112 protein-coding genes and 2 pseudogenes (1 of these 114 running past the window's edge) are annotated in these 114,065 nt (G+C 45.1%); 56 read left to right on the forward strand and 58 right to left on the reverse strand.

Translation table 11 applies throughout. From position 1 onward, the window contains the following. Nucleotides 1–292: 292 nt before the first annotated feature. Entirely contained in the window at nt 293–2,983 is a 2,691-nt protein-coding gene (locus tag ACBR23_RS02155; RefSeq protein WP_371118602.1) for an FHA domain-containing protein, read from the reverse strand. A gap of 188 nt (nt 2,984–3,171) precedes the next feature. Here ACBR23_RS02155 and ACBR23_RS02160 point away from each other — a divergent pair, with 188 nt between their 5' ends. The 3 genes from ACBR23_RS02160 (at nt 3,172) to ACBR23_RS02170 (ending at nt 7,828) form a co-directional block, all read left to right on the forward strand. Continuing rightward, nucleotides 3,172–5,301, forward strand: a complete 2,130-nt coding sequence (locus ACBR23_RS02160; protein ID WP_371118603.1) for an iron uptake porin — start codon at nt 3,172–3,174, stop codon at nt 5,299–5,301. Nucleotides 5,302–5,348: 47 nt separating this feature from the next. After that, nucleotides 5,349–6,059 (forward strand): hypothetical protein, encoded by a 711-nt coding sequence (locus tag ACBR23_RS02165; RefSeq protein WP_371118604.1) that lies wholly within the window; start codon nt 5,349–5,351, stop codon nt 6,057–6,059. Nucleotides 6,060–6,541: 482 nt separating this feature from the next. Further along, nucleotides 6,542–7,828: a serine protease gene (locus ACBR23_RS02170; RefSeq protein ID WP_371118605.1), complete on the forward strand. Its 1,287-nt coding sequence runs from the start codon at nt 6,542–6,544 to the stop codon at nt 7,826–7,828. 75 nt (nt 7,829–7,903) lie between these two features. Here ACBR23_RS02170 and ACBR23_RS02175 read toward each other — a convergent pair whose 3' ends face one another. Continuing rightward, nucleotides 7,904–9,040, reverse strand: coding sequence for a COP23 domain-containing protein (locus ACBR23_RS02175; RefSeq protein ID WP_371118606.1), 1,137 nt, complete (start codon nt 9,038–9,040; stop codon nt 7,904–7,906). A gap of 238 nt (nt 9,041–9,278) precedes the next feature. Between ACBR23_RS02175 and ACBR23_RS02180 the strand changes: the two genes are divergently transcribed. After that, the gene (locus ACBR23_RS02180; RefSeq protein ID WP_371118607.1) at nt 9,279–11,501 is read left to right on the forward strand and encodes a tetratricopeptide repeat protein; all 2,223 of its coding nucleotides are present in this window, start codon (nt 9,279–9,281) and stop codon (nt 11,499–11,501) included. A gap of 485 nt (nt 11,502–11,986) precedes the next feature. Here the strand turns inward: ACBR23_RS02180 and ACBR23_RS02185 are convergent, their stop codons facing one another. The 3 genes from ACBR23_RS02185 to ACBR23_RS02195 form a co-directional block, all read right to left on the reverse strand. Next, nucleotides 11,987–12,889, reverse strand: a complete 903-nt coding sequence (locus ACBR23_RS02185) for a serine protease (protein ID WP_371118608.1) — start codon at nt 12,887–12,889, stop codon at nt 11,987–11,989. A gap of 33 nt (nt 12,890–12,922) precedes the next feature. Continuing rightward, nucleotides 12,923–13,546, reverse strand: a complete 624-nt coding sequence (locus tag ACBR23_RS02190) for a COP23 domain-containing protein (protein WP_371118609.1) — start codon at nt 13,544–13,546, stop codon at nt 12,923–12,925. A gap of 466 nt (nt 13,547–14,012) precedes the next feature. Further along, complete coding sequence (locus ACBR23_RS02195) at nt 14,013–15,050, reverse strand: aldo/keto reductase (RefSeq protein WP_371118610.1); 1,038 nt, start codon at nt 15,048–15,050, stop codon at nt 14,013–14,015. 196 nt (nt 15,051–15,246) lie between these two features. On the opposite strand from ACBR23_RS02195, the gene ACBR23_RS02200 reads away from it, so the two are divergent. The 5 genes from ACBR23_RS02200 (at nt 15,247) to ACBR23_RS02220 (ending at nt 22,213) form a co-directional block, all read left to right on the forward strand. Continuing rightward, nucleotides 15,247–16,386 carry a DegT/DnrJ/EryC1/StrS family aminotransferase gene (locus tag ACBR23_RS02200; RefSeq protein WP_371118611.1) on the forward strand — a complete coding sequence of 380 codons (1,140 nt, stop codon included), beginning with the start codon at nt 15,247–15,249 and terminating at the stop codon, nt 16,384–16,386. 119 nt (nt 16,387–16,505) lie between these two features. Then, nucleotides 16,506–17,378, forward strand: coding sequence for a cyanoexosortase B (gene crtB / locus ACBR23_RS02205; protein WP_371118612.1), 873 nt, complete (start codon nt 16,506–16,508; stop codon nt 17,376–17,378). Nucleotides 17,379–17,382: 4 nt separating this feature from the next. Continuing rightward, nucleotides 17,383–18,084, forward strand: a complete 702-nt coding sequence (locus ACBR23_RS02210; protein WP_371118613.1) for a cyanoexosortase B system-associated protein — start codon at nt 17,383–17,385, stop codon at nt 18,082–18,084. A 131-nt stretch (nt 18,085–18,215) separates the two neighbouring features. Further along, entirely contained in the window at nt 18,216–19,718 is a 1,503-nt protein-coding gene (locus tag ACBR23_RS02215; RefSeq protein WP_371118615.1) for a polysaccharide biosynthesis/export family protein, read from the forward strand. A gap of 203 nt (nt 19,719–19,921) precedes the next feature. Continuing rightward, the gene (locus tag ACBR23_RS02220; RefSeq protein WP_371118616.1) at nt 19,922–22,213 is read left to right on the forward strand and encodes a GumC family protein; all 2,292 of its coding nucleotides are present in this window, start codon (nt 19,922–19,924) and stop codon (nt 22,211–22,213) included. Between the two features lie 33 nt (nt 22,214–22,246). On the opposite strand, the gene ACBR23_RS02225 is transcribed toward ACBR23_RS02220, so the two are convergent. Continuing rightward, the gene (locus tag ACBR23_RS02225) at nt 22,247–22,513 is read right to left on the reverse strand and encodes a hypothetical protein (protein WP_341735539.1); all 267 of its coding nucleotides are present in this window, start codon (nt 22,511–22,513) and stop codon (nt 22,247–22,249) included. A gap of 532 nt (nt 22,514–23,045) precedes the next feature. On the opposite strand from ACBR23_RS02225, the gene lpdA reads away from it, so the two are divergent. From lpdA to ACBR23_RS02240, 3 genes are all read left to right on the forward strand, one after another. Then, nucleotides 23,046–24,485 carry a dihydrolipoyl dehydrogenase gene (gene lpdA / locus ACBR23_RS02230; RefSeq protein ID WP_371118617.1) on the forward strand — a complete coding sequence of 480 codons (1,440 nt, stop codon included), beginning with the start codon at nt 23,046–23,048 and terminating at the stop codon, nt 24,483–24,485. Nucleotides 24,486–24,819: 334 nt separating this feature from the next. Next, nucleotides 24,820–25,311 carry a DUF4365 domain-containing protein gene (locus ACBR23_RS02235; protein WP_371118618.1) on the forward strand — a complete coding sequence of 164 codons (492 nt, stop codon included), beginning with the start codon at nt 24,820–24,822 and terminating at the stop codon, nt 25,309–25,311. Beyond that, a complete protein-coding gene (locus ACBR23_RS02240) occupies nt 25,308–25,883 on the forward strand; it encodes a hypothetical protein (protein WP_371118619.1) in 576 nt (191 codons plus the stop codon). The genes ACBR23_RS02235 and ACBR23_RS02240 overlap by 4 nt, the downstream gene beginning before the upstream one ends. On the opposite strand, the gene ACBR23_RS02245 is transcribed toward ACBR23_RS02240, so the two are convergent. Both ACBR23_RS02245 and ACBR23_RS02250 read right to left on the reverse strand, forming a co-directional pair. After that, a complete protein-coding gene (locus ACBR23_RS02245) occupies nt 25,880–26,269 on the reverse strand; it encodes a HEPN domain-containing protein (RefSeq protein ID WP_371118620.1) in 390 nt (129 codons plus the stop codon). The genes ACBR23_RS02240 and ACBR23_RS02245 overlap by 4 nt on opposite strands. Continuing rightward, nucleotides 26,266–26,592 carry a nucleotidyltransferase domain-containing protein gene (locus ACBR23_RS02250; RefSeq protein ID WP_371114260.1) on the reverse strand — a complete coding sequence of 109 codons (327 nt, stop codon included), beginning with the start codon at nt 26,590–26,592 and terminating at the stop codon, nt 26,266–26,268. The genes ACBR23_RS02245 and ACBR23_RS02250 overlap by 4 nt, the downstream gene beginning before the upstream one ends. An 86-nt stretch (nt 26,593–26,678) precedes the next feature. Between ACBR23_RS02250 and ACBR23_RS02255 the strand changes: the two genes are divergently transcribed. Together ACBR23_RS02255 and ACBR23_RS02260 are read left to right on the forward strand one after the other, a co-directional pair. Next, complete coding sequence (locus ACBR23_RS02255; RefSeq protein WP_371118621.1) at nt 26,679–27,002, forward strand: hypothetical protein; 324 nt, start codon at nt 26,679–26,681, stop codon at nt 27,000–27,002. 16 nt (nt 27,003–27,018) lie between these two features. After that, nucleotides 27,019–27,453 carry a hypothetical protein gene (locus ACBR23_RS02260; RefSeq protein WP_371118622.1) on the forward strand — a complete coding sequence of 145 codons (435 nt, stop codon included), beginning with the start codon at nt 27,019–27,021 and terminating at the stop codon, nt 27,451–27,453. Between the two features lie 21 nt (nt 27,454–27,474). Here the strand turns inward: ACBR23_RS02260 and ACBR23_RS02265 are convergent, their stop codons facing one another. Both ACBR23_RS02265 and ACBR23_RS02270 read right to left on the reverse strand, forming a co-directional pair. Next, on the reverse strand, nt 27,475–27,891 hold the full coding sequence (locus ACBR23_RS02265) for a hypothetical protein (RefSeq protein ID WP_371118623.1): 417 nt from the start codon (nt 27,889–27,891) through the stop codon (nt 27,475–27,477). 75 nt (nt 27,892–27,966) lie between these two features. After that, nucleotides 27,967–30,486 carry a hypothetical protein gene (locus ACBR23_RS02270; RefSeq protein ID WP_371120889.1) on the reverse strand — a complete coding sequence of 840 codons (2,520 nt, stop codon included), beginning with the start codon at nt 30,484–30,486 and terminating at the stop codon, nt 27,967–27,969. Between the two features lie 352 nt (nt 30,487–30,838). On the opposite strand from ACBR23_RS02270, the gene ACBR23_RS02275 reads away from it, so the two are divergent. Genes ACBR23_RS02275 through ACBR23_RS02290 form a run of 4 tightly spaced genes read left to right on the forward strand, consistent with a single transcriptional unit; the run spans nt 30,839 to nt 33,276 of the window. Beyond that, on the forward strand, nt 30,839–32,299 hold the full coding sequence (locus ACBR23_RS02275) for an NB-ARC domain-containing protein (protein ID WP_371118625.1): 1,461 nt from the start codon (nt 30,839–30,841) through the stop codon (nt 32,297–32,299). A 28-nt stretch (nt 32,300–32,327) separates the two neighbouring features. Next, nucleotides 32,328–32,576, forward strand: coding sequence for a type II toxin-antitoxin system Phd/YefM family antitoxin (locus tag ACBR23_RS02280; protein ID WP_371118626.1), 249 nt, complete (start codon nt 32,328–32,330; stop codon nt 32,574–32,576). Between the two features lie 12 nt (nt 32,577–32,588). Further along, nucleotides 32,589–32,888, forward strand: a complete 300-nt coding sequence (locus tag ACBR23_RS02285) for a type II toxin-antitoxin system HigB family toxin (RefSeq protein WP_371118627.1) — start codon at nt 32,589–32,591, stop codon at nt 32,886–32,888. After that, on the forward strand, nt 32,872–33,276 hold the full coding sequence (locus ACBR23_RS02290; protein WP_371120888.1) for a type II toxin-antitoxin system HigA family antitoxin: 405 nt from the start codon (nt 32,872–32,874) through the stop codon (nt 33,274–33,276). Before ACBR23_RS02285 ends, ACBR23_RS02290 begins: the two co-directional genes overlap by 17 nt. A gap of 83 nt (nt 33,277–33,359) precedes the next feature. On the opposite strand, the gene ACBR23_RS02295 is transcribed toward ACBR23_RS02290, so the two are convergent. Both ACBR23_RS02295 and ACBR23_RS02300 read right to left on the reverse strand, forming a co-directional pair. Beyond that, nucleotides 33,360–33,752 (reverse strand): XisI protein, encoded by a 393-nt coding sequence (locus ACBR23_RS02295; protein WP_371114252.1) that lies wholly within the window; start codon nt 33,750–33,752, stop codon nt 33,360–33,362. Then, nucleotides 33,737–34,156: pseudogene (locus ACBR23_RS02300) on the reverse strand (element excision factor XisH family protein). The gene ACBR23_RS02295 and the pseudogene ACBR23_RS02300 overlap by 16 nt, the downstream one beginning before the upstream one ends. A 155-nt stretch (nt 34,157–34,311) precedes the next feature. On the opposite strand from ACBR23_RS02300, the gene trpC reads away from it, so the two are divergent. The 3 genes from trpC (at nt 34,312) to ACBR23_RS02315 (ending at nt 36,979) form a co-directional block, all read left to right on the forward strand. Beyond that, complete coding sequence (gene trpC / locus ACBR23_RS02305) at nt 34,312–35,214, forward strand: indole-3-glycerol phosphate synthase TrpC (protein WP_371118629.1); 903 nt, start codon at nt 34,312–34,314, stop codon at nt 35,212–35,214. A 275-nt stretch (nt 35,215–35,489) separates the two neighbouring features. Beyond that, nucleotides 35,490–35,735, forward strand: a complete 246-nt coding sequence (locus ACBR23_RS02310; protein ID WP_371114250.1) for a DUF5340 domain-containing protein — start codon at nt 35,490–35,492, stop codon at nt 35,733–35,735. A gap of 86 nt (nt 35,736–35,821) precedes the next feature. Then, entirely contained in the window at nt 35,822–36,979 is a 1,158-nt protein-coding gene (locus tag ACBR23_RS02315) for an alanine--glyoxylate aminotransferase family protein (protein WP_371114249.1), read from the forward strand. A 62-nt stretch (nt 36,980–37,041) separates the two neighbouring features. Here ACBR23_RS02315 and ACBR23_RS02320 read toward each other — a convergent pair whose 3' ends face one another. The 4 genes from ACBR23_RS02320 to ACBR23_RS02335 form a co-directional block, all read right to left on the reverse strand. Then, nucleotides 37,042–37,257, reverse strand: coding sequence for a DUF2949 domain-containing protein (locus tag ACBR23_RS02320; RefSeq protein ID WP_340525937.1), 216 nt, complete (start codon nt 37,255–37,257; stop codon nt 37,042–37,044). A gap of 588 nt (nt 37,258–37,845) precedes the next feature. After that, nucleotides 37,846–38,358 (reverse strand): DUF192 domain-containing protein, encoded by a 513-nt coding sequence (locus ACBR23_RS02325; RefSeq protein WP_341735526.1) that lies wholly within the window; start codon nt 38,356–38,358, stop codon nt 37,846–37,848. Nucleotides 38,359–38,820: 462 nt separating this feature from the next. Further along, nucleotides 38,821–40,257: a 9,9'-di-cis-zeta-carotene desaturase gene (zds, locus tag ACBR23_RS02330; RefSeq protein WP_371114246.1), complete on the reverse strand. Its 1,437-nt coding sequence runs from the start codon at nt 40,255–40,257 to the stop codon at nt 38,821–38,823. Between the two features lie 110 nt (nt 40,258–40,367). After that, nucleotides 40,368–42,002, reverse strand: coding sequence for a hypothetical protein (locus tag ACBR23_RS02335; protein WP_371118630.1), 1,635 nt, complete (start codon nt 42,000–42,002; stop codon nt 40,368–40,370). A gap of 164 nt (nt 42,003–42,166) precedes the next feature. Here ACBR23_RS02335 and ACBR23_RS02340 point away from each other — a divergent pair, with 164 nt between their 5' ends. The 4 genes from ACBR23_RS02340 to rlmN all read left to right on the forward strand — a co-directional run bounded on the left by ACBR23_RS02340 (nt 42,167) and on the right by rlmN (nt 44,864). Beyond that, on the forward strand, nt 42,167–42,520 hold the full coding sequence (locus ACBR23_RS02340) for an iron-sulfur cluster assembly accessory protein (RefSeq protein ID WP_340524627.1): 354 nt from the start codon (nt 42,167–42,169) through the stop codon (nt 42,518–42,520). Between the two features lie 73 nt (nt 42,521–42,593). Continuing rightward, the gene (locus ACBR23_RS02345) at nt 42,594–43,010 is read left to right on the forward strand and encodes a M48 family metallopeptidase (RefSeq protein ID WP_340524629.1); all 417 of its coding nucleotides are present in this window, start codon (nt 42,594–42,596) and stop codon (nt 43,008–43,010) included. Between the two features lie 347 nt (nt 43,011–43,357). Continuing rightward, nucleotides 43,358–43,555 (forward strand): hypothetical protein, encoded by a 198-nt coding sequence (locus ACBR23_RS02350; protein WP_340524632.1) that lies wholly within the window; start codon nt 43,358–43,360, stop codon nt 43,553–43,555. 199 nt (nt 43,556–43,754) lie between these two features. After that, entirely contained in the window at nt 43,755–44,864 is a 1,110-nt protein-coding gene (rlmN, locus tag ACBR23_RS02355) for a 23S rRNA (adenine(2503)-C(2))-methyltransferase RlmN (protein WP_341735523.1), read from the forward strand. Between the two features lie 85 nt (nt 44,865–44,949). Here the strand turns inward: rlmN and ACBR23_RS02360 are convergent, their stop codons facing one another. After that, on the reverse strand, nt 44,950–45,804 hold the full coding sequence (locus ACBR23_RS02360) for a lysophospholipid acyltransferase family protein (protein WP_371118631.1): 855 nt from the start codon (nt 45,802–45,804) through the stop codon (nt 44,950–44,952). 415 nt (nt 45,805–46,219) lie between these two features. On the opposite strand from ACBR23_RS02360, the gene ACBR23_RS02365 reads away from it, so the two are divergent. From ACBR23_RS02365 to ACBR23_RS02400, 8 genes and pseudogenes are all read left to right on the forward strand, one after another. Further along, a complete protein-coding gene (locus ACBR23_RS02365) occupies nt 46,220–46,381 on the forward strand; it encodes a hypothetical protein (protein ID WP_371118632.1) in 162 nt (53 codons plus the stop codon). 234 nt (nt 46,382–46,615) lie between these two features. Next, nucleotides 46,616–46,918: a UPF0175 family protein gene (locus ACBR23_RS02370; protein ID WP_371118633.1), complete on the forward strand. Its 303-nt coding sequence runs from the start codon at nt 46,616–46,618 to the stop codon at nt 46,916–46,918. A 104-nt stretch (nt 46,919–47,022) separates the two neighbouring features. Beyond that, nucleotides 47,023–47,220: a DUF433 domain-containing protein gene (locus ACBR23_RS02375; RefSeq protein WP_340525517.1), complete on the forward strand. Its 198-nt coding sequence runs from the start codon at nt 47,023–47,025 to the stop codon at nt 47,218–47,220. Between the two features lie 9 nt (nt 47,221–47,229). Then, nucleotides 47,230–47,508, forward strand: coding sequence for a DUF433 domain-containing protein (locus tag ACBR23_RS02380; protein ID WP_371118635.1), 279 nt, complete (start codon nt 47,230–47,232; stop codon nt 47,506–47,508). A 240-nt stretch (nt 47,509–47,748) separates the two neighbouring features. After that, entirely contained in the window at nt 47,749–49,698 is a 1,950-nt protein-coding gene (locus ACBR23_RS02385; protein WP_371118636.1) for a long-chain fatty acid--CoA ligase, read from the forward strand. Nucleotides 49,699–50,025: 327 nt separating this feature from the next. Next, nucleotides 50,026–50,475, forward strand: coding sequence for a YlqD family protein (locus tag ACBR23_RS02390; RefSeq protein ID WP_371118637.1), 450 nt, complete (start codon nt 50,026–50,028; stop codon nt 50,473–50,475). Between the two features lie 213 nt (nt 50,476–50,688). Then, entirely contained in the window at nt 50,689–51,996 is a 1,308-nt protein-coding gene (locus ACBR23_RS02395; RefSeq protein ID WP_371118687.1) for a dihydrolipoamide acetyltransferase family protein, read from the forward strand. 335 nt (nt 51,997–52,331) lie between these two features. Further along, nucleotides 52,332–52,478: pseudogene (locus tag ACBR23_RS02400) on the forward strand (nucleotidyltransferase family protein); the annotation flags it as partial. Nucleotides 52,479–53,044: 566 nt separating this feature from the next. On the opposite strand, the gene ACBR23_RS02405 reads toward ACBR23_RS02400, so the two are convergent. Together ACBR23_RS02405 and ACBR23_RS02410 are read right to left on the reverse strand one after the other, a co-directional pair. Next, nucleotides 53,045–53,434, reverse strand: coding sequence for a type II toxin-antitoxin system death-on-curing family toxin (locus tag ACBR23_RS02405; protein ID WP_371114234.1), 390 nt, complete (start codon nt 53,432–53,434; stop codon nt 53,045–53,047). After that, a complete protein-coding gene (locus ACBR23_RS02410) occupies nt 53,434–53,631 on the reverse strand; it encodes a DNA-binding protein (protein WP_341733123.1) in 198 nt (65 codons plus the stop codon). Before ACBR23_RS02410 ends, ACBR23_RS02405 begins: the two co-directional genes overlap by 1 nt. A gap of 259 nt (nt 53,632–53,890) precedes the next feature. Here ACBR23_RS02410 and ACBR23_RS02415 point away from each other — a divergent pair, with 259 nt between their 5' ends. Continuing rightward, nucleotides 53,891–54,190 carry a type II toxin-antitoxin system HigB family toxin gene (locus ACBR23_RS02415; RefSeq protein WP_096830200.1) on the forward strand — a complete coding sequence of 100 codons (300 nt, stop codon included), beginning with the start codon at nt 53,891–53,893 and terminating at the stop codon, nt 54,188–54,190. Further along, nucleotides 54,174–54,578 (forward strand): type II toxin-antitoxin system HigA family antitoxin, encoded by a 405-nt coding sequence (locus ACBR23_RS02420; RefSeq protein WP_371118638.1) that lies wholly within the window; start codon nt 54,174–54,176, stop codon nt 54,576–54,578. The genes ACBR23_RS02415 and ACBR23_RS02420 overlap by 17 nt, the downstream gene beginning before the upstream one ends. A gap of 56 nt (nt 54,579–54,634) precedes the next feature. Here the strand turns inward: ACBR23_RS02420 and ACBR23_RS02425 are convergent, their stop codons facing one another. Continuing rightward, nucleotides 54,635–55,183 carry a hypothetical protein gene (locus ACBR23_RS02425; RefSeq protein WP_371118639.1) on the reverse strand — a complete coding sequence of 183 codons (549 nt, stop codon included), beginning with the start codon at nt 55,181–55,183 and terminating at the stop codon, nt 54,635–54,637. A gap of 238 nt (nt 55,184–55,421) precedes the next feature. Between ACBR23_RS02425 and ACBR23_RS02430 the strand changes: the two genes are divergently transcribed. The 3 genes from ACBR23_RS02430 to ACBR23_RS02440 all read left to right on the forward strand — a co-directional run bounded on the left by ACBR23_RS02430 (nt 55,422) and on the right by ACBR23_RS02440 (nt 56,593). Continuing rightward, nucleotides 55,422–55,790, forward strand: coding sequence for a hypothetical protein (locus ACBR23_RS02430; RefSeq protein ID WP_371118640.1), 369 nt, complete (start codon nt 55,422–55,424; stop codon nt 55,788–55,790). A 115-nt stretch (nt 55,791–55,905) separates the two neighbouring features. Next, nucleotides 55,906–56,205 (forward strand): type II toxin-antitoxin system HigB family toxin, encoded by a 300-nt coding sequence (locus ACBR23_RS02435; RefSeq protein WP_341735513.1) that lies wholly within the window; start codon nt 55,906–55,908, stop codon nt 56,203–56,205. Then, nucleotides 56,189–56,593 (forward strand): type II toxin-antitoxin system HigA family antitoxin, encoded by a 405-nt coding sequence (locus tag ACBR23_RS02440; RefSeq protein WP_371118641.1) that lies wholly within the window; start codon nt 56,189–56,191, stop codon nt 56,591–56,593. Before ACBR23_RS02435 ends, ACBR23_RS02440 begins: the two co-directional genes overlap by 17 nt. Nucleotides 56,594–56,766: 173 nt before the next feature. On the opposite strand, the gene ACBR23_RS02445 is transcribed toward ACBR23_RS02440, so the two are convergent. The 10 genes from ACBR23_RS02445 to ACBR23_RS02490 form a co-directional block, all read right to left on the reverse strand. Then, nucleotides 56,767–57,348 (reverse strand): Imm30 family immunity protein, encoded by a 582-nt coding sequence (locus ACBR23_RS02445; protein ID WP_371118642.1) that lies wholly within the window; start codon nt 57,346–57,348, stop codon nt 56,767–56,769. Beyond that, complete coding sequence (locus ACBR23_RS02450; protein ID WP_371118643.1) at nt 57,345–57,761, reverse strand: hypothetical protein; 417 nt, start codon at nt 57,759–57,761, stop codon at nt 57,345–57,347. The genes ACBR23_RS02445 and ACBR23_RS02450 overlap by 4 nt, the downstream gene beginning before the upstream one ends. Before the next feature lie 121 nt (nt 57,762–57,882). Beyond that, nucleotides 57,883–58,473 (reverse strand): hypothetical protein, encoded by a 591-nt coding sequence (locus tag ACBR23_RS02455; RefSeq protein WP_371118644.1) that lies wholly within the window; start codon nt 58,471–58,473, stop codon nt 57,883–57,885. 112 nt (nt 58,474–58,585) lie between these two features. Then, a complete protein-coding gene (locus ACBR23_RS02460; RefSeq protein ID WP_371118645.1) occupies nt 58,586–59,134 on the reverse strand; it encodes a hypothetical protein in 549 nt (182 codons plus the stop codon). Between the two features lie 15 nt (nt 59,135–59,149). Then, the gene (locus tag ACBR23_RS02465; RefSeq protein ID WP_371118646.1) at nt 59,150–59,599 is read right to left on the reverse strand and encodes a hypothetical protein; all 450 of its coding nucleotides are present in this window, start codon (nt 59,597–59,599) and stop codon (nt 59,150–59,152) included. Continuing rightward, entirely contained in the window at nt 59,586–60,989 is a 1,404-nt protein-coding gene (locus tag ACBR23_RS02470) for a hypothetical protein (RefSeq protein ID WP_371118647.1), read from the reverse strand. The genes ACBR23_RS02465 and ACBR23_RS02470 overlap by 14 nt, the downstream gene beginning before the upstream one ends. A 10-nt stretch (nt 60,990–60,999) precedes the next feature. Continuing rightward, a complete protein-coding gene (locus tag ACBR23_RS02475) occupies nt 61,000–61,521 on the reverse strand; it encodes a ubiquitin-conjugating enzyme E2 (RefSeq protein ID WP_371118648.1) in 522 nt (173 codons plus the stop codon). Nucleotide 61,522: 1 nt separating this feature from the next. Continuing rightward, nucleotides 61,523–62,083, reverse strand: coding sequence for a ubiquitin-conjugating enzyme E2 (locus ACBR23_RS02480; RefSeq protein WP_371118649.1), 561 nt, complete (start codon nt 62,081–62,083; stop codon nt 61,523–61,525). Continuing rightward, nucleotides 62,080–62,331: a hypothetical protein gene (locus ACBR23_RS02485; protein WP_371118650.1), complete on the reverse strand. Its 252-nt coding sequence runs from the start codon at nt 62,329–62,331 to the stop codon at nt 62,080–62,082. Before ACBR23_RS02485 ends, ACBR23_RS02480 begins: the two co-directional genes overlap by 4 nt. A gap of 11 nt (nt 62,332–62,342) precedes the next feature. Further along, nucleotides 62,343–63,500, reverse strand: a complete 1,158-nt coding sequence (locus ACBR23_RS02490; RefSeq protein WP_371118651.1) for a ThiF family adenylyltransferase — start codon at nt 63,498–63,500, stop codon at nt 62,343–62,345. Nucleotides 63,501–63,916: 416 nt separating this feature from the next. Here ACBR23_RS02490 and ACBR23_RS02495 point away from each other — a divergent pair, with 416 nt between their 5' ends. Beyond that, nucleotides 63,917–64,405 carry a helix-turn-helix domain-containing protein gene (locus tag ACBR23_RS02495; RefSeq protein WP_371118652.1) on the forward strand — a complete coding sequence of 163 codons (489 nt, stop codon included), beginning with the start codon at nt 63,917–63,919 and terminating at the stop codon, nt 64,403–64,405. A gap of 219 nt (nt 64,406–64,624) precedes the next feature. On the opposite strand, the gene ACBR23_RS02500 is transcribed toward ACBR23_RS02495, so the two are convergent. From ACBR23_RS02500 to ACBR23_RS02515, 4 genes are all read right to left on the reverse strand, one after another. After that, nucleotides 64,625–65,209 carry a hypothetical protein gene (locus tag ACBR23_RS02500; protein ID WP_371118653.1) on the reverse strand — a complete coding sequence of 195 codons (585 nt, stop codon included), beginning with the start codon at nt 65,207–65,209 and terminating at the stop codon, nt 64,625–64,627. 110 nt (nt 65,210–65,319) lie between these two features. Beyond that, nucleotides 65,320–65,880: a Uma2 family endonuclease gene (locus ACBR23_RS02505; RefSeq protein WP_341735500.1), complete on the reverse strand. Its 561-nt coding sequence runs from the start codon at nt 65,878–65,880 to the stop codon at nt 65,320–65,322. Nucleotides 65,881–65,975: 95 nt separating this feature from the next. Next, nucleotides 65,976–67,406 carry a DUF3370 domain-containing protein gene (locus ACBR23_RS02510; protein ID WP_371118654.1) on the reverse strand — a complete coding sequence of 477 codons (1,431 nt, stop codon included), beginning with the start codon at nt 67,404–67,406 and terminating at the stop codon, nt 65,976–65,978. Nucleotides 67,407–67,508: 102 nt separating this feature from the next. Next, complete coding sequence (locus ACBR23_RS02515) at nt 67,509–67,724, reverse strand: hypothetical protein (protein ID WP_371118655.1); 216 nt, start codon at nt 67,722–67,724, stop codon at nt 67,509–67,511. A 48-nt stretch (nt 67,725–67,772) separates the two neighbouring features. Here ACBR23_RS02515 and surE point away from each other — a divergent pair, with 48 nt between their 5' ends. Together surE and ACBR23_RS02525 are read left to right on the forward strand one after the other, a co-directional pair. Beyond that, complete coding sequence (surE, locus tag ACBR23_RS02520; RefSeq protein ID WP_371118656.1) at nt 67,773–68,450, forward strand: 5'/3'-nucleotidase SurE; 678 nt, start codon at nt 67,773–67,775, stop codon at nt 68,448–68,450. A gap of 212 nt (nt 68,451–68,662) precedes the next feature. After that, complete coding sequence (locus tag ACBR23_RS02525) at nt 68,663–69,571, forward strand: pentapeptide repeat-containing protein (protein WP_371114221.1); 909 nt, start codon at nt 68,663–68,665, stop codon at nt 69,569–69,571. A 547-nt stretch (nt 69,572–70,118) separates the two neighbouring features. Here the strand turns inward: ACBR23_RS02525 and ACBR23_RS02530 are convergent. The 3 genes from ACBR23_RS02530 to ACBR23_RS02540 form a co-directional block, all read right to left on the reverse strand. Continuing rightward, nucleotides 70,119–71,519 (reverse strand): ATP-binding protein, encoded by a 1,401-nt coding sequence (locus tag ACBR23_RS02530; RefSeq protein ID WP_371114220.1) that lies wholly within the window; start codon nt 71,517–71,519, stop codon nt 70,119–70,121. Between the two features lie 14 nt (nt 71,520–71,533). Next, nucleotides 71,534–72,085 (reverse strand): heme NO-binding domain-containing protein, encoded by a 552-nt coding sequence (locus ACBR23_RS02535; RefSeq protein WP_340541682.1) that lies wholly within the window; start codon nt 72,083–72,085, stop codon nt 71,534–71,536. 356 nt (nt 72,086–72,441) lie between these two features. Beyond that, nucleotides 72,442–74,028, reverse strand: coding sequence for a B12-binding domain-containing radical SAM protein (locus tag ACBR23_RS02540; protein ID WP_371118657.1), 1,587 nt, complete (start codon nt 74,026–74,028; stop codon nt 72,442–72,444). Nucleotides 74,029–74,326: 298 nt separating this feature from the next. On the opposite strand from ACBR23_RS02540, the gene ACBR23_RS02545 reads away from it, so the two are divergent. Next, entirely contained in the window at nt 74,327–74,920 is a 594-nt protein-coding gene (locus tag ACBR23_RS02545; RefSeq protein ID WP_371118658.1) for a Uma2 family endonuclease, read from the forward strand. Nucleotides 74,921–75,014: 94 nt separating this feature from the next. After that, entirely contained in the window at nt 75,015–75,599 is a 585-nt protein-coding gene (locus ACBR23_RS02550; protein ID WP_371118659.1) for a Uma2 family endonuclease, read from the forward strand. 383 nt (nt 75,600–75,982) lie between these two features. Here the strand turns inward: ACBR23_RS02550 and ACBR23_RS02555 are convergent, their stop codons facing one another. The 6 genes from ACBR23_RS02555 to ACBR23_RS02580 all read right to left on the reverse strand — a co-directional run bounded on the left by ACBR23_RS02555 (nt 75,983) and on the right by ACBR23_RS02580 (nt 85,175). Further along, nucleotides 75,983–76,519 (reverse strand): Uma2 family endonuclease, encoded by a 537-nt coding sequence (locus tag ACBR23_RS02555; protein WP_371114217.1) that lies wholly within the window; start codon nt 76,517–76,519, stop codon nt 75,983–75,985. Nucleotides 76,520–76,590: 71 nt separating this feature from the next. Beyond that, entirely contained in the window at nt 76,591–76,725 is a 135-nt protein-coding gene (locus ACBR23_RS02560; RefSeq protein WP_341735492.1) for a hypothetical protein, read from the reverse strand. Nucleotides 76,726–76,769: 44 nt separating this feature from the next. Further along, on the reverse strand, nt 76,770–78,854 hold the full coding sequence (gene fusA / locus ACBR23_RS02565) for an elongation factor G (RefSeq protein WP_341735491.1): 2,085 nt from the start codon (nt 78,852–78,854) through the stop codon (nt 76,770–76,772). Between the two features lie 368 nt (nt 78,855–79,222). Then, nucleotides 79,223–79,708: a CRR6 family NdhI maturation factor gene (locus tag ACBR23_RS02570; RefSeq protein ID WP_341735490.1), complete on the reverse strand. Its 486-nt coding sequence runs from the start codon at nt 79,706–79,708 to the stop codon at nt 79,223–79,225. Nucleotides 79,709–79,886: 178 nt separating this feature from the next. Continuing rightward, nucleotides 79,887–83,006 (reverse strand): efflux RND transporter permease subunit, encoded by a 3,120-nt coding sequence (locus ACBR23_RS02575; protein WP_371114216.1) that lies wholly within the window; start codon nt 83,004–83,006, stop codon nt 79,887–79,889. Between the two features lie 378 nt (nt 83,007–83,384). Then, nucleotides 83,385–85,175, reverse strand: a complete 1,791-nt coding sequence (locus ACBR23_RS02580) for an efflux RND transporter periplasmic adaptor subunit (RefSeq protein WP_371114215.1) — start codon at nt 85,173–85,175, stop codon at nt 83,385–83,387. Nucleotides 85,176–85,557: 382 nt separating this feature from the next. Between ACBR23_RS02580 and ACBR23_RS02585 the strand changes: the two genes are divergently transcribed. Together ACBR23_RS02585 and ACBR23_RS02590 are read left to right on the forward strand one after the other, a co-directional pair. Continuing rightward, nucleotides 85,558–86,655, forward strand: coding sequence for an AI-2E family transporter (locus tag ACBR23_RS02585; RefSeq protein WP_371114214.1), 1,098 nt, complete (start codon nt 85,558–85,560; stop codon nt 86,653–86,655). 221 nt (nt 86,656–86,876) lie between these two features. Then, entirely contained in the window at nt 86,877–87,947 is a 1,071-nt protein-coding gene (locus tag ACBR23_RS02590; RefSeq protein ID WP_371114213.1) for an ABC transporter permease, read from the forward strand. Between the two features lie 204 nt (nt 87,948–88,151). Here ACBR23_RS02590 and ACBR23_RS02595 read toward each other — a convergent pair whose 3' ends face one another. Together ACBR23_RS02595 and ACBR23_RS02600 are read right to left on the reverse strand one after the other, a co-directional pair. Further along, complete coding sequence (locus tag ACBR23_RS02595; RefSeq protein WP_341735485.1) at nt 88,152–88,361, reverse strand: CsbD family protein; 210 nt, start codon at nt 88,359–88,361, stop codon at nt 88,152–88,154. A 116-nt stretch (nt 88,362–88,477) separates the two neighbouring features. Beyond that, nucleotides 88,478–89,305, reverse strand: a complete 828-nt coding sequence (locus ACBR23_RS02600) for a PHP domain-containing protein (protein ID WP_371114212.1) — start codon at nt 89,303–89,305, stop codon at nt 88,478–88,480. Between the two features lie 394 nt (nt 89,306–89,699). Between ACBR23_RS02600 and ACBR23_RS02605 the strand changes: the two genes are divergently transcribed. Further along, nucleotides 89,700–90,044, forward strand: coding sequence for a hypothetical protein (locus tag ACBR23_RS02605; protein WP_371114211.1), 345 nt, complete (start codon nt 89,700–89,702; stop codon nt 90,042–90,044). A gap of 12 nt (nt 90,045–90,056) precedes the next feature. Here the strand turns inward: ACBR23_RS02605 and ACBR23_RS02610 are convergent, their stop codons facing one another. Further along, nucleotides 90,057–90,524: a hypothetical protein gene (locus ACBR23_RS02610; protein WP_341735482.1), complete on the reverse strand. Its 468-nt coding sequence runs from the start codon at nt 90,522–90,524 to the stop codon at nt 90,057–90,059. A 296-nt stretch (nt 90,525–90,820) separates the two neighbouring features. Here ACBR23_RS02610 and ACBR23_RS02615 point away from each other — a divergent pair, with 296 nt between their 5' ends. Further along, nucleotides 90,821–91,192 carry a VOC family protein gene (locus tag ACBR23_RS02615; protein WP_371114210.1) on the forward strand — a complete coding sequence of 124 codons (372 nt, stop codon included), beginning with the start codon at nt 90,821–90,823 and terminating at the stop codon, nt 91,190–91,192. Nucleotides 91,193–91,364: 172 nt separating this feature from the next. Here the strand turns inward: ACBR23_RS02615 and ACBR23_RS02620 are convergent, their stop codons facing one another. Together ACBR23_RS02620 and ACBR23_RS02625 are read right to left on the reverse strand one after the other, a co-directional pair. Continuing rightward, the gene (locus tag ACBR23_RS02620; RefSeq protein ID WP_371114209.1) at nt 91,365–91,655 is read right to left on the reverse strand and encodes a hypothetical protein; all 291 of its coding nucleotides are present in this window, start codon (nt 91,653–91,655) and stop codon (nt 91,365–91,367) included. Nucleotides 91,656–91,679: 24 nt separating this feature from the next. Continuing rightward, nucleotides 91,680–92,366 (reverse strand): phosphoribosyltransferase, encoded by a 687-nt coding sequence (locus ACBR23_RS02625; RefSeq protein WP_371114208.1) that lies wholly within the window; start codon nt 92,364–92,366, stop codon nt 91,680–91,682. Nucleotides 92,367–92,442: 76 nt separating this feature from the next. Here ACBR23_RS02625 and ACBR23_RS02630 point away from each other — a divergent pair, with 76 nt between their 5' ends. The 5 genes from ACBR23_RS02630 (at nt 92,443) to ACBR23_RS02650 (ending at nt 96,722) form a co-directional block, all read left to right on the forward strand. Next, complete coding sequence (locus ACBR23_RS02630; protein WP_371114207.1) at nt 92,443–93,120, forward strand: uracil-DNA glycosylase family protein; 678 nt, start codon at nt 92,443–92,445, stop codon at nt 93,118–93,120. Between the two features lie 134 nt (nt 93,121–93,254). Continuing rightward, nucleotides 93,255–93,464: a hypothetical protein gene (locus tag ACBR23_RS02635; RefSeq protein WP_371114206.1), complete on the forward strand. Its 210-nt coding sequence runs from the start codon at nt 93,255–93,257 to the stop codon at nt 93,462–93,464. A 19-nt stretch (nt 93,465–93,483) separates the two neighbouring features. Beyond that, on the forward strand, nt 93,484–93,867 hold the full coding sequence (locus ACBR23_RS02640) for a hypothetical protein (RefSeq protein ID WP_371114205.1): 384 nt from the start codon (nt 93,484–93,486) through the stop codon (nt 93,865–93,867). After that, complete coding sequence (locus ACBR23_RS02645; RefSeq protein ID WP_371114204.1) at nt 93,860–94,774, forward strand: Bpu10I family restriction endonuclease; 915 nt, start codon at nt 93,860–93,862, stop codon at nt 94,772–94,774. Before ACBR23_RS02640 ends, ACBR23_RS02645 begins: the two co-directional genes overlap by 8 nt. Nucleotides 94,775–95,249: 475 nt before the next feature. Next, the gene (locus ACBR23_RS02650) at nt 95,250–96,722 is read left to right on the forward strand and encodes a GUN4 domain-containing protein (protein ID WP_371114203.1); all 1,473 of its coding nucleotides are present in this window, start codon (nt 95,250–95,252) and stop codon (nt 96,720–96,722) included. Between the two features lie 140 nt (nt 96,723–96,862). Here the strand turns inward: ACBR23_RS02650 and ACBR23_RS02655 are convergent, their stop codons facing one another. Both ACBR23_RS02655 and ACBR23_RS02660 read right to left on the reverse strand, forming a co-directional pair. Beyond that, the gene (locus ACBR23_RS02655; RefSeq protein ID WP_371114201.1) at nt 96,863–97,228 is read right to left on the reverse strand and encodes a four helix bundle protein; all 366 of its coding nucleotides are present in this window, start codon (nt 97,226–97,228) and stop codon (nt 96,863–96,865) included. A 121-nt stretch (nt 97,229–97,349) separates the two neighbouring features. Then, nucleotides 97,350–97,580 (reverse strand): type II toxin-antitoxin system Phd/YefM family antitoxin, encoded by a 231-nt coding sequence (locus ACBR23_RS02660; protein ID WP_371114200.1) that lies wholly within the window; start codon nt 97,578–97,580, stop codon nt 97,350–97,352. A 202-nt stretch (nt 97,581–97,782) separates the two neighbouring features. Between ACBR23_RS02660 and ACBR23_RS02665 the strand changes: the two genes are divergently transcribed. Further along, on the forward strand, nt 97,783–98,028 hold the full coding sequence (locus ACBR23_RS02665) for a hypothetical protein (RefSeq protein WP_371114199.1): 246 nt from the start codon (nt 97,783–97,785) through the stop codon (nt 98,026–98,028). Between the two features lie 500 nt (nt 98,029–98,528). Here the strand turns inward: ACBR23_RS02665 and pyrF are convergent, their stop codons facing one another. After that, on the reverse strand, nt 98,529–99,239 hold the full coding sequence (pyrF, locus tag ACBR23_RS02670) for an orotidine-5'-phosphate decarboxylase (RefSeq protein ID WP_371114198.1): 711 nt from the start codon (nt 99,237–99,239) through the stop codon (nt 98,529–98,531). 42 nt (nt 99,240–99,281) lie between these two features. After that, nucleotides 99,282–100,514: a tyrosine--tRNA ligase gene (tyrS, locus tag ACBR23_RS02675; protein WP_371114286.1), complete on the reverse strand. Its 1,233-nt coding sequence runs from the start codon at nt 100,512–100,514 to the stop codon at nt 99,282–99,284. Between the two features lie 179 nt (nt 100,515–100,693). On the opposite strand from tyrS, the gene ACBR23_RS02680 reads away from it, so the two are divergent. Both ACBR23_RS02680 and ACBR23_RS02685 read left to right on the forward strand, forming a co-directional pair. Beyond that, nucleotides 100,694–102,613, forward strand: a complete 1,920-nt coding sequence (locus tag ACBR23_RS02680; protein ID WP_371118660.1) for a transglycosylase domain-containing protein — start codon at nt 100,694–100,696, stop codon at nt 102,611–102,613. A 185-nt stretch (nt 102,614–102,798) separates the two neighbouring features. Continuing rightward, a complete protein-coding gene (locus ACBR23_RS02685) occupies nt 102,799–103,035 on the forward strand; it encodes a zinc ribbon domain-containing protein (RefSeq protein WP_371118688.1) in 237 nt (78 codons plus the stop codon). Between the two features lie 55 nt (nt 103,036–103,090). On the opposite strand, the gene ACBR23_RS02690 is transcribed toward ACBR23_RS02685, so the two are convergent. From ACBR23_RS02690 to ACBR23_RS02715, 6 genes are all read right to left on the reverse strand, one after another. Next, nucleotides 103,091–103,414, reverse strand: coding sequence for a DUF1825 family protein (locus ACBR23_RS02690; protein ID WP_340522752.1), 324 nt, complete (start codon nt 103,412–103,414; stop codon nt 103,091–103,093). A gap of 335 nt (nt 103,415–103,749) precedes the next feature. Beyond that, a complete protein-coding gene (gene lepB, locus ACBR23_RS02695; protein WP_371118661.1) occupies nt 103,750–104,367 on the reverse strand; it encodes a signal peptidase I in 618 nt (205 codons plus the stop codon). Between the two features lie 133 nt (nt 104,368–104,500). Further along, nucleotides 104,501–106,978, reverse strand: coding sequence for an ATP-dependent Clp protease ATP-binding subunit (locus tag ACBR23_RS02700; RefSeq protein WP_340522748.1), 2,478 nt, complete (start codon nt 106,976–106,978; stop codon nt 104,501–104,503). A 523-nt stretch (nt 106,979–107,501) separates the two neighbouring features. Further along, nucleotides 107,502–109,016: a mechanosensitive ion channel domain-containing protein gene (locus tag ACBR23_RS02705; protein WP_371114194.1), complete on the reverse strand. Its 1,515-nt coding sequence runs from the start codon at nt 109,014–109,016 to the stop codon at nt 107,502–107,504. 114 nt (nt 109,017–109,130) lie between these two features. Further along, nucleotides 109,131–111,260, reverse strand: coding sequence for an adenylate/guanylate cyclase domain-containing protein (locus ACBR23_RS02710; RefSeq protein WP_371118662.1), 2,130 nt, complete (start codon nt 111,258–111,260; stop codon nt 109,131–109,133). Nucleotides 111,261–111,757: 497 nt separating this feature from the next. Continuing rightward, complete coding sequence (locus ACBR23_RS02715) at nt 111,758–113,380, reverse strand: mechanosensitive ion channel family protein (RefSeq protein ID WP_371118663.1); 1,623 nt, start codon at nt 113,378–113,380, stop codon at nt 111,758–111,760. Between the two features lie 264 nt (nt 113,381–113,644). On the opposite strand from ACBR23_RS02715, the gene ACBR23_RS02720 reads away from it, so the two are divergent. Beyond that, on the forward strand, nt 113,645–114,065 hold the 5' end (the start) of the coding sequence (locus ACBR23_RS02720) for a DMT family transporter (RefSeq protein ID WP_341735465.1). 548 nt of this gene lie beyond the right edge of the window; only the first 421 of its 969 coding nucleotides appear in the window; the start codon lies at nt 113,645–113,647; the stop codon falls past the right edge of the window.

The following is a 114,065-nucleotide window of genomic DNA, read 5'->3' on the forward strand; positions in this document are numbered from 1 at the left end:
CTCTAATATAATCTGCGTTTATAACTTGCTCAGATTGAGGCAGGAAAAACTCATCTTTAACTCTGCTTGAATATATCGATCGCTCCTGTTCTTAGTTTGCGATCGATTATTCAGCAAGCCCTACATAATATTAAAACTTGTAAGTTGGGTTTCGTTACCTCAACCCAACCTACTAATGACAAATCCGGCTGAAACACTTTTCCGATTTCTTAGTCCCCTCTGCTAGGAATTTGTTTGTGTAAAAGCGGTTTCAACCGCCTCCTTCATAAAGGGGATAATTAACTACACAGAATTAGACGATATCCTTACGCTTCTGAACCACTAAAGTGAGACCCAACAAAACCAAAATTTGCAAACAAAGGATACCCCAATATTGCCTAACATTCACCTTGAACATTGAACCGTATTTGTCATAAAAGTTCTCTAACAGAGCTTCTCCGCCTTTAATCGTTCCCTCATATTTCCCTTTCCACTCGCTGTAGTCTTTTTGCCAAGTATCAATCTCCGCTTTGTAACTATCAACTTTTTTCTGGTAAGTACCAAACTCAGCGGGATTGTCCGGCGCTTTGCCAGGATCTTGCGGCTTCGCGGGTTCCGTTTGGTCGATTACAGGATCGTATTTACCCTTGATTCCGGGAAACTGGCAAGTCTTGAATAGTTTTTCTCCCAGACACTCACAGCGGTTTGTCTTGTCGGTTGGCGACAAATTGTTGCGATCGTCCTTACTTAACTGCCAGCAGGGATCGTCAACAATGTTACTCCCCAGATTACTCTGGGTCAACAGCGACTCAAAAGACCATTTAGTAATGGTAATTTGGTTGACGAGGCGACCTGTTACCCCAAGAGCATCGATGGGTAGCATCCCGCCACCAAAGGTAATTTGCGGGACGAGAAAGATGATGGTCAGCAGCGGTGCGATATTTTGGTTCGGTGAAAGAGCTGATACAAATAGCCCCATCATCATGCCTGCGATCGAGGCTAGGAATAGGGTGACGTACATCCCTGTTAACGCTTCCGTACCCCCTGGCAAGTCGATCGCCAACTTTTTAAACAGCAAAAAGACAGCAGCTTGATACAAAGCCAAGAGAATACCTACCCAAACTTTCGACAAAATGTAAGGGATGATTTGCAGCCCGATCGCCCGTTCCCGCCGATAGATATCGTTTTCTTTGACAATTTCCCGCATAGTGGCGAGGCTGCCGACCATCACAGCAATCAAAGCTGTGACGAAGAGCATAGTAATTGCCTGACCTGCATCTCCTGTTTCGAGGCTAAATAAGTTGCGCTTCCAAGTAACAAAATCCAGCAGCCCTAGAGTTGGAGCAACGGCAAGCATTAAAAATAAACTGGCTTTGTCCTGTATTAAGATTGCTAGATTTCTTTGGGACAAAATGGCAAACTCTCTGAACGCCGAAACTCGCTTAGCTCGATGAGCTAACCGTTTTTTAGCACGGGGTTGTTGCAATTCACCACCCACGGCTGGTGGTCGTGATAGCTGTCGCTCTACCACATATTTTTGATACTGAGAAGACAGGAGGTAGCGCTGTTGCCAGTAGTCCGGCGACTCTTCCCGCTCTACCTTGCGGTAAATTTCATTGAATTTCTGCACCCCAAAGTAAGCCGGAGCTTCTTGTGGCGGCCCGCAGTAAGCTACTCTGCCACCTGCTGCCATGAAGATTACCAAGTCGCAGAGGGTGACATTTTCGGTGGCATGGGTGATCAACAATATGGTACGGCCTTGGTCTGCTAGTTCTCGCAAGAGCTGCATGATTTCCACCTCAGTGCCGGGGTCTAGTCCAGACGTGGCTTCATCAAGGAAAAACAAGCTGGGTTTGGTGAGCAGTTCCACGCCAATCGATACCCGCTTAAGCTGGCCTCCGCTGAGCGCCTTGACTTGCACGTCTTTGCGGTGAGTCAGCCCCAAATCTTGCAACACTTCTTTGACGCGCTGTTTGCGTTCCACCTTCCGGGTGTCCGCAGGCATCCGCAGTTGGGCGGCGTAGTCGAGGGCTTGCTCGACAGTCAATTCCAGGTGGATGATATCTTTCTGGGGAACGTAGCCGAGTTCGTTGCGGTAGGCGTTGAAGTTCTTGTATAGGTCAACTCCGTTGACGAGAACGGAACCGCTGGTAGCGGGCCGGAAGCCGTTGAGGGCATCAAGAAGGGTGGACTTGCCGCCGCCACTGACACCGGCGATCGCCACAAATTCCCGCGCCTTAATGCTCAAGGAAATATCATTCAGCAGTTTCGTGCCTTTCCCCACAACCTTAGTCAGGCCGATAGCATCAAGCCGTAAGTTGCCTTGTTCGTTATAAGTGGCAAAGGTTTCATCGACATTTAAGACAAAACGGCACGGGCCGATACGGATGCTGTCATTGACTTTCAGTACCCTTTGTTCTTTAACGGCTATGCCGTTGACATAGGTACCGTTCGTCGAGTCCAAATCTTTGATAATGACGGAGCCGCTTTGCCGTTCCAAGCGAGCGTGGAAGCGAGAAACGGATGGGTGTTCGATCGCCGTGTCGTTTTGCGAATCCCGCCCAATTGTCAGGCGATCGCGGCCGCGCATATCTATCTGGCTGACGAAGACTGTTTCATCCCCAACCAAAGCTGCAACTGTTACGTGTTCATCTACAGGTTTTTGAACTTCAATAACAGTGGGATCTCGATCGTCTCCCTGAACGATCAAGCACAATTCGCTATTGCCAATGCCGATCGTGTCACCGTTTGCTAGGAAGTGAGGAATGTTCGGTTTGAGCAGGATGTTGTTGACGCGAGTGCCGTCAGTGCTGCCGAAATCTGTAATTTGATAGCAAGCGCCTTTTCTACTGATTTGAGCGTGTTGGCGCGACACAAGGGGGTCATTAATGACTAAATCACTGTTGGTAGCGCGCCCGATAGTTACGACTTCAGTATTAACTGAGTATTCCCAGACAGGCTCGCTACCCTTGTGAATTTTTAAAATTGCTGGCGATACAGGCATAGAGATCTATTTCCATTAATCTTATGTCTTTTATCTCACACTGCCACTGACTTTGGTCAAAGATGTTTTTCTTCTTAACTATCCGGCGCTGTTTAAGAAAAATTAATATTTTTAATCTAAAAAGTGGTAAAAAATGTAACATACAGCTTAGCTACGGTAGCTATAACTTGTCAGTGTGAGGAGCTAGCATGAAAGCAAAATATTTATTACTGTACAGCATCTGGGGAATCCTGTTGGCATCGCCTGCGGCAATTGCCGAAACTTCTGAGGATCTACCTTCGGTAGAGTCGCAAGGAAACGTTGCCGAACCAGCGCCACAGATTATTACTGCCAGCCAAGAGCAGCTTGCAGGCACTGCTCCAAGCAGTTTAGAGTCGCTTAGGGGCGATCGGGCAGTCAGGAAGCAAAAATCGATCGGTTCCTATAAATTCGCCGGTGGGGGTGTCGTCTTGGCGCGATCGGCAAACCCGATCGACCCAGAACCTGCCCTTGGCGATCGGTCGATCGAACCAACCGAGATCAAGCCAGCCCTAGAATCATTAATATCGGAGCCTAAAGTCGCTGTTACTGGCAATAACCCATCACAATTGGCTCCAACAATACCAAACAATTCATCCAATCCGATCGCTATTACCGACAATAACCAATCAGAATTGGCTCCAACAATACCAAACAATTCATCCAATACGCCCACGTGGAAAACCGCTGACTCCCGAACAAATCAACAACCAAAATTTCAAAAAAATGCACCAGCAAGAGCGATCGCTCAATCCTTAAATACGACCCCGATCCTCGGCACGCCGACACCGGTCAATGAGGTAGTTCAAGAAACAGACAACAACTCAGCCTCAAACTTAATGAGCCAGGTGACATCTGTTTCCCAACTCTCAGACGTAAAGCCAACAGACTGGGCTTTTGGCGCCCTGCAATCACTGGTTGAGCGTTACGGCTGCATAGCTGGCTACCCCGACGGTACTTTCCGAGGCAATCGAGCACTAACTCGCTACGAATTTGCTGCTGGCTTGAATGCTTGCTTAGACCAAATTAGAACCCAAATTGGAGCCAAAACAGCCGATAAAATCACCAAAGAAGACTTAGGCATAGTGCAACGGCTGCAAGAAGAATTTGCAGCCGAACTAGCAACCCTGCGCGGTCGAGTTGACTTGCTAGAAGCGCGGACAACAGAATTAGAAGCCAATCGTTTTACCCGCAGCACGACAATTTTTGGCGGAGAAGCGATCTTCGCGCTGTCTCAAGCGTGGGGCGGGAACCCTCCGGGCGAAGGCAAATCCAACCTCGCCTTCACAAACTCAGTGCGACTGCAAACTGTCACTACCTTTACAGGAAAAGACAGGCTGCGAATCGAACTGCAATCAGGGAATTTTAAAGGTCGAGGCTTTGCCGAACCTAGCGCCCTCAACACCTTTACTTCCTTGCTATCCTTTCAGTCAGATACCGACAACAAAATCCAGCTTTCAGCGGTAGAGTACCGCTTCCCAGTCTTAAACGATCGCATTGTTCTCACCCTCCGCCCCGTAGGTTTTAACCTCAGCAGCGTACTCACCGCTAACTCGCCCTTCTATGACAATGGTCGAGGAGCCATTTCCCGCTTCGGAGAAGCCAACCCCATCTTAAAAATCGGCGACTTAGATACAGGCGTAGGGATGGACTGGCTGATCGGGCGCCGCTTCCGCTTGCAGTTAGCTTACGGCGCGAGAAATGGCAGCGATCCCGGTCAGGGATTTGCTGTAGGTAAAGACAACTGGGTTGCCGGCGGACAATTTTTATTCCTATTAGGCAATAGCGCTCAAACTGGTTTGACTGTCCTTTACGGCTCATCTCCCGACGGCAGATTAAACACCTTTACAGGTAGTGGCGCGGCTGACGCTTCTGGATTCATCAACCAGCGCTCAAATATCGGCGCTGTCGGCGGCAGTTTTCAATGGCGCGTTACCCCTCGCTTCACGTTCGCCACTTGGGGCGGTGTTATGGGCGCTTATGCCTCCAAAACTCAATCCGGCGCTGCCAGCACGACCTTTGCCGTTGCTTTAGGATTTCCTGACCTGGTTCAGCAGGGAGACTTGCTGGGAATCGTAGTCGGCCAGCCGCCCAGTTTGGTACAGTACGACGATTTTTCTGCATCCACTGGGTTGCCGGGAGGCAAAGATTTTTCACTGCACGCTGAAGCTTTCTACCGCTTCAACCTCAGTGATTCTGTTTCCGTCACGCCCGGTTTCTTCTTAGTGACAAACCCTGGTAATTTTGCCAGCAACAACACGATCTATATCGGCACAATCCGCACGACTTTCCGATTCTAACTGTTACTGTAGTGGTTAGCTGCTAATTCGCAAAATAGGAAAATTTGATGGCAACTCAACAAAAAATTACGCGCATTTTAGCTGGTAGCCACCTCTGGGTGTTGCCTGCTGCTTTTAGCTTCCTCAGTTTAAGTTGGGTAGCACCAACAAATGCGGTCGAAACTGCACAGCAAAATACTTTAATTGCACAAGCAACCGAAACTAAACCTGCGGCACCTCGCCCTCGACCAAGGACTGCTTTTTTTGAAGAAGAGAGGAGGCCGAGGTTTGGATTTGGGGACTTCCTGAACTCTGCCTTGGATGGGGCAGACAATTCCTTCTCTGGCGATTCAGTGCAAAATTCTCCCATTACCCTGGAGCCTCTGTCTGGAGTTTTCACAACCGGCATTAACGGCACCCTGACAGTGGGTATTAATGATAATCGCTCTGACTTCTTGCAAGGCAATTTTAGTGCGACTGACGGCACTAACCTGCAATTTTCTAATGTCATTTCTGGTTCTAGTCCCCAAAGAGGAACTTTGAACGTAAATGGTACGATCTTGATTAATGGCGTGCCAAATCCTGTCATCGGTGTGAGGGAATACAGCGCCAGCGGTAACGAAAATAATGGTTTTGTTAGCGCCACCGTGCAGTTAGTCGATCCAAATAACCCGTCGCAAGCGATTTTTATCCAAGTGCCAGCGAGTCGAAATTCAGGCGATCGAAATACGGCAAGGGGCCCTGCTAACCTGTCAATCGGCCGCCCAATTGACCGCTAAGCGGAGCGAGAAAATAGAGCCGGGAAAATGCCTTTGCAGTGGCATCGGCATGATTTCATACCAATTTAATGTGAAGTTGCACATATCTCGATCCCCCTAAATCCCCCTTAAGAAGGGGGACTTTGATCGGAATCTTGTCCCCCCCTTCTTAAGGGGGGCTAGGGGGGATCGGATTCTATGCAGCCTCATAAAAAATTGGTATCAGGGGAGTAAGCTATAAAACATTGTTTGTAGTTTGTAGGGTGCGTCAGACGAAGTTATACAACGACTAAGTTGTTCGGCATTTAAAAGACGATTGTAGGGTGCGTCAGTTTTAAGGCATTTCCCATGTATAGTCAGTGTTCTACCCGTGGCACCCTACCTGGATAGTTAGTGGTTTAAATGCTCCACAGCTTATTGAGGATGGATAGTTCTGATTCACCCTGCTTTATGTGCCAGTTACGTAAGTTTTAAATGAGCTAACTTAATCAGGAAATGTGAATATGTTTTCGTTCAAACTGATGGTAGGACAACTTTTTGCTGGCATCGCCATAGGAGTCCAAGCAATGCCTGCTATGGCGGAACTTTCCCCACCGGAAATCAATTCCATCGCTCGACAGACAACGGTGCTGATCGCGCCCGGTCTCACCCCGGAGTTGCGTCGGGACTTGGAGGAAAACCGCAATAACCCGTTAGAAAATAGACAAGTCTGGAACCCAGGTTCAGGGGCAATAGTAGCTCGTGAAGGCAATAAATACTACGTTTTAACAGTGGCTCATAACTTTTACCAGAGGTACTTAGATACTCCAGGGTTTTGGCAAAGCTCTGGTGGGACTCCTTTCTACGGCATCCGCACTTGGGACGGGGAAGTTCACAAAATCGAAGGTGTCAATGACGGCAGGGGTTGCCCGCTTAGGGGCATTGCTGAGGCGCGATCGCTAATCCGATTCGGTTGCCGCGATCGCTTCATCCCAGGTACAGAAACCGTCGATCGCAATAGCGACGGAGATGCCGTCAAAGGCATCGACTTAGCCATCATCAGTTTTACCAGCTCCAAAGATTACGCCGTTGCTTCTATAGGAGATTCCAGCACAGTCAAAATCGGCGATCGGGTTTACATTTCCGGCTGGCCAGATCCCGAACAAGCTCAAGCTCAAGCTGGCCAAAGCGTCCGCCCGGTTTCCCGCAGGCAGAGGCGTTTAGCGTGGGGTTCTGTGGGGGCGAAACTCTCGCCTGATGCCAGCAACCAAGGCTACAGCATCTTTTACACCGACTGCACGAGCCCTGGGATGAGTGGTGGCCCTGTCTTTGACAAAGATGGCCGTCTTGTGGGCAATCACGGCCGGGGCACCCGCAACAAGCAATCCTGTGGTAAGGAGGGCAGCCCTAACAGCTTCTTGCAATCGAGCGATCGCCCGGATGCGCCCGGACAGGCGGCGAATACCAACAACTTGAGCGAAAGGTTTAGCGCTTCGCAGCAAGTCAATCAGGCGATCGACCTAATCCAGCAGAGCCGACTGCGCTTACCATTCAACTTGCAAATGCCTACTACTGAGTTGATTAAGAGAGGGTTGGCTGGTCAAGGCGCTCAAGTCCCTTTTGGCAGCAGCGGCCGCCTCGAATTTGACATTGCCGCCGATCGCACTTCAGGCGCATTTGACGATCCCAGCGATGTTATCCCCGACATTTACAAGGAATATTCCTCCTTTTCTGGACTGGGAAGCCGTCTGAGAGACGGAATACCCTCCGGCGGGTGCGGCACTATTTTGCTAGGAGAACCGTGCCCTTGAGCAAGGTAGCAGAAGGAAACGTGAACCTTCTGCTCTGTCCTATACCCCAAAGCTTCGCAGCCAATCCCTTGCCTGCTACCAAACCAAACCGCCTGACGGCGAGGGATTGGCCGGGGAAGCCACTGCACCTTCAGCCACCGTGTTATTCAGGAATTGCTTGAAGTCAATGTAAACAGCGCTGGGTTCGTCTTGGCTTTCATAGAGGGGGCCGCTCGCGCCAGCGCGGATGTTGAACAATCGCTGTACCGTTTCCCCAGCATTCGACCCCGGTTTGAGGGTAAATAGTACATTAGCGCCACTACAGGGACGGCCGCTGGCAATTGCCGCGCACACCACCGCTTGCCCGTTCACGTAACCGCTGGTGATGAAGTTGAGTTGCCCGGAGTTGTAGAAATTCTGGAAGCGTGCAGAAACCTCCTGGCAACGCCTTTCCGGGGTGAACCCACCCCCGCTGAAATAATCAGAGAACCAGCGGATCACTGGGACTCGGCCTCGCGTCGTGACAGCATAAGTTGTGGGCAAACCGTTAGCGCCTGAAGCGCAAATAAAGCTCGTCCTTTGTATTGGGGCGGGCTGCGCGGCAAGAGTTTGTTCTGGCTCGATCGGCGGGCTGCTGGAAGTAGCGCCCAGGGGAATCAGACCCGGCGGCAGGAGTACCCTGTCAATCCTGACAATCACCCCATTTTTTGCTAACAGTGGCAATTCTCTAGCAGTAGCGTCGTTGAGAATTAGTTGAGTGGCGCTAGAGCTAGGACTAACTTTGACTGTCCTGCCGTCTAGGGTTTTCAGTTCTCCACTTAGGAGGTCGCTCTCGCTGATTTCGCCAGGAATGACGTGATACCTGACTATTTTTTCCAGCAGTTCTCGGTTTTCTGGCCGCAATAATTTTTCCAACATCCCTGGCGGCAAGGCAGCAAAGGCTTCCTCTGTCGGTGCGAGAATGGTAAGCGGATTATTTCCTGACAGCAGGGGGATTAAGTTCGCTTTCTGCAAGACGGCACTAAAAGTTTTTAGATTGCGGTTTTTGCTTAGCCCCTCAACCAAAGTGGGAGTATCCTGTGATTCGTAGGCAGCGCCCCGGTTGAAAAAGCGATAATAAGGGTAAAACCGCTGGGCAAATGCGGTTGAAAAAATATCGAGTGCGATCGCCCCTGAGAGTCCGACAATGACTGCTAACCTTTTAAGCTGGCCTGTAAGCTTTAGCCTATTCATAAATATATTCTCCGTTTAATACATTAAACTTTGATAAAGCCTTGCCTGACTGTATTGCTTTAATTTCTGCCATTAGTGGCAACTCTAGTTTTTTGGCACATTATATCTCATAGAATACCTTTATTAGTTAATAGATGGCAAGGCGATCGCCAAAAGTGATCCTTGCTGCCAAAGTACACCTCTGGCGCTTTGGACTAAATGCTCAATCTCAAATAGAAACTCGCTTAGGTCAAACACCATGCAAGGGAAAATACTAGGTGGACGCTACAAAATTATCAGGCGGTTGGGAGGCGGGGGCTTCGGTCAGGCTTATCTGGCTGTTGACACGCAGTTACCGGGAACCCCCCAATGCGTCGTCAAACAGCTCAAGCCTCAAACTGCCGATTTAGCCACAGCGCGACGCCTATTTGACCGAGAAGCGACTACTCTGCACGAGTTAGGGCAAGGCCACGACCAGATCCCGCGCCTGTTTGCCCACTTTGAAGAAAATGAAGAATTTTATCTAGTAGAGGAGTTTTATGAAGGGGAGACGTTAAGCGAAGAACTCCAGCGTTTGCAGCGCTTCAGGGAACCGCAGGCGATCGCCCTGTTGCAAGATATCCTGTCAGTCCTTCAGTACGTCCACAGCCACAACGTCATCCACCGAGACATTAAACCCTCGAACATCATCCGGCGCAAGGGAGATGGGAAGCTAGCCCTGATTGACTTTGGTGTTGTCAAACTAATTAACAGTTCCAAGCGGCCAGCGCTGGATACAAACGCTAAAACTGTTGCCGTCAGTACCTTGGGCTATACGCCTCCCGAACAACAAAACGGCAATCCCCGCCTAAACAGCGATATCTACGCCTTGGGTGTCACAGCGATTAAAGCTTTGACGGGAAAAGACATAAGGGATTTGCAGATTAATTTGCACAACTGGCGGGAGCAAGTGCAGGTGAGCGACGAGCTGGCAGCGATTTTGGATAAAATGGTGCGCTTGGACTTTCAGCAGCGCTACCAGAGGGTTGAGGATGTGCTGGGCGACTTAGATGCGATGGTAGCGGAATTCAACCAGCCCACGCAAGTGCGGGAAACCGAGGCGCGCGAAACCGAGGCGCGCGAAACCCAGGTGCGGGAAACCCAGGTGCGGGAAACAGCGCTCCGCCCCGCTCCGACTCCAGCGTCTGCACCGATCGCCCCAACTAAGGGGTTTGCTTTTAAATCCTGGCACTTAGTGGCGATCGCAGGTATCGTTACTGCTGCATTATGTGGCGGGTGGAAGCTCTACGAACCCAATTTCTACTTGCAACAAGCCAAACAACAGCTAGATAAGTACCAACCAGAAAAAGCCTTAGACACCTTTCAGAAACTCATTGACAGCAAACCCAATGACCCCCAAGCTTGGAGGGGCAGGGGAGATGCGCTGCTAGCTCTAGCCCGGTATGAAAGATCGATTAGTGCCTATGACAAAGCGCTGCAACTCCAGCCGAACGATGCCAAAACATTAAACAAAAAAGGCGAAACGCTTTATGAATTGCAGCGCTACCAAGAAGCGCTAGACACTCACGAGCAAGCGCTCAAAGCTGCTGATAACGACCCCGAAGCCTGGTATGGCAAAGGCAGAGCTTTCATTGGCTTGAAGCGCTACGAAGATGCTCTTTCTGCCTTTGACAAAGCGCGGGAAATCAAGCCCCAGTCCCCCTCAGTTTGGTATAGCAAAGGTATCGCCTTAGAATATTTGAATCGGCGACCAGAAGCGCTCAAGATTTATGAGGAGGCCGTGGGAACTTATGACGAACAGCTTAAAGCGAACCCGAATAATTTGAAAGGGTGGGTTGAACGGGGTTCTGTACTCAGCAAGTTGGGGCGTTTCAACGATGCACTTGACTCTGCGGAAAAAGCACTGAAAGTTGACCCGGATTTCTATCCGGCACTGCTACTCAAAGGCAATGCGCTGCGGCTGACAGGGAAAGCAGATGAAGCGCTGCAAGCTTATAACAAAGCCCTGGAAATCCGCCCGGAAGATTATTTGACGCTGCACAACCGAGGAACGTTACTAGCAGAAAAAGGAGATTTTGTACAAGCGATTAAATCCTTTGATAAAGCCTTAGAAATTCGGTCAAGTTTTTCTCCGGCTTGGGTCGATCGCGGGACAGCTTTTAGCCAAAATAACCAACAAAAAGAAGCAATCGAATCTTTTGACAAAGCGATCAGCTATGCACCAAAAGATGCTCAAGCGCTAGTTGGTAAGGGAATTTCGCTGAGTGCGCTGAACCGAAATGAGGAAGCGTTAGCGGCTTTTGAACAAGCCAAAGAAATCGAGCCGAATAACCCCTTTCTTTGGGCGAACCGAGCTGCTGTTCTAGAGAATTTAAAACGGAATGACGAAGCACTAAAATCCTATGACGAGGCAATTCGGCTTAAGCCTGACTTCCAAGCGGCGAGTGAGGCGCGGAAAAAGTTGCGGCAGAAAATCAACTGATATTATAGCAACCGCCAAGGTGGTTAGGATACTTCCGGTCATTGAGCGAAGCGTCGTCCTGAGCGTAGCCGAAGGGTCGAAATGTCCGCTTTGTGAGTGCATTTCGACTACGCTCAATGACCAAAGCGTCTTGGCGACTGATATTATGTCGATTACAACTCACTGAACGATAGCTTAAAACTATCTATCTGACCTCTGAGTCGAATGTGCGAACCCACTCATTCAAACCAGAGGTCAAACTACAAAATCAAAGTCCAAGCCGAGAGAGGCTGCCAATTTTCTAGCCAATTTAAGATATAGCAGTCGCCAAGGTGGTTAGGGTACTTCTGGTCACTGAGCGGAGCGTCGTCCTGAGCGTAGCGTCGCCCTGAGCGTAGTCGAAGGGTCGAAGGGTCGAAGTGGACATTTCGACTACGCTCAATGACCAAAGCACCTTGGCGGTTGCTATACAACAGATGAATTGCTAATTGAGCAATAATTAGCTTTCACCACAACCGTCCATTTTCTGATCCGCTATCTCTATACTCACCTTGCGGTTGAGGATAAGAAATTACTGGATGTGGGAGAGAATAAGGGGATCTTCTGGGTGTGTCGCCTGCCGATTTATTGCCTAGTTGTACAAATGTCTCAATCGGAATTGCCCAACTAGATTCGATCATTAAATCCTTTGGCAAATTCGGCTTAGAACCATCTTTAAATACATAAGGATCGCCCCACAAAGGATAGGCGTGCATTCCATTGATTCCCACAACTTCCGCCCTGCTATTGAGCAACGGCCCGCCGCTCATTCCTTTTTCAACTGGATTGCTATAACCAATTTGATACCCTCCAACTAATGCTTTTGGAGACAGAAAGGAAACAGTCCCTAACAAAAATTCAAACCCTCTTTTTTCCGAACCTTCTTGACCAGGAAACCCGGTAGCAAAGACTTCATCTCCTACTGCGATCGACGAAGAAGCTAGCCGCGCTACTGAATATTCCCTCGTACTTCTGAACTGTAATAAAGCGAGATCGTTGCCGTCAAAAGAGCGATTTTTGAGCAATTCACCCTGATATATTTTCCCATCTGGAGTTTGAATGCGGTGGCTTTCACCAATAGCTAAAACATGATTGTTGGTCAGAATTGTGTAGGTCTGGCCTTGCTTTTTAATCAATATTCCTGAACCTGCACCGTATCCAGATAGCACTTTAACTGCGATCGCCCGTGCCTCATTTTTGATTTGGGCTACTGTCAGTTGTTGAGCGTTTTCTCGCCTGCCATTTACCTCAATCAATCGCGATCTGCTGACAGGTAAGGACTGTACTGGCTGTTGAGTATACCAACAGCCAATACAGGCGATCAAAAAATAGCTCAAACGGAGTCTCAACCGCAAGCTCGACCAATTCATGCTTCATTCCTCAGTTATTTGTACCAAGGCGGGCTACCACCCACCACCGTTACTCGGCTCAATGTTGGGCTGAGGGCGAGTGGGCGCAGCGGCGGGTTGAGAATTGAGAGCAGGATTAGGAGCCGAACCAGAGGGTTGAACGACGCGTGCTCCTTCGAGAAATCGGTTAAAATCGACGGTAGCAGATGAATTGCGATCGGCACTTTCTAGAAGGGGAGCGTTAGATGCACCAACACTAATATTAAAGATTTGCTGGATGCGAGCGGCTGCATCTGACCCTGGTTTGAGGGTGAAAAGCAATTTTTCCGAAGTGCATGGAGGGCTGCTATTTCCTGCACAAATAGCTGGCTGACCGTTAAGATATCCAGCCGTGAGGAAGTTCAGTTGACCTCTGTCACGGTGCCTTTGGAAGCGACTGGATACTTCTTGGCAGCGACGCTCTGGGGTGTATCCTGAATCGGTAAAAAATTCAGAAGTCCACTTCACCACTTGAACCGTTCCTCGGCTGGTATTGGCAAAGGTTGTTGGTATACCGTCGCTTACGCCACAAAAGAAGGTGGCGCTTTGAGCATAACTGGGTTGATTGAATGTGGTGACAGCGCCGATCGCGATCGCGCCCAATGTCACCGCAGCAGTTAGTGATTGCCATTTAGTCATTTTGAGTTAACCTATTGGATTATTGGATAAAATTAATTGCATTCAAAATTTATTTGAGTTATCTTGAGAAATAACAGCTATCGTACAACTTGCAACAGTAATTTAGCTAACTTTTATCGGAAAATTAGCATGGTTTCCAAATGCAGGCTATGCTAATACAGCCACTTAACTTTTCAAGTCCTCAAAGCAGCGAAGCACTTGATGAATCTGGTCTAAAGTGTTGAATGAGCTCTATTTAACATTTTATAACATAAGGCTCTGAGATAAGTCAAGATCATCTCAGGGTAATTTGAACTAATCTTGACTTTTCCCCTTAACTGTAGACTAAAGCCCATGCCAGATGGTCACTCTGGCTCACGCCCTCCTATCGTTTGCGGTTGCTTAAATCCTCCCTCAAACTCTTAGTCCGCGCAGGCGGACATTGTTTGTGTAGAAGCGGTTTCAACCGCCGATTAATCTAATAAACCTACGGTGTCGGATTCGGATACTTAGCGTGCACCCCATTGATTTCTGCTACGATCTCTTTATCCAATTCCACATCCAAACTACCGAGATTTTCCTCCAACTGTTCCAGGTTAGTTGCACCAATAATCGTGCTCGTAACAAACCAGCGCGATCGCACATAAGCCAAAGCCATTTGTGCCGGACTTAAATTGTATTTAGCAGCAATCTCAACATACGCTTGCACCGCATCATTCAGATTAGTTTTATCATAACGCTGACCGAAACCAGCGAACAAAGCCAGTCGCGAATTTTCAGGAATTCCCTGCAAATATTTACCAGTCAATAGCCCAAAACCCAAAGGACTGTAAGCCATCAATCCCACCTGCTTAAAACGGCAAGTTTCCGCTAGATTTAGGTGAAAAGTCCGATTGCTCAAACTGAAAGCATTCTGAATCGAAACAACCTTCGGCAAACCGTGTTTTTCTGCCAAATTGCAAAACTCGCAAACTCCCCAAGGAGTCTCATTGCTCAAACCCAAATAGCGGATTTTCCCAGCTTTAATTAAATCAGCAAAAACCTCTAACTGTTCCAGAATAGGTATGGTTTCGTGTTCTTGGGCGATGTCGTAATCCGGCGCGCCAAATAGTGGCACATAGCGATCGGACCAGTGGATCTGATAGAGGTCGATATAGTCAGTTTGCAGGCGTTTCAGGCTGTCATTCAGTGCTGTTTCGACATTTTGGCGATCGATCTGATTTTTCCCTTCCCGAATCCACTTTAATCGAGAACTGCGCCCTGCTATTTTAGTAGCTAAAATGACTTTATCCCGCTGCTGCTTCACCAACCATTCACCGATATATTTCTCAGTTTTCCCCTGAGTTTCTGGCTTAGCTGGCACAGGATACATTTCTGCTGTATCAATAAAATTGACACCTCTATCTCTGGCAAAATCGAGTTGTTGCGCCGCTTCCTCCACAGTGTTCTGCTGACCATAAGTCATCGTACCCAAACAGATTTCAGATACTAATAAATCGCTGTCGCCGAGTTGCTTGTATTCCATGAGTTTGATTTCGTAAAAATTATCTGATTCTATTTTAGCGGAAGATTATGACCTCGTTGACAATTCACGAAAAACGCGATCGCTATTCTCCTCTCTTCCTCTTTCCTCTGCGCTCTCTGCGCCCTCTGCAGTTAAAATATTTCCCCAGATATCCGCACTTAAATGTTAATATAAATAATTCGGAACTCTCAGATGTATGAATAGTCGCCAGCCCCAAGTTTCCTTTGTAAACCTCTCCCTGCAACACGAACCAATTCAATCCCAAATACAACAAGTAATTACCGAAATCATCGCTCAAGGCGACTTTATCTTAGGTCAAGCACTGGCAGAATTTGAAACAGCCTTTGCCGCAGCTTGTGGTGTAAAATATGGTATAGGAGTAGCTTGTGGAACAGATGCGATCGCCCTCGGATTGCAAGCTTGCGGCATCCATCCAGGGGACGAGATTATTATCCCCGCCAACACCTTTATCGCCACCATAATTGGCGTGATGCAAGCCAAGGCTACACCTATTCTCGTAGATTGTGACCCAGAAACCGCCCTGATTGACCTCACAGCAGCCGCCAGAGCTATTACCTCAAAAACCAAAGCAATTATTCCGGTGCATTTATACGGTCAAATGGTGTCGCCTACACAACTGCTAGACTTTGCCAAAAGCTACAATTTAATCATCTTTGAAGATGCGGCCCAAGCCCATCTAGCTTCCAGAGAAGGATACCGTGCAGGTTCCTGTGGCAAAGCAGCAGCATTCAGCTTTTATCCTAGCAAAAACCTTGGCTCTTTTGGGGATGGCGGAATGTTAATTACCAACGATGCAGAGGTAGCACAAAAAATGCGAACCTTACGTAATTACGGCGCACCAAGCAAATATTTACACACAGAAATCGGCACTAATAGCCGCCTCGACAATTTGCAAGCGGCCGTACTCAACGTTAAATTACCCTATTTAGAAACATGGAATCGCGGACGCACTTTAGCCGCCCAATACTACAATACCCTATTAGCACCCCTCAAACAAAAAGGCATTATACCGATCGCCAACCACAGTAGCAGCGGTCACATTTATCACCTCTATGTGATTCAAGTTACTGAGAAAAGCTCCATTAACCGCAATACCCTGCAAGCAAAACTCGGCGAAAATGGCATTCAAACAGGCATTCACTATCCCGTACCTTGTCACTTGCAACCAGCCTACCAAAACTTAGGCAATCCAGGGGACTTTCCCCATACAGAAACCCTGTGCCAACAGATATTGTCATTGCCAATGTATCCCGGATTGAGTAATACTCAGATTGAGCAGGTTGTTGGGGCGATCGCATCATCCTTTAATAGCTAATTGTTAATATAAGTTAAAGTGATGATGTATCAATCAGTATAAATTCCGTTGTCAAATCCTTTGAGTGTCAAATTAAAAAATGTTGAACTCAAGAAGCACAACTCAAAAAAATTAAAATAATGCAAATCCAGCGCCCAATTCGCATCCTGAAGCGATACCTCCTAGAAGAAGGTATTACGGTACTCCTAGTGCTGCTGTATGCGCCCCTGGTATTACACTGGTATGACGGATGGTTCAACAAAAACATTAGCATAGAACACGAATACTTCAGCCACGGAATTATTGGTTTGCCCTACGCAGCTTATATAGCTTGGACTAATCTAAATAGCTGGCGGAAGTTACCCAACTCCCCTCATCCTTTAGGATTAGTGTTACTGCTACTAGCGACCATTTTTTATGTGAGTAGATTAAGCGATTTTGTAAATTTATCTCTGTGCCTAATGCTAGGCAGTATTTGCTTGTGTTTAAAAGGAATACCAGGCTTGAAATTGCAGGGAATACCACTTTTTTTTATATTGCTAGCTTCGCCAAATCACATTCCTTACTTAATCGAACCCTACGCCTTGCCTTTGCAGCACTTAATTGCGGAAATATCGGGCTTAATTTTAATCAAAGCTGGTCTTAATGTCAGAGTAGAAGAAGTTTATCTGTATGTAAACGATCGCATTGTAGAGGTTGCACCCCACTGTGCGGGTCTAAAAATGCTGTTTACCAGTCTGTATGTTAGCTTAATGCTGCTGGACTGGACAGGAGTTGGGACTTCATGCAAAAAAAGCATTTTATTTCTAGCGAGTACATCTATCATTAGTATCAGTTCAAATATCCTCCGCAATACTTTACTCACTTACTTTCACGGCACCGAGAAAGTAGGACTGTTTACTTGGCTACACGCCGGATGGGGTGGAGATTTATATTCTGCTTGTATACTAGGTTTATTGGTACTTTTGATCGACGGTATGGAAAAATATTTCCCAAGCCAGTCTGGCCATTAAAAAAATGATTTCAGCACGCAAACTACTAAAGCGATACCAGTTATTTAAAATTATCGTAATTATGTTTTTACTGGTACTGGTTGGGGCAGTAGCAATTCCGGGCTATGGTACGGGAAGGTGGCCCTGGACAAACCCGCCCGCAGTGACAAACCTCAAGCAATTAAAAACTTTACGTCAAAATGGGTTGACACTTCCCGGCTGGGAGGTAATCCGGGTGCAGAATAACGTACTAATTGGCGGTCACAAGTGGTTAGTTCAAGAAATTAAAAATCCTCAAACAATGGCAATTTTATTAATGTTGCCTCAAAATGGTCCCAAAGACCAGCCCCAGGTGGAATGGCTGGATATCAAGGGGTTTCATCGGTGGCAAACAGATGCCGATCGCACTTTGCCGTTTATAGTTAATTTAAACCCAGTACCAAACGCCAAGACTACAACCATCAAAGCCAGGTTTTTCCGCAGCCGGACTGCCCAACACACCTTTGCGGTCTTACAATGGTACGCTTGGCAAAACGGGGGTTCGACCGCAACAAGTCGCTGGTTTTGGGAAGACAGCATTGCTAGACTGTCAAATCGTCGTGCCTCCTGGGTAGCTGTGTGCATCATTGTTCCCATTGAACCGGATAGTGACATTAAAATAGCTGAACCCATCCTCAAATCTCTGGGTGAAATTGTGCAGGCTAAATTAATGGCAGAAACTTTTTGAAAAAATCGGGCAACCTCGACCCCCCCCTGCCCCCCCCAAGGGGGGATTTGGGATGGAGAAGGGAATGGTTCAGGGGAAAATACAATTTATCAAAAATAATTTAATTGAGCATGAATTATAGACATTTTAAAATGAATAAAAATTATGTTGCTTTTTCCCTGACAGGTCTTTATTCAACTGTTTGGACTCTATGTTTTACAACTATATTTTGGGGTTTCAATGCCAAAGTTTTTCCTCAACAGACTTTAGCACAACCTGTGATTCCTAGTTCCGAATTGCTCGATCGCCCGCCACTACCAGTACCCACACCGCCACCAGCAAGACCTAACGCGGACATCAACCCAGCATTCCGCAATCGCCCCTACCGACTAGGCCCAGGAGACCAGATTGCAATTCAAGTTCAGCGCTTCCCAGAGCTCAATTTTACAGGTGCTATCAGCCCCGAAGGCATAATTATCATGCCACTGATTGGCACTGTAAATGTGCGCGGCCTGACGGTGGAAGAAACACAGCAGCGCCTGCGCGAACGTTTAGCCCAATTTCTGAAAAATCCCCAAGTCTTCGCATCCCTGCTAGTTCAGCGCCCTGTAGTCGTGACAGTCACAGGAGAAGTTGCCAGACCCGGTTTTTATCCCCTGCAAACCCCCCAAATTCCCGCAGCCCTAGCGGCAGCCAGCGGTACGACTCCGACGGCCCAACTGCGGGCGGTGCGGGTGCGGCGGACACTGCCCTCCGGCGCTATTGCCGAGCAAATAGTTGACATTTTGACACCGTTGCAAACTGGTGTTTCTCCCCCTGATTTGCGTTTAGAGGATGGAGATGCGATCGTCATACCTTATCAACAGACTACGCCCGATCGCAAATCCGATCAAGATTTAGCATCCAGGTACAGCTTGGCAGCAGCCAGTACCCCTGTCCAAGTCACTGTCACCGGAGAAGTCAGCAAACCAGGTTTTTACACGCTTCCGGCCGGTGGTGGGCGAATTTCTGCCGCTTTAGTCGCTGCGGGGGGAGTTACCACAAAAGCTGATTTGCGGGCGGTACGAGTGCGACGGACACTGGTGAATGGCACATCTGTGGAAGAACCCATCGACCTCTACACTCCCCTAGCAAGGGCTAGGGACTTGTTTGATTTCCCCCTAGCTTCTGGAGATGCGATTATTATTCCCGAACTGGATGCTACTCAGAAAAATCTGGACTACGACAAGACTTTGGTTTCGCGCTCTACCTTAATCAAACCCCGGATCTATGTTCGAGTTTTGAGTTACGCTAGTGGTGGTTTGACCTCTTTCTACATAGAAAATGGTAGTACCTTTTTGGATGCTCTCAACAACTTGCCTGTAAATCTTGCGGATATGCGGAACATTGCCTTGATTCGGTTTGACCAAAAGCAAGGTCGAGCTGTCAACCGCAAAATAGATGCTAAAGCTGCTTTGGAGGGAAATCTTTCTCAGAATCCAATGTTGCAAGATAATGATGTGATTGTGATTGGTAGGAATCTGGTAGAGCGAGTTGGTTTTGCCATCAATAGTTTTACTCGACCATTTCGCGATATTTTGGGCTTTATTTTGTTTTTTGAGCAGTTGAGAAATGGGGTAAAAAATTTGTTCGTACCTAATGATTCTCGTAAGTAGTTATTGGGAATTGGGCCTAGGGAATTGGGCATTGGGCCTAGGGAATTGGACCTAGGGAATTGGGCATTGGGCCTAGGGAATTGGGCATTGGTTATGAGTTATGAGTTATGAGTTATTGGTTATTAAAAACCATAACTAACAGTCAACAGTCAAAAATCAACTGTCAACTGTCAACTGTCAACAGTCAACTGTCAACAATCCTTATGACTTTATCAGTTGTTAAACGTTATTTAATTGCTTTCGACCAATACAAATGGGTGGGATTGGCTACTTTAGCTGTGACTGTGGGCGTGTCGGGAGTAGTGGCCGTGCAGCCAACTCCGCGGCCAATTTACATAGCATCAGGTATGCTCGCCTACCGCCGCCCAACAGTGATTTTTTCAGCGACTACTACTAAAATTCAACAGGAAGGACAAGAAATAACTAAAGATATGTTGCTGGATAAAAAAGTGCTTGAAGGAGCAGCAGAAAAACTCATCCAAGCAGCCGAAAAAAAATCTAATAAACAATCAGCAGCTAAAATAAAGAAAGAAGAAGCTGCAAAAGAACTAGAAGATGTGACTAAAAGGCTGGCAAAAAACGTGCAGGTAAAGATGCCGACTAAGAATAATGACCCCAGCGCTTTGATTCAAGTTTTATACAAAAATGCCGATCGCAAAAAAGCCGAAATAGTAGCAGAGATATTGATGAAAGAAATGGTAGATCGCAGCCAAACCATTAATACTTCCCGACTGCGAGAGACCATAGCCCAAATTAACAAGCGTTTGCCAAAAGTCACTCAGGAACTCAGAGAGACAGAGGAAAAACTCGAAGCCTATGAAAAACGAGAACAAACCTCTATTTTAGCAGCTCAGAGCGGTACTTTGCCCCAAGCGATCACTAATAGCGAACAGCAGCAACGACAACTGCGAGTGCAGTTGGGAGCAATTGAAGCTCAAATCAACAGCTTGCAAAATCGCTTGGGATTAAATGTGGATCAAGCTTACGTCTCTCAAGCACTCTCTGCCGATCCGATTATTGGCCAACTGCGAGTGCAAATTTTTTCCCTCGAATCTCAGCTCAAAATTCTGCGGAGCGACTTGCAGGAAGAACACCCAAAAATTGTAGAATTGGTCAAACAAAAACAAGCTTTTGACCAACAGTTGCAGCAGCGACAATCGGAGGTGCTAGGCGGTAACGGTGTCAGTGCTCCACTCCAAAGTGCCGATCGAATTCGAGTAGATTCTGCCTTAGATCCCGCCAGACAACAGTTAGCTCAAAATTTGATTGCTTTGCAAACACAAAAAGAAGTTGTGCAACAGCAAATCAAGGGAGTGGAGAAAACAGAACAAGAATTGCGCCGACAACACGCCACAATTCCTAATAAGCAATTAGAACAAGCGCGTTTAGCCCAGCAAGTCGGGTTCAAAAAAGCTCTCTACGATAAAATGCAGTCGGCTTTGGTAGATGCTGAAGCGGCGGTAGCCGAGACTACAGGTAGTTTGACAATTGCTCAATTGCCAAAAACTGATGACGTTGAGTCCACCAAGAGAGGTTTGCCGGTGATGCTGGCGGTGGGAGGCTTTGTGGGATTGCTGTTGGGCGGCGGATTGATATTTTTGCTGGGGATGCTCAACGGCAAGTTTTATAGTTGGGAAGAGGTACGGGCTGCTTTGGCGGAAAAGGAAGTGGCAATACTGGGTGTGTTACCGGAAGTGTCTATCCTTGATTCCTACGGCTTGGAGATGCCGATCGCCCTGGATGCCAATTCGCCCTATTTAGAATTTTACGAGCGGTTGCGCAGTAATTTACGCCGGATTGGTAACAAACCGGTGAAGGTGGTGTTGCTAACTTCCGCCGCGGCCGAGGAGGGAAAAACCTTTAGCGCTTACAATTTGGCTATTGCTTCAGCTCGATCGGGCAAACGGACTTTGTTAATTGAAGCAGATTTGCGCGAGGCTTCTCACATTGAATGTCTGCAAATCGCGATCGATCCTCTGGCGGCGGTAGAACCTTTACACTATTACGGCAATATCAGCGAGTGTGTCCGTTTAGTACCCAATGTGGAAAACCTATACGTCATACCGAGTCCGGGCTTTTTGCATCAGGCTGCGGGGGTACTCGAATCCAGCGAAATGCGGAGATTGTTCCAGGATGTTCGCAATCGCTTCGATTTTGTGGTGGTGGACTCTCCGGCTTTGAGCGAGTGCAATGACGCCCTCACCCTGGAACCTTACACTGACGGTATGATTTTGGTGGCGAGGCCTGGTTATACTCTATCGAGTATGTTGTCGGAAGCTGCGGATCAGTTGCTCGAATCTGATGACGAGGAGTCGAGTAAATCCCCGCGGTTGTTGGGGGCGATTATTAATGGTGCTGACATTGCGGTGAAGTTCCGCCACGATATTGAGGAAGTGGAAAGGCCTTTGGGTGCGATCGACCATAGAGCCATAGAAGTGCGATCGAGCCGATTACCCCAGCAGCAGTCAAAGCTCAAAAAGAAAGCCACTAAATAGTATAGCCTTCTTCGCGGCGGTTAGGAAATTCTGCTATTCCTTAGATTCCGGCCGCGATCGCCGCTTGTTCTGGATAAACTGTTCTAAATCGGCGATCGCATCTTCAAAATCCGACAAATTAATTTTCGCAGGTTTAGGCTGCTTGGGCGGACTAGAAGACTTGGGAGCGACAGCCGGAGACTGAGGTTCTACGGCTGGACTGCTGCTGGCTTCTATATAATCGAACAATTCATCAAGAGACTCAAAAAATGATTGAGCCGAGGTCCGGCGTGAATCTTTCTGGTCATAGTCTTCCATCATAAACCACTCCATTTGACCGTAAAATTGCAAACAAACTCTGCGAGATGCCAAGCCTTACAAAAATTAGACCCAAAAACGAGATTAAAATCAACAAGGGAAGCCAAAAAAGGCAATCACCGAATCCAGAAGTCCTACCAGACAATGCGACTCTCCAACCCTATTTAGCTTCAGCCCCGCTTACTTGACAATTTATATTTACAATACATACCCAACTTAAAACAATCAACTGTGAAAAATTAGTCCAAGATGCAGAAACCGGGGTTTTTTACGCAAATACTGCATTTTAGCCTTTAAGACTGGTGAACACTTCCACCACGCGAGGGTGCTTTGGTATTTAGGCGTCCAGGACTAAAAATCTCAGTTACTGGGGAAATTTGTCTAATTAACCCTAGTCTAGTCGAAAATAAGGATCGGGACTGATGCAAAGATCGCTGCTATTACAGGATTGCGATCGCCATGTACCAGCTTTAAATCACGAAAATACTGTATTTTTGCTTAAGTCCTCAGATAGAAATAACACTAGGAGAATCAGGTGACTCAGGGATTTGATTACGATTTAGCAATTATCGGCGCCGGCGTCGGCGGACACGGCGCGGCCATCCACGCCGTTAGCTGCGGGCTGAAAGTGGCAATTATCGAAGCCGGCGACATGGGCGGAACTTGTGTCAACCGCGGCTGTATTCCCTCTAAGGCGCTGCTGGCGGCTGCGGGGCGGGTGCGGGATTTGCGCAATGCTCACCATTTGAAGACTTTGGGTATTCAGTTGGGGAGTGTGGATTTCGATCGAGGGGCGATCGCCAATCATGCTAACACCATTGTCAGCAAACTGCGTGGCGACTTGACCAACAGCCTCAAACGTTTGAATGTCGATATCATCCAAGGCTGGGGAAAAATCGCCGGTTCTCAAAAAATCACCATCGAAACCGATAAAGGCGAAAAAACGATTACCGCCAAGGATATTATCCTCGCTCCCGGTTCGGTTCCTTTTGTTCCCCCAGGGATAGAAATTGACGGCAAAACTGTATTTACTAGCGACGATGCTGTCAGATTGGAATCGCTTCCGAAGTGGATTGCGATTATTGGTAGTGGTTATATCGGTTTGGAGTTTTCCGATATTTACACTGCATTGGGCTGTGAAATCACGATGATTGAGGCCTTAGATCAATTAATGCCAACTTTTGACCCAGATATTGCTAAGTTAGCAGAACGGGTGTTAATTACACCCCGCGATATTGAAACAAAAGTTGGTGTTTTGGCGAAGAAGATTACTCCTGGTTCGCCGGTAATTATCGAATTAGCTGATTTCAAAACTAAGGAAATTGTCGAAGTTTTGGAAGTTGATGCTTGTTTGGTAGCGACGGGCCGAGTTCCTGTCAGTAAGAATTTGGGGTTAGAAACTGCTGGTGTGGAAACGATGCGCGGTTATATCCCCGTTAACGATAAGATGCAGGTTTTGGCTGGGGGAGAACCGGTCAAGCATTTGTGGGCGATCGGCGATGTCAATGGCAAGATGATGTTAGCTCACTCTGCGTCTGCTCAGGGCATTGCGGCGGTGGAAAATATCTGCGGGCGCGATCGGGAAATTGACTATTTGAGCATCCCAGCAGCAGCATTTACTCACCCAGAAATTAGCTATGTGGGAATGACAGAACCGGCCGCGAAGGAGTTAGGAAAAACCGAAGGGTTTGAGGTAGCTTCTGTCAAGACTTATTTTAAGGGAAATTCTAAGGCTATTGCTGAAGGGGAAACCGACGGTACGGCTAAGGTGATTTACCGGAAGGATACGGGGGAGTTGTTGGGTGTTCACATTTTCGGTTTGCACGCTTCCGATTTGATTCAAGAGGCGGCAAATGCGATCGCGCAACGAGATTCTGTTCATACTTTAGCATTCCGAGTGCACACTCACCCGACGCTTTCGGAAGTGTTGGATGAGGCGTTTAAACGGGCGGCTGGGGCGGCCGGCGGTCATTAATCTGTAGGGGCGGAGTTCCGATTAGTGTCAACTTAAGTCTAAACCCTTGAGAAAACTCGTTTGTAGTCTAGTCTCGATCCCCCTAAATCCCCACCCCCCCCTAGCCCCCCCACCCCCCCCTGCCCCCCCCAAGGGGGGATGGGGGAAGGGGGACTTTGAGAAGACTCTTGTCCCCCCCTTGTTAAGGGGGGCTAGGGGGGATCTCCGGGTTTTAAAACACGCCCTAGGGGGGATCGAGAGGCTATCGGATCAACAAAAGACTGGTACTATATTTGACGTGTTTGTTGACACTAATGTGCGATCGTGACCGCCCCTTTTTGAGAAGTGTGTTTAAATGGAACTAAACCAACGCAAAGAATTATTTAGCAAAGCTTACGTGCGTGCTGTGGCGGCAGTCGCCGGCTGTTCTGTAGATCAACCTGAGAATGATTATGATAGCGTCGATCTGTGTATCAAGGCGATCGGCTACGATCCAATGCAACCACACCGCCTCGAATTGCAGTTAAAATGTACTTCAAGAGATGTACTTGATGCTGAATCTGTGCGATATCCGCTCAATCTCAAAAATTATAACGACTTAAGAGTCACCACTTTTATTCCCCGCCTACTGATTGTGGTTTTAGTACCAGAAAATATCGGGGAATGGATACAACAGTCAGAGTCTGAAATGTTGATCAAACATTGTGCCTATTGGGTATCGCTGCGGGGAATGCCGGAAACTAGAAATACAAATCGCATTACTGTTGAATTGCTCCGACGGAATCAGTTTACACCAGATGCTCTTGAGTCAATTATGCAGCGTATTAGCAAAGGAGGTGTCCCATGAAGGTAAATGTACAGGATTTTGAAGTTTTCAATAGTTTAGATGTGAATGTGATTGTAGCATATTTACAAAGAACTGGCTGGCACGAACATAGCCGACTTTATGACAATAAAGGAGCGATTTGGATTAAGAAAAATGATACTGGAGATGTGTTTGATATTGGGCTACCCTTGACAAGGGAATTTGCCGATTATCCAGCTCGAATGGGAGATGCTGTCAAGACGCTGGAAGCGGCAGAAAATCGTTCTCAGTTAGAGATTTTAAGCGATTTAGTTACTTCGTTAGACAATACGGAAATTCAAGGGTTTGTTGTGAAAGTCGATCGCGAAGAAGGCGAAAAAATTGCTAAGGTAGTAATGATGGGGTTTGTTGTGGGTAAGTTGCAGAAAATCTATCTCGAATTGAAAGAAAATGATTTGAATTTGGCACTGAAAGCTTATCAGGAAAGAATTCCTGTCACTTGCGGTGGCGATTTTGTCAAAGAGGGCGGATATTTTGCGGTGAAAAATCTGCGGGAGTTTGCTTTGATGGTAGAGGAAGCTAAAGGAGATGAAATTGCGATCGCAGTTATTTAGGGCGGTGGTAGAGTGCCGATCGCATTTTGGGCTAATTCTAGAAATTCTTCAGCTTGGGCGATCGAATCTGCGGCTTGATCGCTCATAACGGCATCAAGTTCGCCGTAATCTCCAGCATTTCGCAATTCCTGAGCTCTGATGAGGTATCGGTGAAACTTAACAGGAACTCTTCCTGTACGAGCAAATTCTCGACCAAAGGCACTAATGACTGCGGAATGTTTAGAAAAAGATAGCCCTTCACCTTCTAAAAATGCTTCGGCGATATAAAACATCGTGTAGTAGGCGCGAGAGGCTGGATAATCCGGGTATTCGCCATCTAACATTAATTTTGCCGCTGCAAGGCTTTGACGAGCTTTGAGAAGTAAGTTTAATTGAGCGGATGTCATATTAAAATTCCCTCTTTACGGATATTTCTGAGCAAAGGGCCTTGATAATTAGTGAATTTTTCTTCATTCATAAACTGGCAGCTAATCACTTCATCATTTTGGAGCGACAAATCTGCTACAATCTGAAGAGTTCTATCAATTTCGACCCCGGCTTGAACTGGCGCTTTGAGAACTACTAACACATCTATATCTGAATCGGGATGTGCATCGCCTCGCGCCTGGGAACCGTAGAGCACCATTGTGACAAGGCGGCTGTCGTAAATTTGCTCGAAGTGCGATCGGAGTTGCGTCAGTATGTTCTTAAGTTTATCGTTAATGCTCATATTTGTGATAAATGATTGTAGGGCGATATATTCTCTGTGCTAAAATTGCTGTATAGGAACAAGATTAAGCATAAACCAGGTGCGAGGTGATTTCAAGTCAAGATTGGACAGTTCCAGAAGCAGCTAGCCAGAAAATACCCGAATCCTGGGGTGATGCACAGCCAAATAAAAAGAAACCGGGTTGGCGGTGGCGAGATCCAGCAAATCAGGGAAATGGCGTGAGGATTGACAGAGGGGATGCAGATAGCAATTTTCCTTCACAGCAGGTAGACCATGTTATTCTTAGAAAAGATGGTCAAGTTATCAGTAAAAATGGTCAACCCATCGCAGGTAGCATCAAAAATAATCCCACAGAAGCTCACATCGCTTTAGATGAATGGTTGGAATGGCAAACTTGGTACGCACCTTAATAAAGGAGAAAGTTGTATGGTAAAGTATCCGAAAATGAGAGAGGAGTTGTTAGAAACTCTCCGCAATTTGGCAGATAGAGACTATCAAGATCAAGTTTGGGTAAAAAGAGATTATCCGCTAGGAATTAAGTACGACTGTTTTGATGAGGCGGTGCATTTTCTTTACGATGATACAGTGTTGGCAGAAAACCCTGATGCGGCGATCGGAGTAATTATTGAAAATGAAAAAGAAGCTCGTTTCATGGAAGCAGTTTGTCAGGCTATAGACTTAGTGTTTGAGGCGTTGGGGACCGAAGTTTCTGATGAGGAATATATTAAATCATCTGAGTGGACAGGTGTAGTTGAGGCAGCATCGAAAGCTTTGCAGGCGATGAAATTCAATCGCAGGAAGCCGTTAAGGTTTAAGTTAAAGTGCGATTCCCGACGGGATAGCTACCCTTCACGCACTTGAGGCAGAATGCTGCAAATCTGGCTAAATCTTAGCAACAACAAAACGAGATTCGATATCGATCGACCAGTTTTCATCAATAACTTTCAGATTGGCATCTAAAATCAGAGTCAGTTCGCCAATTTCATCATCGCCATCATCGATCACCAGGTTGTTTTCAACCGCAGATAGATCGGCTTTTAGCAAAAATTTAAGTTTAATCCAGTGCGAGGTGGGATGGTTGTTGATAATATTTGTGCCGAGCGATCGGGCGATCAACTCAGCACAGATAGGATGAATGAAAGCAATCTCTTCATAAAACTTATTGTTGTCCCAATAACCGCGTATTTTGTAATTGCAGGATTGCAGATGTTTCTCGATTAGGTGATTCAGGGCGATCGGTGCTAATAGTTTAGCAAGTTCATCCCAAATTTGGTGATTTGTCAAAGTTACTGCATTCATCAGTTGTAATGATCTTTTGTTCAGTCAAGGTAAAGTGCGATCGCTATAATACAGAGTTGCGGGCGATCGCATTACTCACTTCTTAGCTGAAATGGTAAACTCAACTGAGCGACCATTTGAAGTAATGTAGGCTGATGATGGCATTCCCCAAATATTACCTTCAAATTCTAGTATTTTCCCGTTGTTTAGAGTTATTTGCACTCCATGTCGTCCTTCAAACTTTACCTGAACATATGTTCCTTCGGAAGTGCATCTAGGAAATAAGCCAGTACCCCAAACTCCAATCGGATTACTATCACAGCTAATCACCAGCTTCCTCGTAGGTGTGCCTTCATATTTTCTAGCTTGAATAGTTAACTTCTGTCCACTAGGGATTGTCTGCCCAATTTTGATATTGAAGAAAGGTTTTCTCAAGTTGTATTCATTTATTTCACCACCAAACGCACCATGACCTATTTGAGCGATCTCACCGGGAGGTGTCAGAGTCAATACTCCTTCAGATTCAACTATTTCATACCAACTACTACTATAATTTTTGGCCGCTAAGTCAGTTACACCGCATCCAATAACTAAATCAATAAACTGAGCAGCGGGATTAGAATCGCACTCAACTTTTACTTCTTGAAACTCTCCTATATCTGTCGAGCTAGATAATGCCACAAGTGCTGGATCGGGTGGAATTTCTGTAACAGTGAATCGCCCAATATAAGGCCCTTTGACAATATCGCGAGTCATATTTTCACCGATCATAAAACTGGTGTAAGTATTTTTGCCTGCATCACCCAAAGTAAGTAAGAGATTACCTCCCTTACCTACTTTGTTCTTAAGGCTTTCATGCTGTTTACCCTGCAAGTCAAATAATTTACCAAATAATTCACTCACAATTTTGTCGCCGTCAATATCATATACAATCGATGCAATTTGCAGTAGATTTCCTCGCTTTCCGAGACAATTCATTAATGTAACAAAGGAATTATCACCTTCTTTTTGCTTGATCAAGTCCCTGCTACAATCATCTCTCAGTAAATTTGCTTTATTTAATTTAGTAGCTATCTCAATCATTCTTTCTTTACGAGTTTTAGTTTCATTTCCCCCTATTTTGTTTGCTCCTGCTTTTAATTGATTAAGATCGAGAACGGTATCTACCGCCGCCAAAGCATTTATCACTGCTACCCCACTATTCCAACCATAAGCTCCAAATTCATACTTACTATTTCTGTCATACTTAGCACCGGGCGACATAATTACATCGTAAGTACCAGGTTTCCAACTTCCAGTTTTAGGCTTGAGAAGCTCACTAAATGGTTCACTTGGTAATTGGTTGTCTATGAATGGTAAGTTTATGTCAGTTGATAAAAATATTTCTTCCGCAACAATATCTGATTCACGGATGCCACCATTTTTGTAATCTTCTGAAGTGACATTTTTAAAAGAGGGAAATTTACCAGCAGGAAGAACTAATACCTGTTGGGCGACGGGAGTAGTCCCAGAAATCTTGATTCCATCTGAGGTTGATTCTAATTCTAGTCCGTGTAAAACCAGAGGTGTATCCTGACCAAGAAGCACCGAATTTCTATCTAATTGCTTGGCAATCTCATATTTAATTTTGCTGGTTCCTGATTGAGCATTGGCTGGTGGAACTAACCAGTCAAACAACCCCAATTTTGAATTATCAGCAGCAACTAGATTTTTGAAATTGCTATTAAGTTTTGATGTGGGTTGAGATTGTATTACAGTAGGGTCGTCGCTAACTTCACCACTTCCAATGTTTTTGAGCATGAAATCTTTAAAAGCATTAGCACGCTCAACAGTTAAAAAAGAGCCTACTTGTACTGCCTGCTTACCTGTTTTCTCTCTTGTCTTCGATAAAGCGTCTTGACAAAATTTAGATTTTACTGTCTGTAGGTTACTCTCGCTGTAATCAACAAAAACAGGATACAGTTTGACAGGATAAGCTTTGGGGTCTGTGGGTAATGAGTCGCCGCATACAGGCTTCGGAAATTGTACTTTATCGAAAGGGTTGGCAGAATTATTTGGTTTTGCTGGTGTTACTGGTTTTGCTGATGTTACTGTAGGACTGGGTTTTGAAGGGGTAGAAACGCTAGAAGATTTTCCAAACAGAGATTTTGCTACTGATAGAGCAATGTCAGTAGATAGATCGATCGCTTTTTCATCTAAAATTGACTGGGACTCAGATACCAGCTTCACTAGCTTTTGAAAATTAGAATTTTCACTAACAGCTTTAAACACAGAAACACGCTGCTCAAAAGACAAGCTAGAAAATATAGGGTTCGTAAACACTAAACTTCTAGCCGTTGACTCAAAGCTCAATTCAGGCTGCTCGCGTTCCCCTGGAATCACAAAGTCGAGCAGCCTGATTTCATTGCCGAATTTAGCTGCGACAACAGAAGTAGACTTACCTGATGACTTCGGTATCCTGATATTTGTGCCATTAGACTTAAGTGATTTGGCTTCAGCAAAGGTCATCACCTGACCAGCGCCTAAATCAGCTTGTCCAGATGGTGTGCTAGTAACTTTAATTTCTAATCTGGCGGTGGGAAACTCCAGTTTTTTTTCAAACAAAGTTTCCGTCACTGAACAGCTATATGTCAAGAATACAGTCAGAAAAAATAGAGTCGAGATTTTTGCGAATCTTCGTACAGTGTTTAAATATTTCACTTCGCTTTCCTACAAAGTTTATATGTTGTTGTCATAGTCCTAAACGCAGAAACCGGGTTTTTCACTAAAATACTGAATGCTGACCTTTAACCTGACAAAAAACCCGGTTTATTTGGTATTTATGCGTCAGTCCTATATCATTCATAATTACCTTACTTGTATAATATAATTCCAATTTAGTCAAGTCGGAAATGAAACAGCCTACCAAAGTAGGATTAAGTCGGAAAAGTAGGATAAAATCAGTAAAAATCCGACACCTAGCCTACCTATGGACGCTCAGGAAATCTTAAATTTTGCCGATGACTTAGTTTTTGCCAATACGGGAAAACACTTAGAACCTCTACAACAATCTATACTTCGGAGTGCTTGGCAAGGTCAGAAATACTCAAAAATAGCACATGAATTTCACTGTACGGAAGGTCACGTCAAGGATACTGCATCGGAATTATGGCAGCTATTTTCCAAAATATTAGGCGAAGAAGTCAATAAAGCAAATTTTAGAGTCAGATTGGAGCAAGTAAAATTCTCAAATCTCTGGAACTTCAATAAAGATATTGTACAAATTGGTGAAATCAACTTCTGTGAAAATAGTTCACATTCCCCAAAAGTCTCCAACTCAGCAATTGATGAAGAAATTCTAAACAAAGACAACACTGAACCCAAAGTGCGTCAATTCTTAGCTGAAATGCCTATGTCTGGCATTTTCTACGATCGCACCACCTCTCTCACCACCCTCAAACAGTGGATTTTGCACGAAAACACCCGCCTACTCGCCATACACGGCATAGTCGGCATCGGCAAAACCGCGATCGCCGCCCAACTTGTCCAACAAATCAAACATGAATTTGATTTCATCATCTGGCGAAGTCTCGCCACATCTCCACCCCTGTCAATACTTCAAACCAGTATCATTCAATCTTTCTGTAGGGGCGGTGCCCCCGTGCCCGCCTCAGATGAAGGGACAACCACAGGGGGATTGCCCCTACTAGAATACTTGCAAAAATACCGCTGTCTGCTGATACTTGATGACGTACAAATGGTAAATAGCAGCGGACAACTTGCTGGTGATTACAAACCTGGATACGAAGATTACGGCACACTATTCAGACAGGTAGCAGAATTATCTCACAATAGTTGTTTAGTGCTGCTAAGTTGGGAAACACCCAGAGAAATTGCCGTATTAGAAGGCAAAAACCAGCCTGTTCGCTCATTACAACTCAATGGTTTAGGTGCAGAAGCGGGGGAAATCCTTAGAGAAAAAGGTTTAGCTGAAGATACAAAATGGTCAGAACTAATTGAACAATACAGAGGCAATCCCTTGTGGTTGAAAATAGTTGCGACAATGATTCAAGATTTATTTAACGGCAGTCTATCGGAATTTTTGTCTGACGATCCACTATTTTTAGGTGATTTAGAATCTTTACTGCATCAGCCATTTAATCGCTTATCCGAGTCAGAAAAACAGGTAATGTCATGGCTAGCGAGTGAAACCGCGCCAGTTTCACTTGCAAAACTGCCAGATAATATGCAATTATCCCGATCGCACTTTTTGAAAGTTATGCAATCCTTGGGACGGCGTTCATTAGTTGAAAAAATCCCGGAGGGCGATTCCCTACGGGATAGCTACGCTTCACGCACATTTTTCACCCTTGGCCCGGTACTAAAAGAATATGTCAAAACTAACTATTCCCGCCCAAACATAGAAAAAGAGGCCCGATCGCCCTTATAATATTCTTAGTATTGGGAAGCCAAAAACCATGTCACTCACACAAACCCAAGTAACCTATACTGAAGCTCAAGCGAATCTTGAGGAACTGTGCGAACAAGTCATCAGCGATCGCGATGCCATCATCATCACCCGCAAAGACGGCGAAAACGTAGCCTTAATTGCCGCTGACGAATTGGCAAGCTTAATAGAGACAGTCTACCTGCTGCGATCGCCCAAAAATGCCGATCGCCTCCTAAGCGCCCTGAAAGACGCCCAAGCCAGAACAGCCAAACCTTAAATCGATCGCTAAATGCACGTTATCAGTCGCAAAAAATTAAGAGACTACTGCCAAAATCATGCTGATTCCTGCGAAGCCCTCGATGATTGGTACAAGATTGCTAGTCAAGCCAACTGGACTAAGCTTATTGAAGTTCAAACTATTTATCCTCAAGGTGAAGCAGTTGGAAATTTTACAATTTTCAATATCAAAGGAAATAAATATCGCTTAATCGTAAGTCTTAACTATCAAAAGCAGATTGTTTATATCAAATACATTTTGACTCATGCAGAATATGACAAAAACAACTGGAAAAATGACCCTTACTTTTGACTTCGACAGGTACAGCAGCTTGCTATCTCAATATCAACCGCGCATCATCAAAAATGAAGATGAAAACGAGATATTTTTAGAAATAGTTGAAAGCTTGCTTTCTCGGAACAATCTAACTCCCGAAGAAGATACTCTCCTAGAACTCTTAGTCAAACTAATTGAGGATTTTGAAGAAACACATTATAAAATAAATGCTTCAACTCCCCACTCAAGACTTCTTCATTTGATGGACGCTAGAAGTTTAGAACCAGCGGATTTAGTAGAAATTATTGGCACAATTGATATGGTAACTGAAATCGTTAATAGTCAACTAGAAATTACTAAAAAACAAGCTGAGGCTTTGGGAAAGTTTTTTCATGTCAATCCGAGTTTGTTTCTGTTCAATTAATCACAATCTCTCATATCTCTTAGTCCGCGTCGGCGGACTTCATTTGTTTAGACGCGATTTCAATCGCCGAATAATCTATCGGCTTAGGCCGATCGCACAGCAGCAGATTCAGCAACAATTTCTTCATCTTCGTCACTCAAACCCGTTCCAAATTCAGTATATTGCCGCACTTGAGGATGCCGAAAACCGAGTACAATATCTTCATTAGGAACATTTGCTGCTAGTAAATCCGTCGCCACACCTTCTTCGGTATCATCATATTGAATCCAGATTTTATTCCCGATCAAATCGATGTGGATTGGTGTGGCGTGAAGGTAATTGTCATCATTCCAACCAATATCCAAAACTAAATAGCTTCCTCGTTCATCATCAAATAACAGTTGAGAATGATAGCCATCAGGTATAGTATTGTAGAAGTTAGCGTGTTCCTGAAGTATGGTTTTGATAATTTCTTGGTATCTCAATCTGGTATCCATTGAAGTATTGCCTCACTTTTTTCATCAAAAACAATCAGTTTAACAATTTGATTTTTTAATAACACTTGCCCTAATTCTATGGTAAATACGCTCTTAAAAGCAGCCTTAGAAATAGCCAGATATAAATTTGTATCGATCTGCATTTCATTAAGCACTTGGCGGTAAAGAACTTACTGTCCCAAAGCCTGCTCCAAATCTTTTACATCCGATCGTCCCACAAAACTCTTGACCTCAACAACAATTTTTTCGGTTCCTTTTTCAGCATTAATTAGACGCTCTGCACCCAAGTCGGCAGATAAACGCTTGCGACCAATTTGCATGGGAAATGGATCGTGAGTAATTGTCCAGCCATCTTTTTGTAAGGCACGCTTAACTGTCTCGTGATATATATCTTTAGCTGACACGCATTAGCTCTCAGGCTAGGAGGATTTACTGTAACTATTATATAATACTTTTAAACTTGTCGCGATCGCGGTAAGGTATAAATCCCCAGCCTAAAAACCTCGCTGTCAACTGTCAACTGTCAACTGTCAACTGTCAACTGTTTATCCCCCCTATCATGCTCCAAATCCGCCGCCGTCCCCCCAGCACCTCCGTCTCCGTACTCTACCTCAGCTACGAAATCGCCGTACCCGACTCCCAACCCCGGCACATCCTCGAAGAAATCGTCTGGCAAAAAGAAGCGGAAGTAGCCCAAAAACGCGATCGCACCCCCTTAGCAGATCTTTACAAAAAACTCCCCTTCGCACCAAAAACCCGCGACTTTCTCGCCGCCCTCAAACATGGCAAAACCAAACCAGCCATCATCGCCGAAGTCAAAAAAGCTTCCCCTAGTAAAGGCGTAATTCGCGAAAATTTCGATCCAGTGGCGATCGCCCAATCCTACCAACAAAACGGCGCCACCTGCATCTCCGTACTCACCGACGAAAAATTCTTTCAAGGCAGCTTTGAAAACCTCAGCAAAATCCGTTCCGCCGTCGATTTACCACTGCTTTGCAAAGAGTTCATCATCTATCCCTACCAAATCTATCTCGCCCGCATTCATGGTGCCGATGCCGTACTTTTAATCGCAGCTATTCTATCAGACAAAGACTTACAATACTTCGTCAAAATTGTCAAGACATTAGGCATGACAGCCTTGATAGAAGTTCACACTCAAGAAGAACTAGATCGCGTATTAACCCTAGAAGGCGTCAACCTAATCGGCATCAACAACCGCAACCTAGCAGACTTTTCCGTCAGCCTAGAAACCACCAGCCAACTATTAGCCTCGCGCCAAACCGAAATTCAAGCCAAAGACATCCTCATCGTCAGCGAGTCAGGCATCCACACCCCCGACGACCTCGCTAAAGTCGCCAAGGCCGGGGCCGGCGCTGTCCTGATTGGCGAATCCCTAGTCAAACAGCCAGACCCAGGCGCAGCTTTAGCCTCCCTTGTCGCCGACATCCCCAGTCCCCATTAGTCACAACTTAACAGCAGCAAAAATGATACTCACAGGTGGCATCAAAATCCTTCATCTCTCTCTTCTGGAGACTCTGTGGTGTCTGCGGTTTCTGCGGTTAAATCATTCCGAAATAATTAACAATGATATCAAACGCCAGATTCCTTGACAATCTCCCTAAATTCTGATAATAGTTAATTTAGAAGAATTATGGGAAATCAAGTATTTATAATTCAATTCTCATACCTCATGGCAATTCCCATGAGGTGTCGGTTCACTGAGGTATGTCGTCTTTAATGGAACCAATTCCCCTTCCGTCACACGTTCACTACGAATTGCTACTTCAATTGTTGGAACGTAAAACAATGTTGGCTGTCAGTCCGCAATCAACACAGCAACAACAAGTTCAACAACTGATCGTTACTTTGCGGAAAGCCCTTGCCCTTCAGAAGCAATTAGAACAAAGTTGCGATCGCTCCAAATTACCAGTAGAATACCGCTGGTCGCTGAATGAGACAAATCCTAGGGAAATTAAAACTTAAAACTTAAAAAACTTAGAGAGACGATTCCGCAACACAGCTTTTTGATCTATTCTGTTAACTCCCACAGAAATAGTTAGGACAACATCATGGATAACAAATCAATGCTGATGATTCCCGGCCCCACGCCGGTACCCGAAGCGGCTTTGCTGGCGATGGCAAAACACCCGATGGGGCACCGCAGCAAGGAATTTGATGCGATTTTTGCAGACTGTACCGAAAACCTGAAATGGCTGCACCAAACGAAGAGTGATGTGCTGAGTTTAACCGTTTCCGGTACCGGTGCGATGGAAGCTGGGATTATTAATTTCTTGAGTGCGGGCGATCGCGTTTTAGTCGGTACCAATGGTAAATTTGGTGAACGTTGGGCCGAAGTTGCCGAAGCTTACGGTTTAAATGTCGAAATCATCAAAGCCGAATGGGGCCAACCTTTAGACCCCGAAAACTTCCGCGAAAAACTCGAAGCAGATACAGAGAAGCAAATCAAAGCTGTCATCATCACTCACTCCGAAACCTCCACCGGCGTCCTCAACGACCTTGAAACCATCAACCGCCACGTTAAAGCCCACGGTGAAGCTTTAATTATGGTCGATGCTGTCACCAGTTTAGGTGCTGCAAATGTGCCGATGGATGCTTGGGGAATTGATGTGATTGCTTCCGGTTCTCAGAAAGCTTACATGATTCCCCCTGGTTTGGGTTTTGTCGCCGTCGGCCCTAAAGCTTGGGAAGCTTACAAGACTGCGAAATTGCCTCGCTATTACTTGGATTTGGGCAAATATCGCAAAGAAGCTGCCAAAAATACGACTCCTTTTACTCCACCAGTCAATATGTTTTTTGGACTGCAAGTAACTTTGCAGATGATGAAAGCAGAAGGGCTGGAAAATGTCTTCGCGCGGCACAAACGGTTGATGACAACTACTCGCGCCGCTGTACAAGCTTTAGGTTTGCCCTTATTTGCTGCTGATGATTGCGCCAGCCCTGCGATTACTTCCGTGATGCCGCCCGCCGAAGTAGATGCACAAAAGGTGCGGACGTTGATGAGAAAGAGATTTGACATTTCCCTGGCTGACGGACAGGATCATTTGAAAGGCAAAATCTTCCGCATCGGTCATTTAGGCTTTGTGTGCGATCGCGATATTCTAGCAGCTATTTCCTCTTTAGAAGTGGTGTTGCGAGAAATGGGTTACGAAGGCTTTGTTCCTGGTGCCGGCGTTGCCGCCGCTGCGAAAATTTTAGCTGAATCTTAATCCAAGTTGTTAAAGGATTTTGGATTTTAGATTTTATCTAAAATATAAAATCTAAAATCCTTTTAATATGCTTGGGCCAACCAATCAAAGATTTTATCTAACTGTTCTAGCGTCACCAAACCGTACTGCCACAATACCATCGGCAGGGAATTCGGGTCGCGATCGCGTTGGCGCTGTTCGTTACCGCCCACACGTTCAGCGACATCAATTGACGCGCGAGAAATCGCCAAATCTTCTTGTAAAAATCGAATTAAACGAGTATAAGTAGCGGGTGTCATTAATTTTTCCTCCAAGTGTAGGACACCATTTTCTGATGCGAACCTGATGTTTTTGATGAGTAATAAGCCAGTTTAAAATCTGTCTTGAAACTGTGGATATCTGTTAAAACAGTATTTGCAGTTAAAAATGGAAATTTTGTGGTTGAGTGCGACTCTAAAGCCAACCTTTCCCCAAAAGTGAAAGGTTTTCGATTTTTGTCGCTGGGGGTTCGAGGGATGTGCGATCGAACCTAAACTGAATACCTCTGCATCTTTGCAGCGCGAATCTAAATCAATTCTGCTACCTACTTAAGACTACTAAACCAGGTTCAGAGTATAACTTCATCTGCCAAAATGCAGAATCCGCAAATCTACTTGATTAATCTAGGTTAGATTTGGCGATTCCAACCGCAACCTGCTATCTCAAGCAGTCCTGGACTTACTAAGATCGACATCGTAGCAAATCTTTTGGTACTTGTACTGGCTTAATTATTAATAATTTAACAGATTTAATCAATTTTTGTAAAGTTTCTAAATATTTCTCAAAATAATGGGCCATGTCCCTCGACCAATTTTCCGGGAAAATCAACCTAAAATGACTTAATTCGGTTAAATAAACTCGATCGCAATTCGATCGCCAACTTTGAGACCAAGTTCAGCAGCCCGCCCGCTACGGAGTTCGATGACTCGATCGACCATCGTATCCGGGCCATAGGTGGGACAAGGATCGGCAGTACAAGGAGGTGCCGCAGGTTGGATGGCTGTCACCACTCCATCCCGCAGAAAAATCATATCCAGAGAAATCTCACAATTTTTCATCCAAAAATTCACCCATCGCGCTGGTTTGAACTCAAACAACATCCCTCTGTCATCAGGTAGAGAAGTTCTATACATTAAACCCATAGCCTGTTGTTCCGGGGTGGTAGCGACTTCAAGTTCGATCGAGCGATCGGCTATCCTAGCTTTAGCGGAAACAGGTAAAACTTGACCTTGGGAAGCTGTCAATGTAGGCTGCAATGCCAAAGTAGCAGTAACCTCAGAATTTGCTACAGGCATTGTTGGCGAACATCCCAGCAAACATAAACCTAGCCCAATACCCAGCAAATTAGCAAAATAACTCATAAGTAGAAGGAAGAAGGAAGAAGGAAGAAGGAAGAAGAACCCCCCCCCTGCCCCCCTAGGGGGGAAATTCAGGAAGAAGGAAGAAGGAAGAAGGAAGAAGAACCCCCCCTGCCCCCCTAGGGGGGAAGGAATATCAATTCCTCTCTTCATCGGAATTATTCATTTCTCTCTGTGTTCTCTGTGGTTAAATCACCTGACGGTGCAACGGTCAACGATATCATATAAAATCTTCTCTTCATCGGAATTATTAAACTCTCTCTTCTCTTCCTTCGCGTCCTTCGCGCCTTCGCGGTTAAATCATTCCGATATAACCGGAATTGATATAAGAAGCAAGAAGTAAGAAGGAAGAATTCAGCCCCCCTAGCCCCGCCCAAGGGGGGGAAGGGGGAAATTCAGGAAGGCTATTGATACAGTAAGGTTTTGGGCCATCTGTATATGACGTTTAATTAAAAGGACTAAGGACTAATGACTGTAAGCTTCCAGAATTGCCTTAGCCGCTTGATGGCCAGAAAGTGTTGCTCCTTCCATGCTATCAATATAATCTTGCTGAGTGTAACTTCCTGCTAGAAAGAAATTGCCGATCGGCGTTTTTTGAGCAGGCCGATAAAGATCCATTCCCGGTGCTTCCCGATACAAAGATTGAGCCAGCTTCACTACACTATACCAAGTCATGTTTAATTCCCGCGCTGATGGGAATAAATCCTGAACTTGCTTGAGTACGTGTTGGGCGATCGCCTCATTGCTTTGTTTAATAAACGGATCTCCAGGAGTCAACACCAACTGTAACAGAGAACCTTCCCCTTCCTTATAATAATCCTTGGGACTTGTCAGCGCCAAATCAGCAAAACAAGAAAAATCTGCATCGGCGGAATATAGCAAATTATCAATTCCTACAGCATGACTTAATTGTTTGCGTTTGGCTTCATCGTCCAATTCCGTTACCCAACCGTCAAACCGCAATTGCACTGTCGCCACCGGCACAGCATCCAACTTGTAAATATTATCAAAGTCCGACCATTTCCGCCAAGCTGGGGGTAATATTTTTTGAATTCCAGGCACATCCAATGCAAAAACATAGGCATCGGCAGTAATAATTTCTTCAGTTTCCCCACTAGCTACAGCTAAGCCCGTGACGCGAGTTTCTGCACCTTCTTGAAACTGAATTTCTCGCACTCTGCGCCGCGTGTAAATTTTTGTGCCTTTGCTTTCTAAATATTCCACAATTGGTTTGTGCAAATATTCGCTAGGAGAACCAGCCAACATTCGCATCACCGAGGCTTCTGTTTTGGTGGCAAAGAATTGAAAAATTGTCAACATACACCGGGCTGAAATATTTTCAGTATCAATAAAACCCAGGGCATAGGCGATCGGATTCCACATTCTTTTGAGGGAATTTTGGTTGCCACCGTGGCTGCGAAACCAGTCAGCAAAACTGATTTTATCCAAATCGCGGATAGTTTTCATCGCCCCATCAAAGTCGATCAAACCTCGGACGATGGGGCTAGTTCCCAGGGCGAGGGAATTTTGGATTTTGTCCTGTACCGATAGCTGAGATGTAGTGAAAAATGCCTTCAATCCGTGAAAAGGAGCACCTACCGGGAAACGAAAATCTAAACTACCTGTTTCGCCACCTCGATTGATAAAAGTGTGGACGTGTTCTTTCAGGAGCAAATCGTCAAAAGCTCCCACTTTTTTCATGAGAGCAAATAAGTTATAATAGCAGCCGAAGAAGACGTGTAAACCCATTTCAACGTGATTGCCATCTGGATCTACCCAACTGCCAACTTTGCCACCGACAAAGGGGCGGGATTCAAAAATTTCTACTTGGTGGCCTGCATCCACTAAATCGACTGCTGTTGTCATTCCAGCCAGTCCTGCACCTGCGATCGCAACCCGCATTTTCCCTATCCTTTAGTGTATTTTTACAAATTGTAACAAATTTAAGAATATCAGAAATTTGAGGAAAGACAGTTAACTGTCAACAGTCAACCGTCAACCGCCAACTAACATCAAAACGTCGGCATCAATTGCAGTGGCCCAATGCCTAAATCTTTAGCAGACACCCAGCGCACTTCAAACAAAGCGATCATATCTTTAAGTTGAGGTTGGCCGCGAGAAGCACCCATCAACCCTTTAGCAATCACCAAACCACACCAACCTTGAGTTGATTGACAGCGACGCTCCCATTTTTGGCGGGCTGCTTGATGCACTGGATCGTCTTCATTAAACTCTCCAAACAAATACAAATCGCCATTTTTAGCTTGCAGAATACCCAAATCATATTGCTCATCTTGAAAAGGATCTTCTCCCGGATTAAAGCAAATTGCCTTGACTCCTTCTGCTTCCTTCAAATCCTGAATCATGGTTTTTGCCTTCGGATGGGAAGTTTGAATCATCACCACCGGCAAACCATCTCCACTGGGATTAATATCAACTTCTGCACCTTGATAAAACTGGGCATTGCCACGCAAAAAATCTACCGTTGCCCAAGGTACGACACCGAGACTCAAAAATGAATTAGGCGGTACTAAATCGTCCCGCAGTGGAGGCATTTCAAATTCATCATCGTCATCATCATCATCTTCCAGCATCTGCCACAATTCGTCGGATACCTCCGGCATCGTGGAAACTTTCACCGATACCTGCTGAGTTTCCCCGTCAGCAAGGGGAACGGGGATGCGGTAGCGGCTGCTGAGGGTGGGAAATGTTTCTGCTGCAAGTTTGCGCCGACTATTGCGGAAAAAGCGGTGAAATGCTTCGAGAGCAACTAACATTGTCAGGGCTTCTTCTTCATAAAGAATCGATCGCAAACCTTCTAAAGGATGCAGGTTGCCAAAATTCGGTTCAATTTCCGATGGAGGCAAATCGGCTAAATCAATTTCTTCCTCATCTTCATCAAGTTCCATGGCACTTTCAAAAGTGAGAAACAAACAATCTTGCCCTAAAAAAGCCTGTTCCAAATCTTCAAAAGAATCATCATTAACGACTCGCTCTCGAAACCGCTTCAACGATTCTAGGGAGCGATAGAGCAAAACTCCATAATCCATTCTGCCCTGACCCAATACAGACACGTAAAGGCTGGCGACATCCCATTGATTGACTTCAATAGATATAATCTGATGTTCTCTCAAAGTCTGCCACGGAGCATCGTGCCAAATTTGAGCAGCTTTTTCCATGAGAACATCAGCATACTCAGGAGGCAATTCAGGAGGTCTGTTGACGGCAACCTCTTCCATTCCCCGAAATATTTCGTCTATGAGGGGTAATTCCGGTACATAGTCGATCGCAATACCTAAATCTTGAAGTACCCCCCGCAGATAAAATTGAATTTCTCGGTTTTTGACAACTATTTTTTGAGGGCGGACTGCGGGAGAGGGACTTTGGGGATGTTCCATCGCTCGCAGCAGTGCCCGGACGATCGCCTCTGGGCCAGCATCCGGGCCCACCATATCCATAGCCCTGACAACCCCTTCAGAGCCATCTACCCAGAGAATGCACTCGCCACCACCCTCTAGGAAGTCATCATCGTCTACGATCATGTGTGAGTCAGCATTAGACAAGGGTCGGCGATCGCCCTCCCACACGCTGGGAATTTGAGGTAAGTTTTGTAGCCGACGAAGAGTAGAGCGATTCAGCGCTGCCATTAGAGTAAGCCCGTTGGGTGAAGCATGGTTGCGGTGCCCCACTAAGGGTCAACCGCTGCCTTTCAATCATAAACCCTAGGGGGAAAGGGGGGGACAACACCTGTACAATGGATGAATTAAGATGAAACTCTTAGGATCAAATAGTATCAGGAGTTCAGAAAATTATGACTCAAGCCATTTCCCAAAAGCGGGGCATTCAAATGACTGACTCCGCAGTCCGTCAAGTATTGAGCCTGAGAGAAAAACAAGGCAAAGACCTCTGCTTGCGCGTAGGAGTGCGCCAGGGTGGCTGTTCTGGTATGTCTTATGTGATGGATTTCGCAGACCCCAGCACCGTCCAATCCGACGATGAAGTGTTCGATTACGAAGGCTTTCAGGTAGTGTGCGATCGCAAAAGCATTCTCTATCTCTACGGTTTAGTCCTCGACTTCAGCGACGCCATGATCGGCGGCGGCTTTCAGTTTACCAACCCCAACGCTACCCAAACTTGTGGCTGCGGTAGTTCTTTTTCTACATAAACCTGAAAATTGGGCAAACAATCAATAATTGCCCAATGCCCTTTTCAATTCCAAATTCCAAATCTCAACTCCCATGACCCCTGAAGAATTGTTTAAAGATGGTTTCGATCGCTACCAAGCTGGAGAAGCCCCAAAAGACTTGATTCCCCTGTTCAAAGAAGTGTGCCTGAAAGCGCCTAAAAACGGCAATGCTTGGGCTAGTCTCGCATGGCTATACCTATTGGAAGATAAACCATCATCAGCCCAAAAAGCAGCGAAAACCGCCGTTAAATTGAACCCTCACGACCCCCAAGCCCGGATCAACCTAGCAGTCGCCATCCTCGACCTGAAAGAAAAAGGAGTGCGGCCTCATGTAGAAATAACTCAGCAACTCTTGATGGCATCCGACGAGTTGCTAGAAGAAGTTAAAAAGAATTTTGAAGATGGGTTAAGCAGAAAACCGGACTGGAAGAGTCTCACCCGCGTTCAGCAATGGCTTTTTGAGCCTTAACCAGGGAAACCAGTCGATTTTTGCGCGGGGATCGCAGAAATCGGCTTGGGGATTTATTACGATGTCGTAATAAATCAATAAATAACTTTATGGAAATCTCAGGAATGCAGTGCTAGTATTTGAAAACTTAGCTAATACGAACAGTGGGGCTGGACGCATTCCTCACTTTAAAATGCTGTAGAGGGAAACAATTGGAGTACCTTGAAGGAAGTTCTAGATATCCTTGACAGGACTCTGAAACCCAAACCAAATCGCTTGCGATTGGTGTGGGGGCGCCACACGATTCAGCAATCCGCCCAGCGGAATACAAGCTTAGTTAACAACACAGTACCAGGAGTTAGAAGACTATGAGCACTGAGAACCACGTTAATATCAAGCCAGCGACTCGCAATCACAAAGGTTTCTTTATTCAGCCAGCATCCTACAAGCTGATGAGTATCGATAAGTCTGGTTGGGCATTGATTTGCATAGACAAAGCAGTTTGTCATTATGTCGATCCTGATGACTTGCAACTACCGAATAAATCGGGAAATACTGAAGGTTAATCCAGCAGTTTTGAGAGACAATAAAATGCTTTACAGAAGTAGCTGCCCTCGATTGAGAGGCAGCATCTTTTTTTTTGTTGACAGTAATTGGCAGAAAATATTTATGAAGTGGATTCTAGCCAACTTCGCCCCCCAAGAGACGGCAGCTTTGGTCAAGAAGTTTTAAGATAGAGGGTGGCTTTAAATTTTGTGATGACCTATGCCTCGTACTTCCGTTTCTCAGGTGTACTCTTCTGGTAATTCCAAGGGTGCAAATCAGTCTACCAAGACGGCTGCTTCTGCTGTTAATGCTGGTAAAATTCCGCCCTTGTTGGGGGCGAGTTTGGCTGAGTTAACGGAGTGGGTGCAGCAACAGGGCCAACCTGCTTATCGCGGTTCGCAGTTGTACCAGTGGATTTATGAAAAAGGGGCTCGATCGCTTTCTGAGATTTCTGTATTCTCGAAACAGTGGCGCGAGACTGTGGCGAAAATTCCGATCGGGCGATCGACTATTCACTATCGATCGGTTGCACCAGACTCCACCGTCAAGTATCTTCTAAAATTAGCCGACGGTCAAATCATTGAAACCGTAGGGATTCCCACCGAAAAACGACTAACAGTGTGCGTGTCTGCACAAGTGGGATGCGCCATGGGCTGCGATTTTTGCGCTACAGGAAAGGGCGGTTTTAAGCGCAATTTAGAAAAACACGAAATCGTCGATCAAGTATTAACTGTTCAGCAAGATTTCGGGCGTAGAGTCAGCCACATCGTATTTATGGGGATGGGAGAACCATTGCTGAATGCAGACAATGTTGTAGCTGCTGTCAAATGTTTGAATCAAGATGTGGGAATTGGACAACGCAACATCACCATTTCCACCGTCGGAATTCGCAATCGCATCCGCCAATTAGCCGAACATCATTTACAAGTTACCCTCGCCGTTAGTCTCCACGCTTCCAATCAAAGATTGCGCGAAGAGTTAATTCCTAGCGCCCGTCCTTATCCTTTGGATGAATTAGTAGCAGAATGTCGCGAATATGTGCAATCTACAGGGCGCAGGTTGAGTTTTGAATATGTCTTGTTAGCAGGTGTAAATGATTTACCGGAACACGCAGCGGAGTTAGCAACTCATTTGCGCGGTTTTCAGTGTCACGTCAATTTAATTCCTTACAATCCGATTCAGGAAGCAGAATATCAGCGCCCTACTCCCAATCGAGTTAATGGTTTTGTGGCTGCTTTGAAGGAGAAGAAAATTGCTGTTAGCGTGCGGTATTCTCGCGGGTTGGAGGCGGATGCAGCCTGCGGACAATTGCGGGCTTCGGAGGTGTAATTTTGGTGATTGGTGAGTGGTTATTTATTACCAATGTCCGATGCCTCTCCTTCCTTTGGACCTAGAATCATATATGTTGCAATTTTTAATTGGCAATTAAACGGTCTAATTCCTGTTGCATTTGCATTGTAACTAAATCGAAACAAGCATCAACATAATCGCGATCGCCCGCAGCATCCGCACCATACCTCTCAAAGACGATGGGTTTACACACGCGAGTCCGAATTTGTATGGGCAAAGGTAGATGGGGCAAAGGCCCAAAACTCAATCCCCAAGGCAATCCTAAATACACCGGAAACACCACCGGATCGATGCCAAATAACCACGGCATCCCCCATTCATGCAATTGCTTTACTTCCTGATAAAAATCTCCCAGTACCATCAAAGTATCGTGGGCACCGTGGGAGATAATTGGTACAATCGGAACTTCTTCTCGCAGGGCTAATTTAATAAATCCTTTGCGTCCAGCAAAGTAAATTTTATCGCGCAAGTGATAGGGACGGAAAGTATCTTCTGCGCCGCCTGGATAGACGAGGACTGGAATATTTTTGCGCAAAGCTGCGATCGCCATTTTAGGATGGGCCTTGATCGCACCACACTGCACTGCCATGCTAGCAAGCTCAGGAGAAACTTTCCAAACCGTCGGGTGCATTAATCCATAGGCTAACCTTTCGGTGCCGTACCTGTGGAACCATTCGTATAGGAACATAAACATATCTGGTGCCACAATTCCGCCGTTGTGAGAACCCACAACCAGCATTTTGCCGCTCGCTGGGACGTATTGCCAGCCGTCGCTTTCTACGCGAAAATAGTAGCGGTATAGCCACTCCCATATCGGCAACATCAGTTGAATGAATTCGGGATTGCGATCGTCTAAAGATAAACCGTCAAAGCGAGAGGTTGTGCTATGGCTTCTGGGAGTGGATGCAGAATATTTCATTGCTTGATGTTTCAGGGCGATCGGCGGTAAAAAAGTGTATTTTTATTATGGCAAATTATTGAAAGTTTACCTATAGTTATTTATAATAGCACCAGGGCTAGAAATCTCATAATGTTTATACTTACATCATCGTAGATATACATTTTCATATTTCCGCAAAAACCACCAAAAATCAAACACCACAATCGCTAATTTTATAAAAAAATTAATTCATAATTATGGGACATACTGAAGCAGATTTAAAATAAATAAATTCAAAATATACCCATTAAAATTAAATTATTAACGCGCCATAAAAATTAAAAGGTAGAGACAGATTTGTTAACTGTCCCTACCCAAGCACATACAGTTAGGATAGATTACATAATAAATTTAGAGAAAAGAATTTAATGTCACAAAAATCACAAAAATAACTATGAACAGCACAGCATCTCCCATGACCGATCGCGATCGCGCTAACCTCAGCCGCCAGATCGATTATACTTCCATCCGATCCGTACCAGAAATTTGGGCGATCGTCCAACAGAAATTCGGTCAAACCGTCGCCCTCCACGACCCCCACCATTGCCGTGTCTGACCTGGCTGTAAAGTTTTATGGTTGAGTTGGTGGTTCCCACTTACAGATAGACTCTAGCTCGATCGGGCAAGTTTTGGGAGCGATCGGATTTCCGCCAAGGTTGAATTCAGTGATTCTGATAGCTAAGCAACACAATAAAATAACAGATACTCGCACCGACTTCCTGCACAAGTTGTCAACCAATCTACGGCGGGTAGTATATCAAATCTCTGAAATTAAAAAGTAGCTTAAATCATGCAAATTACGATCGACCTTCCCGACAATCTCCCCCTGACTGAAGCCGATGTGCGGATAGAATTGGCGATCGGACTTTATCAGCGACGCAGCCTCCGTCTCGATCGAGCCGCTCAACTCGCTGTAATGTCTGTGGACGACTTCTACCAACTATTAATCGATCGCCATATCCTCAGCCCGCCCGCCGATCCGGATGACGAGCCAGCGGAACTAATTCTAGCTAGCTTGCGTAACTCCGTGCAACAAATTAAAGAAGGCAAATTACATCCTATTTCTGAACTGTGGGATGGTATTGATGACTGACGAGACAGCCGAAATCCAGATTCTCTTTTCCGATGACTGCAAAACACCTATGCGTAAGTCCTGTTTGTGCTAAAATTGAGAACAGAATTTAAAGGAAAAAGGCCATGTCAAAACAAGACATCGCTAATATCGTCACGATCGAACCTGGTAAGCGATATGGTAAACCTTGTATTCCAGCCATGAGAATTACGGTTCATAACCTGTTGGAATATTTTGCTTCTGGGATGAACGATCGAGAAATCCTAGATAATTTCCCCTATTTCACACAACAGGATATTTTGGCTTATTTGAGTTTTTCGTAAGAGGTAAGTATGTCAACAACTGCGATCGACATCGGCACGCTGGTTGTCAGTACGCCTGAAACCTGTGGAGGGCGTCCCCGCATAGCGGGAACTAGAATTTCTATCGCTCAAATTGCCGTTTGGCATCAACAAGGGATGAGCCCAGAAGCAATACTTGAAGAAATTTCCTATTTAAATTTAGCACAAATTTATGCAGCGCTATCTTACTATCACGCTAACCGCAAGGAAATTGAGGCTGATTTAGCTGCCGAATTAGCTGATGTTTCCCGGTTGCGGTTCGGAGACTAACGCCCAAGGTATATTTGTACATGATGCTAGCCCGATCGCACTAAAAGCAACTACGATCAACCTTGATAAATTAATGTGTTTTTGTGCAACTATAAATTTCATCATTTTGTATCCCTAATTTTCTAAAAAGACAATGGCAGGTTTCCCAACTGTCACGACACTGCCACAAAGTTGTAAAATAACTGCGATCTTAAACTTATAGCCAATAATTTTATCTCCCAAAACCCTGGAAAATACCCTATGAACAGCCCAACATCACACACATCATCTCAACTAACCGATCGCGATCGCGCCAACCTCAGCCGCCTGATCGATTACACCTCCATCCGATCCGTACCAGAAGTTTGGGCGATCGCCCAACAGAAATTCGGTCAAATAGTCGCCCTCCACGACCCCCACAGCAAGCCCGAAATCAAGCTTACCTACACCGACCTGTACCGACAAATCCAGCAATTCGCAGCAGGCCTCCAAGCCCTAGGCATCGAACCAAACCCCTCAGAAGCAATCCCTCCCCGCGTCGCCCTCTTCGCCGACAACAGCCCCCGGTGGCTGATAGCCGACCAAGGCATCATGATGGCCGGGGCAGCCAACGCCGTCCGAGGTGCCACCGCCGACCCCGAAGAACTCCTCTACATCATCCAAGACAGCGGTAGCACGGCCTTAGTAGTCGAAAACCGCGCATTACTCAAAAAACTCCAACATAGCCTCCCCGATTTGCCCATCCAACTCATCGTCCTCCTCTCCGACGAAGAACCAGAAGCCAGCCAAACCCTCAACACAGTCAAATTTTCCCAAGTCATGGCCACAGGGGCAAACCGCCCCCTCAAACCCAGCAACCACAAGCCTCAAGGCCTCGCGACTTTGCTCTACACCAGCGGCACCACCGGCAAACCCAAAGGTGTGATGCTCACCCACGGCAACCTGCTACATCAAATCACAACTTTCGGCACAATTCTCCAGCCCGAAGGCGGCGAAGGTGTTCTGAGTATTCTCCCCAGTTGGCACGCCTACGAACGCACTGTCGAATACTTCATGCTTTCCCAAGGATGCACGCAGATTTACACCAATATTCGCTACTTCAAACAAGATTTCAAAACTTACAAACCCCAGTACATGGTGAGCGTTCCACGCATCTGGGAATCGATTTACGAGGCAGTACAAAAGCAATTTCGGGAACAGCCAGCTAATAAACAAAAATTGGTTAGCTTCCTGTTATCTGCTAGCCAACAATACATAGAAGCCCGTCGCATTTTCCAAGGATTGACTCTCAATTTAAAACCTGCTTCTGCTTCGGAAAAACTAATCGCCCGCATCAAAAGCATTCTATTGTGGCCAGTCCACGCCGTCGCCGAAAAACTGGTTTACCAAAAAGTCCGGGAAGCTACGGGAGGACGTTTCAAATGGGCAATTAGTGGCGGTGGTTCTTTGGCCACGCACTTGGACAATTTCTTTGAAATATCGAATATCGGTTTGTTAGTCGGATACGGTTTAACGGAAACATCGCCGGTGTTAACGGTTCGCCGCCCTTGGCACAATCTCAAGGGTTCGGCGGGACAGCCGATCGCCCATACGGAAGTTAAGATAGTAGACCCGGAAACTCGGCAACAACTGGCTGTAGGTAAGCGCGGTTTAGTATTGGCGCGGGGGCCGCAAATCATGGCTGGTTATTATCTTAATCCCCAAGCGACGGCAAAGGCGATCGACCCCGAAGGCTGGTTCGATACCGGCGATTTGGGCTGGCTGACACCAGGAAACGATTTAATTTTAACCGGGCGGGCAAAAGATACGATCGTCCTCACCAATGGCGAAAATATCGAACCTCAGCCCATCGAAGATGCCTGTCTCCGCAGCCCCTACATAGACCAAGTTATGCTAGTCGGTCAAGACCGGAAATCTGTGGGTGCGTTAATTGTCCCCAATGCAGAAGCCGTGGAGAAATGGGCGGCAACTCAGAATCCTCCCATACACGAAATTGACTGGAATAGCAAGATAATTCAAGACTTATTTCGCCAAGAATTGAACCGCGAGGTGCAAAATCGCCCCGGATACCGCGCCGACGATCGCATTGGCCCGTTCCGGTTGATTTTGGAGCCATTCTCGATGGAAAATGGAATGCTGACTCAAACCCTGAAAATTAAGCGCCCGGTTGTGACGGAACACTACCGCGATATGATTGACGGGATGTTTTGAAAATATTCTCAGGGCATCGGGAATCGGGACAAGCGACAGGAGATTGAAGACGGGGACAGACTGATACCAATTTTTTGTGAAGTTGCACATATTCTGATCCCCCTGGCATCCCCTTTAATAAGGGGGACTTTGATCTCGATCTTGTCCCCCCCTTATGAAGGGGGGTTAGGGGGGATCAAATTCTACGGGGTCTCACAAAAAATTGGTAGGACAGCTAATAGCTTTTGAAGAATTAGCAACTAGCAGTTAGTCGCATCCAATTTCCAATTCCCAATTCCCAATTTCCAATTCCCAATTCCCAATTCCCAATAGACAAACAATAACTTTATGGAACTGTCCACCCCACAATTACTCTTGAAGCGATCGATTAACGTTAAAGTCGTCGTTACCCCCCGCTGGAAAGAAGAAGCTCAACAGCAACTCCAAGCCCAAATTAATCAAATCGACTCTCAGCTACAACAGCTAGAAATGCAAGGACAACGGATGATTTCTGAAATCCAAAAGCAAAGCCTGCACCCCCCTGGTCCTCAAGTAATGCAGCAAATAGAAAACATTCAAACCCAGGTTAATCAACGGAAAAGCGAACTGCTAGAACAAAAAAACCAAAACCTGCAACAACTCCAGCAAGTGCAGGTACTAGACCTGGAACAAGAAGTGAGTCAAGGTCAAATTGACGGTACATTCACCATCGGGTTAGGAGAAAACTTGATTCAAAAAATGCAAGTAGAGGTTCTCCTCCGTGATGGAGTTGTCCAAGAAATTCGAGGCGATATTTAGCAATTAGAAATTGGGAATTGGGAATTGGAAATTAGTAGTTAGTAATTGGTGATTGGTCAGTTGTTTTGAGTTAATACTCATATATCTTCGGACTATGAACTCAAAACAATCATGAGTTCCCAATTCCCAATTCCCAATTCCCAATTCCCCATTCCCCATTCCCCATTCCCCATTCCCAAATACCTATTAGTAACTAAAAAGGACTTTTTACAGATGATTCGCGAAGTTTTCATGCCGGCCCTAAGTTCTACCATGACAGAGGGCAAAATTGTTTCCTGGGTCAAATCCGCTGGGGACAAAGTAGAAAAAGGTGAAACCGTAGTAGTAGTTGAATCCGACAAAGCCGACATGGACGTAGAGTCTTTCTACGAAGGCTTTTTGGCAATCATTATCGTCCCTGCGGGGGAAGTTGCTCCTGTAGGAACCGCCATCGCCCTGGTAGCAGAAACTGAAGCTGAAATCGCCATCGCTCAGCAGCAAGGAGCAGCAGCCTCAACCCCCGCCGCCGCGGCCACACCAGCCCCCGCCCCGGTGGCCGCGACAACTTCATCTCCGGGATTGCAGCAAAACGTCAGCCGTCAAAACGGCCGCAGCGTCGTTTCTCCCCGCGCGCGGAAATTGGCAAAAGAATTTAAAGTAGATTTGAATTCGATCAAAGGTAGCGGCCCCCACGGCAGAATTGTTGCAGAGGATGTGGAAGCCGCAGCGGGTAAAGCTAAGCCCGCTCCCGTTCAGCAACTGGTGACAGTGCCCGCAGCACCCGCACCCGCAGCCACAGCACCCGCAGCACCCGCACCCGTAGCACCTAAACCAGCAGTGGCACAGCCTGTTCCAGCAGTGGCGATGACTGGCCAAACTGTACCGATGAATGCACTGCAAAATGCTGTGGTGCGTAATATGGACGCCAGTTTGAGCGTGCCATGTTTCCGCGTCGGCTATACAATTACTACGGACAATCTGGACAAACTCTACAAACAAATTAAGTCGAAGGGCGTCACCATGACGGCTTTGCTGGCGAAGGCTGTAGCAGTAACTTTACAAAAACATCCTCTGCTGAATGCTTGTTATGTGGAGTCAGCGATTCAATACCGTGCTGATATTAATGTTTCTGTGGCGGTGGCGATGGATGGTGGCGGTTTGATTACGCCGGTGTTGCAAAATGCCGATCGCCTAGATATCTATTCCCTCTCCCGCACTTGGAAGGATTTAGTCGATCGCGCTCGCACCAAACAGTTAAAGCCTGATGAATATAGCACCGGAACTTTCACTCTTTCCAATTTAGGAATGTTTGGAGTAGATAAGTTTGACGCGATTTTGCCCCCAGGTCAAGGCTCGATTTTGGCGATCGGCGCTTCGCGGCCGCAAGTAGTGGCTAATGAAGAAGGTTTGATGGGAGTGAAGCGGCAAATGCAGGTGAATATTACCTGCGATCACCGAGTTATTTACGGCGCTGATGCGGCCTCTTTCTTGCAAGATTTAGCCAAATTGATTGAGACAAATCCTCAGTCTTTGACACTGTAGTATAGGCGGGGGCGGGTTTAGGAGATTGTAGATTCTTGGCAATTATTCTTAGTAAACCCGCCCTATAACATTTAACATCATACAATACCGATACACCTAGAAAATCGATATTATACCAAATTAGGTATCATCAGAATTATTGCCCTCTCTCTTCTCTTCCTCTGCGTTCTCTGTGTCCTCTGCGGTTAAATCATTCCGAGTAAAAGTTTACTAATCTGCTGATAAAGTTCTAAGACTTCTGTTAAAGTGAGATAGCGTATTATGCGAGCTTTTGGTAAAGTTCAGCATTCTTTTTGAGGACGTATTCCATAGCGAAAGGGTCGGGAGAACTAATTATGAAACGAGCAGATGTACTGGCAATTTTAGCAGCCCACCAGGAAAGATTAAAAGCCTTGGGGGTAAAGTCTTTAGATTTGTTTGGTTCGGTGGCGCGGGATGAAGCGCGATCGGATAGTGATGTAGACTTTTTAGTAGATTTTTCGATTTTATTTAACTCTGTGATAACTTGAGTTTTATTCAGTTCAAAGTGTTGATTTCTGGATTTTAGGGTAAACTGGTTTGGAGATAAATATCCAAATTCTTTTAAATTACAGCTAATTTTATCGTTGGTTAAGGGCTGTAATTCAAGAGTAAGACAAACACTTTCAACAAATTCTATTTTGATGGGTTTCCCTTGGGATAACTCACTAATTTTTTTGGGAAGTTCATCTTCTAGGAGCATACAGATATCGGGGTCTAAAAAAACTTTTAGTTTTTCTTCACCGGCATTAAGGGCGATCGCGATTGTGGTATAGCAGTCGCCAAGGTGGTTAGGGTACTTCTGGTCACTGAGCGGAGCGTCGTCCTGAGCGTAGCGTCGCCCTGAGCGTAGCGTCGCCCTGAGCGTAGCGTCGCCCTGCCCTTCGACTCCGCTCAGGAACCGCGTAGCGTCGCCCTGAGCGTAGTCGAAGGGTCGAAGGGTCGAAGTGGACATTTCGACTACGCTCAATGACCAAAGCACCTTGGCGGTTGCTATATAATAAAGTTTAGTTTTCAAAGCCAAAATTTCTCAGATAGAACTAGGAACAATATGAGAACGCAGCCACTCAGTAAATTCATCGCGGGCGATCGCGCTTGATGCGACTTGTAATATAATTAGTTCTTGCTCTTCCACAGGTGAATAAATCTCAAATCCATTCAAGATCAGAAAAACTTCCATTGCTGCGTGACCGATGCGTTTGTTACCATCTAAGAAAGGATGATTTTTAATCAAAGCAAATCCAATGGCTGAAGCTTTTTCGACAATAGTTGGGTAAAGTTCTTCCCCGCCAAAAGTCATGCGTGGCTGAGCTAAAGCCGACTCTAAGGCTCCTAAATTAGCGATGCCAAATGCTCCGCCAGATTCCTCGATAATGCGCTGATAAAGTTCTAAAACTTCTGTTAAAGTTAGATAGCGCATTAGGCGAGTTTTTGGTAAAGTTCAGCATTCTTTTTGAGGACGTATTCCATAGCGTTGTGGAAGGATGCTTCTGGTGGTGCGAGTAAGTTTTCAGCACCCGCAAGCAGTAATGCTTCTAGGGAAATGCCGAGGCGATTGGCGGTTTCTTGGAGCTTGTGCAGGCGATCGTCTGGAATGGTGATGGTAATGGTTTGCATTCTGTTTGTGGTTGTGACGATACCCTGAGTGTAGCACGTCAAATGTCTATGGGAGTGCAGAAACCGGGTTTTTTACGAAATACTTGGTTACACACGGTAAATTCGGTAAAAAACCCGGTTTCTTTGTCAGAGTGCGTCGAGGACTGTTTAAATCGAGATAAATACTAAAGAGTTACGGAAGTGAGATTAAGGGCGATCGCTCTTGACGAAATAAATTGGTTGAGCTAAACTGAAATTTAGTTTAAATTGCTTACAGTAGATGCACATAATCAGCTACCGACGGGTGCGTGAATACAGCGAAACTCATGCTGATTGCGGGGAAGCTTTGGATAACTGGTTTAAAATTGCTAGCAAGGCTAAATGGTCTAACTTAATTGAGGTACAATCTGTTTTTCCTAAAGCCGAAGCTGTTGGAGGGTTTACAGTTTTTAATATCAAAGGTAATAATTATCGATTAATCGTTAGTATTGATTATGAAAGCCAGTTAGTTTATATCAAATATATTCTCACCCATGCTGAGTATGATAAGGAGAAATGGAAAAATGACCGTTACTTTTAATCCAGATAAATACAAAGAGTTATTGTCTCAGTACCAGCCGAAAATAATTAGAAACGAAGCGGATAATGAGAAAGCTCTGGCTATGGTGGAAGAGTTGATGCACCAGCGCGATCGCACTCTTGAAGAAAATGAGTTATATGAATTACTGATTGCATTGATTGAAAAATTTGAGCAAGAATACTACGCACCAGCAGCCACAGCTACGCCTCGTTCAATACTCCTGTTTTTGATGGAACAAAGAGAGTTACAACCTGCGGATTTGGTGCCCGTTATGGGTTCTGAAACAAGAGTGTCTGAAGTGGTTAATGGCGAGGGAGATATTGGTAAAGAGTTGGCATTGATTCTGGGGAGTTTTTTTCATGTACAGCCGAGTTTGTTTTGTAATTAAGGGAAGTGAGATTAAGGGCGATCGTACTTTTGGACATTAAGGGCGATCGTACTTAATTAACAAATAGCCGAAGCAGGCGCAATTTCGCGGAGTGGCATCAGGAATTCTTGCTTTTCGACCGGGGTGATATAGCCGCCATTTAGAGCCATTTCCATGAGTTGTTCAACAAATTTTTTTAACTCTGCGATAAGTTGAGTTTTATTCAGTTCAAAGTGTTTATTTCTGGATTTTAGGGTAAACTGGTTTGGAGATAAATATCCAAATTCTTTGAAATTACAGCTAATTTTATCGTTGGTTAAGGGCTGCAATTCAAGAGTAAGGCACACACTTTCCACAAATTCCATGTTGATGGGTTTCCCTTGGGATAACTCACTAAGTTTTTTGGGAAGTTCATCTTCTAGGAGCATACAGATATCGGGGTCTAAAAAAACGTTTAGTTTTTCTTCACCGATTTCTATTGATACTAGATGGTCACATTCAAAGCAAAATAGTTTCAGGCCTAACTCAAAATGCGAAAGTTCTCCTAATGAGTCATCGGGTGCGTCAGCATATTTTTCGCCATTAGGTTCTTCTAGGTGGATGGTCAAATTGCTATAGTTATTCATCTTCATCCCTATAAGGGGTTTAATCCTAAATGGTATTTGATTATTGTATCCGATGAATTTCTGTAGGGGCGGGTTCACCAACAATATCTAACAACTACCAACAATCTCAATAAACCCGCCCCCACCCAACGACAAATCGCAATCTACCTCTTTTTTGAGAATATTCATCTTCATCGCTATTATATGGTACGATCTAAAAAAAAGTAATATTTTCAGGAACCTGCGAGGCGAGAACCTGATGGAAAGAACCTACCAAATTTCCGGGCTAAATGCTACTTTCTCATACCCGATTTGGGAAACAGCAGAAATAGAAGAAACTTTCTTAGAACTAGCAGAACAATGGCGGCGCGAAACAGGTATGATGTCCTTAGTTACTAAAATGTCAATGCACCCAGCATACCAAAGAATTATCGGTATGGGTCAAGCTGTTGTGCCGCTGATTCTGCGAGAATTAGAGCAAGAACCGGATCATTGGTTTTGGGCATTGCAAGCGATTACAGGTGCTAATCCTGTGAAATCAGAACAGCGTGGCAGGCTCAAACAAATGGCACAGGCGTGGATAGAGTGGGGGAGAGAAAATGGCTATAGATTTGAGCCAGTAGTTTGATTGTTTGTATTGCTAGAATAAGGGCGATCGCACTTTTGGAGATTAAGGGCGATCGCTCTTGACGAAATAAATTGGTTGAGCTAAACTGAAATTTAGTTTAAATTGCTTACAGTAGATGCACATAATCAGCTACCGACGGGTGCGTGAATACAGCGAAACTCATGCTGATTGCGGGGAAGCTTTGGATAACTGGTTTAAAATTGCTAGCAAGGCTAAATGGTCTAACTTAATTGAGGTACAATCTGTTTTTCCTAAAGCCGAAGCTGTTGGAGGGTTTACAGTTTTTAATATCAAAGGTAATAATTATCGATTAATAGTTAGTATTGATTATGAAAGCCAGTTAGTTTATATCAAATATATTCTCACCCATGCTGAGTATGATAAGGAGAAATGGAAAAATGACCCTTACTTTTAATCCAGATAAATACAAAGACTTATTGTCTCAGTACCAGCCGAAAATAATTAGAAACGAAGCGGATAATGAGAAAGCTCTGGCTATGGTGGAAGAGTTGATGCACCAGCGCGATCGCACTCCTGAAGAAGACGAGTTATATGAATTGCTGATTGTATTGATTGAAAAGTTTGAGCAAGAATGCTATGCACCAGGAACTACAGCAACGCCTCGTTCAATATTGCTGTTTTTGATGGAACAAAGAGAGTTACAACCTGCGGATTTGGTGCCCGTTATGGGATCTGAAAAAAGAGTGTCTGAAGTCGTTAATGGCGATCGGGATATTGGTAAAGAGCTGGCATTGATTCTGGGGAGTTTTTTTCATGTAGAGCCGAGTTTGTTTTGTAATTAATATGATGCCCGATCGGTAGATAGTGATTGCTGTAGGGGCGGGTTCACCAACAATATCTAACAACTACAAACAATATCAATAAACCCGCCCCCACCCAACAGTAAATCGCAATCTACCTCTTTATTGATATAGTTATTCATCAGGGGATCGCTCCTATCTAATGGCGACACGCTTTATCTGATAGGTTTAATTTCGGCTATTGGGCGATCGTCTTGTAAAAGTACCAAGATATTCCCATCTTGGATGAGTTTAAGAAAGCTCGACAGATCCGTCTGAATTTCATCAATATTAATGTCGATCGCAATTGCGCCGGAAATAACTGACTCAGCATGGGAAGATAAAGGAGGGGATTCATTAGCAACTATTTCGCGCAGCAAATGCGTACATAAATCCCGATTTTGAGAATGGGTAGAATGTAACATCTGGCTATATAAACTCCGGGCTAAATCCTGATTGAGAATTCCATAAAGTAGAATCATTGTCCATTCTTTAGCATTCAAAATCATCCGGTCTATGCTATCAATAAACGCTTGCAACTGGTCTTTTATCTCAAAAGACTCCACAAAATGAATCAGACCATACATGACTTCATGTTGTTCGCATCTGTCATCGAAAACTAGATAAAGTGTTGGCAAATATTCGGTGTTACGATGTAGGGCAAGTTCGGCTAAAGTGTATTCAAAACTCATTACTTCCTCATCAGAGCGCATGAATTTATTAGCATTTAATGTTTGTATTAATTGAGTAACGTTCATCTTATGTCTCCCACTTTATCAAAAGTACCCGACCATACCAGCTTGTTTTGTTTGATGACTTGTTGTAAATTCCGTCTAATCTGTGGTGTATACAGCCTATCTTGGCGATAAATCGATCGCACATCCCACACTGCAAGAGCTAGAGCTTGCCGGGGTGATAGACTAAAGTCTGGTCTTTGTCCATAGGATTGTGTACGCCGATGACGACCACCCGTTCCTGGATATGGCTGTTCCATCAAGATAGCAATACCCTTGTTTCTAGTGTAACCAGAAATTCCTATTTGTTTCATATAAGCATCGGATGGAATATGGTGGGGTGTAAGGTTGTCTCCTGTGCGGCGGATTTTGTTCAAGTCGCCAAACTGTCCGACTGTGCTTTCACCTGGAAGTAATCTAGGTATGTTATTTGCCACTTTTATTTTTGATAATGCCTTTTATTTTATAGTGAAAAATGGTTCGCTATTTTAATTAAATCATGGAAGATTACTTTTGGTGAATGGGAGGCGATCGCGCTTTGGGACATTAAGGGCGATTTTAGCTGGAAGTCATATCTATCCATTGAATATTATCTGCCTCTTCTACTACTTCTTCGACATGATCTTGCCATTGAACCCTTGCCATTGGATGGAGTTTTTCTTGCATATCTAGTATCATTTCTGGCTGTAACCATGAATTACCAATGCTTAAAAAATCCTCTGTACTTGTGACTTCAAAACCCAAAGTACAGCATTTACGAATCACTTGAGGAGATGAAGCGAGGAAACAACCTTTAAATTCTAATATCTCAGCAAGATTGAAGAAAGATAGCAAATAACGATCCAAAGGATTTGCGGAGTCAAAACCTATGTGCGTTTTCTGAGCATTTTCCAAATAGCTTGCTTCGTTATGAAAATATACCGTGGCTCCACACACCGTTTGAAAGACCAACAAATTCTCAGTTTCTTGCCTGTGTAATGATTCGATGATTTTTTGGGCGGATGCCGTACCAGAAAGAAAATCTCCATTGTTCAAATGCTCAAGTTGAAGATAGAAATACTTAGGCAAAATTATATCTTTAGATGCCCAGACCAATAAGTCTGTATTACTAATACATAAATCTGGCTCAATACCGTAAACAATATTCATGCTAACCTCAATTGTATTTGTGAGAAATTTATGAGCGATCAACGTTAAAAAATATCATAATTTAATCCGAATTTATCCTGTACAAATATTGACCCTCATCATATATTTAAGTTTAATGGGAAGTAGCCGGTAGATCGTAAGATCCTGTATGTAGATCATTTCCACATACGGAACATTGACAACCTAGTTCTCCCCAACTATCTTCGTGATATGCTAGTTTATGGCGACGGCATAAATACACTCTTTCTCCTGGGTTAAATATTTCTTGGGTGCAAAGGTCTCTTGTTCCTATTATACTCCTTAGTATGTTATCCAAATCATCCGGTACACTGGTATCTAAAAAATTATCATCTATTAGTGGATCGTCTCTATCAATAGGAGGGATAGTTATCTCAATATCTACCCATTCAATTTGACTAGCCTCTAAAGGTATGTTTATATCTCTCCATCCATTTTGATTTACTTCTGGAGATATATCTATCTCTGTCCATACAATTTGGTCTACTCTTGTCTGGGAAGGTGATCTATCTTGAAATGGAGCCGATGTACTTCTTAGAGGGATTCTGTTTGACGAAGGTAGAGAGGGCTTATATTTGTTGTAAACAAGTGTACCAATAATAACAGCAATTATTCCAAATCCTATAAAAACTATCCACTCCATAATTGTATTTGCTAACTATTCAATATCTCTAAATTCAATTCCTAATCTTTCAGCCATGTCTACATTAATATTAACTGGATTCGGCAATAAATAAACTTTGGTGTGTGCAGGATTTCCGCACACCATACATCTACATCCCATTTCTGTCCAGCTATCTTCATGGTAAGCAAGTCGGTGAACATGACACAAATAGACTTGTTCACCAGGACGAAATATCTCTTGTGTTACAGGATCTTTTATTTCCCCATTACTTAGATCCATAAGTATATTATCCAGATCGTCAGGTGGGGGGGGAGGAGTTGGTGGTGGTGGAGTGGTTGTAGAAGGCTGGGAATTGTTAGCATTAGCAATGCACCCTAATACAAAAGCCACTATCCACCATCCAGGATGGGTAAAACCGAGAAGAATGAATACAAAAGTTAAGCAGCCTAGACAGCCTTGACCGCTATTGTCATTCTGAGCCATCTTTTAGGATTTCCTTGAGTTCAACTTCCTTTGGATTTTCATTACTGTCTTTGTATATAAGCTTGATCGGGACATAAATAATTTCACCTTTCTTAATTTTGTTAGACTTGGTTCTATCAGAATTAACTGAAGTTCCACCACTGGAAAATTTATAGCTAAACAGAGGAATCATCACACCTGCTTCTGGACTCGAAAGCTTCAGGGATAATGGTTTTGATTGAACTACTGAATCGTAAGAAAAGAGAGATGTAGCTTGAGCCTTAAGGGAATCAATAACTTTAACAATTTCAACATCGTTATCAGGAGTAAGTTGCTTCACCTCCAATTGAATATTTTCTGCGATCTCTGTTCCTTGTTTTGAGATAACCAGCAAAGTTACTTCTTCTCCTGTTCCAATTTTCTCCCCAGCCTTTACGACTGGATAGCGAAGTAAAGTCGTCTCGTTCTCAAGGTATCTCAATACTGTCGCTGGGATCTTTTTTAAGGACGCTTTGAAAGGGAAAGCTGACGGATTAGCTGTAGAATTAGGCGAATCATTAGTCGATTCACTAATTCTGGCATTTGGGAAGTGGGGCCCAAACATGATTATTAAAATTGCTACCAGTAACGCCAAAAATAGCAAAAATGCTAGAGGTAAAAATTTCTTTGACCTTCTGGGACTGTTTTCTTGTTGCGTGCTTATTACAGCAAGGGAACCTCCAGTTTGTGTATGAACATCTTCTATCGCAGGAATATTTTCTTTTCGATCCTCTAGTAGCTCATTGACATTGACACGCTTAATTCGCCCAAATATAACTGGCTTAACCTGAACAGCACTTTCACCCAAAAAGTAGCCAATAGCCTCACTTACGGGATCGTGGACAATTGATAAACACCAGGGGTGAGAGAAAAATGCTTGCTGTGTTCTCATATCTGTTCCTGACATGAATACACCCATATTTGGATGGGAATGATACCAGCCTACAATATTTTCATCTGGATGTTCAGACCGGGCATAGTTCATAATTCCCAACCAAGAATCTGATGTGAATTCTAAGTGTGAGCCTGTCCCAATTGTTGCTGGTGCTGCCACTGCTGCTATAATTTCAACGTAGATGCCAAGAAATGGGTCTTCGTAGGCATTACCAAAAAGAATGCCTCCTTGTTCAACTCTTAAATTAGATGCTAGATGCACTTTTAGGCTATTGAGAGCTTCCGCTTTCAGATACACTGGGCTGACTGCGGCTTCTTGAATACCTCGCTCTGCTGTAAATTCACTGACTTTCTTGGGAATTGGCTTATATACATCCTCGCTGTCTACCCAGACAATTTGGTTTTGCTGTTCCGAATCTGAATCCCTTCTGCCTCCAGGATTATTACCTATAGAAAAGTTTGGTAGATTTGGTGACATAACTATCCTCCTAAAAATCTTGGAATGAAATGTTGACTGGTTTTTCCTCCCACTCAATTTGGGATTTGAATGTCTGAGTATCAACTGGAAAACGCCGCATATTCTGTTCAGCCCATTTTTTTGCTACTGCATTCGCTGGACTGTTCAAGTTAGTTATGTCATTGGCATACTGAATAATTTTGCCAATTCTGATAACAAGTTCTGGCAGTGTCTCCGCCATTGTCCAATCCCTACCAAGGCAGATATTTAGATTTGAGTAGACATTAGGGTGAAAGATGGGAGTCAGAAATTTAGCATCAGGCTCTTGTTTCGGATAATTGTTTCCCAGCGAAATTTCTACCTGGTGACTGGTGCGGAATACAGGCTCATTTCCCTGTAACTGCTCTATTCCTCGGCATCGATATTCGATGACGTATTGATAAGGTGGATTACCACTTGTTGAAATAATCGCCAGAGTCCCCCCGGAATTATCAACTAATTCAGATAACGCTTTAAAGTCATTTTGGAGTCTTTTTTCTCGAACAGTCGTCATATTAGCTGCCCTCTAAATCTAGAAACACAATATTTTCCATGTAGCTATTAATTGCTGACAGATCATTCCAAATTAGGTTTGAAGGTGTTTTAGGAGACTTGAATGTTTTATTGTCTACAGGAAGTCGATCGCGATTATTTTTATACCATGCCCAAGCCTGGTGGTTATCAGAACCATCCTTGTAGATAATATCGTCTACATATTGGATAACTTTGCCTATCCGCAGAACTAACTCAGGTAGAGTCTCTGCCATCTCACTCCAGCGCCCCAAGCAGACAACTCCATTAGGAAAAACATCTGGGTGAAAAATAGGAGTCAAAAACTTAGCATCTGGTCTCCCCCTTGGGTAACTATTGCCTAAAGTAATTTCTACGTGGTGACTGCTACGAAATATAGGTTCATTTGCCCGTAAACTCTCTATTCCTCGACATCGATATTCGATGACGTATTGATAGGGCGGATTACCGTCTATTGAAATAATTACCAGTGTCTCACCGGAATTATCAACCAGTTCGGATAACGCTTTAAAATCATTTTGAAGTCGTTTTTCCCGAACATTCATTTTTGACCTGCCTCCAAAATTGGTAGAACTGAGAAAACATCGTTTTCCTCAACTCCCACTGAATCCAAAGTGGCGGAAGAATCTAACTGTTCCCCAGTTCGATCTAGGCGGACAGCATAATTAGCATTAGAGGGAAGGCTCCACTTCTGCTGTGTGGTTTGTAGAAGCTGTCCAATTGTGAGAGTACCAGGTAGATTAACGGCTGCTTTACGAGTTCCATCAGCCATGCGTACAACTACAGAAGCCATATTTCCTCCTATTATATTTGGCAAAATTGGATTGCTATTTGACCTTTCGCGGTCTCGCAGTGTAGTATCTCGTTCTTCGCTAGACATAAATCTCCTAAAATATTTGCACAAGAATTGTCTAGGGTCAGATTTCTAATTACTTCAAAATCCCTTTGCTCATAACTACACTTGGGGCAAGCTAATTGGGATTCTGGGTATTGGCGTAAAGGACTATTTACCTTTTCCTCATACCCGCAATTTGGACATTTCATCTGACCAATTATCTCATTGCGTAACCAGAGAACAGGAGACGAAAATCCTGATGTCTCTAGCTGTTTAAGAATTTCTTTCACCTCCAAATTTGGATCGTGTTTGAAGCTGATTGTTGGTTCAATTGACAAGTCGTGTGCTAGACAATCCTCCTGACGCTGAATTTTTACTTTGAAAGCTGTCCAAGGACTTAACCCTAGAAAGATTTTTTCACCCGCTTCAAGTAAACCTGTTTTGCCGTGCAAATAGAGGAGTGCTTGGTGAACTTGCATCGCGCCTGTGATTGAGGTAATTGTTGCTGTTGTCGGCATTGTAGCATCAGGAAGATTTCGTTTCACTCCCTGACAAGAATATCGCTGGTTTCTTCGCTCCCACATTGGCTGAGAAATGCTGCACTCATAGCAAGCTGCCTCAGTTTTGGGATCAAAAAAACTAACTTCTCCTTCGGCTACGCCAATGCCACCATTGATCCAGGGAATGCCAGCCCGATATGCAAGCTGGTTAATCACCCACCGGGCATTTATGCTATCCAAGCAGCCAATAATAATGTCATGTTCACGAACATCGCCAATCCCCAAGTCAAATTCCAAATCGCCGTGAATCGACTCAATGGAAATTTCTGGGTTAATTTCGAGGAGACGTTGGCGGGCGACCTCGACTTTCGGCAAGTTTAAACTAGCATCTGACTCTCGGAATAAAACTGAGCGAGTGAGATTGGTAATCGAGACAGTATCAAAGTCAATGACAGTGATATGCCCTACCCCCAGTAGTGCCAGATTTTTCAGCACTTCGTTGCCTAAAGCACCCGCCCCAGCAACTAGCACTCTGGCAGTTTTGAGTTTTGCCTGATCCCACCAGTCAATTAGATAGTGCCTTCCGTAGCGACTTTCTAGATCGCCACTAATTTCAAAGAAGTCCATAACAGAATTGCATCTTCGATTAGCTTGCTAGTCTTTATTCAGGGCAAATCCACAAAATTATGCAAAAGCCCAGAAATCAGATCCTTCCCAAGAAAGCCTGCTACAGCCTCCTACTTATATATCGGGGCCACACCCACAAAATTATGCAGAACCCAGAAAATAAATTAAAAAAATTACCGACAGCACCCGAAACTAGAGTCAAACCCAGAAAAATACCAAAGTTCAGCCCTAATCCCTGTCGTAACACTAACTGTAATCAGTAATCACTCAAAAGCCCCGCCACAAAGGTTTTAACCTGTGACTTGCACCATTTAAACTTGAGCTTTCAAGTATATTAAGCCAAATAACACCGAGCATACACTTACATACATCAGGAATTATGTTAGACTTCCATCAGGAACTTCACACACCTATTTATGGCATCCACAAACGATCGCTTCGTCGAAGCAGAAAGCCGCTGGGACCTAAAAACTCTGTACGCAGACTTGGCCGCCGTTAAGGGAAAGCCTCTCACCCCCGTAGAAAAGCTGCACCTGCGGGGGTTGCTTTGTGGCAACAGTCCCGCTGAGATCGCCGAAAAGCTGCAAAAGAATCCCAAAGGAGTTGAAACTGACCTGTGTGCCTCTATTTATAAATACGTTAAAGCCTTTGTGGGTAAAGGCATTGAAAAGATCGAAAATTGGAGAAATATTGCTGAATGGATTGAAGATGCTGGATATCAAACTCAGTCGTCTACTAAATTCCCAGTCAAAGATTTATTACCTGAAAAGAGTGTAGTTAATATAAGTAATATAACTATTGAAAAAAATCAAATAGTAATTGTTTTTAAGGTAGAAATACCGACTTCACCAGATTCAGAACTCTCAATAGAAAATCTAGACATCAACGATAACAACGCTAACTAAAATTTTGCCAGAACTCAACTGATTGGTAGTCGGTAGCGTTCATAAAGAAACCGGGTTTTTGTGAGATACTTTGTTACAGTGCGAAGATTCGGGAAAAAACCCGGTTTCTTTGGTTGTGCGAGTGTCCAGAAACCTCGGTTAGCTTCATAGTCCAACCGGGGTTGAAACCCCTGTCTCATAGCGAAAGTCCTCTAAAGAGGACTAAAGAGTTTTTGATTTTTATCTCAGCTTTTCAGTCGGTTTCAACCGACTTTCGCTATTAGCCAGGGGTTGAAACCCCTGGCAGGTTTGTGCGACACCACCGACAGACATCGATGAGTAAATCTCATTTTCTGGGACAGATAGTACGAGAAATCCCTCTCTATTATTCTCCCATTTCAAGTTATTTTTAATCTGACTAATGCACTCACTAACATTTTGTTCGTATAGACTATCTAGGCGATCGCAGTGCCATTCAAATACCACAACCCATTGAGGTTGTTCAGTCAGAATCAACTTGAGAAAATCATCAAAACTTTTGCCTTCCCAATCTATCTGCTCACCATTCACCTCGGATTCTAACAAGTCCAATCCTTTCCCTTGCACCGAAAAGTTCACCCATTGCAGATTTTCGTAAGCGGGGGGTAAGCGCTTGATTATATGGGCTGGAATTTCCCGTTCTACTAATTTTATATATTTGCCCCAAACGTAATACTTTTCACCTTGGGGATATTCTATGCCACCCCAAGTAAAAGTTTCCTGATGAACTTCTAAATAATCAAGAGTTTGTCTTGTCGAAAGTAATATTTCAAAACAAGCATCCATAATTTCTCCTTTAGTTAATCAACATCTCTGCAATACCACCAAAATTGTTGCACTTGGATTTGCTCGATATCCTCCTAGATGTACGATAGCTTATCTACTTCCTTATCGCTCTAACCCAAAATAAAATCAACGCTTACTTCAAACTCAGGAAAAGCTAGCGGCGCAACCATTTCTCCCCGCTCAAACTTTTGCATTGAAGTATAGCCATTAGCCGTCGGATAACGGTAAACTTCTAAACAATTCACATCCAGATCCCACAACCATACTTCCTGAATACCAGAACGAGCATAGTTAGGAACTTTCACATCGCGATCGAAACCAACAGTGCTATCAGAAACCTCCACTAACAACAAAACTTCCGATGGTACTGGATGTGCAGTAGCGTAGTAGTCAGCGCGAGGTTGCAGCAATACAACATCCGGTTGAGGTTCAGTTTTTTCTGTTAACTGGATCGGGTCTTGAGCGCCTATAATCGCACGTCTTCTCTCCAAATCAGAGAACACAGCGATCAGACGCTTAACCGAACTTGCATGACGAGTACCAATTGCAGCCATCTGAACAATTTCTCCTTCTATCAATTCCACTCGGTCATCTTCACCCAAAATGCCAGCCTCACCCATTAGGTGATATTCTTGCACTGTAAATAGCCGTCTTTGCATCTGAACAGACATAACTATTCTCCTTATTCGGCAGTTGTATAAACTTTATCATTGTTGCCAGTAAGATTCTACCTACTGGCCGATCGTCCTAACTCAATCACCATCAACTAATTACTCGATCGCACCGTCAACACTTGCGGCGGCGTCGCATCCGGCGGATACAAGAAATCCACCTGCACCAAACGCCTTTCCCCAGGCTTCATATTCAAATTCACCAAAGGTTCCCCCTGCTGTCCCCGGCGCTGCACGATGTGAATGTAGCGCGTCAAAGTCTTACCTCGATCGTCACTAAACATTACCCGCACCGTACCTCGGAAAAATATCCGATTTTCAGGAGGGTCGTAAAACATCAATCCCCCCGATTCTGTATTAGCCTTAATCGGTGTTTGCATCTTAATACTCACAGATTGAGACTCGCGAGATTTGTTATAAAGCGGAAAATTTAAGTTATATTGAATGCCATAATTACCGTGGGCAAAATAAGCCGTATCGGGATAACGAGCTAACATTTTAGCACTTTGAATTTGACCAGTGCCAAAAGTACCCGTATCCGTAGTGCTCAAGGCATAGGAAAATTCCTCCCCTGGTTTGGGAATAGTTAAATAATCCGTGTTTGAACTATCAGTAATTTTAGCTTCCCACTGGGAACCAGACGCTACTCCCGCAACCCGACCATAAATTTTTTGCTCAGGATTTAAGCCGATCGCCGTTGGTGCTAAATCCCTCGGCCCTGCTAAACCTTTGGTATTTAAAATATTTTCCCACTGTTCTAACGTCGGATATTGTTCGACTCCGGCGGGAGTTTTGGGAGCAAACATCGCCAAACTAGCAACATAAACCGAATTGCTGCTCGATACTCGCATTAAAGTCGATCGACCATTAGAAGCAGGCGTGACATTCCCCACAGGTATGGGCAAATTCATCAGCATTCGGCTCTGCTTGGCTGGAATTTCGATCGCAGCCGGCAAAATCCCTTGTCTGTACCCCCGCAGCACATCACTGGTGATGCGGCTCCCAGGCCCAGCAAACACAGTGCCGAATCGATTGTCTAAATAGGAAGGCAAATCGACAAACAGAGCATCGGGCCGAGTTAAATAAGTCGCTCCTTGCAATACATTCAAAGTGACAGGCTCGTCATTGGGATTGTAGACAATTATTCCTTGAAATAAAGTGCGAGTTTGTTCGCGATTTTTTGCCTTGGCTATGTGGTGAGCAAAGATGTCAAATCTGCCTTTGAAGGGAAAGTTTAAGTGCGCCGAAGGTACTTGTTTTGCTTCTTGGGGAAATGTCGAGAGCAAGATGCCTTCGGTTTGCACGACTTCGGGGCTGTTGCTATTGAAAACCGGGATGTTGTCAAGTTGTCCCGGCAAAATCCGCACTTGCTGGCGCTGCATCAGGGTTTTCAGTGGACTGCTGCTGGGCTGTGGGGGTAAATCTAGTTCGTTTTCCGGTACGGGTAGTTCTGGCTGGATAATCAGTTGCTGTTGGGTAGGAGGTGCGGCGATTGTTTGAGCGAGGGGGAAAATTGGCAAAAACATTAATGTAAGCGCGTTTAACTGAACTTGTGTTAATATTTGGCGATCGGGCGATCGACACAAAACTTTACCACAAGTTGGTGATGTGTTCAGATGATTTTGGGATTATATGTTTTCAGGGCATTGGGAATTGGGCATTGGGAATTGGTCATAGGGCATCGGGCATCGGGCATTGGGCATTGGGAATTGGTCATCGGGCATTGGGCAACCCCCCCCTACCCCCCCCAAGGGGGGAATGGAGCAGGAAATACAGAGAAATAACCAATAACCAATAACCAATAACCAATAACCAATAACCAATAACCAATAACCAATAACCAATAACTAATAACCAATAACTAATAACCAATAACCAATAACTAATAACCAATGACCATAATTTTAACCAACGACGACGGCATAGATGCTCCAGGCATTCAGGCTCTTTTGCAGGCGGTAAGCGGCAAGACGATAATGGTGGCTCCTCAAGGGCAATTGTCTGGCTGTGGACACCAGGTGACTGCTCACAGTCCGATTCATGTCGATCGCCGATCGTCCGTCGAGTATGCTGTAGGGGGAACACCCGCAGACTGCGTTCGCATTGCCCTCAATCACCTGTGTCCAAAACCCGATTTGGTACTTTCCGGTATTAATGCCGGCGGTAATTTGGGTGTTGATGTCTACCTTTCTGGTACCGTTGCCGCCGTGCGGGAAGCCGCGATGCACGGGATTCCTGGTGTGGCGATTTCCCACTGGATTAAAAGACCTTGGGAGATAGACTGGGAAGTGGCGACTCGTTGGACATCGCAGGTGTTGGCAGATTTGCTCAATCGCGAACCCAAATCTGGTTGTTTCTGGAATGTGAATTTGCCACATTTAGCACCCGGAAGTGCGGAACCGGAAATTGTGTTTTGTCGCCCTTCTACTGAGCCTTTGCCGCTGGTATATCGCCAGGAGGGAGAATACTTTAATTATGTGGGTGAATACAGCAAGCGCGATCGGGCACCGGGTACTGATGTGGATGTCTGTTTTGGTGGCAATATTGCAGTCACACAGATTTCCCTATGAGCGATGTGGACTACCATCTCACTAAATTTTAGGTAGTTCGCCCACAAGATTGTTACCAAATTATTAATAAAAAATTACAAAAAACAACATATATTGAGAAATATCAAGTTAATTTTCACAATTCTGCCAAGTGCGATCGCCATAACTCGATTAGGTATAAAATTTAGATATAAAATTTTTAGCAATAGTTCATATTTCGAGATGAGACTTCTATGGAAGTAACCGAGCTGCTCAAAGACTATGAAAATGGCAAAAGAGACTTTGCAGGAGCCAACCTCAGTGGAGCCAACCTCAGTGGAGCCATCTTAGTTGGAGTAAACCTTTCAAAGGCTAATCTTGTCGGGGCGAACCTGAGCAGGGCTGTTCTCACCAAAGCACAACTCAGCGGTGCTAACCTTCACAGGGCAAATCTCAGTTTTGCCAAAATGGGCGAAGTCCGACTAGCGGACTCCGATTTGACCAAAACCAATCTCAGCGGAGCTTTCCTAGTCAAAGCAAAACTGCCCAGAGCGCGACTCAGTGGCGTTCTACTCATCGGTAGCAACCTGCGGAGTGCCATCCTCTGGAACGCCAATTTGTGTAATGGTGACTTGCAATTCATCAACCTGCGGGGCGCGAATCTGACCGGCTCAAACCTTAACTGGGCAAACTTAGGGGGGGCAAAACTCAGCGGTGCGATGCTCTTTGGAGCCCAACTCACGGGCATCTGTCTGAAAAAAGCATACATCAACGGCATCGATTTGAGTGGAACCGATCTCAATGGTGTCAATCTCAGCGAAGCAAAACTCAACGGTGTCAACTTGGAAGGCTCAAATTTGGAAGCAGCCAATCTCACGGGAGCTCAGTTGCGGAATGTCAAGTTGACGGGAGCAAATTTAACCAGGGCGAATTTGGCTGGAGTTTCTTTGGTGCAAGCCAATCTCGATTGGGCCAGGCTGTGCTACGCCGACTTGAGCGAAGCTGACTTGAGGGGAGCTACCTTAATCGGAGCGAACTTTGAGGGTACTCAGTTAGCGGGAGCCACAGTGTCGGAATCTGCCAGTGGCTATTTCTGTTTAACTGCTGCGGGTGCTGTCGCAACTTGGGAAACGCAAACAATCACGATTGCTGCTACTGGTTGAGCTTTAAATTTAAACTAGAGCGGAATCTCGATCGCAAATGCCGCTCTCTCTTGCGATCGCCGCCTAGGTCCGATCGAACATAAAGTGATTCTGAATATCCTGGAAACGTGGCGCGATCTCTGTTACTAATGGCAACAATGAAAATTGAACAACATTAAGCGCAATTTCGACAGTGGCTGCTATCTCTACTTGCGGCCTTCTGTACTACCATAATTTTTGTTGTCATTTTTCGGCTTAGCAACACCATCAGGCTGTTTCTTTGGCTTTTTGACTTCTTTGTTACTTTTTCTTTCTTTTGACATAATGATTCCTCAATTTTGATTAATTATAACATATAGCAATCCTCGCATCATTTGTGAATTTCTTACTCCCTCCCCTTGATAAGGGGAGGGTTGGGGTGGGGTAAAAAACTTTACGACTCCTGCAAGGACTGCTATAGATTGAAACCTGTGCCTAAATCTAAGTATATCTGGTGGCTCTACCCTCAATTTTTATATCCTATCCGGTCAATTAATCTCAACCACACAGCAATAAACAAGTGCAAGAGTTAGGAATTTAACAGCGGAATTTCGATCGCAAATTCCGCCCCATCTCCCGGTGCAGAAATACAGCTTAACTTACCCCCGTGTTTTTCCACCACAATCCCATAGCTAATTGACAATCCCAAACCCGTACCCTTTCCCACGGGCTTCGTTGTAAAAAATGGGTCAAATATTTTATCCATCGCCGATTGTTCCATACCCATACCATTGTCAGCAATCCTGACTACCAAATTCTGAGTATCATTGACTAAAGTCTGAATCACAATGGTAGGTTCTTGATTCCAGTCGGCACAATTTTCCTCTGCATCTCGCAAAGCATCTATGCTATTACTGATAATATTCATAAATACCTGATTAATTGACGATGCGTAGCAATTGATTAAGGGTAATTCACCATATTGTTTAATCACTTGAATCTCGGCATTTTTACCATAAGCTTTCAGCCGATGCTGTAAAATCAACAAAGTGCTATCAATGCCAGAATGAATATCTACAGCTTTCTTTTTCGCTTCATCATGGCGGGAAAAATTTTTGAGAGAATCTACAATTTTGCAGATGCGTTCCGTGCCAATTTTGATAGAATTTAGTAATTTGGGAAGGTCGGTTTCTAAAAAAACGATATCGATTATATCCGCTTCTGTGGCGATTTCTGATGGGGGTTGCGGATAGTATTTTTGATAAAGCTGTAATAATTTTAGCAGACTTTCTACGTATTCTTGCAGATATCTCAAATTACCATGAATAAAAGTTACCGGATTATTTATCTCATGGGCTATTCCGGCGACTAACATACCTAAACTTGACATTTTTTCTGCTTGAATTAGCTGTGATTGTGTTTCCTTAATGTTACTCAAAGCCTGTTTTAAATGTTGTGCTTGATTTTGGGATAAAGATGTCAGTTCTTTCTGCACTTCTAGTGATGCTTGAATCTGAATTTTCTGCTTAGTTAATTCTTCCGTCAAGCTTTGAACTTCCCGAATAGCCGTTTGGCTAGTTTGTTGCAAAAACAAAAAATCGGGAGTCAGATCGTGAATTGCAAAGTCTTTCAACTTGACAGCTAATTTGGATAGCAGGCTTGAGTCTGGATTCCACACCGAGCAAATAAACAGGATCACCTGTTCCTCTTTCAGAGCGACCATTTGGCCTTTTAATTTTAGAGAGTTATGCTTCGATTCTAGAATAAATAATGATTTGATTTTTTTCTGAATCTTTAAAATGTCAAAGGCGATCGCTGGCTGATGAATTTGAAAATGCCCATCTATTGGTTCACCTAATAATGTGATTTGATGAGTCCGTTGTAATACCTCGCCAACCTGGACAATTTCCAGATTGTGATTAAATCCTATATGAAATGGAAATATTTCACAAAAAATCTGGGGATGCAGTGTATACAGTGGCTTATTCATGAATATTTTGCAGTCTATTCGGCTCTGTATTCAATCCGAAATGTGTCACGTTCGCATCCTGCTTCACGGGATTCCGTTTGGGTGATATCAACTGCTGTGTGGAAGCGATCGCCCAAACCCTTGACTAACCCAACTACCATGGGTGCCAGACCTTCCCGTGTAGACTGATAATGCAGGTCTATCACATTTTCGGCAACTTCTGTACATTCAAAAGATGGTGGTTGCAACTTAGGAAATTGCACCCCAATCCGAGTATGTAAATCATCTAGATTTTCCAGAAATTCCGGTAATGTATCTCCGGCCATATCTAGTATTTCTTGATAACCCGCAGTAGCTGTAAATTTCACCCAGTATTCACCAAAGGCTTGCATAATTTCTGCACTAGATAAGCCAAGCTCTTGACTAGCAGATTTAACTAGACGATGAGTCAAATCATCGGGATAAGCTTCTAAAATCAGAAATTGCTGCTCTATAACTTCCGCTTTCTGTTTGATTTTTTCCCAAGTAGCTTCATCAAACAGATCGCATACCATGTCTTGAATCGCACGATTCACTAAACCATACATTTTAACTGCCTCCACTTATACTGATAATTTAGTGTTCATAATCGATCGCAATCGAGCAATTATTTATTGAAACTAAAATTTTGACCGGAAAAATTAAATGTATCATACCACAATTTTTGCTGGGATGGTTGTGATAATTTTTAGTTGTGGTATAAGTGTTTATTCGTAAGTGTATTTTCTCAGATGTCAGTGTATTTTTTTGGTGACACTTACTTAAGTAAACATCGAAGAACTTGAGTCAAAAAAAAAGCCAGAGCTTTGGCTCTGACTAGCACCGAAATCGACGTCAATTATTTGCCTAGGGCGCTAGAATCTATGGGTGTAAGCGCTCCCTAGTCTAATTGTTCAAGCCAAAATTAAATCACTGCCATCTTTTCATCTGAGTTAATGGGTTCAAATTCAGTCGCTAGAAACTCAGCCACTTGTGCTTCAATTTCATCGCGGACAATCTGACGATACTCGAAGAAATGCTCGATTTGGGCGCAAACGGAGAGATAGCTGCTGACACCACCGGGGTTATGGTAGTACATACTGAACAAATGGCTCCAAAATTGCCAGCGTGTGCTGCGCAGTACGCCTTGTCGCCAGCAAATTGTCAGTAGCGCCCTGATTGTGACCCAGTTAACTTTTTTGCTACTACCTTTGCCTTTTTTGGGATAGGTTGCTTCTCCTAAAAGGCGATAGTGGCGGTATGTGCGATCGAGAAAACGCTTTGGCTCATATAATTCCCAGAATGCTTCAATATACTCCTGAGCAATGTCTTCGAGGGGTCTCGTCGGCACAAAGTTCATTAAAGTTGTCTGATTGATATTAGCGGATTCTTTGCGTAATCTTCCTTCCTTTGCTAACCGATGCCAGAGTGCTGTATCAGGAAGGGCTTGCAGCATACTAAACAGAGCTGTGGGAATTGATGTTTGCTCTACAAACTGGACAATTCGTGCACCTGCTCCTGGCTTTTCTCCATCAAATCCAATGATGAATCCTGCCATTACTCGTATACCTGTGCGAGTGATTCTCTCCACGGCTTCGCTGAGAGAACTCCTGGTATTTTGGTATTTTTGAGTCAGGGCTAGGCTTTCTTCATCTGGTGTTTCAATGCCTAAAAAGACAGAACCAAAGTTACAGGCGACCATGGCATCCATTAATTCTTGGTCGTTGGCTAAATCTACGGAAGCTTCTGTGGCAAAGGAAAATGGATATTGATGTTCTACCATCCAGGGTAGAAGTTCTTTTAGGAATAGTTTGACGTTGCGTTTGTTGCCGATGAAGTTGTCATCAACCATGAAAATACTACGCCGCCAACCGAGTTCATATAGGCGATCGAGTTCTGCGATAATCTGGTCGGGGTTTTTGGTTCGTGGTTTGCGACCATAGAGGACGATAATGTCACAAAATTCGCACTGGAAGGGGCAACCTCGTGAGAATTGGACTGACATTTCGGCGTAGGCTTCAAATTCTAGTAAGTCGAATCTGGGGATTGGTGTGCCGGTGACATCGGGTCTTTCGCCACCAGCTCGGAAGATGCCTGAAGTGACTCCGTTGCCGATCGCCTCTACAAATAATGGTAGGGTAATTTCACCTTCATCTAAAATTAGATAGTCAGCACCGGCCATTTTTGCTTCGTCGGGTAATGCTGTGGGATAGGGTCCACCTACGGCAACTTGCTTATTTCTCTGCTTTGCTTCCCGAATTTGGATGAGTAAATCTTCTTTTTGGACAATCATTGCGGAGAGAATCACTAAGTCTGTCCAGGCCCATTCGGCTTCGGTAACTTGACGCACGTTGCGATCGACTAACTTAAATTGCCAATCTTGTGGCAGAATGGCAGCTACTGTGACTAAACCTAGAGGTGGCAACATTGCCGATCGATTGAGTAAAGCTAGGGTTTTCTCAAAAGACCAGAAACTTTTGGGAAATTGCGGATAGACAAGCAAAACGTTCATTCAAATTCCCCTTAAGTAATAATTTAGTGCAGCTTGTTTATTATTATCACAGGATTAGAAAAAATTAACAGAACTTATACACAAAAACTTAAGAAATCGGACACGGCATTGCCCTTGGACTACCCCAAATAATCATGTAGGGACACTCCAAAAGCCGTCTCCTCCGTTGCTTAAAACCCAAGTCCTATTCAAATTAAGGATTAAAAAATCTGGATTCAATCATGAGTTAGGCAGGATGTGGAACTTAACATTATAATTGACATAGGTTTAAATACAGAGATTTGTAAGGGCGATCGCCATGACGACAACCACAGCGACTAGAAAATTCACACTAGAAGAATACCTTGTTTATGACGATGGGACAGACACCAAATATGAACTCATAGACGGAGAATTAGTTGAAATGCCTCCAGAAAGTGACAGAAATAACTTGATTTCTCTCTATCTGCTTGTGGAATTCTTCAAGTTTGTCCCCATAAAACTCATACGTCATAAAGATACCGAGATTGTAGTCACTGGAAATCGCACCCGCGTCCGTTTTCCAGACCTGATAATCTTGACTGAGGAATTATTCGCGGCGATCGATGGCAGACGAGCTACAATTACGCAGGATATGCCACCACCTGCATTAGTGGTTGAGGTGGTTTCTCCGGGTAAAGTGAATGAAGATCGAGACTACCGCTACAAGCGATCGGAATATGCCGCACGGGGAATTCCTGAATACTGGATCGTTGACCCCAGTCAAGCAAAAGTTACCGTGCTGATATGGGTAGATGGACTGTATGAAGAAGCTGTTTTTCAAGGAAGTAATGCGATCGTCTCAACGACTTTTCCCGATCTGAAACTCACCGTAGCACAAGTTTTAGGAGCCGGGGAAACACAACCAAATTAGCAGAAAAGAACGCCAGATAATATAAAGGTAGGGTAGGTATTGGACGGTATAATAGACGTAGGTTGAAATACAGAGATTTGTAAGGGCGATCGCCATGACGACAACGACAGCGACCAGAAAACTCACCCTAGAAGAATACCTTGTTTATGACGATGGAACAGACACCAAATATGAACTCATAGATGGGGAATTAGTTGAAATGCCTCCAGAAAGTGACAGAAATAACTTGATTTCTCTCTATCTGCTTGTGGAATTCTTCAAGTTTGTCCCCATAAAACTCATACGTCATAAAGATACCGAGATTGTAGTCACTGGAAATCGCACCCGCGTCCGTTTTCCAGACCTGATAATCTTGACTGAGGAATTATTCGCGGCGATCGATGGCAGACGAGCTACAATTACGCAGGATATGCCACCACCTGCATTAGTGGTTGAGGTGGTTTCTCCGGGTAAAGTGAATGAAGATCGAGACTACCGCTACAAGCGATCGGAATATGCCGCACGGGGAATTCCTGAATACTGGATCGTTGACCCCAGTCAAGCAAAAGTTACCGTGCTGATATGGGTAGATGGACTGTATGAAGAAGCTGTTTTTCAAGGAAGCAATGCGATCGCATCGACGACTTTTCCCGATCTAAAACTCACCGTAGCACAAGTTTTAGGAGTCGGGGAAGCATGACCTGTTTCAGTATAGGTCGAAAAAAAATTAAAATATTGATTTAGGAATGACAGAGGAGACGGCAGTGCCGTGTCCCTACCACGATCAATTGTAGGGACACGGCACTGCCCAAGGAGTGTCAACTTAAGGTCAAACCCATAGTCCGGCGGGGGTTGAAACCCCCGCCTCAAAGCTAAAGTCCTCTAAAAGAGGACTGAAGAGAAGAATTTTCAACTCATTAGTCCTCTTTGAGAGGACTTTAGCTATTAGACAGGGGTTTCAACCCCTGGCGGACTCCGGGCCCACAGACGAACTTGGCGGGCTGACAGGTTAAGTTGACACTCCTTGGCACTGCCGTCTCCTCTATATTATGTCTGAGTGCAACCGGAATTGATATAAAATGCCTACTGTCGGCGAATCATAGACATCACAGCATCAACCGTAAGTTCCGGGGGAATACCTAAAACTGGTAAAATATCTGCACCCGAACAGATTATAGGTAGCTCCTCACCCTGCCATACCCAAACTTGTTGGTGAGATATATCGATTAGCCATGCTAATTGCGTGCCGTTACTCAGGCAGTGGAGAATCTTATTCTGCAAGTTTAAAGTGCTTTGATCCGGCGATCGAATTTCAATTAACCAATCCGGTGCGCCGTTAAGTGGCCCGTCTTCATCGGTAAGCCGATCGCCTGCTACAATTGCTATATCTGGTACTGGCGAGTAGGGAAGTACCAAGCAGCGCAACTCTGGTATCGCTTCAAACCGATCGGTCCGATCGTTGATATAGTTAACCAAGTTGTGTTGTAGTCGCGAATGAAAAAGGGTAGGCATAGTTTTTTGAACTGCTTGTCCCAGAATCAATTCCCATGCAGGTGAGGATTCAATATCTGGTTGAGCGAGGAAGTCTGTTAGTGAAAGTGTTGCGATCGACTCAATCATATTTTTTGTCGAACCTCACTGTACTTATTATTTTTTTTCGCCATGCTCTAGTTGAGCAAACCAACTTTGGATTAACTGCGATGTTTGCTTTCTAATTCTACCATCTGCGCGATCGAGGCAGAGCCTCTAGACATAGGTTCCCAGGCAGAGCCGGGGAACCAGTAGAATTCTACCATGCGCGCGATCGAGGCAGAGCCTCTAGACATAGGTTCCCAGGCAGAGCCGGGGAACCAGTAAAAATGCCAATTAACTACTTCGCAGCTTGACGCTCTTTGGCTTGCTTAATCACTTCTTCAGCGATGTTGCTGGGACAAGGAGCATAGTGGGAGAAGGACATGGAGAATTGTCCGCGCCCAGAGGTCATGGTACGCAAGTCACTGATGTAACCAAACATTTCGCTCAAGGGCACGTCTGCCTTGATCCGCGCTCCTGTTTGTCCTGTTTCTTGAGATTTCATCATCCCCCGGCGACGGTTGAGGTCTCCGATGACATCGCCCATGTAATCATCTGGAGTGAATACATCGACATTCATAATCGGTTCGAGCAATTGAGGTCCAGCTTTCGGAATTGATTGGCGATAGGCCGCTTTGGCTGCAATTTCAAAGGCCATTGCGGATGAGTCAACGGGGTGGAAACCACCTTCCAGGAGGGTGAATTTCAAGTCTAAGCAAGGGAATCCAGCTAGGACACCTTTATCGACGCAGCTTTCAAAGCCTTTTTCGACTGCTGGCCAATATTCTCTCGGTACACTACCACCGGTTACTTTTGACTCAAATATGAATCCACTTCCAGGCTCACCGGGTTCGATTACATAGCCGATTTTGGCAAATTGACCTGAACCACCGGATTGCTTTTTGTGGGTGTAATCGTCTTCTAGGCGCTTGGTAATCGATTCGCGGTAGGCTACTTGTGGTTCGCCAACTTCTACTTCGACGCCGTGGGTGCGCCGGAGAATGTCTACTTTGATGTCGAGGTGTAACTCGCCCATGCCTTTTAGAATCATTTCGCCACTTTCTTGATCCGTCACCATGTGGAAGGATGGGTCTTCTTGTACCATCTTGGTGAGGGCTGCTCCCATTTTTTCTTCGCCGCCTTTTTGTTTCGGTCTGACCGAAATTGAAATAACGGGTTCTGGGAACACCATTGGCTCTAGGGTGGCGGGATTTTTGGGGTCGCAGATGGTGTGTCCGGTGCGGACGTTTTTCATGCCGACGATCGCCACAATATCACCTGCTTGGGCAGAGTCAATTTCTTCGCGAGAGTTGGCGTGCATTTCTACCAAACGGCTGACGCGCTCGGTTTTGCCTGTGGCGGTGTTGAGTATGGTGTCGCCCTTGGACAGGGTTCCTGAGTACAGGCGGGTGAAGGTTAGGGCACCGTAGCGATCGTCCATGATCTTGAATGCTAGGGCGCGCAATGGTCTGCTGGGATCGACAATGGCAAATTCGCCGGTTTCATTCCCATCAAGATCGACTTCTGGTTGCGGTGTGACTTCCATGGGGTTTGGCAGATAGTCAACGACGGCATCGAGAACTAACTGTACGCCTTTGTTTTTGAAGGATGAGCCGCAGTAGGTGGGGAAAAAGGCCCGATCGCGAGTACCTTTGCGAATACAGCGTTTGAGGTCTTCAATACTCGGCTCGTTGCCTTCGAGATATTGTTCCATCAGAGTGTCATCTTGCTCAACGGCCAGTTCGATCAACTGTTCGCGCCAAGTTTCGACATCATCGACCATATCGGCGGGGACATCTTTAATTTCATAGTTCATGGGGTCGCCGGAATCATCCCAGATCCAGGCTTTGCGGGTGAGCAAATCGACTACGCCGCAGAATTTTTCTTCAATGCCGATCGGCAACACCATGACCATGGGCTTGGCTGCAAGAATTTTATCGACTTGCTTGACAACGCGGTAAAAATCTGCACCGGTGCGATCGAGCTTATTGATGTAGATGACACGAGCGACTTTGGAATCGTTGGCATAGCGCCAGTTGGTTTCCGATTGAGGTTCAACTCCACCGGAACCACAAAACACACCAATACCACCATCGAGTACCTTCAGAGAACGATAAACTTCAATGGTGAAATCGACGTGTCCTGGGGTATCGATGATATTCAGTTGGTGTTCATTCCAGAAGCAGGTGGTAGCAGCAGATTGAATTGTAATTCCGCGCTCTTGCTCCTGTTCCATGAAGTCCGTCGTCGCCGCGCCTTCGTGCACTTCACCAATCTTATGGATTTTACCCGTCAGCTTGAGGATTCTTTCGGTTGTAGTGGTCTTGCCTGCATCTACGTGGGCGAAGATGCCGATATTTCGATAACGAGTGAGATCTTTCATAATAAAAATCGGTATGCGGGAAACTCAGTGTCTAAAGACCTGAGATAAAAGCGACACGGGCGGCTTCAACCGCCTTATCAAGAGGGGAACAGGCTGGATTTCCATGACGCGGAATCAATAAATTTTTTTTCCGTGTTTTTGGTTTTACTACTTAATTGTAAACTATAGTTACACTACATGATTTCAGGGTAATACCCGAACAGACCTTGGCTCAAGTTGGGGCTTGCAACTAGAACAAAGAGTGACTGGTGTTTGGGGTTTGGCGTAGCAACCGCCTACACTCATCTGTGTGGCGATCTAATTCGGGTTGCTGGTCTAATATTCTAGGTGGGAAAGAATAATTTTTGGCAAACTAGATGTGCGATCGGCTATTTGTGGGGTAAAATCACATCAAAAAAAGCATCATCCAAGTCATAGCCCAACATTTGCGACATCGACAGCAACTTCGATTTGCTAGGAATTCCTTGTTGATGTAACCAATCAGTTAATACAAAAATTTTGTGCATCAAAAACATTTCCAAAGCTTCAGGATTGTACTGAATTCCTTCGGTGCGGTGGAACTGATGCGGCACCAACATGGCGGCATAGCGGGCTAATTCTCCGACTTTCCAATCTAGCAGAAAGGGGAGCCAAGGATAATAAGCATCTAAGCGAATAAACCACAGCCGAACCTCTGGGATTTCGGAAATTTCTCGCGGATCTAAATCTTCGCGCGGGTACTCTATTTCAAATTGTAGCTGTTGTTCGTTTTGGCCGATCGCCCCTGCTGCTAGCCACTGGTCAATTACTGTCTGTACCGGAGACAAATCTAAATTGTGGATCTGCTCGGCATTGATTGCTATCATAATACTCATAAAATGTCAACTTATTTGAGATTTGAGATGGTTGTTGGCTGCGCAGGAATCCGAGGGCAAGAGACCGAATTACCGGATTGTGAATAGGATAGCATTTAGCCGATCGCCGCACTAGGGAATTATTTAACCTTACTAGAACACAGAGGACACAGAGCCTTGAATAGGACGGAATTGCTGACTACAAACGAATAGACGATCGCGCTTTCTTGGCTTTTTCCTTGTTACCCCGCACGAGATTAAAAATCCAGATTTGGAAACCATCCATATAGGTAAAAATCACCGGAATCACCACCAAAGTCAAGAGAGTGGAAGTCATCAAACCGCCAATTACCGCCATCGCCATGGGGCTGCGCACCTGAGAACCGGCACCAAGTCCCAGGGCGATGGGAATCATCCCAGCAATCATGGCGATGGTTGTCATCAAAATCGGCCGCAAGCGCGCCACCCCAGATTCCAGCGTCGCTTCATACATCGGCTTTCCTTCCTTCTGATTCAGAATTGCGTAATCCACCAACAAAATCGAGTTTTTCGTCACAATTCCCATCAGCAAAACGATCCCAATCAAAGCGTAGAGCCCCAAAGACTTCTGGCCCACCAGCAGCCCCAGCAAAGCACCCCCGATCGACAAAGGTAGGGCTGCCATAATAGTTATCGGATGCAGAAAATTCGCAAACAGCAACACCAACACAGCATAAATAAACAAAACCGCCGTTCCCAAAGCCCCCGCAAAACCACTGAAGATATCCTGCATCACCTTGGCATCTCCCGAAGATTCCTGTTCAACCCCAGGCGGCAGAGGATTCATTGCAGGCAGTTTTTTCACCGCAGCCAAAGCTTCTCCTAAAGTAGTACCGGGCAACAAATTGCCCTCTACAGAAACTTGGCGAGCTCTGTCATAGCGATCGATCTGAGAAGGCCCGCTACCCAAAGCAATATCAGCCACTGCCCTCAAAGGCACCAAAGTATTATTTTTACCCGGTACTTGGAGACTCTTAATTGTTTCAACATCGCTGCGAAACTGTGGTGCTAACATCACATGAATCGGAATTTGTCTATCTGGCAAATCGAATTTAGCCAGATTTGAGTCAATATCTCCAATGGTTGCCAAAGATGCAGTACGAGCAATTTGTTGTACAGATACACCCTGATCCGCTGCCCGATTTGGGTCAGGTTTCACCAAGATTTCTGGCTTCACCAAACTCGCGGTAGATTGCACCTCAATCAATCCCGGCAACCGACTCATTTGTTGAGTAAGATCGAGGGCTGTTTTCGTCAAAGCAGGAGCATTTTCGCTTTTAAGGACGATCGACATTTGCTTCCTCCCCCCCACTCGCCCTTGGGAAAAACTGAGCCGCACACCGGGAACATCCGTCAGTTTCGGCCGCATTTCCTCTTCAAACTGCTGTTGCTTAATCCGTTTGTTCGCAGGTTTGAGTTTGACATAAAGAGTCCCTGTATTCACACCACTAGCACGGGCAGTACCCCCGCCGGCACCACCAGAAACTGTCGGAGAACCTTCTGTCTCTAAAACACTTTCCACCGCAGGATGGGTGAGTAACAGTTTAGTTGCCTGTTCTACTGCTACATCCGTCTGCTGTAAAGTAGAACCGGGAGGAAGTTCAATGGAGACAGTCGAAAGTCCTGTATCATCGCGATCGATAAACCCAGTGGGAATGTAAGGTATTAACTGAACGCTGCCAAAAAACAAAGCTAAACCTAAAATTAGGACGATCGCCCGATGTTTCAGCGACCAAGTTAAAAGCCGGCGATACTGATAGGATAATTGGTCTTTTTTTAACTGTTGTTGATGGTGGCCTTTATCCTTAAACAAATAAGCCGCCATCATCGGAGTCACGGTGCGGGCTACCAGCAGCGAAAACAAAACCGAAGCGGAAACCGTCACCCCAAAAGGTCGAAAAAACTGACCCGGAATTCCCGGCATAAAAGCCACCGGTGCAAATACCGCGACAATCGTCATAGTAGTAGCAACAACAGCCAAACCAATTTCAGCAGAAGCATCCAAAGAAGCTTGATAGGGAGTTTTCCCCATCCCGACATGGCGTTCGATATTTTCAATTTCCACGATCGCATCATCTACCAATACTCCCACCACCAGCGCCAAGGCCAACAAAGTCATCCCGTTAAGGGTATAGCCCAAAAGTCGGAGCACCACAAAAGTAGGAATTGCCGACAGCGGTAGCGCCACAGCAGCAATCAGAGTTGCCCGCCAATCCCGCAAAAAGATTAAAATAGTTACTATTGCTAAACCAGCCCCCAAAAACAAAGCATCAACAGAAGCTTCATAGGAATCGCGAATGTGGTCTGCTAGGGTATAAATAAGCTCCAACTTGACATCAGGCGGCAAAGTCTTTTCCAATTTTTTCACAGTTTCCCGCACTGCTTCTTCTACAGTTACCAGAGTGCTGCCGGTACTGCGGAGGATGGAAAAAGCCACTACAGGTTTGCCATTAAGTCGCGCCGCCTGACGCGCCTCTGCATAGCCCTCAGTCACTTCTCCTAAACTGGTGAGAGGCACAAAATCACCTTTAGGTAAAGTAATTTTATAGGTTTTGAGTTCATCCAGAGTTTTGGCACTACCGAGGGTGCGAATAGTTTGCTCTGAGTTACCAATTTCCGTGCGCCCACCTGGTAAATTGATATTAAAATTGCGAATTTGGTCATTTACTTGGGTAGCTGTAATCCCAAGACTTTTGAGTTGTTCCGGGTTCAAATCTACTCGAATATCCCTGTCTCTACCTCCAATCCGCTGCACTTGAGCCACACCTTTTACCGAGAGGAGGACGCGGCTGATGTTTTGGTCGATTAAATCGCTTAACTGTTCTACAGATTGACGCTGGGAAACCACAGCATAGGACATAATGGAACTGCCGGCAAACTCAACCCGCTTGACTACAGGATCGTTAATATCTTGGGGCAGACTTTGGCGAATTTGGGCGATCGCATTGCGGACATCATTGGTAGCGCGATCGCTATTAGTTCCCAACAAAAAGTTAACTGTAGTATTGGAAGCACCATCATTAACGGTGGAGATAATGTGGTCAATATTACCCAAACCAGCAACAGCATCTTCGACCTTTTTCGTAACTTGAGATTCCAGTTCCGCTGGATCTGCCCCCGGTTGGCTAACAGATATCGACACCGAAGGAACATCGATATTCGGGGAATCATCAATGCCCAAAACCGGAAAAGATAATAAACCACCTATTGTCAAAATTAAGAATAAGACAATAGTAGGAACTGGTTGTTTGATCGACCAAGCTGAAATATTAAAAGACATAATGGGGAATGGGGAATGGGGCATTGGGCATTGGGCCGAAGAGCATTGGTAATAGAGTTCCTGCTTTCTTCCGCTTTCTCTCTTCTTTCTTCTCTTCCTTTGCGTCCTTCGCGCCTTCGCGGTTCGTTCAAAAAAAGTAATACTGTAGGGTGCGAAGTCCGCACCTTACACTTACTAACTACTGACTAATGACCCTTCGACTACGCTCAGGGCACCGCTACTAACTAATGACTACTGACTACTGACTAATGACTACTGACTACTGACGACTGACGACTGACTACTGACGACTGACGACTGACTACTGACTAATGACTACTGACTACTGACTACTGACTACTGACTACTGACTACTGACTACTGACTACTGACTACTGACTATTTAACAACCTTAACCCGATCGCCATCCTTGAGATAACCAGCCCCAGCAACCACCACGCGATCGCCAACCTTCAAACCCTTTTTAATCTCCACCTTAGCATTAGTCAAGTCACCAACAGCCCCCCCAGAAATTGCCCCAACCTCCACAGATTGAGCCTGCACCTTATCCTCACCAACCAATTTATAAACCACAGCACCACCATCAGCTTGCGGTAAAATAGCCTTAGCCGAAACCTTCAAACCTTGAGCCGTTGCTGTAGCAATCGCAGCCCGCAAAAACATTCCCGATCGCAAAAAATCACTTTCAGGCAAATCTATTTTCACTGTAGCTTGGCGATTTTGAGGGTCAACCAGAGGCGAAATATCTCGCACAGTTCCTGCTAATTTAATCCGCTTGTCAGAATCAGAAGTAATATTGACAGCAGTGCCAGGGCGTACCTGGGAAAGTTGAGTTTCCGGCACTTTTAATTGCAATTCCAGCTTGTTTCCCCGAATAATCGAAAACAGTTTTTGGCTCCCGGAAGAAACATCCCCCACTCTACCAATTCTTTCCGCCACAGTGCCGCTATCCGGTGCGCGAACTACAGTTTGTTCTAATTGAGTTTGTAACTGTTTGACTCGCGCATCATTGCTCCGAACAGTAGCAGCATTGTTTCCGACATTGGCTCTAGCGCTGCTGACACTTGAACCCGCCGTGTTCACTTTCGCACGAGCACTGCTGAGGGCTGCCTTAGCTGTATTGATATTAGCCACCGCATTCGCTACTTTAGCAAGAGCCGATCGCACTTCTTCCGCTGCTTTATTTTGTTCTTCCAAAGCTCGATTTAAATCAGCTTTAGTTTTGTTCAAATCTTGAACAGCCGTTTGCTGCTCTGTTTTACGTCTTTCTAATTCTTGCTGACTAATTACTCCCTGAGATGCCAAATCTTGGGTACGATTTACCTCTCTTTGGGCCTGTTCTAATTTAGCCTGAGCAGAAGCAATGCCCGCTCTAGCTTGATTAACACCAGCTCTAGCTTGATTAACACCAGCTTGAGCTTGGCCGACACCTGTTTTGGCTTGCTCTGCGTCAGCGATGGCTTTTTCCACGCCAGCCTGAGCTTGAGCAACGCCGGCTTCGGCTTCTTCTTGGGTAGACTGGGCTTGCTGCACCTGAGCTTGGGCTTGTTCTACGGTAGAAGTGGCAGATTGTACTTTAGCAACAGCTTCGGAAATTTGCGATCGCAACACCGAGTCATCCAAAACCGCCATCACCTGACCCTTTTCTACCCTATCTCCTTCCGCCACCAACACCTGCTTGATTTGCAAGCCATTAGCTTGTGGGAGTACCGGCAGTAAATCGTAGGGGGCTACAGTGCCCGTTGCTTCTAGAGTTTGAGTCACCTGAGCCGATTCCACCGGTGCCACTGTCACAGTCTGAGCGATCGGTGCTTGAGTTGCCGCTTTTGCGGGAGCAGCCGGAGGTGCACTGGGGCGTGGGATCAGGTGCACTGCCGCTAGTGTAGCAGCTACCCCAATGCCTACCCCTGCCAACACCCCTGGCCACTTGATGCCTTTGCTGGGCGCAGATGCTGTTTCTTCCCCTTCCCAAACTGCTGATTCCTCGGTATCCATTTCTGGAACTAAAAGAGAAATTTCGGGTTCATCTTCCTCAGAGGCGAATTTCCGGCGAGACTCGTCTTTGATGCTATCTTCGTACACGATCGCCGCTTCGTTGCTATCGCGATTGTGGTGTAGGTGATGAAGGGGTTGCGTTTCTTCCGCTTCTGAAATAATTGGATGGGTCACAGTAGTTCCTCCCGCCGGTATCAGCCTTTGGTTTTTTATATTGTAAAGAAAGATTGCGTTCTTAATATCTATTTCATTGTAACGGAGGTGGTCAACAGTACCGCGTCCTCCCTTTGGATGACTGCGGTCTAATTTTGGGTTGCCGCCTTGGAGAAAATGACTGCACGCATCGGGAGCTTGTAGCTGGAGGCTTGATTGTCACAGGGAGTCGATCGCCCTAACTTCTGTTTCCAGGAGCCGTTTGGCTCTCACCAACTCATCAATAATCCGGTAATTCTCATGGGGAACTGATTATTATTGTTAGTTTATATTTCCGATGTTTAGTGTAGAATATGGCACATATACCCCAAAAATTGTGCCAGTTTAATTGACAAAAATCCCAATGAATAGCCTCTTTTCTCCCGCTCAACAGTTTCTAATCACTTGGCTGCTAGTGCTAGTGACAGGATGGTTTACCCTAGCTGCTATTAATTATGTGGGAGAATTGGTCAGCATTTTGGTAACGGCGGGACTGATTGCCTTTTTATTGAATTATGCAGTAGTAAGACTGCAAGTATTTTTGCCACGGGGAGTAGCTGCGGCCCTGGTCTATTTAACTGCTGGTTTGTTATTAGTAGTAATTGGTTTAACTATTGTACCACCGGTGTTTAGCCAAGCCAGACAGTTGGGGGCTAGACTCCCGGAATTGTTGGAGTCTGGCCGACAGCAGCTAGGTGAATTCCAAACTTGGAGTGCCGATCGCAATTTGCCTTTTAACGTGGAAATTTTGGAGCAGCAACTATCTGCTAAAGTGCAAGAACAAGTACAGGCGATCGCGGGTACTGGTTTAGGCTTAGTTGTCGGTACGGTTAACTGGTTTTTGGATTTAATTCTAATTCTCGTCATTTCCTTTTATATGCTCCTAGACGGACAAAGAGTCTGGGGTGGCTTGACAAGTATTTTTTCCCCAGATATTCGCTATGTTTTAACTGACACTTTGCAGCGAAACCTCCAGCGCTTTGTATCGGGACAGTTGCTGCTGGGACTATTTATGGCCACAGCACTGACTCTGGCTTTTTGGTGGTTGCGAGTCCCATTTTTCCTGTTATTTGCGGTATTTATAGGATTAACAGAAATAATTCCCTTTATCGGTGCAACTTTGGGAATTGGAGCAGTTAGTATCATTGTAGCATTTATTGATTGGTGGCAAGCCCTGCAAGTCTTAGCAGTGGCGATCTCCCTTCAGCAAATCAAAGATAACTTAGTAGCTCCTCGCATCATGGGAAATCTCACAGGATTAAGCCCGGTAGTTATTTTCACAGCCTTGTTGCTAGGAGGTAAAGTGGGAGGATTATTGGGAGTTATCCTGGCAATTCCGTTAACTGGGGTAGTAAAAAGTATAGTAGAAATTGTACTCAACCCCAAATTACCACCGCAAACAGGCTCCTTTTTCTACAATCCCTTTAGGGACGAAGAATTACAGCAAAATGATATTCATTAGTCATTAGTCAGTAGTCATTAGTCAGTAGTCATTAGTCAGTAGTCATTAGTCAGTAGTCATTAGTCATTAGTCATTAGTCAGTAGTCATTAGTCATTAGTCATGACTAAACTAACAAATAACAAATAACAAACAACAAATAACCAATAACAAATAACAAACAACAAATAACCAATAACCAATAACCAATAACAAAAGTTAACCTTCAATAATTAAAAAAACTATGAAATGGTGGCAAAACCTGAAACATAATCCTCTAGCTAAGTTTGGAGCAGTGTTGCTATTGATTTTTTACACCGTCGCAATTTTAGCTGATTTTGTAGCACCTTACGACCCCTACGACTCTCTATTAAACGCTTCCTTATTGCCGCCGACGCAGATTCATTTCACCGCACCAGACGGGCAATTTATTGGTCCCCATATTTATCCTACTACCCAAGGTTCTGTGGATGTAAATACAGGCGATCGCAAAGTAATTGTAGACACCCGCAAACCCTCCCCTTTGGTTTTCTTTACCAAAGGTTATCCCTATAAATTGTTCGGAATTATTTCAGGCGATCGACACCTATTTGGTGCTACGGGAGAAGCCAGAATTAACCTTTTAGGCACGGACGAACAAGCTCGTGACCAATTTAGTCGCTTAGTACACGGCAGCCGCATTAGCCTCAGCATCGGTTTAGTAGGAATAGCAATTTCTTTTCCTTTGGGATTGTTAATCGGAGGAATTTCTGGTTATTTTGGGAGTTGGATTGATAGTGTTTTAATGCGCTTTGTGGAAGTATTGATGACAATTCCCGGTCTTTATTTATTAGTAGCATTAGCAGCAGTTCTACCACCGGGATTGACAAGCGCTCAGCGATTTATCCTGATTGTCATTATTACTTCATTCATCAGTTGGACTGGTTTAGCGCGGGTAATTCGCGGTCAAGTGCTCTCCATTAAACAACTAGAATTCGTCCAAGCAGCGAGGGCAATGGGTGCAAATCCACTTTATATTATTGTCCGTCATGTATTGCCCCAAACTGCCACTTACGTGATTATTTCTGCTACTTTATCCGTGCCTAGTTTTATTGTAGCGGAGTCAGTTTTGAGTTTGATTGGGTTGGGAATTCAACAGCCCGATCCTTCTTGGGGAAATTTGCTCTCCCTGTCTACTAATGCTTCAGTTTTAGTATTGCAACCTTGGTTAGTTTGGCCCCCAGCTATCTTAATTATTCTCACGGTTTTGGCGTTTAATTTATTGGGTGATGGGTTGCGGGATGCTCTCGATCCCAGAAGCGCTCAAAGAAATTAAATCAAGGGCATTGGGCATTGGGCATTGGTGAAAACTTAAGACTGAAACCCACAATAAATGTGGCTTTATTCTCGTTCCTAGGCTCTGCCTGGGAACGCATATTTGAAGGCTCTGCCTCCCGTTTTCCTCCCCAAGCGAGGCAGAGCCTCTGGATATTGGTTCCCAGGCAGAGCCTAGGAACCAGTTGCGCCCAAACTGTATTTTCTACAACTTGTCGATCGCCTTTTTCGCCTTGTCTGTCACATTTTTCACGGCATTTTTCAGATCTTCTGCTGCATGGCGGGCGGCAGCTTCAGCTTGTTTTGCCTTACCTTCAACCTGGTCTTTTTTGTTGCCTGTGATATTGCCGAAAACTTCCTGAACTTTACCTTCTACATTTTTGCCGATCGCCTTTGCTCTATCTTCTGTACTCATAGCACACTCCGCTAAGCAATTTAATGTTTTTACTATCTTACTACTATTTACTAAGTCGTTCACTTGAAATTCACATTTATTTATATAAATTTATCGGCAAAATTCACCCTGAAAAACTACTTCAAACTGGCCGCAGCAACTTTAACTGGTTCTAGCAATTCTAAAGGTAAATGCAGCATATTTAAAGTAGTGCTATCAGTGTTTTTTCTTTCAGGATCGGGGCCGTGATAGTCGCTACCACCTGTCATCAACAAACCGTAGTGCAAGCACAAATCTTGCAATTTTTGAATCTGACTGGAACTGTGGCTGGGATGGTATACTTCCACTCCCATTAAACCCGCATCTACTAATTCTTTTAAGACTTCTTCCACAACTCCGCCCCGAAATAAATAAGGGTGAGCCCACACTGGTACTGCGCCACTACTCCGCAATAAATCAATACCTTCGACGATGGAGAATTTTTCGTAACGAACGTAAGCTGGCCCACCATCTCCCAACCACCGATCGAAGGCTTCCCGCGATGATTTGGCATAACCTGCTGCTACCAATGCAGACGCAATATGAGGTCTTCCTGGTGCCATACCTGGGGACGTTTTTGGTAATGCGATCGGGTATCCCATGGCTGCTAATTTGTCCACCATTTCTTGCGATCGCCTAAACCGTCCTTCTAGGCGATTGTTCAAAGGAACGCGCAGCTTATTTGCATCGGGATAAAAACCTAAAATGTGCAAAGAGCGATCGTTGTGGACTGTACTAAGTTCTACTCCGGGGACTATTTCTAGATTGTACAAAAGGGCCGCCACAAAAGCTTCATCCCAACCAGACATAGTATCGTGATCTGTGATAGCCAAAGCGCGAACCCCTGACGCAGCAGCCGCCGCGACGAGTTCCCCAGGGGTGAGAGTACCATCCGAAAAAGTTGTGTGACAGTGGAGTTCTAGCATATTGACCTGATTAACGAAGAATTTTCGCGAACTTTACGGAAACTGCCCAACTTATCAAGTATAGCTTTATTCTCAACTCCCCAGCCCTCAGCAACTCCCAAAACGTTGAGGACGTTTTTAATTGCTCAAAGCATTGGTATTGCTGCTTCTTCCTTCTTCCTTACTGCATACATCGCAGCTTAATCCTTGTGCCAGTTGGCAAATTGGCTAAATTCAGCCGCGGCTGCTTGTACTTCGCAAACAGTCTCAAGCCCTACCCCACAAGGCATAGAGTGCAATCGAGTGTCAGAGTCGATCGAGCGAAAAACTGTGATGGTTGGGATAGTGTCATTTTGCTGTCACTAACACACAGGGATTTTTTCTAAAGTAACAACATGACATTCAGGAACTACTTATGATTTCTACTCTTTGCCTCCCCGAAACTTCTCTTAAGTCTAACCAAGTTAATGCCCATCGTAATACAGTTGATTCCAATAGCAACCTAGAATATTGTATAGCCGCTGCTTGGGTAGACTTAGTAGGAGGAGACTACAGTAGTTTAGGAGGAGATGATTGGCTGGCGATATGTGGCGATATTGATGAAGGCGAACTTTACAAAGAATGGTTTGTGTGGCAAGATAGCGAAGTGACCAAAGAATGGGAAGCTTTCGATCCGATTACTAATTATCGCATCGTTGCACCTAGCCGAGCCATTTTAATTGGTCAAATCGATCGCATCGAAGCTACCAGAAAAATCTAATCTGTATGCAATCTAGGTTCCTTGGACTTTCAGTTTTTCCCGCTCCAACTTGCGTTGTTTCAATGCTTCCAGATTTTGCTTGATCGAGTCGATCGCAATTCCATTCCCCTGCTGTTGGTAAAATTCACTGGCAGTAATTAAATTCTGCACAGCAGCATCATCAGAACGCAAATTAGCAACAGCCAAACCCCGATTGTGGTAAGCTTCTGCCAAAGTAGAAACAAGTTGTAAGGCGCTGGTAAATTTGTCTTGAGCTTTTCGATAATTTCCAGATTTATAGGCCTCAATCCCTTCTTGGTAATAAACAGAGGCCTTGCGGCCAGCATCCGTAGCCGGAAATTCTGGTAAACTTAAAATGGGTTCTTGAAACAGTACAGAAACGCTACCCTTACCGAAGTAAGCCCAAGTCATTGTTCCTAGGCCAATCCCCAGGACGGCAACAATGATGATAGACAGAGCAATAAAATTGGTGGTTTCCATCGAACAATATTTGTCGTATTGCAATATGATAAGATATATTTGAATTTTTGCAACAAGGGCTGGCCGAAATTACCAAAGAAATGGGTTTAAAGGCCCGTCCTTGGCTTGAAGGCTTTTGTTTGAGATTTGTGTTAGCTTTCATCAAGACGACAGGTAAGAGCGGTGTATAATATATTCAGAGCGATCGCCTCCCTTACCGTACCTGCAAATTCTGACACCGCAACCAACGCACAAACTCAATAGAAGGATTTTAAGTATAATAATATGCAAAACCACCGATCGCCATCAATCATAATATGAGTTTCCTCTACAGCGCCGCCCTAGTAACTTTAGCAGATATCGACAAGGAAGTTCTAGTTAAATTTTACACAAAATTTCTCGACATCGAGCCGAATCCTTACATTCCTAATACTTATGCTGAATTTCAACTACCGGGTTTAAGATTAGGCATATTCAAACCCAAAAATTCCCACAAAGCTGAATTTTTAGGTATCGGAAAAGCAGGCATGAGTTTATGTTTGGAAGTCAGCGACATCGAAATGGCGATCGCCCGAATTTGGGCCCTAGGATGTCCGCCCCCCGGAGAAATCATTAAAGCTAGTCACGGTTTAGAAATCTACGCCTTCGATCCCGCAGGTAATCGCCTAATTTTACACCAACCTAATTAGCAGATGACCGAGATAAAACTCCTCTGTAATAACTTGAATAAAAAGTTTACTGTATAAGCATTCTTCCTTCTTCCTTCTTCCTTCTTCCTTCTTCCTTCTTCCTTCTTCCTTCTTCCTGAATTTCCCCCCTTGGGGGGGGCTAGGGGGGGTTCTTCTTCCTTCTTCCTTCTACTTATCTAATCAATTCAGCAAAACTATAAAAACTGATAATTAACAATAAAAGTGCGGTGATATGAGTTAGCTGAAATTGAGGGCGCGGGCCCAGGGATTCTCGCACTAAAATTGAAAAAGACGAACCAATTATATAACTTAGAGACAAGGCTAAATAGGGCCATTGCCCTGTGAAAGTCCATAACCCCAACAAAATCATCGCTAAACTCAACATCACCAACTCAACAAAGCGAGGAGGATTGTGCTGACTAGATAGAATCAAAGTATCCAACCAATATTGCCAAGGTCTCATTTATTAGCGATCGCACTTTTGGATTTAGCCTTCTAGCTTAACTGACGATCGCCATTCACTTTGTTGCATTAAACACGCTAAGGCAACTTCCGTCTCCACTTGCGGAAATTCCGCGTAAAAGCGACTGACGCTATAAAAAGGGTCTGGGGTTTCTAGGACGATGTGGCGATCGCACATTTCCTCCAAAAATTCTAGCAAATCCTGCGGTGCAACCGGCACGCAAATCCACAAAGCCATCGGCTGCTGAATCCGCAAAGCCTGCGCCGCCACAGCCATCGTCATCCCCGTCGCAACCCCATCATCCACCAAAATCGCCAAAGCCCCCGCAGCGCTAACATTTGGACGTCCCGGAGACAAATCTGCCAGTAGAGATTGGGCGCGATCGAGAGCCTGCTGGAGTGCTAAAGTTTGAAAAGACAAATTGCGTGGCTTTTGTTGCCACACCACTTCCCCATCAGCAGTGGCAGCCCCGATCGCGTATTCTAAATTATCAGGACGAGTAATTTTCTTCGCCACCACCACATCCAAAGGACAACCCAACAAACGGGCAATAGGTACTGCGATGGGCAAACCACCGCGCGGCAAAGCATAAACAATCGGTTTCACAACCTCTGGCGAGGTTAAATTCAATTTTTCGAGCTCTGCGAAAACTGCCGCCGCCAGTTTTTCACCAGCATCAGCGCGATTATCAAACAACGGGCTAGAGAACATATTCCTACCTGTAGGAGCAAACGCGATCTAAACTATAAACTCTAGCTTCCCAAAAATCTCCCTGATCTTTAAATATATGTCAAGCGACTTGCAACTCAGCCTTTTTGACAACAGTCAAAATGTCTCTTTCCAAACAGACTCAATACCGACAAATGCCAAAATTCCCATTCCTCCCGGCACTTATCAAAACATCGAGGAAATAGCCGAACACTGCAACCGCTGTCACCGCTGCGAATTAGGCAACAGTCGCACTCACGCTGTCATCGGGCGCGGCAATCCCCAAGCAAAAATCTTGATTGTCGGAGAAGCGCCCGGACAAAACGAAGACGAAACCGGATTACCATTCGTTGGGCGATCGGGTCAACTTTTAGATAAGATTTTAGAATCAGTAGGACTGAATACAGAAACCGACGTATTCATTGCCAACGTCATCAAATGTCGCCCCCCCAACAACCGCCCTCCGACAGTCAAAGAAATAGAAGCCTGCAAACCATACTTACTCGAACAAATTCGCATATTAGACCCTAAAATTATCTTATTAACAGGTGCAACAGCCCTCAAAGGTTTGCTTAGCGATAAGCGGCCGATTAGTAAAATTAGAGGTCAATGGATTGAATGGGAAAATCGTTTGTGTATGCCAATCTTCCACCCATCTTATCTGCTGCGAAACCCCTCGCGCGAACCCGAAACTCCGAAATGGTTCATGTGGCAAGATATGCAAGCAATCAAGGCAAAATTGGATGAATTAAAATAGCAATTATAATATTTTTGTTCGTTATTTGTAGGGGCGGGTTTCACTAACAATCTCTGATTTTCACCCACAATCTCAAAAACCCGCCCCGGCATTTCTATCTATTCACAAATTCGCGCCAAGTAAAAATCCGAATTATGGTTTTATCTAATATTTTCAGTGAAACTCCTATCAATAGACAAGAAATTCCTCAAGAACTATTAGACATTGAAGATAAACAACGTACTAATCCACTTCCTTGGAAAGGGCAATTTTCCCCCCAGTTTATCGAAACTTTGATTCATAAATATGCCGATAAAAATAGTGTGATTTTCGATCCAAGAATTGTTGCGAATATGCAGCCATGACAGTAGAATAATATTTGTAGTGGGTCGAGAATCAAATATTAAAGGAACTCCTTTTTTTAATGGTGAGCTAGTTGCAGAAATTGCTGGTCAAGTATTTGGAATTAGTTTAGATATTCGTCAAGAAAGAACTTTTGTAAATCGTTATGGAAAAAGTATCAAAGAAGATATACTGCACTTTATAAAAGTAGAAAATTTACAGTATCATTTTACTATACATCAAGCTAGAAATATCGCTGTAGAGGCATTGGAGTCCGCTTATCCCCTAGCGGATGAACAAGTAAAATATGAAATCAAGGATGCTATCGACAAGGCTGAAAAAGTACAGGTATCACCTTATTTCGAGCGGCAGCGTTCACGTAAAATCATTGAAAAAATCAACCCAAAAGAAGAAATTTATGTTTAATTTAGCTCAGCCACATGGGGACAAACTAGCAGCATTGCTTGATAACAATAAACTACCTCCTACAGAAAAATCGCGTGTTAATCAAGCAATCGAACACTATATAAACTGGTTGGAAACCCTTAAAAATATCAGTGGTGATTTGAAAGTGGTTCCAGAGATGGTATCTCATCTAACCTCCTATAAACGATACATCGATCTCGAACTAATTTTTGACAGTGACAATGATTTTTTGTACTGTGAAAAGGGGCAATTAAAACTTGACAAATCAATCATTGAAGAATTTATACCTATCTTAGTTACAACCGTCTTTGCAGATTCATTAAAGGACAAAGAACTATCCTTTGGCCCAACACAGTGTTTTTCATCACTCCGATTTGAGTCAAGTTTAAAAGTAAGTCCAAAAGGTGGTGGAATGAGTATTCGAGCCAAGGATCAAGATTTTGCAATTAGTAGAAAAATATTTCTGAAAGCCTCTCACAAGAAAGATTTTAAGGAGAGTACCTCCCGCGAGGCAAATATTGCTTATGTTGCGGCTGAGTGTAAAACAAATCTTGATAAAACTATGTTTCAAGAGGGCAAGGCAACTGCCTTAGATGTAAAATTGAGTGTTCCAGGAGCCAAGTATTTCTTGCTATGTGAATGGCTGGATATGTCGCCGATTAGCTCATCACTCACAGCTATTGATGAGATACTAATTCTGAGAAAGGCTAAGCGGTTATCGTCTAATATCAGAAGTGCTTTTAGTACGGTACAGGGAAGAAAGAAAAATCGAGCTTCTTTTGTAAAGCATCTTGATGATAACCCTTTTGCACCGGAAGTTTTTCTGAGATTTTTAACTGAAATTGAAGGGATGATTGGCAAAGATGAACTCGACGAAGATGATGTGCTTTCAAGAGGCTATTTTTGAGGGTACAAAAACATTAACAGAACCAGCGATGCAGGCTTCTGGATATGCGTTACCAGGTGAATTCAAAGAGCAATTATAATATTTTTGTTCGTTATTTGTAGGGGCGGGTTCACGAAAAATCTCCAATTCCCACCCACAATCTCAAAAACCCGCCCCCACCCAACCCAAAAATTCATCAATCTTGGTTAACCACGGGGGTATAATTCAATTGTCAAAGCAAGGCTCATCTGCTACAATTTCCTGTATCTACACATCCATTGGTGTCAACTTAAGCCTGAAATCCCTGAGAAATCTGGTTTTTACCTGAGTCTAGATCCCCCTAAATCCCCCTTAAGAAGGGGGACTTTGAAAAGACTCCTGTCCCCCCCTTGGGAAGGGGGGCTAGGGGGGATCTAGATTTAATAGTCTTGCCAACAGTCTCTGACTGGGTTTGACCTTAAGTTGACACCTATGCTACACACCATAACACAACAATATGCAGCACTGGGCAAAGGGACAACAACTGCACGAAGGCAAATATTTAATAGAACAAATCCTCGGCGGCGGCGGTTTCGGTGTCACCTACCGCGCTCAAAATCGTAAAGCAGGTAAATTAGTTGCGATTAAAACTCTGAATGCTATCCAACAAGGAAAGCCAGATTTTGTCAAGCGCCAAGGAAAGTTTATGAATGAGGCGCTGTGTTTGGCAAAATGCCATCATCCTCATGTTGTTGAAGTTTATGAGGTGTTTCAGGAGGGTGATTTATGGTGTATGGTGATGGAGTTACTCGACGGCACTAATTTAGCTGAACATCTGGAAGATAACGGCGTTTTGTCGGAAGAGAATGCTTTGCCAATTATTCAGCAAGTGGGAAATGCTTTGAGTTTTATTCATAAGCAAGGGTTTACTCATCAGGATGTTAAACCCCAAAATATCATGCTAAGAACCCCCCCAGCCCCCCTTGCTAAGGGGGGAGAAAGAGAAAATTCCCCCTTTAATAATGGGGGCGAAAGAGAAATTTCTTCCTTTGCTAAGGGGGGGGAAAGAGAAATTTCTTCCCTTGCTAAGGGTGGCGAAATTTCTTCTTCCCCCCTTACTAAGGGGGGCCAGGGGGGTGCTGTTTTGATTGATTTTGGTTTGGCGCGACAGGCGACAATTCCGGGAAAGTTAAGGACTAATAGTAATTCTGGGACTGAGTGTTTTGCACCTCTGGAATTGTTGGAAAAACGAGCAGAATTTGGTGCTTATACGGATGTTTATTCTTTGGCGGCGACGCTGTATGTGATGCTGACGGGAAAGTTGCCGTTTCCGTCGCAAATCAGGAATGAAAATATTCCTTTAACTCCGCCGAAACAGCATAATAATAAAATTAGTGACAGGGTGAATGCGGCGATTATGAAGGGGATGGAGTTGGAACCGCAAAATCGCCCGCAGTCGGTGCAGGAATGGTTGGATTTGCTGATACCGAAACCAGTGGCTGCTGAGACAACGCGGGTGATTTCAGCCGTGGGGATGGATTATATAAATTTGCGGAATTTATTGGCGGCCAAAAAGTGGAAAGAAGCCGATGAGGAAACCGGGAGAGTGATGTTGAAAGTGGCGGGGAGGGAGGAAAAAGGATGGCTGAATTCAGAAAGTATTGATAATTTTCCCTGCGAGGACTTGCGTACTATTGACCAACTTTGGGTAAAATACAGCAATGGGCGCTTCGGCTTTAGCGTGCAGAAGCGCATCTATCAAAGTCTGGGGGGAACCAGGGAATATGATAGAAAAGTATGGGAAGCTTTTGGTGACAAGGTAGGCTGGAGAAAAAAGAACGAATGGCTGTACTACAACGACGACCTCACTTATTCAGAGAAAGCACCAGAAGCTCACCTCCCGGTTCTCCGAGGGTTCTCGGTTCGCCGTGGGTTGGGGATGGCGGGGGGGATGGCGGCGGGGATTCTTCTCTCGCGTCGAGACTTGTAGACTGTAACATCTAAGCGTTACAGATTTTTATTAAGACTTGTGAACTAGACTTTTTGAACGAAGCCATGCCTGTTCTAACTTTCCGATACCAGTTCCGATTTTGGATTTTGGATTTTGGATTTTGGATTTTGGATTTTGGATTAATTAGATTTTAGATTTTTAGAACGTAAAGTTTTGATTGATGCAACTATCATAGCGACAATTTCATTCATTTCCTGCCTCAAACTCTTAATCCTATCTTCCGGGATAATTTCAGCTTCTACAAGGAGTTCCATCCAATAAAGACATTCATCACCTTCTTCTTCTACAATACCAAGTTTAGCAATGATATCAGCAGTTGATTTAGCCCGACAAGCGGCTCGATAGTTAGCCCCTACAGAAGTTGCCGAACGCAATAACTGTTTGCCAATAACTTGCGCTGTCATCTTATTTGGAAGTGTTTCAACCAGACGGATCACCTGCAATGCTACTTTCTTTGTTCTCTGCTTAAATTCTTGCTCGTTCATAATCTTAATTTACTCAAATTCTACTCTTTTCATCTAACATATACAATATCATCTCCAAAATCCAAAATCCAAAATCCAAAATCCAAAATCCAAATGAGAGCGCAGGTATCAAGGACAATTTTCATACTTCCTGCCATTCTTCAGTTGTGGGAGTAGTTAAGTCCTCAAAATATTTGACTTTACCCCGCATATCCTTAAATAATTCTTCCGTTGAAAGAGTCTTTTCATACTGAGAAATTCTCACAACTGGCTTATTTCCATCCGTCACTAAAATTTCTTCGCCTTCTAGCTCGACAAGTTGCAAAAATTCTAGTAAGTTAGCTTTTAATTGACTTTTGTCAATAGTTTTCATGGGATAAAAGTTTGTGTTGAGTTGAAACTGATTATATTTTAAAACTTTGCTGTTTGTCAAGATGCCTTGGGGTATCATACAATTGTCAAAACAATGCTCATCTGCTACAATCTCCTATATACCCATCCTGACATAGCGATAGTTATCCGTTTCCAAGGTTGTAAGCTACAATGGTTGAGTAAGATTGTATGAGGTAAAAAACATGAATCAAAATTCTACAGTTACAATCAGCAATACATCTTATCAAGCCCTAGCAGAACTCTCTGCAAGTTCAGGAAAACCAATCGAAACTGTCCTTGAACAAGCAATCGAACAATACCGAAGACAACAGTTTTTAGCAGCAGCTAACCAAGCTTATATTACTCTACGCGATCGCCCTGAAGATTGGCAAGAAGAACTTGAAGAAAGAGAAGCTTGGGATATCACTTTAGAGGATGGTTTAGAATGACCTTGATTGCAGTTAATCAAGGTGAGACTCCAGACGCATCAATGTTAGAATCCCCATCTCGCGTCGAGACTTGTAAAGTTTAACATCACCGAAGAACACGTTTTTTAGCAGCAGCCAACCAAGCTTATATTACTCTAAGCGATCGCCCATAAGCTTGGCAAGAAGAACTGCCCCCGAAGTTTATCCGTTGCTTATTTGACTTAACAGAAGATCAGATTAACGTTGCCTTATCATACATTGAGGCAAATTGTGCAGAAGTTGAAGCAGAATATCAACTTGTTTTAAGAGAATCTAAGGAAATTCAGCATTACTAGGAAGAGCGCAATCGAGAACATTCTGCCCGCGTTGCAGCACCAACCAGCGAGGCAGAGCCTCTGGATCTGCGTTACTAGGCAGAGCCTAGTAACGAGAAAACGAGAAATACCTCTCCATTTCTTAGTCCGCGCAGGCGGACTTTGTTTGTGTAGAAGCGGTTTCAACCGCCGAATCATTGAGACTATTTATCCCAACTCTTCACAAATCCGCGCAAAAGCCGCCACCGGATCATCCGAAGCAGTAATCGGCCGCCCAATCACCAGATAATCAGCACCAGCATTAATCGCAGCCTTTGGAGTCATCGATCGCCTTTGATCGCCCCCATCAGCCCATTTAGGACGCACCCCCGGACAAACCAACAGAAAATCATCCCCGCAACTCATCCGCAACTGTTCCACTTCCTGCGGAGAACAAACAGCACCAGCTAAACCCGTTTCCTTAGCCAACAATGCCATGTGCAAAGCATATTCTGGCAACTCTAAAGGTACTTTCAACTCAAAAGCTAACTGTCGGGAATTCAAACTCGTTAACAGAGTAATTGCAATCAATTTAGGACTCGGTTTATCCACAGCCGCCGCCCCTTCCTCCAAAGCAACCAATCCTGCTTTCAGAGCATCTTTACCACAGGTAGAATGGATAGTCAATAAATCCACATTATACTTAGCAGCAGCCCGACAAGCGCCAGCCACAGTATTCGGGATGTCGTGAAATTTCAAATCCAGAAAAATCCGCTTTCCCCGCTGTTTTAAAATTTCCAAAATCCCCGGCCCGGAGCTCACAAATAGCTCTAAACCTACTTTCCAAAAAGATACATCGGGGAGTTTGTCAATCAGGGCGATCGCCTCTTCTTGACTCGCAACATCCAAAGCCACAATAATTCGATTATCAGCGTTCATCAGCGTTCATCTTCAGTATTCATCTGCGGTTAAAAAAGAGATTCAAGACACCAAACGCACAAACTTATTCTTCCCAACTTGCAAAACCTTACCGCATAATTCAGCAGGAGATTCAAAAGTGAGGTTAACATCAGAAACTTTATCGCCCTCCAACTTCACCCCACCACCCTGCATCAACTTCCGCGCATCACCGCTGCTTTTGCAAAGTCCGCTAGCACTCAGAATATAAAACAACTTAGCAGGAAACTGCACGCTTGCCAAAGAAAACTCCGGCACTGCATCAGCTTCACCCGCAGCACCTTTAACCAGCGCCATTGCATCGAGTTGTGCCCGATCGCCTGCTTCCGAACCATAATACTGGCTGACAACATTCACAGCCAAAAGCTTTTGTTTTTCGCGCGGATTTTCCGGCAACGCATCCAAAGGCAAATCTGTCAATAGTTCAAAATATTGGGCGATCGAGCGATCGGCAATTTTCTCCAACTTAGAATACATTGTCAGCGGGTCCTCAGACAAACCGACATAATTATGCAAAGACTTCGACATCTTCTGCACTCCATCAGTCCCGATCAAAATCGGCATCAGCAAACCAAACTGCGGTTTCATCCCAAAATGTCGTTGCAAATCTCGTCCCACCGCAATATTAAACTTTTGGTCAGTTCCCCCCAACTCCACATCAGCTTCTAAGGCCACGGAATCGTAACCCTGCATCAGCGGATACAGAAACTCGTGCAAAAAAATCGCATTTTCCTGTTCCATGCGATTGTCAAACCCTTCCTTAGCCAGCATCTGCTGCACCGTCATCGTGCCTAGCAGCTCCAAAATCTTCGCCAAGTCCAAACCAGACAACCACTCCGAGTTGTAGCGAATTTCTAGCCTGCCGGGGGTGTCAAAGTCTAAAATAGGACGAACCTGGTCTAAATAAGTCCGGGCATTTTCTGCTACTTGTTCGGGAGTTAACTGAGTGCGTGTCTCAGATTTCCCTGTCGGATCGCCAATTCTTGCGGTAAAATCTCCGATGACCAGTACCGCCGTGTGGCCCGCATCCTGAAAAGCTCGGAGTTTGCGCACGCAAATGCTGTGGCCTAGGTGGATGTCAGTCCCTGTGGGGTCAATTCCCAACTTTATCCGCAAAGGTCGATCGGCTTTGGTCAGCAATTCGACCAAATTTTCGTCAGGGTTGTTAGAATCGGGTCGATCGGGAAAAATCTCACTGACACCGCGGTAAATTCCAGAAAAGTTAGGAGAAATCATAGGGGAGCGATCGAAAACCATAATATTTTGCCAAAGTGCAGCGGAATTAGTTAAACTCACTGATTGACATATAAAAACACAACCATCAAGCTAGCATAATCCCAAAGCTTACCTACCAAAATTTTTGATGGCAGTTGTTCGAGCCCCCTTTTTAAATTCAAAGTCTCCAACCCCCAATCGACTCAGGAAGTGAAATCCACGTGTCAACCAACGCAGTCCGTAAAAATACGGAAAACTCAGCCCCCGTATTCGAGTTCGTTCAGTCCGTCAGTAAAGTGACCGCTGGAACTATACTCAGCATCACAATGCTTGCCAGTTCCGTAGTAGCTGGCGGACTGGTTGGCTTAGCGATCAGCTTCCGCAATTTGCCGGATGTTCGCATCTTGCAAACCTACTCTCCGACGGAAACTACCCACATTTACGACATCAACGGCCGGCCCCTCGCCAGCATCCACGACGAAGCCAATCGAGATGTCGTACCGCTAGACAAAATCTCCCCGAACCTGAAACGTGCTGCTTTAGCGATCGAAGATAGCAACTTTTTCACCCACAAAGGCATCAACCCAGGCGGGATAGCCAGAGCCTTCATGGCTAACCTCGAAAAAGGTAGAACCGTTGAAGGAGGCTCGACTATGACAATGCAATTAGTCAAGAACCTGTTTCTATCTCCCCAATCAAAACTCAGTCGCAAAGTAGCTGAAGCGGTAATGTCTATCCGCTTGGAGCAAATCCTCAATAAAGACCAGATTCTGCAACTTTACCTGAATCAAATTTACCTCGGTCACAACTTGTACGGCGTAGAAACGGCATCTCGTAGCTATTTCAACAAGTCAGCAGATAGTTTGACTTTGGCCGAAGCCGCGATGTTAGCCGGGTTAATTTCTGCCCCCGAAGAATACAGTCCTTTCGTCAATTACAAGTTGTCAAAAGAGCGACAGGAAATCGTTTTAACCCGGATGAAGGAGTTGAAATGGATTACCCCGACGGAAGAAGCAGCAGCTCGCACACAAAAGATTAAGCTTGGTAAAATTACCTCTTTTGGTGGCTCTCAAGTTCCTTACGTGACACAAGCCGTAATCCAAGAGTTGACTAGGCGTTTTGGCCGAGATGCTGTAGTTAAGGGAGGAATGCGCGTTCAAACTACCATCGACCTCAAAATGCAGCGCACGGCTGAAGAAACAGTCAAAGCATGGCACGATCGGCTATATTCTCAAGGCATTTTTTACGATCGCGACCAAGGTCAAATTGCCCTAGCAGCCGTCGATCCCCGCACCCACTTCGTCAAAGCAATGGTTGGGGGTGTCGATTACGAAAAAAGTCAATTCAACCGTGCCATTCAAGCCCGGAGACAGCCAGGGTCTTCTTTTAAACCTTTTGTCTACTACGCTGCTTTTGCTAGTGGTAAATACAGTCCTGATTCTATAGTCTACGACTCTCCTGTCGGCTATCGCGACGGCGACGGCTACTACTACCCTCAAAACTATGGTGGTGGCTTCTCCGGTGCCGTCAGCATTCGCAGAGCCTTGGAAGTATCACTAAATATTCCCGCTGTCAAGCTTGGACAAGAAGTTGGATTAAACAAAGTGATTGAAATTTGCCGGGTACTGGGCATCAGAAGTCCGATGGAACCGGTGGTTTCCTTACCCTTGGGTGCGGTTGACCTCACTCCTTTGGAGATGGCTGGAGCTTTTGCTACCTTTGCCAACAATGGCTGGCATTCTGACACCACGTTTATCGTGCAAGTCACTGACAGCAGTGGCAATGTCTTGCTCGACAACACGCCCAAACCCAAATTGGTACTCAATTCCTGGGCTGCGGCTTCTGTCAACAGCGCCCTGCAAGGCGTAGTTAACAATGGTACTGCCAAGGCTGCCCAACTTGGGCGGCCGGCTGCTGGAAAAACCGGTACTACTTCCTCAGAACGGGATATCTGGTTTGTCGGTTACGTCCCCCAGTTGTCCGTGGCTGTTTGGGTTGGCAACGACGATTACACACCAATGAGCTACGGTGCTACTGGCGGTACCATTGTCGCCCCGATTTGGCGAGATTTTATGAGCCAAGCTTTGCAGGGAGTTCCAGAAGAAGATTTCAAACCTGCTTCTGCTTTTGAACACCCTTAATTCTTGGGAATTGGGCCTTGGGCATCGGGTATTGGGCATTGGGTATTGGGCATTGGGCTACGAGTAGGGAATTACGAATTACGAATTCCTAATTCCTAATTACGAGTAGGGAATTACGAATTCCTAATTCCTAATTACGAGTGAATAATTCGTAATTCTTCACATCGATCCTCTTCCTTAACGTTCTGAAATATGTCGCATGGAAACTAGGTAAAAGAGTTTTATTTGTTGACCCCAAAGGAACTTCCCAGCACTGTTGGAACTGCCTCAACAAAGTCCCGAAAGAATTATCCCAACGGTGGCATTCTTGTCTATGTGGAGAATCTTTGGATCGAGATGAAAATTCAGCCAAACTCATAAGAAAAATTGGTCTGAGTTACAAAAGTGGCGGGGGAACTCCGTCACTCAAAAAAGCCTTTTAAAAAAAGGAAAAAGAAGCCTGCGGTCTAACTGTACTCAGTTGACCGTCAGGTTCGTTCACGATTGCTTTTCCAGTTCAGATTTCATGCGCTCCAGGGTTGAGTTCATTTGCTCAAACATCTGCTGGGGCGTAATCCCAAATTGATTGAGTTGGGTTTTTAACTGTTCAACGGTCATCTGAGCCATGAAGTCCTCAGATAGCTCGAAACGCTTCATAAAAATACGATAACGGTCCATCATTGCTTCCATCTGAGCGATGAACATTTTCTTGCCTTCGCGATCGAACTTACCATAACTGCTGCCTAGTTTGACGAGGGATTGATAGTCGTCAAATAACAGTTTGGCTTCTTGCTGAACAATTTCTGAATCAAAAAATCCCATAGCTTTACCTAATTTTTTAATATCGAACAAATTTTGATTTAGGCAGTAAGTCCTCCTGCTTATTCAACTATGTTATCAGTTGGCGGAGGCTGCCCCTACCCTTCAAAGCGTAAAGATTAGTAGCAATGTCCGTACAGGATAAGGCATGGACATCGGGAATGGGGCATTGGGAATGGGACATCGGGCATCAGGCATCGGACACTGAGCGTAGTCGAAGTGTGTCCTTCTTCCTTCTTCCTGAATTTCCCCCCTTGGGGGGGGCAGGGGGGGGTTGTTCTTCCTTCTTCCCTCTTCCTTCTTCCTTCTTCCTTCTTCCTTCTTCCTTCTTCCTTCTCTCAAACCTTCCCGATGCGTTCTAGCGGCCAAAACCTGACCACAGCGCGGCCGATGATGTTTTGCTTCGGTAAAAATCCCCAGCGGCTGGAGTCGTTGCTGTTGTTGCGGTTGTCTCCCATGACAAAGTATTGATTTTCGGGAACTCGATAAGGCCCCCACTGGTATTTAGGAGGTTCGGCAATATATTTTTCAACCAGGGCTTTGTCGTTGAGGAAAACTAGACCTTTTTTAACGGTGATAGTTTGACCCGGTAAGCCAATGATCCGCTTGATAAATGCTTGGTCTTCGGTAAATCCTTGTTCTTGCAACTGCTCCGGTGGGGAAAATACTACGATGTCGCCAGTTTTGGGAGGTTCCAGATAGTAGGATATTTTTTCGACTACGACCCGATCGCCTATATGCAAAGTTGGTAACATAGAGTCTGAGGGTATGAACCGGGGTTCGGCGATAAATGCTCGAATCAAGATTGCTAAACCCAAAGCTATCATCACTATCTGAATATTTTCTCGTTGGGAATTCCAGGCTTTTTGCCACCAGGAGCTTGTGCTGACCGCAGTGGAAGTATCAGGCTTATTTTCTATTGTTTTTGTATTCAACTTATTGTTTTCAGATGTCATCTTATCTTCCTCTAATATCTTATTCACTCAATCTAAAAAAGGCAGAGAATTAAGATTCTCCACCTTTTTTAGATACTGATTTGGAGTTATTTACGATCGCCAAATTACTTCAAAACTGTACTTGCGATCGCACTTACTCAGCACCTTGGGGCAGCAATTCCCGCTTCTGGCCTTGCAACACCTTGACAATTCCATCCTCACCCACATCCACAACAGCGATGTCGCCGTCTTTGATGCGGCCAGAAAGGATTTCCTCAGCCAAGCTGTCTTCCAACAAGCGCATGATCGCGCGGCGTAGAGGCCTTGCTCCGTAACTGGGATTGTAGCCTTCTTCCACCAAGCGTTCCTTGAACTTTTCGGTAACTTCCAGAGTGATACCCTGTTCTGTTAAACGGCCGAAAACTTCTTTCAGCATGATGACCGCGATTTCCTTGACTTCCTCTCGGTTCAACTGACGGAAGACGATAATTTCGTCTAGTCGGTTGAGGAATTCTGGGCGGAAATAGTTTTTCAGTTCTTCATTAACCAAAGAACGAATGCGGTTGTAAGTAGCATCGGCTTGGTTATCGCTGAACTCGAAACCGAGGCCACCGCCACCTTTTTCGATGACTTTAGAACCGATGTTAGAGGTCATAATCAGCAGCGTATTTTTGAAGTCTACGGTGCGACCTTTAGCATCAGTTAAGCGGCCGTCTTCCAATATTTGCAAGAGCATATTGAAGACATCGGGGTGAGCTTTTTCGATTTCGTCGAACAACACGACTGTGTAAGGACGACGACGGACTGCTTCTGTGAGTTGTCCGCCTTCGTTGTAGCCGACATAACCTGGAGGGGAACCGATGAGTTTGGAGACGGTGTGACGTTCCATGTACTCGGACATATCCAACCGAATCATTGCGTCTTCGGAACCGAAGAAGTAGCCGGCTAGAGCTTTGGTGAGTTCGGTTTTACCAACGCCTGTGGGCCCGGAGAAGATGAAACTGGCGATCGGGCGATTGGGGTTTTTCAAGCCAACACGGGCGCGACGAATGGCCTTAGAAACCGCTTTGACAGCTTCTTCTTGACCAATCAAACGCTGGTGCAGGGTATCTTCCATGTGTAGCAGCTTTTCCGACTCGGATTCGGTCAGTTTGTTGACCGGAACTCCTGTCCAGCTTGCTACGATTTGGGCGATGTCTTCTTCGGTAACTACTGGCGATGGGTCGGTGTCGCCGCGGGCCGCCGAGTCGGTTTTTTTGGCTTGGGAAATAGCCCGGATTTCGGCTTTGATAGTCATTTCGCGATCGCGCAATTCCCCTGCTTTGTCAAAGTCTTGAGAACGCACTGCTTCGTCTTTATCCTTCAGGACTTGGCGGAGTTCTTTGTCAAGTTCTTTCGCTGCGGGGGGAAGTTGGGAGTTGATCAGGCGGACTCTGGAACCTGCTTCGTCTACGAGGTCAATGGCTTTGTCTGGTAGGAAGCGATCGGAGATATATCGGTGCGAGAGTTTGGCTGCGGCTTCCAGGGCCGTGTCCAAAATTTTCAGCTTGTGGTGCTGTTCGTAGCGTTCCCGCAGACCAAAGAGAATCTCGATCGTCTCATCTACGGTAGGTTCGCCGACCATGACTGGCTGGAAGCGCCGTTCTAGGGCTGCGTCGCGCTCGATGTGCTTGCGGTACTCATCTAGGGTGGTAGCGCCGATACACTGGAGTTCGCCTCTAGCCAAAGCTGGCTTGAGGATGTTGGCTGCGTCGATCGCCCCTTCCGCCGCACCAGCACCGATCAAAGTGTGCACTTCGTCAATGACTAAAATCACGTTACCCGCCGTGCGGATTTCGTCCATGATTTTTTTGAGGCGTTCTTCAAATTCCCCCCGGTATTTGGTACCGGCGACGAGCAAGCCGATGTCCAGGGTGACGACGCGCTTTTCTTCTAGGATGTCTGGGATGTCGTTGTTAGCGATGCGTTGGGCCAGACCTTCGGCGATCGCGGTTTTGCCAACTCCAGGTTCACCGATGAGTACCGGGTTATTTTTGGTACGGCGACCGAGGATTTGAATTACCCGTTCAATTTCTTTTTGGCGTCCGACTACGGGGTCAAGCTTCCCATCCACAGCCATTTGAGTCAGGTTAGAGCCGAACTCATCGAGGGTTGGGGTTTTGGTGCGAGCACCGCCGCCAGTGGCTGCGACTTCTGCGGTTTCTCCCAGCATCCGAATCACTTGGGTGCGGACTTTAGATAAGTCTACTCCCAGGTTTTCTAAGACTCTGGCGGCGACTCCTTCACCTTCGCGGATCAGACCCAGCAGCAGGTGTTCGGTACCTATGTAATTGTGTCCGAGTTGGCGAGCTTCTTCGAGGGACAGTTCTAGAACCCGCTTGGCGCGAGGGGTGAACGGAATTTCGACTGCTACGAAGCCCGAACCGCGCCCGATGATTTTTTCGACCTCAATCCGAGCATCTTTGAGGTTGACCCCCATTGATTTGAGGACTTTGGCTGCAACTCCGGTTCCTTCTCCGATCAGACCCAGGAGGATCTGTTCTGTCCCTACGAAGTTGTGACCCAGGCGACGAGCTTCTTCCTGGGCCAGCATGATTACTTTTATTGCTTTTTCTGTGAAGCGTTCAAACATGATTTATTCCCATCACCTGCTATGTGCCCGTTTCGAGGTCACGCTCGCTTGAGCGGGCGTTTTTAGTCGAGTGTTAACTCGTACTGCTTATTCTAGCGTGACATTCCCGACTGCTCTGCCGCACGGTCAAAGCGGTTGCAGATTCTAGGTTGCTGTTGCAGGGTGGCTTTCAACTGGGAAGACCCAAATGGTGGCTGACCTACAACCTCCCCCTAGACTGCAAGAAGATTTATGTATTGAGGATTCTAGCACAATCTTTTGGGCTGTCATGCAGGTAAAAAAGTGGTAGTTACCGAAGTGTAGGGCAGTTTTTTTACAAAAGTTATTGGTTAGATCTGCGATCGATATACGAACTTAAAAAAAATTAGGACGATCGCATGAGGCCCAGAAACCGGGTTTTTTCACGAAAATACTTAGCTGTAGCGCACAAATTTAGTGAAAAACCCGGTTTCTTTAGTCGGAATGTGTGCAGGACTGAAAGTTGGTAGTGTTGATTTGGTTAAGTGTTGTTGGTTGAAAACTGTTAGCTGAGGTGCGATCGCACCTCATCGACCACATCCTGATTTTGGTTGAGAAGTTTCTCCTTATGGCTAGTCCGTTGCGCTACATCAATCGCGTGTCTTCGCATCTCTATCACCTGAGCAATTTCACGGGATAACCTCGGTTGACGTTCCATCATCTCATTAACTTTATCTGAGTCGATCGCCATCACCTCCAGATCAATTAGGGCCCTAACCGATACCGGGCTGGGTTCCCGACTGAATAGTGCCATTACTCCAAAGAAGTCCCCCCGTGAAAGCGTTACCACCTCCAGTTCTGCGCTGCCATCGTTCCCAACAGTCATTACCGCCTCACCGGAAATAATAATGTACATAGAAAAAACGAGAGTACCTTGTTCGATCGCAGTTTCTCCAGTGCCAAAATGCTGTAATCTTGTTCCCTTGGTCAATTCATCTAAACTACTTTGATCCCTAGTAACAGGGATCAAAGCTGGAATCGAAGACAATCCTTGACTCAGCTTGCTGGTGGTAATATCTGTCTGGCTAGCGTTCGACTCCACTGCACATTCGTATTTGTAGTGATAGAGTGTGAGATTGTTCCTCCGTGCAGCATACCAAATCCTTGTCATAAATTCGTTTTGCGCTGACTCAAGCTGTAGAAAATCTTTGACGAAGAATGCCACTTTATAAGTAATTACAAAATCATCGTAAGATATCGTTTGACAATCCGGTTTCGGGTCTGCCAAAATTCCCGGAACAGATAAAGCAGTATTGAATAGAACTTGCCTCACAACATTAGGAGGATTGTCGTAGGAGAAACCAATTTTAATATTTCCATAATGAATACTATCCGGTGCGGTGTAATTACAAATCACTTCTTTTCCCAACAACTGATGCGGCACGATATATACTTGACGATCTGCCGTCAGCAAACGAACAGCCCGCCAGTTCATGTCAATCACCTGACCTTCAAATTCCCCAATTTTCAGCCAATCCCCCATCCCAAAAGGGCGCTCAAATAACAGCATAATTCCGGTCAAGACACTGCCCAAGGGGTCTTGCAGTGCTAACCCAATGACGATGGAGGTAACGCCCAATGCCGTAGCTAGTCCAGCCAAGTCAGCTCCCCAAACTTGCGAAAGGACGATCGCTCCCCCTACCAGAATAGAAATCACCCGGCAAAGGTCAACCAGTAGTTTGGGCATCCGTCCCCGCCAAGATTCCTCTTCTGCCTGCTCGAACAACAGTGCGTTAATTAGGGAGAGTAGAGCATTGATGACACATATCCAAAACAGTGTTTCGAGAACCTTAACCAGATTCCCTTGCGGCTCGAACTTGAAGACATCTCGAACAAAAACCATGACCGCAAATGATGGTAATACGAGGTTTTTTACTGTCTGCAAAGTAGATGCTATAGGATTTTTTTGCCGCTTTAATCGCTGAATAATTTCTCCCAATATCATCACTAGCAGTGGAAACCCAACGCCTAAAACCAATGCCCACCTTAACCAAGGTTCTTGCCAGTTCAAGTTACCCATTTGAAAACATCTCCAACTACACACTGTTTACTAGACTCCTGGAGTCAAGCTATTGTTTAGAAAATCCTGTCAGGTTTTGAGCAACCTGAGAATTATTTAATGATTCCGATGCTCCTATTCCTGATGGCGGTTGTATTGGAGTTGCCAAGCAGAAAAGGATTTCTTGTCTCTTTCCTCCAGGATCTCCACCCTCTCGAACTCGTAGAGGTCTGACAAGCGATCGCGAACATATTCCGAAACCAAAATACTACCGGGCGGAGAAGCCGACTTCAGGCGATGAGCAATATTGACAGTTTCCCCCCAAACGTCATATATGTAGCGACTTTTGCCCACAATACCTGAAATCAAATCCCCGGTATTGATCCCAATTCGCAGATCCAGATTCAAGTTGCGTTCGTAGTTAAAGCGACGCACGTGGGCCAGCATTTCTAAGGCACAGTCGATCGCCCGCTTGTCGTTATCCAGACGAGAAACCGAGAGGCCGCAGACTGCCATATATCCATCACCAATGGTTTTAATTTTCTCCAAACCATGTTTATCTGCCAAGTCATCGAAGGCATCAACCAACTCATCCAGTAGAAAAACCACATCTTTCGCGCTCAAGGCTCCAAAGAGGTTGCTAAAGCGGTGCAAATCCGTAAACAAGATGCTGACATTGGAAACAGGGTCAGCGATGACACCCTCTCCCTGTTTGATGCGTGTGGCAATCTTAGGTGGCAGCAGCAGGTCAATCAGACCTTGGTTCTCAGTGTTTTGTTGTTCAACTTGTCGGATGTGGCTTCGCAGTCCGTACAGCTTGTCGTTGAAAGACCTCGCCAAATCGGCAAATTCATCTCGCGTTCCCGATTCCACCATCATCTTCCCGTTACCAGACTCCACATTTTGCGTGGTGGTGATTAAGCGATCGATCGGCTTGACAAACAGCCTCGCTAACCACATCGCCACTAAGGTGACAAGAACTACGATCAGAGCCGCGGAAATGACTACCTCCCGTTGAAATGTGCTAATGGGAGCAAAGGCTTCACTAATATCTATTTCAGCACCGATCGCCCATCGCAAGCCATCAATTTCTAAAGGCTCATAGGCACCCAAGACTTCACTGCCCCGATAATCCTTGTTGCGAATCAGTACGGATTTGCCAAATAATGCCTGTTTCACGCCGTCAACATCCACAGGTAACAGCAGAATGGTCGTATCAAGTTCGCGGATTTTTTTGACTGTCGATTCAGGCAGCCCGCTCTCCCTGAGTGATTCTGTAAACTTTTGTCCGTCTTCAATCAAGAATCGCGATTTCGATCGCATCAGTCCATCTTGTGCCACCAGATAAGTTTCCCCAGTATTGCCCAATCCGTTCTCCTTCCATTTACCGTGACCGTTGACAATGTCGCTGAGCCGCTCCGCAGGAAGCTGAAACGCCAAGACACCAATCATCTCCGCTCCATCAAAAATGGCAGAAGCGACAAAAGCCGATGGCTGATTGTAAGAATAAATGTAAGGTTGGAAGTCAACAATTTTTACATAAGCCGTGCTATTGGAGCGACGAGCATCTTTAAAGGCCTGGACAAGGTTGCTATCAGCAACAGGTCCTTCAAGTAGATTAGTACCGATGTCACCCTCATTAGAAAGCAGGTAAACCACATTCCCCTGCAAATCAATTAGGTACATATCGTAGTAACCGAAACGTTCCGCAATTTTGGTAAATTTCGGCTTGAACCGAAGGTTGGTGCGGCTATAATTACTGCCGTCTTTCGGGTCATCTAGCTTGTACTTCTCACCCATCGGATAGGGATTATTGGCTAGGTAGTGATATTGGAGATAACGGGCTGCTGAGGTTTTAGGCCTGAAGGTTTCAGCGATGGGCGCAGCATCTATCGTCTTCTTAAGTCGTGGCACAAACTCATTGCGGTAGAATCCATCGATTTTGTCATCATAGGTCTTGGGTATGTTGACCGCATTTAGTTCCTCAAAAGCCTGCTTGTACCCTTTCATGGCACTGATGACCATTTCAGCATCGCTAAGGGTTTGGGTGTGGTTAATGATAAATTCAAAATATCGCTGGACTTGATCGGTTCTGATTCCCCGCAGACTGGTTAACTGGTTAAATACTCGCTGCTCCAGGAGCTGTTGCCCCGCTCTGGAGCAAATAAAGGTACTGGCAAACATCGAGCCAAGACTGACTACTAGCAGCATGGCTATTAGCTTGGTACGGACACTGAATCGATTGAGTTGACCGAGATATCGCATAATCCTGTTCGTGAGCTGGATCTAGTTTATTTTTGGGATGGGAAAGGGAACCCTGAGAATGAATATTATGGCCGTCTTATTTCACTTTTGCTTGATTTCTTTGCAATCCCAGACATGATAGTACCCAATGTGTCCTGAAGCGCCGTCTGTAGGGCTTAAAATCTACTATTTTCACATACCCAGTTCCCTTAGCCTGTCGGGCGGCTTTGACTGCGGATGCTAGGTTACTCTCGTTTTAGGGGCCGTTGGTGAAGTTTGTGGTAAAATCTGTTTCTTTAAAAACCGTGTAGACAACGGTTCCTTCGGGATCGATCAAAAACATATCCTATGTACTCAAAAGGATTGTCAATGTCGTATACTAAGCTGTTCGGCATTTAAACTTAGGGGCGTAGGGTGCGTCAGTATTATCAGGTTTTCCGTTTCAGCGTAAGCGTTCTAGCTGACGCACCCTACTAGCCTCGTTACTGGTTTAAATGGAGAACAGCTTATTCGCCTACCTACTTAGACAAATACGACTGACGCAAATGCCAGACGATTTCACGCCGCATTTCGCTGAGAATCCGCTGTCCCCGTTCACAATGTTCTAGCTTGATGTCATCGACATAGAACCGCACCAGCGTCTCTCGCGTGTAATCTCCATTCAGGTCATTGATCCAGATTTTGGGGTCTTGCCATTCATTGCGTGAACTCTTGAAGTTTTCTCGCAACCATTCGCGAAAGCCTTCTACCAGATCGTCTAATCGCGTTTCTAACCCTTTGGGATTACTGATTGCCCAAAACAGCTTGTTGACTTTGATCTTCAACAAATCAATCTTCTGTTCCCACTCTTGCTTCAACATTTGCTGGTCTTCTTGAAATAGGTCAGGGTCTTTCAACCAGTATTGATACCAACGGCGTATCAGCCCAATCAACGTACTATCGGATACTGTTCCCGTAGCTTCACCGATCGAGCGTCTGCGACGGTCATGTCGATCGGACTTTTTTGATTCCATTCCAATCTTTTGACAAAGTTCCAGATAGTATGCTTGCACTGTTCGCCGCTCCTCTATATCTAATCCGCCCCTTTCTAATTGGGAGATGATATCGGCTAGGTGCGCCAAACCCATTTCAATCTCAGCTAGTATAGTATTCACCTCAGACTCAGCTAACAAGCGTTGCAGTCCCGCCTCTCGCTTCTGTTGCGCTTTTACCCCTGGTATAGAGTAACCATAAAACTGGTCAATCAATTCTAACTTCTGGTGAATTTCGCCCATGGTATCGGGGTGCGCCAGCACGACTTTTTCAATCATGGAGATGGCTAGAGCCGGGGCAACATCTGCTTTGATGGGGATGGAGATCGTGTAGTAGTAATGATTGGTCGGACGGCTGAGGTTAATAATGTTCTGCCCTTCAAACGCGGCATTGGGGATGTAAATTTGTGAGTGCGTGTCAATGAGATACAGTTCGGTTAATCGCAGCCCAATGTGTTTAATCACGCCTCTTTTACCGTTGGCTAGCTCAATCACATCCCCAAAGCGAAACGGTGTATCGATGAGCAAGACTAACCCACTGAAGAAGTTTGCCAGAATATCTTTTAGCGCAAACCCCAAGATAAAACTCAATCCTCCGATTGCAACTAACAAACCTTGGATGTCAACACCTAACGCTTGGAGAAACAGTAGTCCACCCACCAAGTAAACAATTAAAGGGAGAACATTTTGTAGGATGGGAGCGAGAACATCATCCCACATTGCCTCGGAGCCTTCGGAATACTGCCTAAAAGCATAGGTCAGAACCTCGGCGATCAATTGAACTACCCAAAAGGCGACGACAAGGATCAGAAAAGCGGTCAATCCTCGTTGGAACCAAGTAATGTAACTTGTAGGAGTGACAGATAGCTTCAGCAATGCCAGCCTCAAACCGATCGCGACCGCAATCAGTATCAGTGGCGTTTCTGAGACGTTGAGTGCAACTAACGGTAGGTCGGAGGTCAATTGACGGAAAACCCTCCGCAAAATACCAAACAGTAGGTAGAGAACAATAACGACAACACCAAGAATGCCGAAGTTAAGCAAAAATGCACCCCATCCTGGAGCAGGCAAAATAGCTAACAGAAACGTAGAACTGCTGATCGTCGTCATTTGGAAACCGGCTCCATAGATCCGTATAGTATGTAAAAAATGGTGCTTGACATAGTTTTATATAAGTGCTAATTAATGAAAGGGATGATCTTTCAAAAATAGAAATATAAAAAAACTAAAACAAGCATTTAGCTGCTGGATTTGCTAGAGAAAACTTCTCGATCGCCACGAAGCAGAGTTGCTTCACAGCCACCACGAAGCAGAGCTGCTTCACAGCCTATCATAAATTTTTCTGTTTGATATTTGTTTCACCTCTGATGTCTGATGAATGAATCCAATAAAACGACGATGGCGATCGCCTCATTACTTGTCGGTGTAGTCGCCATATCTTTTGGCTCTATCTTCATTAGATGGAGTGAAGCTGAACTCAGCCCCAATGCTACAATATTTAATCGCCTTTGGCTAGGTAGTGTCGTCTTCGGGCTGTGGCAAGGATACAAGGCGATACGTCAGAGACTTTCTGGTGACAAACCTGTTCAACAGCACTCATACACCAGTCAGGAGCTTTTGCTATTGCTGGGTGCTGGGATTTTTTTTGCTGCCACCTTATCCTTTGTAGCTTGGTCGCTGACTCAGACCAGCATCGCTATCTCGACAATCCTGCATAATCTCGCCCCGATATTTACCAGCTTAGGAGCGTGGTTGTTATTCGGTCAAGGCTTTAACCGCCAATTTCTGATTGGGA

The organism is Microcoleus sp., assembly GCF_041354475.1.
In the GTDB taxonomy this organism is placed as follows: Bacteria; Cyanobacteriota; Cyanobacteriia; order Cyanobacteriales; family Microcoleaceae; genus Microcoleus.

What these genes read in the sequence shown, in the direction of transcription:
- ACBR23_RS02560 (WP_341735492.1), bottom strand. Translation starts at nt 76,725, where the DNA reads ATGTCTAGAGGCTCTGCCTCGATCGCGCGCATGGTAGAATTCTACTGG.
- ACBR23_RS02410 (WP_341733123.1), bottom strand. Translation starts at nt 53,631, where the DNA reads ATGCAAACCATTACCATCACCATTCCAGACGATCGCCTGCACAAGCTC.
- ACBR23_RS02590 (WP_371114213.1), top strand. Translation starts at nt 86,877, where the DNA reads ATGAAATGGTGGCAAAACCTGAAACATAATCCTCTAGCTAAGTTTGGA.
- ACBR23_RS02495 (WP_371118652.1), top strand. Translation starts at nt 63,917, where the DNA reads ATGGCATCCACAAACGATCGCTTCGTCGAAGCAGAAAGCCGCTGGGAC.
- ACBR23_RS02340 (WP_340524627.1), top strand. Translation starts at nt 42,167, where the DNA reads ATGACTCAAGCCATTTCCCAAAAGCGGGGCATTCAAATGACTGACTCC.
- ACBR23_RS02390 (WP_371118637.1), top strand. Translation starts at nt 50,026, where the DNA reads ATGGAACTGTCCACCCCACAATTACTCTTGAAGCGATCGATTAACGTT.
- ACBR23_RS02260 (WP_371118622.1), top strand. Translation starts at nt 27,019, where the DNA reads ATGGTAAAGTATCCGAAAATGAGAGAGGAGTTGTTAGAAACTCTCCGC.
- ACBR23_RS02615 (WP_371114210.1), top strand. Translation starts at nt 90,821, where the DNA reads ATGAGTTTCCTCTACAGCGCCGCCCTAGTAACTTTAGCAGATATCGAC.
- ACBR23_RS02425 (WP_371118639.1), bottom strand. Translation starts at nt 55,183, where the DNA reads ATGAATAACTATAGCAATTTGACCATCCACCTAGAAGAACCTAATGGC.
- ACBR23_RS02605 (WP_371114211.1), top strand. Translation starts at nt 89,700, where the DNA reads ATGATTTCTACTCTTTGCCTCCCCGAAACTTCTCTTAAGTCTAACCAA.
- ACBR23_RS02430 (WP_371118640.1), top strand. Translation starts at nt 55,422, where the DNA reads ATGGAAAGAACCTACCAAATTTCCGGGCTAAATGCTACTTTCTCATAC.
- ACBR23_RS02550 (WP_371118659.1), top strand. Translation starts at nt 75,015, where the DNA reads ATGACGACAACGACAGCGACCAGAAAACTCACCCTAGAAGAATACCTT.
- ACBR23_RS02600 (WP_371114212.1), bottom strand. Translation starts at nt 89,305, where the DNA reads ATGCTAGAACTCCACTGTCACACAACTTTTTCGGATGGTACTCTCACC.
- fusA (WP_341735491.1), bottom strand. Translation starts at nt 78,854, where the DNA reads ATGAAAGATCTCACTCGTTATCGAAATATCGGCATCTTCGCCCACGTA.
- ACBR23_RS02290 (WP_371120888.1), top strand. Translation starts at nt 32,872, where the DNA reads ATGACCCTTACTTTTGACTTCGACAGGTACAGCAGCTTGCTATCTCAA.
- ACBR23_RS02700 (WP_340522748.1), bottom strand. Translation starts at nt 106,978, where the DNA reads ATGTTTGAACGCTTCACAGAAAAAGCAATAAAAGTAATCATGCTGGCC.
- ACBR23_RS02655 (WP_371114201.1), bottom strand. Translation starts at nt 97,228, where the DNA reads ATGAACGAGCAAGAATTTAAGCAGAGAACAAAGAAAGTAGCATTGCAG.
- ACBR23_RS02190 (WP_371118609.1), bottom strand. Translation starts at nt 13,546, where the DNA reads ATGACTAAATGGCAATCACTAACTGCTGCGGTGACATTGGGCGCGATC.
- ACBR23_RS02415 (WP_096830200.1), top strand. Translation starts at nt 53,891, where the DNA reads ATGCACATAATCAGCTACCGACGGGTGCGTGAATACAGCGAAACTCAT.
- ACBR23_RS02635 (WP_371114206.1), top strand. Translation starts at nt 93,255, where the DNA reads ATGGTTTTATCTAATATTTTCAGTGAAACTCCTATCAATAGACAAGAA.
- ACBR23_RS02530 (WP_371114220.1), bottom strand. Translation starts at nt 71,519, where the DNA reads ATGAATAAGCCACTGTATACACTGCATCCCCAGATTTTTTGTGAAATA.
- ACBR23_RS02225 (WP_341735539.1), bottom strand. Translation starts at nt 22,513, where the DNA reads ATGATGGAAGACTATGACCAGAAAGATTCACGCCGGACCTCGGCTCAA.
- ACBR23_RS02215 (WP_371118615.1), top strand. Translation starts at nt 18,216, where the DNA reads ATGAATAAAAATTATGTTGCTTTTTCCCTGACAGGTCTTTATTCAACT.
- ACBR23_RS02510 (WP_371118654.1), bottom strand. Translation starts at nt 67,406, where the DNA reads ATGTTTTTGCCAATTTTCCCCCTCGCTCAAACAATCGCCGCACCTCCT.
- ACBR23_RS02280 (WP_371118626.1), top strand. Translation starts at nt 32,328, where the DNA reads ATGTCACTCACACAAACCCAAGTAACCTATACTGAAGCTCAAGCGAAT.
- ACBR23_RS02350 (WP_340524632.1), top strand. Translation starts at nt 43,358, where the DNA reads ATGAGCACTGAGAACCACGTTAATATCAAGCCAGCGACTCGCAATCAC.
- ACBR23_RS02625 (WP_371114208.1), bottom strand. Translation starts at nt 92,366, where the DNA reads ATGTTCTCTAGCCCGTTGTTTGATAATCGCGCTGATGCTGGTGAAAAA.
- ACBR23_RS02160 (WP_371118603.1), top strand. Translation starts at nt 3,172, where the DNA reads ATGAAAGCAAAATATTTATTACTGTACAGCATCTGGGGAATCCTGTTG.
- ACBR23_RS02265 (WP_371118623.1), bottom strand. Translation starts at nt 27,891, where the DNA reads ATGAATGCAGTAACTTTGACAAATCACCAAATTTGGGATGAACTTGCT.
- ACBR23_RS02420 (WP_371118638.1), top strand. Translation starts at nt 54,174, where the DNA reads ATGACCGTTACTTTTAATCCAGATAAATACAAAGAGTTATTGTCTCAG.
- ACBR23_RS02360 (WP_371118631.1), bottom strand. Translation starts at nt 45,804, where the DNA reads ATGAAATATTCTGCATCCACTCCCAGAAGCCATAGCACAACCTCTCGC.
- ACBR23_RS02235 (WP_371118618.1), top strand. Translation starts at nt 24,820, where the DNA reads ATGGAACTAAACCAACGCAAAGAATTATTTAGCAAAGCTTACGTGCGT.
- ACBR23_RS02525 (WP_371114221.1), top strand. Translation starts at nt 68,663, where the DNA reads ATGGAAGTAACCGAGCTGCTCAAAGACTATGAAAATGGCAAAAGAGAC.
- ACBR23_RS02475 (WP_371118648.1), bottom strand. Translation starts at nt 61,521, where the DNA reads ATGACGACTGTTCGAGAAAAAAGACTCCAAAATGACTTTAAAGCGTTA.
- ACBR23_RS02630 (WP_371114207.1), top strand. Translation starts at nt 92,443, where the DNA reads ATGTCAAGCGACTTGCAACTCAGCCTTTTTGACAACAGTCAAAATGTC.
- ACBR23_RS02575 (WP_371114216.1), bottom strand. Translation starts at nt 83,006, where the DNA reads ATGTCTTTTAATATTTCAGCTTGGTCGATCAAACAACCAGTTCCTACT.
- trpC (WP_371118629.1), top strand. Translation starts at nt 34,312, where the DNA reads ATGCTCCAAATCCGCCGCCGTCCCCCCAGCACCTCCGTCTCCGTACTC.
- ACBR23_RS02335 (WP_371118630.1), bottom strand. Translation starts at nt 42,002, where the DNA reads ATGGCAGCGCTGAATCGCTCTACTCTTCGTCGGCTACAAAACTTACCT.
- ACBR23_RS02165 (WP_371118604.1), top strand. Translation starts at nt 5,349, where the DNA reads ATGGCAACTCAACAAAAAATTACGCGCATTTTAGCTGGTAGCCACCTC.
- ACBR23_RS02540 (WP_371118657.1), bottom strand. Translation starts at nt 74,028, where the DNA reads ATGAACGTTTTGCTTGTCTATCCGCAATTTCCCAAAAGTTTCTGGTCT.
- ACBR23_RS02505 (WP_341735500.1), bottom strand. Translation starts at nt 65,880, where the DNA reads ATGTCTGTTCAGATGCAAAGACGGCTATTTACAGTGCAAGAATATCAC.
- ACBR23_RS02325 (WP_341735526.1), bottom strand. Translation starts at nt 38,358, where the DNA reads ATGAGTTATTTTGCTAATTTGCTGGGTATTGGGCTAGGTTTATGTTTG.
- ACBR23_RS02440 (WP_371118641.1), top strand. Translation starts at nt 56,189, where the DNA reads ATGACCCTTACTTTTAATCCAGATAAATACAAAGACTTATTGTCTCAG.
- ACBR23_RS02365 (WP_371118632.1), top strand. Translation starts at nt 46,220, where the DNA reads ATGAACAGCACAGCATCTCCCATGACCGATCGCGATCGCGCTAACCTC.
- pyrF (WP_371114198.1), bottom strand. Translation starts at nt 99,239, where the DNA reads ATGAACGCTGATAATCGAATTATTGTGGCTTTGGATGTTGCGAGTCAA.
- ACBR23_RS02465 (WP_371118646.1), bottom strand. Translation starts at nt 59,599, where the DNA reads ATGGCTCAGAATGACAATAGCGGTCAAGGCTGTCTAGGCTGCTTAACT.
- ACBR23_RS02320 (WP_340525937.1), bottom strand. Translation starts at nt 37,257, where the DNA reads ATGACACCCGCTACTTATACTCGTTTAATTCGATTTTTACAAGAAGAT.
- ACBR23_RS02500 (WP_371118653.1), bottom strand. Translation starts at nt 65,209, where the DNA reads ATGGATGCTTGTTTTGAAATATTACTTTCGACAAGACAAACTCTTGAT.
- ACBR23_RS02715 (WP_371118663.1), bottom strand. Translation starts at nt 113,380, where the DNA reads ATGACGACGATCAGCAGTTCTACGTTTCTGTTAGCTATTTTGCCTGCT.
- ACBR23_RS02470 (WP_371118647.1), bottom strand. Translation starts at nt 60,989, where the DNA reads ATGTCACCAAATCTACCAAACTTTTCTATAGGTAATAATCCTGGAGGC.
- tyrS (WP_371114286.1), bottom strand. Translation starts at nt 100,514, where the DNA reads ATGGTTTTCGATCGCTCCCCTATGATTTCTCCTAACTTTTCTGGAATT.
- ACBR23_RS02380 (WP_371118635.1), top strand. Translation starts at nt 47,230, where the DNA reads ATGTCAACAACTGCGATCGACATCGGCACGCTGGTTGTCAGTACGCCT.
- ACBR23_RS02435 (WP_341735513.1), top strand. Translation starts at nt 55,906, where the DNA reads ATGCACATAATCAGCTACCGACGGGTGCGTGAATACAGCGAAACTCAT.
- ACBR23_RS02175 (WP_371118606.1), bottom strand. Translation starts at nt 9,040, where the DNA reads ATGAATAGGCTAAAGCTTACAGGCCAGCTTAAAAGGTTAGCAGTCATT.
- ACBR23_RS02690 (WP_340522752.1), bottom strand. Translation starts at nt 103,414, where the DNA reads ATGGGATTTTTTGATTCAGAAATTGTTCAGCAAGAAGCCAAACTGTTA.
- ACBR23_RS02485 (WP_371118650.1), bottom strand. Translation starts at nt 62,331, where the DNA reads ATGGCTTCTGTAGTTGTACGCATGGCTGATGGAACTCGTAAAGCAGCC.
- ACBR23_RS02610 (WP_341735482.1), bottom strand. Translation starts at nt 90,524, where the DNA reads ATGGAAACCACCAATTTTATTGCTCTGTCTATCATCATTGTTGCCGTC.
- ACBR23_RS02455 (WP_371118644.1), bottom strand. Translation starts at nt 58,473, where the DNA reads ATGAATATTGTTTACGGTATTGAGCCAGATTTATGTATTAGTAATACA.
- ACBR23_RS02345 (WP_340524629.1), top strand. Translation starts at nt 42,594, where the DNA reads ATGACCCCTGAAGAATTGTTTAAAGATGGTTTCGATCGCTACCAAGCT.
- zds (WP_371114246.1), bottom strand. Translation starts at nt 40,257, where the DNA reads ATGCGGGTTGCGATCGCAGGTGCAGGACTGGCTGGAATGACAACAGCA.
- ACBR23_RS02595 (WP_341735485.1), bottom strand. Translation starts at nt 88,361, where the DNA reads ATGAGTACAGAAGATAGAGCAAAGGCGATCGGCAAAAATGTAGAAGGT.
- ACBR23_RS02245 (WP_371118620.1), bottom strand. Translation starts at nt 26,269, where the DNA reads ATGACATCCGCTCAATTAAACTTACTTCTCAAAGCTCGTCAAAGCCTT.
- ACBR23_RS02385 (WP_371118636.1), top strand. Translation starts at nt 47,749, where the DNA reads ATGAACAGCCCAACATCACACACATCATCTCAACTAACCGATCGCGAT.
- ACBR23_RS02315 (WP_371114249.1), top strand. Translation starts at nt 35,822, where the DNA reads ATGGATAACAAATCAATGCTGATGATTCCCGGCCCCACGCCGGTACCC.
- ACBR23_RS02180 (WP_371118607.1), top strand. Translation starts at nt 9,279, where the DNA reads ATGCAAGGGAAAATACTAGGTGGACGCTACAAAATTATCAGGCGGTTG.
- surE (WP_371118656.1), top strand. Translation starts at nt 67,773, where the DNA reads ATGACCATAATTTTAACCAACGACGACGGCATAGATGCTCCAGGCATT.
- ACBR23_RS02155 (WP_371118602.1), bottom strand. Translation starts at nt 2,983, where the DNA reads ATGCCTGTATCGCCAGCAATTTTAAAAATTCACAAGGGTAGCGAGCCT.
- ACBR23_RS02705 (WP_371114194.1), bottom strand. Translation starts at nt 109,016, where the DNA reads ATGGGTAACTTGAACTGGCAAGAACCTTGGTTAAGGTGGGCATTGGTT.
- lepB (WP_371118661.1), bottom strand. Translation starts at nt 104,367, where the DNA reads ATGACATCTGAAAACAATAAGTTGAATACAAAAACAATAGAAAATAAG.
- ACBR23_RS02310 (WP_371114250.1), top strand. Translation starts at nt 35,490, where the DNA reads ATGGAACCAATTCCCCTTCCGTCACACGTTCACTACGAATTGCTACTT.
- ACBR23_RS02710 (WP_371118662.1), bottom strand. Translation starts at nt 111,260, where the DNA reads ATGCGATATCTCGGTCAACTCAATCGATTCAGTGTCCGTACCAAGCTA.
- ACBR23_RS02250 (WP_371114260.1), bottom strand. Translation starts at nt 26,592, where the DNA reads ATGAGCATTAACGATAAACTTAAGAACATACTGACGCAACTCCGATCG.
- ACBR23_RS02665 (WP_371114199.1), top strand. Translation starts at nt 97,783, where the DNA reads ATGAATCAAAATTCTACAGTTACAATCAGCAATACATCTTATCAAGCC.
- ACBR23_RS02375 (WP_340525517.1), top strand. Translation starts at nt 47,023, where the DNA reads ATGTCAAAACAAGACATCGCTAATATCGTCACGATCGAACCTGGTAAG.
- ACBR23_RS02570 (WP_341735490.1), bottom strand. Translation starts at nt 79,708, where the DNA reads ATGAGTATTATGATAGCAATCAATGCCGAGCAGATCCACAATTTAGAT.
- ACBR23_RS02370 (WP_371118633.1), top strand. Translation starts at nt 46,616, where the DNA reads ATGCAAATTACGATCGACCTTCCCGACAATCTCCCCCTGACTGAAGCC.
- ACBR23_RS02220 (WP_371118616.1), top strand. Translation starts at nt 19,922, where the DNA reads ATGACTTTATCAGTTGTTAAACGTTATTTAATTGCTTTCGACCAATAC.
- ACBR23_RS02490 (WP_371118651.1), bottom strand. Translation starts at nt 63,500, where the DNA reads ATGGACTTCTTTGAAATTAGTGGCGATCTAGAAAGTCGCTACGGAAGG.
- ACBR23_RS02660 (WP_371114200.1), bottom strand. Translation starts at nt 97,580, where the DNA reads ATGAAAACTATTGACAAAAGTCAATTAAAAGCTAACTTACTAGAATTT.
- ACBR23_RS02405 (WP_371114234.1), bottom strand. Translation starts at nt 53,434, where the DNA reads ATGCGCTATCTAACTTTAACAGAAGTTTTAGAACTTTATCAGCGCATT.
- rlmN (WP_341735523.1), top strand. Translation starts at nt 43,755, where the DNA reads ATGCCTCGTACTTCCGTTTCTCAGGTGTACTCTTCTGGTAATTCCAAG.
- ACBR23_RS02195 (WP_371118610.1), bottom strand. Translation starts at nt 15,050, where the DNA reads ATGGAATACAAGCAACTCGGCGACAGCGATTTATTAGTATCTGAAATC.
- ACBR23_RS02585 (WP_371114214.1), top strand. Translation starts at nt 85,558, where the DNA reads ATGAATAGCCTCTTTTCTCCCGCTCAACAGTTTCTAATCACTTGGCTG.
- ACBR23_RS02200 (WP_371118611.1), top strand. Translation starts at nt 15,247, where the DNA reads ATGAATAGTCGCCAGCCCCAAGTTTCCTTTGTAAACCTCTCCCTGCAA.
- ACBR23_RS02645 (WP_371114204.1), top strand. Translation starts at nt 93,860, where the DNA reads ATGTTTAATTTAGCTCAGCCACATGGGGACAAACTAGCAGCATTGCTT.
- ACBR23_RS02650 (WP_371114203.1), top strand. Translation starts at nt 95,250, where the DNA reads ATGCAGCACTGGGCAAAGGGACAACAACTGCACGAAGGCAAATATTTA.
- ACBR23_RS02555 (WP_371114217.1), bottom strand. Translation starts at nt 76,519, where the DNA reads ATGATTGAGTCGATCGCAACACTTTCACTAACAGACTTCCTCGCTCAA.
- ACBR23_RS02285 (WP_371118627.1), top strand. Translation starts at nt 32,589, where the DNA reads ATGCACGTTATCAGTCGCAAAAAATTAAGAGACTACTGCCAAAATCAT.
- ACBR23_RS02545 (WP_371118658.1), top strand. Translation starts at nt 74,327, where the DNA reads ATGACGACAACCACAGCGACTAGAAAATTCACACTAGAAGAATACCTT.
- ACBR23_RS02445 (WP_371118642.1), bottom strand. Translation starts at nt 57,348, where the DNA reads ATGAACGTTACTCAATTAATACAAACATTAAATGCTAATAAATTCATG.
- ACBR23_RS02170 (WP_371118605.1), top strand. Translation starts at nt 6,542, where the DNA reads ATGTTTTCGTTCAAACTGATGGTAGGACAACTTTTTGCTGGCATCGCC.
- ACBR23_RS02275 (WP_371118625.1), top strand. Translation starts at nt 30,839, where the DNA reads ATGGACGCTCAGGAAATCTTAAATTTTGCCGATGACTTAGTTTTTGCC.
- ACBR23_RS02185 (WP_371118608.1), bottom strand. Translation starts at nt 12,889, where the DNA reads ATGAATTGGTCGAGCTTGCGGTTGAGACTCCGTTTGAGCTATTTTTTG.
- ACBR23_RS02240 (WP_371118619.1), top strand. Translation starts at nt 25,308, where the DNA reads ATGAAGGTAAATGTACAGGATTTTGAAGTTTTCAATAGTTTAGATGTG.
- crtB (WP_371118612.1), top strand. Translation starts at nt 16,506, where the DNA reads ATGCAAATCCAGCGCCCAATTCGCATCCTGAAGCGATACCTCCTAGAA.
- ACBR23_RS02395 (WP_371118687.1), top strand. Translation starts at nt 50,689, where the DNA reads ATGATTCGCGAAGTTTTCATGCCGGCCCTAAGTTCTACCATGACAGAG.
- ACBR23_RS02295 (WP_371114252.1), bottom strand. Translation starts at nt 33,752, where the DNA reads ATGGATACCAGATTGAGATACCAAGAAATTATCAAAACCATACTTCAG.
- ACBR23_RS02460 (WP_371118645.1), bottom strand. Translation starts at nt 59,134, where the DNA reads ATGGAGTGGATAGTTTTTATAGGATTTGGAATAATTGCTGTTATTATT.
- ACBR23_RS02535 (WP_340541682.1), bottom strand. Translation starts at nt 72,085, where the DNA reads ATGTATGGTTTAGTGAATCGTGCGATTCAAGACATGGTATGCGATCTG.
- ACBR23_RS02480 (WP_371118649.1), bottom strand. Translation starts at nt 62,083, where the DNA reads ATGAATGTTCGGGAAAAACGACTTCAAAATGATTTTAAAGCGTTATCC.
- ACBR23_RS02210 (WP_371118613.1), top strand. Translation starts at nt 17,383, where the DNA reads ATGATTTCAGCACGCAAACTACTAAAGCGATACCAGTTATTTAAAATT.
- ACBR23_RS02620 (WP_371114209.1), bottom strand. Translation starts at nt 91,655, where the DNA reads ATGAGACCTTGGCAATATTGGTTGGATACTTTGATTCTATCTAGTCAG.